This is a genomic window from uncultured Desulfosarcina sp., assembly GCF_963664155.2.
Lineage (GTDB): Bacteria > Desulfobacterota > Desulfobacteria > Desulfobacterales > Desulfosarcinaceae > Desulfosarcina.
The window spans coordinates 576,222-691,564 of record NZ_CAXXXH010000001.1; the positions used below are offsets into that span (position 1 = coordinate 576,222).

Annotated in this window: 90 protein-coding genes (2 of these 90 cut by a window edge); 41 read left to right on the forward strand and 49 right to left on the reverse strand. The window is 57.5% G+C overall.

What is annotated here, in order from left to right:
* Positions 1–828 carry the 3' portion of a DUF3786 domain-containing protein gene (locus ACHZBS_RS02675; protein ID WP_319404985.1) on the forward strand. 93 nt of this gene lie to the left of the window's left edge, so the window shows 828 of its 921 coding nt (coding positions 94–921); its start codon lies off the left edge, out of view; it ends in the stop codon at positions 826–828.
* 22 nt (positions 829–850) lie between these two features.
* Here the strand turns inward: ACHZBS_RS02675 and ACHZBS_RS02680 are convergent, their stop codons facing one another.
* From ACHZBS_RS02680 to ACHZBS_RS02705, 6 genes are all read right to left on the reverse strand, one after another.
* Positions 851–2,425 (reverse strand): MBL fold metallo-hydrolase RNA specificity domain-containing protein, encoded by a 1,575-nt coding sequence (locus ACHZBS_RS02680; protein ID WP_319404986.1) that lies wholly within the window; start codon positions 2,423–2,425, stop codon positions 851–853.
* Between the two features lie 139 nt (positions 2,426–2,564).
* Complete coding sequence (locus tag ACHZBS_RS02685; RefSeq protein ID WP_319404987.1) at positions 2,565–3,281, reverse strand: C39 family peptidase; 717 nt, start codon at positions 3,279–3,281, stop codon at positions 2,565–2,567.
* Positions 3,282–3,320: 39 nt separating this feature from the next.
* The gene (locus ACHZBS_RS02690) at positions 3,321–4,619 is read right to left on the reverse strand and encodes a decarboxylase (protein ID WP_319404988.1); all 1,299 of its coding nucleotides are present in this window, start codon (positions 4,617–4,619) and stop codon (positions 3,321–3,323) included.
* Between the two features lie 12 nt (positions 4,620–4,631).
* Complete coding sequence (locus ACHZBS_RS02695) at positions 4,632–5,897, reverse strand: ATP-grasp domain-containing protein (protein WP_319404989.1); 1,266 nt, start codon at positions 5,895–5,897, stop codon at positions 4,632–4,634.
* Positions 5,884–6,855 (reverse strand): GNAT family N-acetyltransferase, encoded by a 972-nt coding sequence (locus tag ACHZBS_RS02700; RefSeq protein WP_319404990.1) that lies wholly within the window; start codon positions 6,853–6,855, stop codon positions 5,884–5,886. The genes ACHZBS_RS02695 and ACHZBS_RS02700 overlap by 14 nt, the downstream gene beginning before the upstream one ends.
* 45 nt (positions 6,856–6,900) lie before the next feature.
* On the reverse strand, positions 6,901–7,092 hold the full coding sequence (locus ACHZBS_RS02705) for a hypothetical protein (protein ID WP_319404991.1): 192 nt from the start codon (positions 7,090–7,092) through the stop codon (positions 6,901–6,903).
* A 434-nt stretch (positions 7,093–7,526) separates the two neighbouring features.
* Here ACHZBS_RS02705 and ACHZBS_RS02710 point away from each other — a divergent pair, with 434 nt between their 5' ends.
* Both ACHZBS_RS02710 and nudC read left to right on the forward strand, forming a co-directional pair.
* Positions 7,527–8,942 (forward strand): sigma-54 dependent transcriptional regulator, encoded by a 1,416-nt coding sequence (locus tag ACHZBS_RS02710; RefSeq protein WP_319404992.1) that lies wholly within the window; start codon positions 7,527–7,529, stop codon positions 8,940–8,942.
* Between the two features lie 63 nt (positions 8,943–9,005).
* Complete coding sequence (gene nudC, locus ACHZBS_RS02715; RefSeq protein ID WP_319404993.1) at positions 9,006–9,812, forward strand: NAD(+) diphosphatase; 807 nt, start codon at positions 9,006–9,008, stop codon at positions 9,810–9,812.
* Here the strand turns inward: nudC and ACHZBS_RS02720 are convergent.
* From ACHZBS_RS02720 to ACHZBS_RS02750, 7 genes are all read right to left on the reverse strand, one after another.
* Positions 9,791–11,539, reverse strand: coding sequence for a transposase (locus ACHZBS_RS02720; protein ID WP_319404994.1), 1,749 nt, complete (start codon positions 11,537–11,539; stop codon positions 9,791–9,793). The two genes, nudC and ACHZBS_RS02720, sit on opposite strands and share 22 nt — an antisense overlap.
* Positions 11,540–11,922: 383 nt before the next feature.
* On the reverse strand, positions 11,923–13,851 hold the full coding sequence (locus ACHZBS_RS02725) for an FAD-dependent oxidoreductase (RefSeq protein WP_319404995.1): 1,929 nt from the start codon (positions 13,849–13,851) through the stop codon (positions 11,923–11,925).
* Positions 13,852–14,003: 152 nt separating this feature from the next.
* A complete protein-coding gene (locus ACHZBS_RS02730) occupies positions 14,004–14,810 on the reverse strand; it encodes an alpha/beta fold hydrolase (RefSeq protein ID WP_319404996.1) in 807 nt (268 codons plus the stop codon).
* A gap of 45 nt (positions 14,811–14,855) precedes the next feature.
* Positions 14,856–16,070: an aspartate kinase gene (locus ACHZBS_RS02735; protein WP_319404997.1), complete on the reverse strand. Its 1,215-nt coding sequence runs from the start codon at positions 16,068–16,070 to the stop codon at positions 14,856–14,858.
* Between the two features lie 10 nt (positions 16,071–16,080).
* Positions 16,081–16,662 (reverse strand): YqaA family protein, encoded by a 582-nt coding sequence (locus ACHZBS_RS02740; RefSeq protein WP_319404998.1) that lies wholly within the window; start codon positions 16,660–16,662, stop codon positions 16,081–16,083.
* Positions 16,663–17,307 (reverse strand): protein-L-isoaspartate(D-aspartate) O-methyltransferase, encoded by a 645-nt coding sequence (locus ACHZBS_RS02745; protein WP_319404999.1) that lies wholly within the window; start codon positions 17,305–17,307, stop codon positions 16,663–16,665.
* A gap of 320 nt (positions 17,308–17,627) precedes the next feature.
* Positions 17,628–18,215 (reverse strand): 5-formyltetrahydrofolate cyclo-ligase, encoded by a 588-nt coding sequence (locus ACHZBS_RS02750; RefSeq protein ID WP_319405000.1) that lies wholly within the window; start codon positions 18,213–18,215, stop codon positions 17,628–17,630.
* Between the two features lie 342 nt (positions 18,216–18,557).
* Between ACHZBS_RS02750 and serS the strand changes: the two genes are divergently transcribed.
* The 6 genes from serS to ACHZBS_RS02780 all read left to right on the forward strand — a co-directional run bounded on the left by serS (position 18,558) and on the right by ACHZBS_RS02780 (position 26,736).
* A complete protein-coding gene (gene serS, locus ACHZBS_RS02755) occupies positions 18,558–19,832 on the forward strand; it encodes a serine--tRNA ligase (protein ID WP_319405001.1) in 1,275 nt (424 codons plus the stop codon).
* The gene (thrC, locus tag ACHZBS_RS02760) at positions 19,829–21,334 is read left to right on the forward strand and encodes a threonine synthase (RefSeq protein ID WP_319405002.1); all 1,506 of its coding nucleotides are present in this window, start codon (positions 19,829–19,831) and stop codon (positions 21,332–21,334) included. The genes serS and thrC overlap by 4 nt, the downstream gene beginning before the upstream one ends.
* Before the next feature lie 7 nt (positions 21,335–21,341).
* A complete protein-coding gene (locus ACHZBS_RS02765) occupies positions 21,342–23,156 on the forward strand; it encodes a LysM peptidoglycan-binding domain-containing protein (RefSeq protein WP_319405003.1) in 1,815 nt (604 codons plus the stop codon).
* Between the two features lie 49 nt (positions 23,157–23,205).
* Positions 23,206–23,973: a tetratricopeptide repeat protein gene (locus ACHZBS_RS02770; protein WP_319405004.1), complete on the forward strand. Its 768-nt coding sequence runs from the start codon at positions 23,206–23,208 to the stop codon at positions 23,971–23,973.
* 69 nt (positions 23,974–24,042) lie between these two features.
* Entirely contained in the window at positions 24,043–25,740 is a 1,698-nt protein-coding gene (locus ACHZBS_RS02775; RefSeq protein ID WP_319405005.1) for a PAS domain-containing protein, read from the forward strand.
* A gap of 234 nt (positions 25,741–25,974) precedes the next feature.
* The gene (locus tag ACHZBS_RS02780) at positions 25,975–26,736 is read left to right on the forward strand and encodes a sulfite exporter TauE/SafE family protein (protein WP_319405006.1); all 762 of its coding nucleotides are present in this window, start codon (positions 25,975–25,977) and stop codon (positions 26,734–26,736) included.
* Positions 26,737–27,055: 319 nt separating this feature from the next.
* Here ACHZBS_RS02780 and ACHZBS_RS02785 read toward each other — a convergent pair whose 3' ends face one another.
* From ACHZBS_RS02785 to mraZ, 15 genes are all read right to left on the reverse strand, one after another.
* Positions 27,056–28,792, reverse strand: coding sequence for a radical SAM protein (locus ACHZBS_RS02785; protein ID WP_319405007.1), 1,737 nt, complete (start codon positions 28,790–28,792; stop codon positions 27,056–27,058).
* A 319-nt stretch (positions 28,793–29,111) separates the two neighbouring features.
* On the reverse strand, positions 29,112–30,302 hold the full coding sequence (gene ftsZ, locus ACHZBS_RS02790) for a cell division protein FtsZ (protein ID WP_394708032.1): 1,191 nt from the start codon (positions 30,300–30,302) through the stop codon (positions 29,112–29,114).
* Positions 30,303–30,421: 119 nt separating this feature from the next.
* Positions 30,422–31,654: a cell division protein FtsA gene (ftsA, locus tag ACHZBS_RS02795; RefSeq protein ID WP_319405009.1), complete on the reverse strand. Its 1,233-nt coding sequence runs from the start codon at positions 31,652–31,654 to the stop codon at positions 30,422–30,424.
* Position 31,655: 1 nt separating this feature from the next.
* The gene (locus ACHZBS_RS02800; RefSeq protein ID WP_319405010.1) at positions 31,656–32,513 is read right to left on the reverse strand and encodes an FtsQ-type POTRA domain-containing protein; all 858 of its coding nucleotides are present in this window, start codon (positions 32,511–32,513) and stop codon (positions 31,656–31,658) included.
* A gap of 67 nt (positions 32,514–32,580) precedes the next feature.
* Positions 32,581–33,957 carry a UDP-N-acetylmuramate--L-alanine ligase gene (gene murC, locus ACHZBS_RS02805; RefSeq protein WP_319405011.1) on the reverse strand — a complete coding sequence of 459 codons (1,377 nt, stop codon included), beginning with the start codon at positions 33,955–33,957 and terminating at the stop codon, positions 32,581–32,583.
* Complete coding sequence (murG, locus tag ACHZBS_RS02810; RefSeq protein ID WP_319405012.1) at positions 33,948–35,072, reverse strand: undecaprenyldiphospho-muramoylpentapeptide beta-N-acetylglucosaminyltransferase; 1,125 nt, start codon at positions 35,070–35,072, stop codon at positions 33,948–33,950. Before murG ends, murC begins: the two co-directional genes overlap by 10 nt.
* Entirely contained in the window at positions 35,059–36,183 is a 1,125-nt protein-coding gene (gene ftsW / locus ACHZBS_RS02815) for a putative lipid II flippase FtsW (RefSeq protein ID WP_319405013.1), read from the reverse strand. The genes murG and ftsW overlap by 14 nt, the downstream gene beginning before the upstream one ends.
* A complete protein-coding gene (gene murD, locus ACHZBS_RS02820) occupies positions 36,180–37,541 on the reverse strand; it encodes a UDP-N-acetylmuramoyl-L-alanine--D-glutamate ligase (protein WP_319405014.1) in 1,362 nt (453 codons plus the stop codon). The genes ftsW and murD overlap by 4 nt, the downstream gene beginning before the upstream one ends.
* Before the next feature lie 21 nt (positions 37,542–37,562).
* Positions 37,563–38,642 (reverse strand): phospho-N-acetylmuramoyl-pentapeptide-transferase, encoded by a 1,080-nt coding sequence (mraY, locus tag ACHZBS_RS02825; RefSeq protein ID WP_319405015.1) that lies wholly within the window; start codon positions 38,640–38,642, stop codon positions 37,563–37,565.
* A gap of 72 nt (positions 38,643–38,714) precedes the next feature.
* Entirely contained in the window at positions 38,715–40,130 is a 1,416-nt protein-coding gene (murF, locus tag ACHZBS_RS02830) for a UDP-N-acetylmuramoyl-tripeptide--D-alanyl-D-alanine ligase (protein ID WP_319405016.1), read from the reverse strand.
* 4 nt (positions 40,131–40,134) lie between these two features.
* Entirely contained in the window at positions 40,135–41,670 is a 1,536-nt protein-coding gene (locus ACHZBS_RS02835) for a UDP-N-acetylmuramoyl-L-alanyl-D-glutamate--2,6-diaminopimelate ligase (protein WP_319405017.1), read from the reverse strand.
* Positions 41,667–43,403: a penicillin-binding protein 2 gene (locus ACHZBS_RS02840; protein ID WP_319405018.1), complete on the reverse strand. Its 1,737-nt coding sequence runs from the start codon at positions 43,401–43,403 to the stop codon at positions 41,667–41,669. Before ACHZBS_RS02840 ends, ACHZBS_RS02835 begins: the two co-directional genes overlap by 4 nt.
* A complete protein-coding gene (locus ACHZBS_RS02845) occupies positions 43,400–43,762 on the reverse strand; it encodes a septum formation initiator family protein (protein WP_319405019.1) in 363 nt (120 codons plus the stop codon). The genes ACHZBS_RS02840 and ACHZBS_RS02845 overlap by 4 nt, the downstream gene beginning before the upstream one ends.
* Positions 43,759–44,697: a 16S rRNA (cytosine(1402)-N(4))-methyltransferase RsmH gene (gene rsmH / locus ACHZBS_RS02850; RefSeq protein WP_319405020.1), complete on the reverse strand. Its 939-nt coding sequence runs from the start codon at positions 44,695–44,697 to the stop codon at positions 43,759–43,761. The genes ACHZBS_RS02845 and rsmH overlap by 4 nt, the downstream gene beginning before the upstream one ends.
* A 3-nt stretch (positions 44,698–44,700) precedes the next feature.
* Positions 44,701–45,147 (reverse strand): division/cell wall cluster transcriptional repressor MraZ, encoded by a 447-nt coding sequence (gene mraZ, locus ACHZBS_RS02855; RefSeq protein ID WP_319405021.1) that lies wholly within the window; start codon positions 45,145–45,147, stop codon positions 44,701–44,703.
* A gap of 325 nt (positions 45,148–45,472) precedes the next feature.
* On the opposite strand from mraZ, the gene ACHZBS_RS02860 reads away from it, so the two are divergent.
* The 5 genes from ACHZBS_RS02860 to ACHZBS_RS02880 all read left to right on the forward strand — a co-directional run bounded on the left by ACHZBS_RS02860 (position 45,473) and on the right by ACHZBS_RS02880 (position 49,387).
* Positions 45,473–46,171, forward strand: a complete 699-nt coding sequence (locus ACHZBS_RS02860; protein WP_319405022.1) for an MBL fold metallo-hydrolase — start codon at positions 45,473–45,475, stop codon at positions 46,169–46,171.
* Between the two features lie 118 nt (positions 46,172–46,289).
* Complete coding sequence (locus ACHZBS_RS02865; RefSeq protein WP_319405023.1) at positions 46,290–46,943, forward strand: HD domain-containing protein; 654 nt, start codon at positions 46,290–46,292, stop codon at positions 46,941–46,943.
* Positions 46,944–46,949: 6 nt separating this feature from the next.
* On the forward strand, positions 46,950–47,636 hold the full coding sequence (locus ACHZBS_RS02870; RefSeq protein WP_319405024.1) for a hypothetical protein: 687 nt from the start codon (positions 46,950–46,952) through the stop codon (positions 47,634–47,636).
* Between the two features lie 96 nt (positions 47,637–47,732).
* A complete protein-coding gene (locus ACHZBS_RS02875) occupies positions 47,733–48,983 on the forward strand; it encodes an IMP cyclohydrolase (protein WP_319405025.1) in 1,251 nt (416 codons plus the stop codon).
* 104 nt (positions 48,984–49,087) lie between these two features.
* Entirely contained in the window at positions 49,088–49,387 is a 300-nt protein-coding gene (locus ACHZBS_RS02880) for an HU family DNA-binding protein (RefSeq protein WP_319409056.1), read from the forward strand.
* 64 nt (positions 49,388–49,451) lie between these two features.
* Here the strand turns inward: ACHZBS_RS02880 and ltaE are convergent, their stop codons facing one another.
* Together ltaE and hisD are read right to left on the reverse strand one after the other, a co-directional pair.
* A complete protein-coding gene (gene ltaE / locus ACHZBS_RS02885) occupies positions 49,452–50,489 on the reverse strand; it encodes a low-specificity L-threonine aldolase (RefSeq protein WP_319405026.1) in 1,038 nt (345 codons plus the stop codon).
* A gap of 8 nt (positions 50,490–50,497) precedes the next feature.
* Positions 50,498–51,808 (reverse strand): histidinol dehydrogenase, encoded by a 1,311-nt coding sequence (hisD, locus tag ACHZBS_RS02890; protein ID WP_319405027.1) that lies wholly within the window; start codon positions 51,806–51,808, stop codon positions 50,498–50,500.
* A 286-nt stretch (positions 51,809–52,094) separates the two neighbouring features.
* On the opposite strand from hisD, the gene serC reads away from it, so the two are divergent.
* The 7 genes from serC (at position 52,095) to ACHZBS_RS02925 (ending at position 63,103) form a co-directional block, all read left to right on the forward strand.
* Positions 52,095–53,183 carry a 3-phosphoserine/phosphohydroxythreonine transaminase gene (gene serC / locus ACHZBS_RS02895; RefSeq protein WP_319405028.1) on the forward strand — a complete coding sequence of 363 codons (1,089 nt, stop codon included), beginning with the start codon at positions 52,095–52,097 and terminating at the stop codon, positions 53,181–53,183.
* A 330-nt stretch (positions 53,184–53,513) separates the two neighbouring features.
* Positions 53,514–55,256, forward strand: coding sequence for an aldehyde ferredoxin oxidoreductase C-terminal domain-containing protein (locus ACHZBS_RS02900; RefSeq protein ID WP_319405029.1), 1,743 nt, complete (start codon positions 53,514–53,516; stop codon positions 55,254–55,256).
* Positions 55,257–55,358: 102 nt separating this feature from the next.
* Positions 55,359–55,949 (forward strand): hypothetical protein, encoded by a 591-nt coding sequence (locus ACHZBS_RS02905; RefSeq protein WP_319405030.1) that lies wholly within the window; start codon positions 55,359–55,361, stop codon positions 55,947–55,949.
* Between the two features lie 295 nt (positions 55,950–56,244).
* Positions 56,245–56,421 carry a hypothetical protein gene (locus ACHZBS_RS02910; RefSeq protein ID WP_319405031.1) on the forward strand — a complete coding sequence of 59 codons (177 nt, stop codon included), beginning with the start codon at positions 56,245–56,247 and terminating at the stop codon, positions 56,419–56,421.
* Between the two features lie 186 nt (positions 56,422–56,607).
* Positions 56,608–57,777 carry an amino acid ABC transporter substrate-binding protein gene (locus ACHZBS_RS02915; RefSeq protein WP_319405032.1) on the forward strand — a complete coding sequence of 390 codons (1,170 nt, stop codon included), beginning with the start codon at positions 56,608–56,610 and terminating at the stop codon, positions 57,775–57,777.
* Positions 57,778–57,796: 19 nt separating this feature from the next.
* On the forward strand, positions 57,797–60,133 hold the full coding sequence (locus ACHZBS_RS02920; RefSeq protein ID WP_319405033.1) for a response regulator: 2,337 nt from the start codon (positions 57,797–57,799) through the stop codon (positions 60,131–60,133).
* 423 nt (positions 60,134–60,556) lie between these two features.
* Positions 60,557–63,103: a hypothetical protein gene (locus ACHZBS_RS02925; protein WP_319405034.1), complete on the forward strand. Its 2,547-nt coding sequence runs from the start codon at positions 60,557–60,559 to the stop codon at positions 63,101–63,103.
* A gap of 144 nt (positions 63,104–63,247) precedes the next feature.
* On the opposite strand, the gene ACHZBS_RS02930 is transcribed toward ACHZBS_RS02925, so the two are convergent.
* From ACHZBS_RS02930 to ACHZBS_RS02965, 8 genes are all read right to left on the reverse strand, one after another.
* Entirely contained in the window at positions 63,248–63,418 is a 171-nt protein-coding gene (locus ACHZBS_RS02930; RefSeq protein ID WP_319405035.1) for a hypothetical protein, read from the reverse strand.
* A gap of 96 nt (positions 63,419–63,514) precedes the next feature.
* Positions 63,515–68,476, reverse strand: a complete 4,962-nt coding sequence (locus ACHZBS_RS02935; RefSeq protein ID WP_319405036.1) for a hypothetical protein — start codon at positions 68,474–68,476, stop codon at positions 63,515–63,517.
* Positions 68,477–68,593: 117 nt separating this feature from the next.
* Positions 68,594–69,778: a hypothetical protein gene (locus ACHZBS_RS02940; protein ID WP_319405037.1), complete on the reverse strand. Its 1,185-nt coding sequence runs from the start codon at positions 69,776–69,778 to the stop codon at positions 68,594–68,596.
* Positions 69,779–69,857: 79 nt separating this feature from the next.
* Positions 69,858–71,291 (reverse strand): hypothetical protein, encoded by a 1,434-nt coding sequence (locus tag ACHZBS_RS02945; RefSeq protein WP_319405038.1) that lies wholly within the window; start codon positions 71,289–71,291, stop codon positions 69,858–69,860.
* A gap of 145 nt (positions 71,292–71,436) precedes the next feature.
* Positions 71,437–71,931 carry a hypothetical protein gene (locus ACHZBS_RS02950; RefSeq protein WP_319405039.1) on the reverse strand — a complete coding sequence of 165 codons (495 nt, stop codon included), beginning with the start codon at positions 71,929–71,931 and terminating at the stop codon, positions 71,437–71,439.
* 207 nt (positions 71,932–72,138) lie between these two features.
* Positions 72,139–75,261, reverse strand: a complete 3,123-nt coding sequence (locus ACHZBS_RS02955; RefSeq protein ID WP_319405040.1) for a choice-of-anchor X domain-containing protein — start codon at positions 75,259–75,261, stop codon at positions 72,139–72,141.
* Between the two features lie 28 nt (positions 75,262–75,289).
* Positions 75,290–75,706 carry a hypothetical protein gene (locus tag ACHZBS_RS02960; protein ID WP_319405041.1) on the reverse strand — a complete coding sequence of 139 codons (417 nt, stop codon included), beginning with the start codon at positions 75,704–75,706 and terminating at the stop codon, positions 75,290–75,292.
* 237 nt (positions 75,707–75,943) lie between these two features.
* Complete coding sequence (locus tag ACHZBS_RS02965) at positions 75,944–77,428, reverse strand: sigma-54 dependent transcriptional regulator (protein ID WP_319405042.1); 1,485 nt, start codon at positions 77,426–77,428, stop codon at positions 75,944–75,946.
* 287 nt (positions 77,429–77,715) lie between these two features.
* On the opposite strand from ACHZBS_RS02965, the gene ACHZBS_RS02970 reads away from it, so the two are divergent.
* Positions 77,716–80,019, forward strand: a complete 2,304-nt coding sequence (locus tag ACHZBS_RS02970; protein ID WP_319405043.1) for a S8 family serine peptidase — start codon at positions 77,716–77,718, stop codon at positions 80,017–80,019.
* Here the strand turns inward: ACHZBS_RS02970 and ACHZBS_RS02975 are convergent.
* The 3 genes from ACHZBS_RS02975 to ACHZBS_RS02985 are packed head-to-tail and all read right to left on the reverse strand — an operon-like array spanning position 80,012 to position 83,867.
* Positions 80,012–81,628 (reverse strand): AIR synthase-related protein, encoded by a 1,617-nt coding sequence (locus ACHZBS_RS02975; RefSeq protein WP_319405044.1) that lies wholly within the window; start codon positions 81,626–81,628, stop codon positions 80,012–80,014. The two genes, ACHZBS_RS02970 and ACHZBS_RS02975, sit on opposite strands and share 8 nt — an antisense overlap.
* A 4-nt stretch (positions 81,629–81,632) precedes the next feature.
* The gene (locus ACHZBS_RS02980) at positions 81,633–83,288 is read right to left on the reverse strand and encodes an AMP-binding protein (RefSeq protein WP_319405045.1); all 1,656 of its coding nucleotides are present in this window, start codon (positions 83,286–83,288) and stop codon (positions 81,633–81,635) included.
* A 9-nt stretch (positions 83,289–83,297) separates the two neighbouring features.
* On the reverse strand, positions 83,298–83,867 hold the full coding sequence (locus ACHZBS_RS02985; RefSeq protein WP_319405046.1) for a cupin domain-containing protein: 570 nt from the start codon (positions 83,865–83,867) through the stop codon (positions 83,298–83,300).
* A gap of 185 nt (positions 83,868–84,052) precedes the next feature.
* Here ACHZBS_RS02985 and ACHZBS_RS02990 point away from each other — a divergent pair, with 185 nt between their 5' ends.
* A complete protein-coding gene (locus ACHZBS_RS02990; RefSeq protein WP_319405047.1) occupies positions 84,053–84,841 on the forward strand; it encodes a glycerophosphodiester phosphodiesterase family protein in 789 nt (262 codons plus the stop codon).
* 252 nt (positions 84,842–85,093) lie between these two features.
* Here ACHZBS_RS02990 and ACHZBS_RS02995 read toward each other — a convergent pair whose 3' ends face one another.
* Positions 85,094–86,422: an MFS transporter gene (locus ACHZBS_RS02995; RefSeq protein WP_319405048.1), complete on the reverse strand. Its 1,329-nt coding sequence runs from the start codon at positions 86,420–86,422 to the stop codon at positions 85,094–85,096.
* Positions 86,423–86,612: 190 nt separating this feature from the next.
* Here ACHZBS_RS02995 and ACHZBS_RS03000 point away from each other — a divergent pair, with 190 nt between their 5' ends.
* The 7 genes from ACHZBS_RS03000 (at position 86,613) to ACHZBS_RS03030 (ending at position 96,121) form a co-directional block, all read left to right on the forward strand.
* The gene (locus tag ACHZBS_RS03000) at positions 86,613–89,609 is read left to right on the forward strand and encodes a PEP/pyruvate-binding domain-containing protein (protein WP_319405049.1); all 2,997 of its coding nucleotides are present in this window, start codon (positions 86,613–86,615) and stop codon (positions 89,607–89,609) included.
* The gene (locus ACHZBS_RS03005; RefSeq protein ID WP_394707960.1) at positions 89,606–90,865 is read left to right on the forward strand and encodes a hypothetical protein; all 1,260 of its coding nucleotides are present in this window, start codon (positions 89,606–89,608) and stop codon (positions 90,863–90,865) included. The genes ACHZBS_RS03000 and ACHZBS_RS03005 overlap by 4 nt, the downstream gene beginning before the upstream one ends.
* Positions 90,866–91,138: 273 nt before the next feature.
* Complete coding sequence (locus ACHZBS_RS03010) at positions 91,139–91,297, forward strand: hypothetical protein (protein ID WP_319405051.1); 159 nt, start codon at positions 91,139–91,141, stop codon at positions 91,295–91,297.
* A gap of 401 nt (positions 91,298–91,698) precedes the next feature.
* A complete protein-coding gene (locus tag ACHZBS_RS03015) occupies positions 91,699–92,121 on the forward strand; it encodes a DUF2914 domain-containing protein (protein ID WP_319405052.1) in 423 nt (140 codons plus the stop codon).
* 5 nt (positions 92,122–92,126) lie between these two features.
* Positions 92,127–93,569, forward strand: coding sequence for a diadenylate cyclase (locus tag ACHZBS_RS03020; RefSeq protein WP_319405053.1), 1,443 nt, complete (start codon positions 92,127–92,129; stop codon positions 93,567–93,569).
* A gap of 69 nt (positions 93,570–93,638) precedes the next feature.
* Entirely contained in the window at positions 93,639–94,553 is a 915-nt protein-coding gene (locus ACHZBS_RS03025) for a MoxR family ATPase (RefSeq protein ID WP_319405054.1), read from the forward strand.
* Positions 94,554–94,693: 140 nt separating this feature from the next.
* A complete protein-coding gene (locus tag ACHZBS_RS03030) occupies positions 94,694–96,121 on the forward strand; it encodes a VWA domain-containing protein (protein ID WP_319405056.1) in 1,428 nt (475 codons plus the stop codon).
* Positions 96,122–96,361: 240 nt separating this feature from the next.
* Here the strand turns inward: ACHZBS_RS03030 and ACHZBS_RS03035 are convergent, their stop codons facing one another.
* The 4 genes from ACHZBS_RS03035 to ACHZBS_RS03050 are packed head-to-tail and all read right to left on the reverse strand — an operon-like array spanning position 96,362 to position 98,681.
* Positions 96,362–97,261, reverse strand: coding sequence for a hypothetical protein (locus ACHZBS_RS03035; protein WP_319405057.1), 900 nt, complete (start codon positions 97,259–97,261; stop codon positions 96,362–96,364).
* A gap of 60 nt (positions 97,262–97,321) precedes the next feature.
* Positions 97,322–97,642: a hypothetical protein gene (locus ACHZBS_RS03040; protein WP_319405058.1), complete on the reverse strand. Its 321-nt coding sequence runs from the start codon at positions 97,640–97,642 to the stop codon at positions 97,322–97,324.
* A complete protein-coding gene (locus ACHZBS_RS03045; protein WP_319405059.1) occupies positions 97,642–98,208 on the reverse strand; it encodes a glycogen-binding domain-containing protein in 567 nt (188 codons plus the stop codon). Before ACHZBS_RS03045 ends, ACHZBS_RS03040 begins: the two co-directional genes overlap by 1 nt.
* The gene (locus ACHZBS_RS03050; protein ID WP_319405060.1) at positions 98,205–98,681 is read right to left on the reverse strand and encodes an RNA polymerase sigma factor; all 477 of its coding nucleotides are present in this window, start codon (positions 98,679–98,681) and stop codon (positions 98,205–98,207) included. The genes ACHZBS_RS03045 and ACHZBS_RS03050 overlap by 4 nt, the downstream gene beginning before the upstream one ends.
* A gap of 545 nt (positions 98,682–99,226) precedes the next feature.
* On the opposite strand from ACHZBS_RS03050, the gene ACHZBS_RS03055 reads away from it, so the two are divergent.
* Positions 99,227–99,505, forward strand: coding sequence for an integration host factor subunit alpha (locus ACHZBS_RS03055; RefSeq protein ID WP_319405061.1), 279 nt, complete (start codon positions 99,227–99,229; stop codon positions 99,503–99,505).
* Positions 99,506–99,551: 46 nt separating this feature from the next.
* Positions 99,552–100,181, forward strand: a complete 630-nt coding sequence (locus ACHZBS_RS03060; RefSeq protein ID WP_319405062.1) for a phage holin family protein — start codon at positions 99,552–99,554, stop codon at positions 100,179–100,181.
* Here the strand turns inward: ACHZBS_RS03060 and ACHZBS_RS03065 are convergent.
* Positions 100,169–100,516, reverse strand: coding sequence for a hypothetical protein (locus tag ACHZBS_RS03065; protein ID WP_319405063.1), 348 nt, complete (start codon positions 100,514–100,516; stop codon positions 100,169–100,171). The two genes, ACHZBS_RS03060 and ACHZBS_RS03065, sit on opposite strands and share 13 nt — an antisense overlap.
* A 512-nt stretch (positions 100,517–101,028) precedes the next feature.
* Between ACHZBS_RS03065 and map the strand changes: the two genes are divergently transcribed.
* Positions 101,029–101,928, forward strand: coding sequence for a type I methionyl aminopeptidase (map, locus tag ACHZBS_RS03070; RefSeq protein ID WP_394707961.1), 900 nt, complete (start codon positions 101,029–101,031; stop codon positions 101,926–101,928).
* Between the two features lie 211 nt (positions 101,929–102,139).
* Here the strand turns inward: map and ACHZBS_RS03075 are convergent, their stop codons facing one another.
* Both ACHZBS_RS03075 and ACHZBS_RS03080 read right to left on the reverse strand, forming a co-directional pair.
* Entirely contained in the window at positions 102,140–103,006 is an 867-nt protein-coding gene (locus ACHZBS_RS03075; RefSeq protein WP_319405065.1) for a rhomboid family intramembrane serine protease, read from the reverse strand.
* Between the two features lie 151 nt (positions 103,007–103,157).
* The gene (locus ACHZBS_RS03080; RefSeq protein WP_319405066.1) at positions 103,158–103,496 is read right to left on the reverse strand and encodes a hypothetical protein; all 339 of its coding nucleotides are present in this window, start codon (positions 103,494–103,496) and stop codon (positions 103,158–103,160) included.
* A 207-nt stretch (positions 103,497–103,703) separates the two neighbouring features.
* Here ACHZBS_RS03080 and ACHZBS_RS03085 point away from each other — a divergent pair, with 207 nt between their 5' ends.
* The 8 genes from ACHZBS_RS03085 to ACHZBS_RS03120 form a co-directional block, all read left to right on the forward strand.
* Complete coding sequence (locus ACHZBS_RS03085; protein ID WP_319405067.1) at positions 103,704–104,366, forward strand: TetR/AcrR family transcriptional regulator; 663 nt, start codon at positions 103,704–103,706, stop codon at positions 104,364–104,366.
* Between the two features lie 108 nt (positions 104,367–104,474).
* Positions 104,475–106,583: an SDR family NAD(P)-dependent oxidoreductase gene (locus tag ACHZBS_RS03090; protein ID WP_319405068.1), complete on the forward strand. Its 2,109-nt coding sequence runs from the start codon at positions 104,475–104,477 to the stop codon at positions 106,581–106,583.
* A gap of 34 nt (positions 106,584–106,617) precedes the next feature.
* A complete protein-coding gene (locus tag ACHZBS_RS03095; protein ID WP_319405069.1) occupies positions 106,618–108,990 on the forward strand; it encodes an SDR family NAD(P)-dependent oxidoreductase in 2,373 nt (790 codons plus the stop codon).
* Between the two features lie 10 nt (positions 108,991–109,000).
* A complete protein-coding gene (locus ACHZBS_RS03100) occupies positions 109,001–110,209 on the forward strand; it encodes an acetyl-CoA acetyltransferase (RefSeq protein WP_319405070.1) in 1,209 nt (402 codons plus the stop codon).
* Between the two features lie 8 nt (positions 110,210–110,217).
* The gene (locus tag ACHZBS_RS03105) at positions 110,218–111,360 is read left to right on the forward strand and encodes an acyl-CoA dehydrogenase family protein (protein WP_319405071.1); all 1,143 of its coding nucleotides are present in this window, start codon (positions 110,218–110,220) and stop codon (positions 111,358–111,360) included.
* Between the two features lie 91 nt (positions 111,361–111,451).
* Entirely contained in the window at positions 111,452–112,588 is a 1,137-nt protein-coding gene (locus ACHZBS_RS03110; RefSeq protein ID WP_319405072.1) for a CaiB/BaiF CoA-transferase family protein, read from the forward strand.
* Positions 112,589–112,718: 130 nt separating this feature from the next.
* Entirely contained in the window at positions 112,719–113,351 is a 633-nt protein-coding gene (locus ACHZBS_RS03115) for a metallophosphoesterase family protein (RefSeq protein ID WP_319405073.1), read from the forward strand.
* Between the two features lie 77 nt (positions 113,352–113,428).
* On the forward strand, positions 113,429–115,343 hold the 5' portion of the coding sequence (locus ACHZBS_RS03120; protein WP_319405074.1) for an FAD-dependent oxidoreductase. The gene runs 86 nt beyond the window's last position; the window shows 1,915 of its 2,001 coding nt (coding positions 1–1,915); its start codon is at positions 113,429–113,431; its stop codon lies beyond the right edge, outside the window.

Sequence of the window (115,343 nt, forward strand, 5' to 3'; positions counted from 1 at the left end):
GCCACCGGAAAAAGTGCCGCCCAGAAGCGCACATTCGGTCATCCCTGCTCCATTTTGGAATGCGCCCGGCTCAATCATATCGATTACTGCCCCAGGGACTGCCCGTCATTTCCCTGCGACAATTTCACCGGCTCGAACTACCCCTATGGCAAAGGCTTTCTGGATATGCAGCAGCGCCGGCGGAGCCAGGGGCCCCCGGCTGTCGATCCATCGGGCAGGCGTATCGAAATCGATGGCTCCTGGTGGGATGTCCTGGCTGATCGGGATATAGGCCAGGTGGCCAACTTCACCCTGACCGATATCGATTCCGGCTCGGGCCACCTGTGGTTCCGATTTCTCAACCGCGACATTCTCGTGGACACCCGCAGGCAATGTCTGATGGAAAGGCGGGCGCAGGGGTGGGAAAAGCTGGTGCTGCCGCTGCTGGAGTTGACGGTCCTCGACTATCTTTCCCGGGTAAACCATCTCCACCCCCTGGGCCGGGAGATGGTGGGTACGGAAGATCTGGCGGACGCCGCCTACTTTTCGGGCCGAAACCGGCTGAAGACGGCGGCGCTGCTGACGCGCTACAGCAATGACCCCAGCGGGTTTACCACCGCCGGCCGGCATATCGGCGGCCGGATTGAGCAGATGGGCGATGCGGCGATCAGGCTCACCCCGTTTCCGCGGATTCCTGTCTACTACCTGCTCTGGCAGGGAAACGAAGAATTCCCTCCCCGAATCTCGATCCTGTTCGACCGCTCCATCGAAAGCGTCCTCTCCTCACCGGCGATCTGGTGCCTGGTGACCCTGTGCTCCTACCATCTGCTCAGAGGAACAGCAGCATAACGGCCAATAGCTCGACTGAATTTCAGATGGTGAGGGTTTCCCCAACGCGGGGCACCACCGCGTCGAAGCCCTCGGTCTTCAGGAGATCGGCAAAAGCCAGGCTCTGGTCCTCTTCGCCGTGAACCACGGCTATCCGTTTGACCTTCAGGTTGGACTGCTTCAGAAACCGGAGCATCTCGTTGCGGTCCCCATGGGCGGAAAACCCGCCGATCTTGACCACCCGTGCCTTCAGCGGATACTCCTTGTTGAGGATCTTGACGATGGGGGGCTCCCCCTTCCGGCCCGATTCTTCGTAGGCCGTTCCCTGCTCGAGGATGCGCCTTCCCAATGTATGGTTGGCCATGTAACCCACAATAAGAATCGTGTTTTTGGGATGGTGGATCTTGTAGCGCAGATGGTGCAGGATGCGCCCGGCCTCGCACATGCCCGACGCGGAGATGACGATGTGGGGTTTTTCTTCGCGCATGAGCGCCATGGACGCCTCGACGCTTTCGGTAAACTGCACCTGCCGGAAGGCAAAGGGATTCTTGCCCTGCTGCAGGAAAGTCTCGTGGGTTTCCCTGTCGTAAACCTCCGGGTGTTCGCCGAACACTTTGGTGATGTTGGTAGCCAGGGGGCTGTCCACGTATACCGGCATCCTGGGCACTTCCCCGTCATCGTAAAGCTCGTGGATCACGTAGAGCAGTTCCTGGGTCCGGCCGTAGGCAAAGGAGGGGATGAGCACCGTACCGCCCTGATCGAAGGTCTCGTTGAGAACTTGTTTAAGCCGGGGGCGCAGATCGATCACCGGTTCGTGGTCCCGATTGCCGTAAGTGCTTTCCATGATCATGAGGTCCACGTCACTGCCGAGCCCGTCGAAATGACTGGCCGGATCCCGCAATATGGGCTTTCCGTAGCGGCCGATATCACCCGAAAAGCAGACAGTGCGGGAGTTGCCGTTGTCATCGTAACGGATTATGGAGATGGCGGAGCCTAGAATATGGCCGGCTTCGAAAAGGGTACAGGAAATCTTTTTGCCGATGGTCACCGGGCTGCGATAGGGAATGCCTTCGAAGGCCTTGAGGGCATGGTCCGCGTCGGCGGTGGTGTAAAGCGGTTCCACCCTTTCCAGATGGAAGCGTTTGATGTAATCGCCGATCACCTCAGCGTTGAGCCCGTGCTTTTCTTTTTTCAGCAGCCGCTTGATCTCTTGAAGATCCCGCTTGGATGTATGGCCGTCTTCGCCGGGCCGCATCTGGGACAAGGCGGAGCGTACCGTCTTGTAGTTCAGGTATTCGGCGTCGCTCTCCTGAATGTGGGCCGAATCTGGAAGCAGGTAGCCACAGGCATCGACCGTCGCCCGGGTACAGTAGATCCGTCCATTGAATCCATTTCGGGTAATCAGGGGGATACGACCGGAGTGATCGATGTGGGCGTGTGACAGCACCATGTTGGTAAGGAGGCCCGGATCGAAAGGCAGCACCCGGTTCTTTTCGGCAGCGGTTTTACGCCGCCCCTGATACATGCCGCAGTCCAGCAGAATACGATCATGGTCCGTACTCAACAGGTGCATTGACCCGGTCACTTCCCTTACCGCCCCGTAAAACGTGATGTGCATTCCAGCGCTCCTTTCATCGTTTTTCTCTTGATATCAGCCCGTTGAAAGCAGCGACCACTATTGACCATCCGGGGCAAAATTACAAGGAACAAAAAATTGACCTCAAATGCGCTCCCTTGACTTGACAGGGCACATTGTTTTACTTCCGTTTCGGCTGAATGATGAGCAAGTCGCCGTCATTGGTCAGGATCCCGAGCATGATGGCGCACACCAGACGATCGATATCGACGCAATAGTGCTGCCCGTCCGCCAGGGGATTCGGCAGAAACGGATCGGCCACCCAGGCGCGCCGGGTTTCCCGATTGTAGCCGGCCAGGACGACGAAGTGGCCGACGGATTCGCCGCGGACATCATCGTAAACCACCCTCCCGTCAAGATCGTATTCCCGGGCCGAGTTATAGAGGTAGGTGGCGCTCAGACCAGTCATTACCGGGATACCGCGTTTGAGATATTTCCGGATCAGTGCAACGGTCAACACCTCAAACGTCAGACGGCCGCCGAGCCGAAGATATTCCAGGTAAGCCTCCGTCACCTGTTCGAATCCCGGCAGACCCGATTTGATGGCACACTGCCGTCGGAGCTTCTCGGCGATGTCGCCTGGCGGGACAGTGGACCAGGTCGGATCGAAGATCTGCAGGTTGTAGGGGATAATGGTGGTCCGGTATCCGCGGCGCAGGGCATGGCTGGCCAGATAGACGGACAGGGTGCCGCCCCCTTCCAGCGTGGGGACTTCGTCAATGACCCGCGACAGGTCTATCGGGTCATCGAAATACCGGTAAACGGCATGCAAGCATGTGGGTCCGCAGGTGGTGTTGTCCGGTTGGGGGCGGATATCGAAGTGAAGGGCTGTCGTCATGGCTGCCGAGCAATTAGTTTGTTTTTAATCAAATGGCTTTTAGAGAGTAATAACACACGGCAGCGGTTTTATGAAGGTTTGTCTCAGGCTGTAGGTATAAGCACCCTGGGTAGGGATCATCAGAATATCGCCCGGCTGGATGTCCGAGCCAAAATAGGTGTAGCCCCATACGTCGTGCGGGGTGCACAGGGATCCGAGGATATGGCAGGGTTTTTCCACCGGCGACGGACGGGTCAGGTTCAGCACCGGGAAATAGTCGGTCTCGAACCGCTCCCATCCGATCGTGTTGGTCCCGGCATCGGTGATCACCAGGTCCGGCGCTTTTTTGTCGACCACCGAAAGCAGCAGCTGTACGGCATCGTTGCATATCCAGCGGCCGGGCTCCAGGCAGATCCGGCAGGAAACGGACGACAGCAGGTGGGTGCGAATCGCGTCACTGAGTGCCTCGGCAAATCCTTCGATGGGCGTCGACGGCAGATGGAAATGGGCGTCGACGCCTCCGGCCGGTAGATCCAGCGCATCGCGCAGCTTTCCCTCCGGCGTTCCGGCCGCCTGAAGCCATTCTCCCTGTTCCGGCCAGTATCCGCCGCCGATATCGATAAATTCAATCGACCCTCTCGCCTCCGCCGGCATGGCCGCCAGCATCTCCCCCAGCTCACGGATGAAGGCGATCTGAGGCGCCGGCGAAAGGTTCCAACTGGTGTGAAACTGGAGTCCTGAAAGGTGCACTCGGGGATATCGCCGGACGGCGTCCATAAAAGCCGGCAAATCAGTCATGGGAATGCCGAATTTGCGCCATAAACCGGTAGGGTTTACGGTCAACCGCACCCCGCAGCGAATCGTGGCGTCCACTTCGGCTGCCAGCGGCCCCAGTCGTTCCAGTTCGCCGAAGCTGTCTATCAGGATCACCACGCGGTCGGCATGAGACACCGCCAGACGCAATTCCTGGAGGGTCTTTCCCGGACCGCTGAATACAATGTCGGGAGCACCCAGAAAAAGAGCGGACTCCAGTTCCTGTCCACTGGAGACATCCAGGCCGAACCCCTCGTCGATCAGGACGCCGGCTACATGGGGATGGTTGTTGCTTTTTACCGCAAAATAAAACGCCACCTCGGGCAGCCGATGTTCGAAAGCCCGCTTCATCTGGGCGGCCCTGGCCCTTAATACCGAGGATTCCTGGAGATAAAGCGGTGCCGGGTGCGTCTTGAGAACGTCAAGATAGAGGTCGCGTCGGTCAAAATAATAGCTGACAAAGGCTTGCAGCTGTTTTGGAGCCAGCAACGGAGAGGTGCCGGCCATTTTCGCCTTTACCATCGGCAACCATTCAGATGGATCCATGCGCATCACCTCTCACGCAACTTTGATCGCCAGCTTATCGCAAAGGTCCCTGCACTGGTCGGGAACCTCATCATCGTCGGGTACAAAAATGATATGCCCCAGCAGCCAGGCATCGTAGTCTTCCGGGGGCCGTTTTATGCGATGGCCCGGTTGGCGGATCAGGTGGATCTCCTGCACACGGGAATCGCGTCTCAGCTCGCGGGCGTCAAGGCTCACCAGCGTACCCTCCCGAGCGGCATGCAGCCGCAGACCGACCATCGGCCGAGGGTTGGCCGGCAGATTCAATACCAGCGGTTTTCGTCGGGAGAAATCCTGAACCAGCTGCAGCACATCCACCTGGTAGCACTGGCGCACCAGGGACGGCAGGCAGTCGCCGCCGGGCCGGGGGGCCATCTCCAGCAATACCATCTTTCCGTTATGAACGATAAAGTCCAGCATGCAGACGGCCCGCTGAATTCCCAAAGCCCCGGCGCTCCGGACCAACGTCCGCTCCAGTTCGCCGGCATCGATTGCGTCGGGCCAGACGCCCGACAGGATGTAGGCTTTGGCCGTTCCGAAAGGATCCTGGGGAAAAAGGACCTTGCGGGTCAGACGGATCAGCGTCACACGATTGTTTTCCAGCACGAAATCACAACTGTATTCTTCACCGCCGACGTACGCCTCTGCCAAAATGTCGGCGCCGACCTCGGCGAAGGGTTGGTACAGGCGGTGATTCAGACGTTGCGTCAGCCCGTGGACGATCCGCCGGTAATACCGCTCGCAGTCCGCCTCGCTGTCGCACCTGAAAATAAGCTCACTGCCGCTGCCGCTGACAGGCTTCAACACGCAGGGTCCGCCCGTTTCCCGGAAAAATTGGATAGCGTCGCCCGCCGATTGGATCATTCTAGCGTCGGGGGTATCAAGGTGATGCTCCTTCCAGAGCATTCTGGAGCGGTACTTGTCGCGGCAGTTGTTGACTGCCTGCACGCTGGGGTAAGGCAGGCGGTATTCTTCGGCCAGACGGGCAGCAAGGGCCATCGATTCGCAATCGTAGCAGGCCACCCCTCCCAGCCCCATGCGCCGTTCATGCAGGTGGTGCGCCAGCACTTCAAAGACCCGGGGTTCATCGGCCAGGTCGCACAGGATCTCTTCATCCGGCGAGGGCGTCGGTTGATCCGCCTCACGCCGCACACCAGGATCGGTCAGGAAGAGTACCTGTCCCGGACGGCACGTCCGAATCCATTCGATATAGTCCGCGGTGGTGCCGACAACAAGGACCTTTGGGTCAGCCGGTGGCACAGATCAGGTCCGATGCATAAACCGGTGTCTGTGCACCCTCAATGGCAATAAACTTGGACATTTTATACAGCGGGCGGGGCGTCAGGTGGAACCGATTCTTCCAGTTGAATTCGCCGCAAAGGAAATCCACTGCACGCAGATGCTGCTGGCAGGCCCATTCCAGGTGGTGGAAATTGATCAGCTTGGCAACCCCGGGAAAATCGCCGCAGGTTCCTCCTGCCACCACCGTATAGGTGCCGTTCCAGACCGCACCGATATCCACCGCGGCCAGCTCGCCACCGACGAGCACTGCGGTAACGCGCAACAGGTTATGGCTGTGCAGCCATTTGACGAGGTCCTCGAATGCGCCCAGAAAACGTGGATCGCTGAAATAGGAATCTTCTCGAAAAATCTCCAGATTCAGGCTGAATAAATGGTCGACGTCTGCCAGGCAATCGTAGCGGTAAGATACGCCCCTCGCCTGAAGCCGGTCGATCTCACAGCGAATCTTTTTTCTCGATTTACCGGAAAATTGCTCCATATACATCTTGAAATCGTACCCATACAGGGGCGGCCGGAAAAGATAACCGATTTCGTCCATGGTGACCGATGCACCCTCCGGCAGATATCCATCCGGACGCAGATAACGAATCTGGGCCACATCGGGAACCGCCTCCCACAGGGCATCGAATGCTTGTTCATCCGCAACGAGGACCCGGTTCTGCTCCAGCCAGGTCTTGCCATGCCACAATTCTCCTGGGAAATGCCCGAAATACTGCTCCTCATCAATCCAACTGAGCGCCAGCAACCCGCAAAATGCCCCTTGCCTTTCGGCAACCAGAAAATGAGGGGTGTGCTGAAACCGTCTCTGGAAGCAGGCTCTCACCGGCCACAGATCGAATAGGCACGTTTGGGGCCAGTGCCGCTGCCACAACCGATGGATTTCTTCCAGATCGCTGCTGACGCTGACGTCAATCATGGAACGCACTCCTGTTGAAAAAGGTCGAATGGTCGGGGTGCCGGTTCAATCGTTAGCATCGGGCCAGACATCGTCTTTGCCCGTTTTCCGGCGATGGGAACGTTTGCTGGAACGCTTTTCCCTGAGTGCAGTCTCATTCTCATCCTCGTCGAACTCCCTGAACTTGGTCCGCTGGGGACGCCTGGGCGGCGTGTCTTTCCCGTTTTCATAGCGTTCGTCGTCTTCCTGCCTGGTCATTGCGACACCATTTCCTTCATCAGAGTTAGTCATCATTTTCAAAACCCGAACCGTTTTACGATCAGCACAGAGTGTGCCACAGCATCAATGTTATTTTAACTATATGTATTATTTATAAATTCACAATATTCAGCCGATTTCGGGATGATTTATTTTCCCTTTTTTCGGCATATTGGTTCTTTTTTATATATTTTCAGGTATAATTATTCTTTTTTTAACCCCATTCACGGGTACCGCCTTTCCCCACCGGTTAGTTCGGTATTTACAATTATTTTTTTTTAAATTAAATTAATTGATTATACAACATTATAGTTTCCTGCGATCCACTGGTTAAAACTTTTTTCGGTATTTTTTTGCTTTTTTTAAATGAACAAACCAATAATGGTGTTTCTCTCGAATAGACACCAAAATACCGTCATGATGGAGATCCAAGCATGCTTATCCGAGTAGGGTTAGCCATTAAGGACACCCGCCTGCAGAGCTATCTGGCAAAGAAACTGTCGGCCCCCGATGTGCGGGTCGAGGTTTTCGGCCCGCCCCGTTCGGTATGGCAGAATGCCTTGCACAGCGGGATAGATGTCATCGTCATCAGCGAAGCCTTCGTTCTTCGTCCGGTTGACAACGGAATCGCCATTCTCAACGAACTGCCGGAAAGTCCCACCACGATCATCATTCACGGCAGTCCCTCGTTGGAAGAGCATGCCCAGCTTGCCGCCGCCGGAGCTGATGTCGTGCTCTACTCGGGTTTGTCAAAAACCAGTATTTACGAGGCTATCGATTCGGCACTGGAATCCCGGCGCCAGTTCATCCAACGCAAACGCTTTGACCGACGGGGCATCGTTGAGCCGAAGCTTTCGGACTTTGTCATGGAAAGTCAGGCCATGCAGGTCTTTATCGAAGAGGTCAACCAGGTCATCCCCAGCGACTCCCCCATTCTGCTCACCGGTGAAACCGGTGTGGGCAAAGAACACCTGGCCAAAGCCATTCATGCGCAGAGCCCGAGGTCCATCGGCCCCTTTATTTCGATCAACATGGCGGCCATGCCCGAAAATCTTCTCGAAAGCGAACTGTTCGGCCACGAGCAGGGAGCCTTTACCGGTGCGGTCCGCTATCGCCGCGGAGCCTTTGAACTCGCCCACAGCGGAACCATCTTCCTGGATGAAATTGGTGAAATGCCGCTGCATCTTCAGACCAAGCTGCTTCGCGTACTGCAGGATTATGAAGTAAAGCCTTTGGGCGGAGAGAACATCATCGAACTGGATGTGCGGGTGATCGCGGCAACCAACAGGGACCTGGAAGCGGCTGCCGCTCAGGGAGCATTCAGGCAGGACCTTTACTACCGCCTGAGCGTTTTAATGCTGACGATACCGCCCCTTCGCCATCGCAAGGAAGATATCCCCACGATGGTGCGGCGGTTTACGACCCTGTTCCGCTACAAAATCGGTCGGGAAATCAGCGGCTTTTCAGAACGGGCCCTCAATGCCCTGTGCAGCTATGATTGGCCGGGCAACGTGCGTGAATTGATGAATGTCATCGAGCGGGCCATGCTGCTGTGCCGCAACCATGAGATCGGCATGACTGAACTGCCCAACGTCTTTCATGGCGATGCCGCCGATATTGGAAAGTTTTTACCGGAAAACCTGCTGGGAACAGATGGCCTCTTGAGCAAAACGCTTCCAGAAGTCCAACAGGAAGTCCTGGACCAGGTGGAACGCATGTACCTCGAACGCGCTCTGTCCAAAACCGGGGGCCGCGTCAACCAGGCAGCCCGAATCGCCGGGATCCACACCCGGGGCCTCTACAACAAAATGAAGCGCCTCGGCCTGCGAAAAGAGGATTTCAAACCATGACCGCCTGTTAAGGTTTCGGTACTGGGTTTTAGAAAATCAAAAGGAAGAAGCGAAACAGTTAAAATGATTTTTAAGCCGGATTTCAAACCTACACGCAGTCAGTCTGGCCCCGCTCTCTGGTTCATCTTCGACAATGGCTGTCTACTAACCAAAATCAATGCAGATCGGTTCAGTATCCCGGATGCAGCTGACCTGGAAGCCCTTCAAATCTCACTCTCCTATAAATTGTATCTGGGATCCCTGGACGGGCAGCCATGCTACGCAGGTGCGCTGGAAACGGGTAGTTCCTTTGATGCAAATTTCAAACTAACCCATTTGCGGACGCTTTTCGGATTAATTCCGGAACCATTAATCTGGATTGCGGGCCGGGGCAATCAGTTGTTGCATTGGCATCTTACTCACCGATATTGCGGAAAATGCGGTCAGGAAACTGAAGATAAAACGGACGAACGGGCAAAGATATGTCCCCGATGCCAACATATCAATTACCCTCGCCTATCCCCAGCTGTCATCGTAGCGATTCTTAAAGACAACCGGATTCTCCTATCCCGCAACCGACATTTTAAGGGGCCTTTTTACAGCGTTCTGGCAGGTTTTGTGGAACCCGGGGAATCATTGGAGGAATGCGTTAAAAGAGAAATTAAAGAAGAGGTCGGCATTACCGTCAAAAACGTTCGATACTTCGGCAGCCAGCCCTGGCCTTTTCCCGACTCTCTCATGATTGCATTCGTATCGGATTATGCTGCCGGGGAAATTGTAATTGATGGCTCGGAAATCATCGAAGCCGCATGGTTTTCAAAAGAGGAACTCCCCCAGATACCACCCAAAATTGATGGACCCGTAAAAACTCACGCCGCCATATTTCGATAACTATCGGCGGCCTGAGTCGGATTGAGAAAAACAGATCCAAGATCTTCTATAAATCGTTGGATTCGCTCTTTGACAGCATGGATAAAGGTATCCACATGGCCAATATAGGCACCATTGGCCGCCCAGGCCTTTCTTCTGGCCTTGCGGGCGGCTCCTGCGCGAAGGATGTTTAAGCCGGTGGCCTTCATTCTGGCGTAAAACCGCACGGCCGGCATCCCCCGGACCCTGAGTTTCTTTACTCCGGTTCGTCGATCGAACTCACTCATGGTTGCTTCCACGCCGGCCCGCCAGCGATAGTCATCAATGAACGCTGCACTGGCTTCCAGCGCTCGCCGTTTTGCCAGACGGTAGCGCTTTTCGCTGTAGCGAAGATACGCCTTCTTCTTGCCGGGCTTTACCGGACATTGGGGCAACATGGGGCAGGCCAGACAGCGTTGCAGGTCAAAACCGGCGCCGAAGTTGGATCGTTTCGTTTTTGGTGACGTATTCTCTGGACGATATCCGGCAGGGCATTGGGTAACCAGGCCTTTTTTGTTGAAACGAAATTGGCTCAACAGATCTTCTTTACTGCGGCCCTTATGCGTCGGGGCAACCAGTTCAACCGTTGCTACTTGGGCAATCCGATCATTGGTGTCACTGCCGTAAAGCGTGTCGGCCAGCAATTTCTTGGGGCCAACACCCCGCACCCGGGTGTCAGCGATGGCTGGGGCCAACGCGTGGGCGTCGTGCTCACAGGCCGTTTGTACATTCACGTGGGTGATCAGATTCAACCGCTGCTGCTTCTCGGCGTTGTCTTCACCGCGGTCAAAAGTCTCCATGACCTGAACCTGATATCCCTGCCCCTTGTGTCCACTGTAGGTAGCATCCGGGTCCGAGGGGTTCTGTAACGAATCAGCCGGTATATCGGCGGGCTTTTTGACGGTCACCTTGCTGCCGTCAGTATCGCTGCTCAGGCTACACTGCTCGGCCAGCACCCGTTGCATCAGTTTGTAGCTGTGCATGGAACAAACCTGTGGCTGATCCTTGAACTGCTCGATGAGATCGAACAAGTCGGTGCTGACGGTTTTCAGTGTCTTCTCGGATCCTGATGGCTTGATCATGGAAAAGGCGGCCAGGGCTTTTTTCCCCCAATAGCGCGCGATGACCTTCTCATCGATGGCATCGAAAAGCATCCGATGATGGCGTTTGAGGTTGACCAGAAATTTAAAGATCGTCTGGCTGAAAATACTGATCCGTCCGAGCCTGCGCATATTGGATTTGATGTGCACCGAATCGATGCGCTGGTCTTTGGTATCGACACCGAACACCACGGCCAGTTTGTCGGCGATGGCATCAAACATGGTCTCGTCAAGATGATTATCGATCATCACCTGGCGCATTGAGTAAAGGGTCTTTTCACTGATGGTTTTGGCATCATCGCTCTCTTCCGGGATGTTAAGGGCGTAATGCCACTGGATATTGAATGCAAGCTGTTCGATGGCGGCCTTGTCGGTCAGATCCATGGTCTGCTGGAGAAGAAGCACACCCAGCACGGTGTATAGTTCCTTGCTGGGTCTTCCGATGCCATCCGTAAAATGCGGCAGCATCTGATCGACGGGAAGTTCCTCCAGCAGATGTTCCCGAAAAAGACCTGGCCAGTCCTCCTCAAGCATTTTACGCCGTTTTGGACTTAAATGACGCCACGGATCGAACAGTTGTCGTTGTTTGTGGTTCTTAATACGAATCATGTCTTCTCCATGTTAACGTGCTGTAAATATGATACATTTCATATCATATCAGGTTGGAGAAGGCAATGTCTGTTTTTGTATTTTAACAATATTTTCAGTTGGATAGGTTGATAAGAGTTTTTACCGGTCCATCAAAATTAGTATTGCCAGGCAATTGATCGACTGGTTCTCTCAAATGTGAAGCCCAGAGATCCAAAGGATAGTTTTCGTTCCCTCTTATCAATAATGGATCCGTGTTTTGAAAACCGCAGATCACTCCCACGATCCTGCAAATATCAATACCATTGAAGGTGTTGTGATGCCATTATTTTTCAAACGAGGCTCTGACTCATTTCTGTCAATTCAGGTATCGGTCGGGTCAATTTATTTGATCGACGGTGTGATCAGATCGTCCGGCCGATCTCCTCGGCCTCGCTCTGGGCCAGCATCAGATTTCGCGGAGTCTTGGCATCTCCGATGACGTAGACATCGATATTCCGGCGATCCAGCATCGGCTTGGCGTCGCGCACCGGGGTCATGGCTTCGGCCACCACCACGGTATCGTAGCCTTCGAGGGTCACCGAATTGCCGGCGGAGGTAAACACCACACCATCGTCGGTGAATGTCTTGACCGCCGCCTGCTTGAACAGATGAACGGTGTCGCGTTTAAGCCGCTCTCTCAGGTAGAATCGATCATTGCTGGACATCTCCTCGGCAAAGTGGCGCTTTCGGTTGAGAACCGCCACCTCCCTGCCCTTCTCCGCCAGAAAATCCGCCGTCACCAGTCCGGCCTGACCGCCGCCGATGATGATCACCCGGTCGCCGGTGATCTTTCCCTCCAGCACTTCGGTCACCGTGCACAGGTCCATCCCGGTGGTGAACAATCCCTTGATGATGGGCATGTCCGGCAGGCTGCCAGAGGCCAGGATCACGGCCTCGGGCTTTACCTGGTCCAGCAGTGTCTCATCCAGCTTGGTGTTGAGCCGCAGGGCGACACCCAGTCGTTCAATTTCCCGGGTGAGAAAATCGACCACGTCCATGATCTCTCCCCGGCCGGGCGGAATGGCGGCCAGCCGTAAAAGTCCGCCGACGCTGCCCTTCTCCTCGGCAATGGTCACCCGGTGCCCGCGTATGGCTGCCATCCGGGCTGCGGCCAGTCCGGCGGGTCCGGCACCCACCACCAGCACCGACTTCGGCGAAGCGGTTTTTTCATCCCTATCCATTAAGTATTCTCGCCCCACATCGGGATTGACCACACATGAACCGGGTTCCAGGGCCAGCACCGCATGAATGCAGCCCAGGCAGCAGCCGATGCACGGACGAATGGCATTCAGATTCCCGGCGAGGGCTTTTTCCGGCAGCAGGGGATCGGCGATCAGGGCCCGGCCCATGGCCACCACATCCGCCCGCCCTTCTTTGAGGATGCGGTCGGCCAGCTCCGGGCTCTTGATCCGGCCCACCCCCACCACGGGAATGCGCACCACCCGCTTCACGGCTTCGGCCAGGTGAACGAAGCAGCCGTGTTCCACATACATGGAGGGAATGGTCAGCTGGGTGGAGCCATACACCCCGGCCGATACATGCAGATAGTCGGCGCCGTTCCCTTCCAGGATCGGCGCCAGGCGCAGGGCATCGTCTATGGTCCATCCGCCGTCGATGTAGTCTTCGCCGTTGATGCGCAGCCCCACGGGAAAATCGGCACCGGCCTTGGCTTTGATGTCAGCCAGCAGCTCCAGAAAGAAGCGGATGCGGTTGTCGAAACGGCCGCCGTATTGATCGTCACGATGATTGGAATTGGAAGCAAGAAACTGGTTGATCAGATATCCGTGGGCGCCATGGACTTCGACGAAATCAAACCCGGCATCGCGGCAACGCCGAGCCGCGTCGCCAAAGGACGACACCAATTCGGCAATCTCTTCGATGGTCAGTTCCTTGGGAATCCCCTTCACCACGGCCGGCGCAGGGATGGGCGACGGCGCCACCTTCCGGTCGTGGTAGGATTGCCGCCCTCCATGCATCAGTTGAACACCAAAGCAGGTATCGAATGGCTTGACCGCATCCACCATCTTTTTCAGGGCCGGGATGCAGGCGTCGTCCCACAGGGCGGGCAGGCCGGGAAGCTCCAGGCCCGTGGGATGTACACCGCCACCACCCACCAGGATCATGCCGGCGCCCCCTTTGGCCCGGGCTGCCAGGTAGCCGGTCAACTGGTCGGTGACATAGCCGTTTTCATCCACGCCGAAGTTAATGCTCATGGCCGACATGAGCAATCGGTTCTTGGCCGTCATGCGTCCGATCTGAATGGGGGAAAAAAGATGTTTCAGGATGGTCATGGAAGTCTCCGGAAAAGGGTCGGCCGTTTAAAAAATAAAACCGGTCGGTCTTATATATGGAATGGAGATATACAACTTTTGGATCGGCCCGTCAATCGGCCACCCATTCGGCGATAACGTCCGCCATGAGTGTCCGGTTTCCGGGCAGGCCCTCATTGGCGGTGAGAAGAGAGGTATGCATTGACCGCATCCCAATAAACCGGTGATGTTTCTATTGAATTATGCTCGGTCCCCTCCACCCTAACGGCGGTGGTCGGGCCGCCCCACGCCGATTCCAGGCTTTTGGCAAACCGGACCGGCACCACGTGGTCGTCGGAGGCAGTCAGAAAAAGGGCCGGTGTGGTGATGCCCGGTGCCAAGGCTGCAGAATCGAAGCGGTGTCTGAGCAGCAATCCCACCGGAAAGATCGGATAGTGTGCCCTGGCCACATTGACCAGAGTGTCGAACGGGGTGATCAGGATAATCCCGCCCACCTTGCGTTTGGCCGCCACGTGAACCGCAACCCCCGAACCCAGGCTGCGGCCCATGAGCACCACATGGGCCGGATCGATGCCTTCGGTTGCCAGCATGTGATCGAACACTAACACGGCATCGGCCAGCAACGCCGCTTCAGATGGTTTGCCGCCGCTGTCGCCGTACCCGCGATAGTTCATGAAAAGGAAGGAACGGTTCTGGAACCGCCCGAGGTCCGCGAAATTGAGGGTTACATCCTCGGCGTTTCCCCCATAGTAGATCACCAGCGGGCTGCCCGGACCGATTTCATTTTTAAAGAACCAGCCGGTAAGGATGACATTCCCGTGGTGCAGACGGATCTCGTTCCCGGCATATCGGGACAGATTTTCCGGTGCGGTCGGTTGGGGGAAAAAGATCATTCTGCCCTGGAAAAGGTAGAGCAGCAGGCATGCCCCAGCGAAAAAAACAACAAGGATTTTAACGGTTTCCAATATCATCTTAATCATTGCCGATCGACACCAACCCGTTGTGAGGGGTAGATCCAGCCAGTTCTATTCCATCTTAGAAATCCAATGCTCGTGACACAGGCGCACGCCGGCGTCGACTTTCTCCCGGGGGACCAGCAGTGAAATGCGAAAGGAGGTGGTGGTGATACCGGCAACCGCGATGTCATGACGGTCCAGCAAATCCAGGGCCTCGATCAGGGTGGCGTTGGTCCGGTTGAGCCCCTCCCCGATGAGTGACAATGCCCCCAGGTGCGTATCGAAACGGACGGCGTTGCCCAACTGCCGGGCCAGCCGCTTCCGGATCGCTTCCCAGCCGTAAACATTGGGTGAGGAGACTACAAAAGAAACCCGCGGTGGATCGGAATCGGCGGGAATGTCGGCGGCATGAATCTCCTTTACCGGCACCTGTTCCCGCTCCAGAAAGTCCAACGCCTTTTTGAATCCGGCCAGTGCCAGATCTCCGCTGATGCGGACCCGTGTGATCGCCGCCTCGCTGACCACCGCCTGAACACCGGCCACCTTCCCCGGTTGGAATTTCCTCACCACCGTTTCCCGTCGCCGATCAAAGGTGCTGCCCGCATAAATGGCGATCTGTTTTTCCTTGGCAAACTGGACCGCCTGGGCGTTGAGCACCTTTGCACCGGCGGCACTCATCTCCTGCATCACCGGATATGAGACTTCCGGCAAATGTCGGGCATCGGCCACCGAGGAAGGATCGGCGGAGTATACCCCGTCCACATCCGAGTATATTTCACAGTGTTCGGCGTCAAGGGCGGCGGCAAGGGCCACTGCCGTGGTGTCCGATCCTCCCCGCCCCAGGGTAGTAATATCCCGTTTATAGCTCACCCCCTGGAATCCGCCCACCACCACGACCTTGCCTTCGGCCATTTCATCCAGCACCCGAAAGGGGCGCACTTCGATCACCTGGGCATCATTGTGGCGGTGGTTGGTGATAATGCCGCACTGGGATCCGGTCAGAGAGACCGACTGGACACCCATTTCGTTCAGGGCCATGCACAGCAGAGACATGGTGATACGCTCGCCCGTACTCAGCAGCATGTCCATCTCCCGCCTCGGCGGCTTCGATGAAATGCTGCGGGCCATCTCCACCAGCTGGTTGGTGGTTTTGCCCATGGCCGAAACCACCGCGGCCACGTCCATACCCTGTTTTTTTGCCCGGGCGATCATGCCCGCCACCTTCATGATCTTTTCGACATCGGACAGACTGCTGCCGCCGAATTTTTGCACGATACAGGTCATGGCGAAGCCCTTAAAACAGGTATTTGATCAGCACAAAGCTGCCCACGAGCAATACGGTGAACGTGACGGCCAGCAGGTTGAAATAGCGGTCGATAAAGCGCTGGATGCGCGGACCGAATAGATAGATCAACCCACCCACGAGGAAAAACCGGGCCGATCGGGAAACCAAAGACGCCAGGACGAACACCGTGAAGTTGATTTTGAACATGCCGGCGGCGATGGTGAACACCTTATAGGGAATGGGGGTGAACCCGGCGATGCCAACCGCCCAGGCGTCGTAGGTGTTGTAGAGCGTTTCGATATAGGCCACCTTGTCTGTCAGGCCGTAAAAGTCGACAATGCGACTGCCCACCGAAGCCATGAACTGCCAGCCGATCAGGTATCCCAGGCATCCCCCGAATATGGATCCGATGGCGCAGACCAGGGCGTATTTGAGTGATTTGTCCGGCCGGGCCACACACAGGGCGATGAGCAGGACGTCGGGTGGAACGGGAAAGAAAGAGGATTCGGCGAAAGCCAGCAAAAACAGAGCCCAGGTGCCGTATGGAGTGGCGGCCCAGTGAAGTACCCAATCGTAGAGGCGCCTGAGCATTTACTGCTCTCTCCAGCCGTGTTCGCCAACGAGCTTGACAAAACGACAACCGCCCAGGTTGGACTGGTGGATGCCCTGTTCGTCACGAACCAGCTTGATAAGATCCTGGCTGTGGCGGTCCCCCACCGGAATCACCATGCGGCCGCCCATGGCCAACTGGTTGACCAGCACCGTGGGAATCTCCGGCGCACCGGCGGTGACGATGATGGCATCAAAAGGGCTATGCTCCTTCCAGCCCGTGGTACCGTCCGAATACCGGGTGACGATGTTGTGATAGCGCAACTGGTCGAACAGCTTTCGTGTTCGGGTATAAAGGGAGTAGATGCGCTCTATCGTATAGACCCGAAAAGCGATCTGGGCCAGGATGGCCGCCTGGTAGCCGGATCCGGTGCCGATCTCCAACACCCGGTCCTCCGGAGTCACTTGGAGCGATTGGGTCATTTCCGCGACAATGTAAGGTTGGGAAATGGTCTGCTGTTCACCGATGGGCAGGGGAAAATCGCCGTAGGCCTGATCCATCATGGCTTCGCTGACAAACAGATGGCGGGGGACGGTCCGCATCGCCGAAAGTACGCGGGGATCGCTGACCCCGCGGGCGATGATCTGTTTGGTGACCATTTCATTTCTCAGGCGCTGGTATTTCATCGGCAGTTTTCTCCCAGCAGGTCTCTATCAATTAAGGCGAGTCAGGTCAAGAAGTTAGAGGGTGTCTATCCATAAATGTCAGGTCGAAGGGCGTCCGGGTAAAGGAAACCCCGCCACTTTTGGATTTGCCGTCAGCTGAACAGACGGATCATTTGAAGGCTGCCGGTTTGAGAGGGGCGCTGGCGGTTTTCCATACACGATCAAGGGACCCGATATCGGCACCCCGATAGACAATTAACGCCTGATCCAAACACGAAAACGCCCCCGAAGGAGGCGTTTTCGATAATCTTTTCTATACGCGATCAGCTATGAACGATGAGCTAAATCTTATAGATCACCCGTTTTTCGGTGATAATGATATCCACATGCTTGTCGTGGGATTCCATGGGTACCTGGGGAACCAACTGTCCCTCGAACACCAGGCCCACCTTGCGGGTGGTCATGGGCAGGTCGGGGATAATCCGGTCGTAGTATCCGTGACCCGACCCGATCCGCCCACCTTTTTCATCCATGGCGATACCGGGTACAATGGCGATATCGATTGAATCCAGCGGAACCGGCTTGCATTTGGCGGGATTCGGTTCGAGAATCCCCCGCGGGCCGGAAATAAGGTCCTTGTTCGGATTGTCCACTTTCATCAGTTTCATTTTGGATTTAGCCGTATCAAAGGCGGGAAGCACCACGATTTTGTTGAATTCGTAGGCCCGTTTGATAATATTAGTCGTAGCGACTTCATTTTCGGTATTTACGTAAAGCATGACAATCTTGGATTCGAGAAAATTGGCAAACTCGAACAGTCGATTTTCGATAATGCGGGTGTTCGCTTCGAGCACGTCGCTTGCCAGCGAATTGAAGAAAGTCGATATCTCATTTCTGATTTCCTGCTTTTTTTCCCGGACTTCATCCATTGCCATCTCCATCTTTCATTTTTTGGTCTCTGGTCGCAAAACCGCGTCTTGCACCCTCTCCGTGAGAAAATACCGGGAAGGGGTCTTTTTTCGGAAAGATCGATTTACCGTTCGTTTCCACCCCCTGCCGCATACGGCGTGGGAGGTGCTCCCTGTTGCGGCTCAACCGGCAATCATCATTGACTAATTGGACCACTTGGGATAAGCTTCCGCTTGATTTTGCCTTCGGTGTTCGCCTTTCATCGGTATAGCCGTTCACCACCCCCTAAACGAACTGTCAACGCCACCTGAAATCCGATGTATGGCCCCGTTTAAACACGATTTTGGAATATAAGGACAGATATGCTGGAAATCAAGCTCGTCAGAGAAAATTTGGAACTGGTCAAAACAGCCATGCAGCACCGGGGGACCGCCTTCGATTGGGAGGCGTTTCAGAATCTTGACACACGGCGCAAAACCATCCTTTTCGAATTGGAAGAACTTCGCCGCCAGCGCAACAGCGTTTCCGATCAAGTCGCCCGGATGAAACGCAGCGGAGAAAATGCCGATGCCGTCATCGAAAAAATGCGTGACGTATCCACAACTATCAAACACCTGGAGAAAGATCTGGGCGAGGGGGAATCGGCCATCGGCGAGATGATCATGGCCATGCCCAACATCCCCCACCAAAGCGTTCCGGTAGGCAAAAGCGAAGCGGACAACCCCCTGGTTAAAACCGTGGGCGAACCCACCGTCTTCGCCTTCGCGCCCCTGCCCCACTGGACGATCGGGGAAAACCTGGGTATCCTGGATTTTGCCCGCGCCGCCAAAATCGCCGGCGCCCGATTCCCCCTCTACCTGGGCGTAGGAGCCCGACTGGAGCGTGCGCTGATCAACTTCATGCTGGACCTGCATACCTCGAAACACGGGTACAAAGAGGTGCTGCCGCCATTTATCGTCAACCGGAAGAGCATGACCGGCACGGGTCAATTGCCCAAGTTCGAAGCGGACCTCTTCAAGCTTGAGGGATTGGACTATTTTCTCATCCCCACAGCGGAAGTCCCGGTCACCAACATCTACCAGGAGGAAATCCTGGACGAATCGGAGCTGCCGATCTATTTCACGGCTTATACCCCCTGTTTCCGCTCCGAGGCCGGATCCTACGGCAAGGACACGCGCGGATTGATCCGGCAGCACCAGTTCAACAAGGTGGAACTGGTCAAATTCACCCGGCCTGAGGTCTCCTACGACGAGTTGGAGTCGCTCCTGGACAATGCGGAAACCGTACTTCGCCGCCTTGAGCTACCCTATCGGGTAATCACCCTGTGCACCGGAGACATCGGTTTTTCCGCCGCCAAAACCTATGACATCGAAGTGTGGATGCCCGCCCAGGGTGTTTATCGGGAGATTTCCTCATGCAGCAATTTTGAAGATTTTCAGGCCCGGCGGGCCAATATCCGGTTTAAGGAAAAGGGCAAAAAAGGCACCCGTCTGGTCCATACCTTGAACGGTAGCGGCCTGGCCGTGGGCAGAACCCTGGCGGCCCTGCTGGAGAACTGTCAACAGGAAGACGGCACCGTCGTCATCCCGGATGCGCTCAGACCGTACATGGGCGGAATGGAAAAGATTACTTCGTGAGACACGACCAATTCCCTGAAGAAATCCGGCCGCACCTGGTCCCCGAGCCCGGCGGAGAATTGATCTACCGGTGCCTGGGCTGCCGGGCCGAGCACGGCATCGAATCGCTGCTTTACACCTGCCCGGACTGCGGCAGCGTGCTGCTGATCCATGACCGACAATTCGATCGGCTGAAGGCTATCGACGGTGAGCTCTGGCAGCGGATTTTTGACTACCGGCGCATGCTCAAGCTCCCGGCCGTAAAAGGCATCTACCGCTACCACGAGTTCATCGGCCCCGTGATTCCCCTGGCATCGGCAGTTTACCTGGGAGAGGGGCACACCCCGGTGGTAGAAGCCAACGGTATCCTCCAGGCGAAGGCGGGTATCCGCTTTTTCTATAAGAACGACGGCCAGAACCCCAGCGCCTCTTTCAAGGACCGAGGCATGGCCAGCGCCCTGAGCTACATCAATTTTCTTATCGGGCAGGGACTGGTCGACCAGGTGCTCTCCATCTGTGCGTCCACCGGGGATACCAGCGCCGCCGCGGCCCTCTATGCATCCTATCTCAAGCCCCGCATCAAGTCGGCAGTCCTGCTGCCCCACAAGAAAGTAACCCCCCAGCAGCTCTCCCAGCCGCTGGGCAGCGGGGCGGATGTCTTCGAGATTCCCGGGGTGTTCGACGATTGCATGAAGGTTGTCGAAGCCCTTTCCGAGCAGTACAATGTGGCCCTGCTCAACTCCAAGAATGCCTGGCGCATCCTGGGGCAGGAGTCCTACTCCTATGAAATCGCTCAGGACTTCGACTATGCCATGGCCGACAAAGTAGTGGTGGTGCCTATCGGCAATGCGGGCAACATCACCGCCGTGATGAACGGATTTCTCAAGTTTCATGAGGTGGGTATCATCGACGCCCTGCCCAAAATCGTGGGCGTCCAGTCCGTCCACGCCAACCCCGTGTTCCGATACTACAGCGAACCGGAAGCCAAAAAACGCAAGTTCGTACCCATGACCGTCAAACCCAGTGTAGCTCAGGCCGCCATGATCGGCAACCCGGTTTCCATGCCCCGGGTAATCCACCTGGTGGACCGCTACAACCAGGTGGCCGGCCGCTCCCGCGTCTTTTTCGTGGAGGTGGCCGAACAGGACATCATGGACTGGCAGCTCACGGCCAACCGCAACGGCCACATCGCCTGCACCCATGGCGGCGAGTCGCTGGCCGGCCTGCAGGTGGCCCTCAACCAGGACTATGTCGCCTCCAGCGAAACGGCCATCGTGGATTCCACGGCCCATGCCCTCAAATTTTCCGGCTTCCAGGACATGTATTTCCAGAACAGCTTCCCGGACGAATTTGCCGTTTCACCGGACCCGGCACTGGTCAATCAGCCACGCTATATCCATCCGAAACACCTGAAGCAGGTACCGGCACCGGGCAAACCGCTGGATCCTGAGGCGATGACCACCTTCGTTAATGCCATCTCCAGGCAGATCGCCGCCGACCTCGGATTAAAGAAAAGGACCTGACACGGCCATGGCCATCAATCATCCAGATATTTTTCAACGCCCCCTTCTTCGCCGGATGCTTTTACCGTTGATCGCTTTTATCCTGCTGCTTCTGACGGTAGACACCCATGGCGCCATGCTTTATAAAAACTATGTGGTGCGCTACGACCGCGGCTGGGACATCCTCTGTGACCCCTACCAGGTTCAGCAGGGGGACTGGGTGCTCAAAATCTTCCGTCAAAAAGGTGAGCTTGCCCACGCCGATTTCCGGGAATTCCTGGGTATTTTCGAACGCCTCAACCCCCATGTGAAAGACATCGACAGGATCCGTCCCGGGCAGGTGGTTGACATTCCGCTTAAAAAACTGGCCCAGGGCGCCCTGCCGGGCCAAGCCTCCGGGGTGGTCACCATCCCCGTCGTCATGATCAGCAGCCCCAGGGAAATAATAGAAAAGCATACCCGGTCCTACACCATCCAGAGGGGCGACACCGTCTCCAAGCTGATTGCCAACCGGTTCGGCGGTCGATACGGAAACACCACCTATAGCCAGGGACTGGCGCTGTTCAAGGCCGCCAACCCGCACATCAAGGATGTCAATCGAATTTATGCCGGGCAGAAGATCTACATGCCCGATCCCTCCATCCGGGAACAAAGCTGGTATAGCGCCTTGTTCGATGAAGCCGGCAATCTGGTCGAAAAAATGGCGGATGGTGCTGAAACCGAATCCGGTGAACCTCAACCCCAGCCAACCGTCAGGGCCGGCTCGGAATTGGCCACGCCCCAACCGGAATCGGAAAAAACAGGCCCGGCTGCAGAGGCCGCATCGGCGATCGGGGGACGTCTGCTGGACAAGGGAACCTATTTTTTCCCCATGAAGCAGGGCAAGGATTTCGAGCTGGACCTTTCCCGCCACCCCATGATCGATCTTCTGAACGGATCCAAGGTGATTCTCACCACCCAGGACCGGGTAATGAATGTGGATCTGCCGCTGATTCAATCCTACTGGGAAAATGTCAAGGTGGTGAAGGTGCCCGACGAAGCCACATCCCAGGACATTCTGGAAGCCGTCTTTTCGGCGTTTTCGAGTGAAGCCTCCACCAATCGCCTGGCCTTTGACGATGGAGGGATAAATATCAGCATCAGCGCCAAATGGATCCGCACCGAACCGTCGGTTGATGGCCGCGTCCCCCGCCATTCCTGCATCACACCGATCACGTCCGACTCCGAGCGAACCCACGACGCCATTGTCCGTTACCTGGACCAGAACGACATTGTCATCAAGGAACTCCTGTCCGGAGCGCCCGAGGCAACGCGACCGCCGCTGCACATGGAAGTGACGAAACATATTGACGGTATCGACGGATCCAGCCAGAAAGCGCTTATCGAATCATTTGCCACATTGATGGGATTTAACTACTCACCCAACACTAGCATCAGCTTCCCCTACGCCGGGATTCAGGTCCAGGCCCTGTCAAACCTGCTCTCTTTCGGCAACGGGAGAGAAATTCTCATCGATTTTGGAAACCTTTACGGTGATGCGGTAAACGCCATCAGGGATACGGGCCTTGAAATCCTTCAAATCAATCTTGACGCCGAACCGCTGGAGATCATCCAGCGCCTGATGAAAACCGCAGGCATGGCCTATACCGCCTCTCCCGTTTTTTATGGAGCGAACCGATCTCCTGAATTCAATACCGCCATTTCGGTCAGCGGCATTCTCATTCCGATGGAAAACGGCGAGAACCGTTTGTTTACCGATAGAAAGATACCCGAATTGATTAGACTGTTTCTCCGTGACCGGGGCATCCGGCTGATCCGAATCGAAGGAACTGCCCGGGGATAGTCTTATTGAATGATCAACGGATTACATACATTAAATAGGAGAAAGGTCCATGGCACGTTGGCGACCGGAGATGATACTTTCTTTGCTTTTTGCCATGCTGCTGTTTTCAGCATGCGCCACCACAGAAACGTCCCTTCAGGATAAAAAAAAAGCTGCTGCAGCCGTCAATCTGGGGGAGGCCTATCTCAATGGCGGCAATTACACGGCGGCCCTGAGAGAACTGCTTAAAGCGGAAAAATTGAATGCAGACGACCCCATCCTGCATAACGATCTGGGTCTGGTATATATGGCCAAGGAGAAGACGGATCTGGCCGTGGTGCATTTTGAGAAAGCGGTCCAGCTGAAACCCGACTATTCCCTGGCCAAAAACAACCTGGGCAGTGCCTACATGGTTCAGAAAGAATGGGACAAGGCCATTGCCGTGCTGGAACCGGTCACCGGTGACATGCTCTACGCCACACCGCACTTTCCCTTGGCCAACCTGGGTTGGGCATACTACAACAAGGGGCAATATGACAAAGCCCAGAAATATTTGAAAAAGGCACTGGACGTGCAGCCGGACTTTTTCGTTGCCCAGTTGAATCTGGGCCGGACGTACCTGGCCACCGGCCGATTGCACGCCGCGCAATCCCTGTTCGAAAAAGTTGCGCAAACCAATCCTAAAAACCCGGCCCTGCTGCTGGAAATGGGCAGAACCTACCGCCTGCTGGGAGACTACAACAACGCCAGACTGGCCTTGAAGGGCGCCATTGAATATACTGAAGACTCGAATCTGGCCGTCGAGGCATCCGAGGAGTTGAACAAGATCTACCAGTAACCGCAACCTTCATGAGCATCATCTGAACGTTACCCGCCCGGGGTTGGATTGTTTACCGAGGGAAGCCTTATGACCAAAGACGACCGCCCGACTGAGCATGCCCTGCCCGAACGCCTGCAGCACCAGATCACGGAACAGACCCACCACCGGACCGAGCTGGAAGCGATCAACCAGGCCGTAACCAGCGAACGGGACGCACTCAAAAAAAAACTGACCGATTGCTCCCGACTGTTGCAGGCTACGACCACCGGCCTGATTTCGCTGGACAAGTCCGGTCTCATCGACGGCGTCAGCTCCCGCGCGGTCGAAATGCTCGGCGCAGACAAATCCTACCTGCTGAAAAAACCCATCAGCCTGTTCATCGCCACTGAAGACCAGTCCGTTTTTTTTATTAACCGCAGCCGGATTTTCGCCGGAACCCTGAAAGCGCCCTTTGAAATCAATCTCAAGAAAAAGGACGGAACCATATGGTCCGCACGGGTAAATGCCCAACCGGTCGAAACGCCCAGCCAGAAACTGCCCGGGATGCTGTTGGCCGTGGAAGACATCACTCCCTATCGGCAGGCCCTGGAAGCCCTGCAGCTCAAAGAGTACTTTGTCAACCTGCTGTTTTCGATCATTGACGACCTGTCCGTCTGGTCCCCGGCCGACATCGACGAAATCATTATCTACTCCCTGGAAAAAGTGGGATTGGTATCGGGGGCGGACCGGGTCTATGTCTGCCTGTTTCACGATCGGAAAACCCGGCTTTCCATCACTCACGAATGGCTCAGCGACGGAGTTGAAACCCCGGCCCCGGCTCTGCAAAACGCCAGTGTGGAAACATTTTCCAGGATCTTGAGCCAGGTGAAACAGAGCAGCACCGTCTCCGTTGCGGATATCGACACCCTGGCAGCGATAGAACACGCGGCCCATGAAGGGTTCCATGCCCCGGGAGTCAAATCGTTCCTGTTCACCCCCTTGTTCTACGGCCGATACCTGATAGGCATCATCGGCTGTGACGCCGTCAGGCAGCCGACAGACTGGTCCAGGGAAACGCAGAACCTGGTCAAATGCGTCGGCAGCACCATCGTCAATGCGCTCATCCGGAAACAGACCCAGAAGGCACCCGCCAAAGTTCGTGAAACCATCCTGCAGTTCGTTTCACCGGCTCCCCATACCAGTGATGATGACTCGTTAGAGTACGAGGGTCCCATCGAGGTCATTGACAGTGATGACAGCACCCCCGTTGAAGAAAAGGCCCATTGGCGCTTCGAAGAAGGGGAACCCGATGATCCGAACCTGGTCAATACGGCACTGCTCAAGGATGGGAAAACGGCCAATATCGCCTGCAAGCACTGCAACCACCAGAAGCTGCTGGACATTTCCGTAATCCGGAACATCGGCACCCGCCTGAAGGCCACCTGCACCTGCGGCAACGAGATGTACATCAAAATCGAACTTCGCCGGGAGCACCGCAAAATGGTCCATCTGGAAGGCGTGTACATCCGCGGCCGGGGCGACCGCATTGCCATGAAGTCGGACGACTGGGGAAGAATCCTGATCGAAAACCTCTCCCGCCATGGGATCGGTTTCAAAGTTTTCGGGAAACCGGATGTACGCGTCAACGACCGGTTCCGGGTCAAATTCACCCTGGACAACACGGCCAGTTCGGTGGTTCAAAAAGAGGTGGTCGTGCGTTCGGTGGCCGAAGAGGCCATCGGCTGCCAATTCGTGGGCAAAGACCCCTGTGATGTGACCATCGGCTTTTACATGATGACCACCTGACCGGCGGCGAGGGGCAGCGGTCGGAGGTATGAAAAAAGACCTATTTCGGTAGCCTCACCGCTCAATCGGTTGTCCGGCTGGAGGCGATCGGTTAAAAATCTTTTCTGCAGTCTTCCCGCCCCTGAACAAAGATGTTGCTACAAAAGCCAGGGTTATGGTTGCCCCGGTTTGGCCTGCGTCTCAGATTATATCTGTAGTTCAGGGGCATTATAGACGAAATAGTCCGTTGATGCCATGCCCATTTCAACGATTCTGATTGCCGCGATCTTTCTCATCTCCCTGGTGCTGACTATGGTCGGCCTGGGAGGCGGGCTCATATTTTCTCCGCTGTTTATCATCCTCGGGTTTGTCAAATCCGAGGCTGCCTCGGCTTCGTTGTTTTTGAACCTCATTGCTGCCGCATCAGCCGCATATACCTATTCAAGAAAGAAGATGGTGGATTTTTCACTCGCCATCCCCCTGATTATCTCTTCGAGCCTGGCTGCGCCGATCGGGTCGTATTTAAATGTGCGTATCGATGTAAAACCATTCCTTATGATCATGGCAGTCGTGCTTGCCTTGGCTGGGGCTCGAATGCTGCTGTCACCTGGTGGCGACGTAGAAGCCACTACTATGGGATCTTCAAAAAAAATAATCGGTGGGATCGGTATCGGTGCCTGTATTGGAGTTATAGCCGGATTGTTAGGGATCGGAGGAGGCGTTTTCATTGTGCCGCTTCTGATCTATGTAATGAAAACACCCACTAAGATTGCAGCTGCATCGTCGACTTTTATCGTATGCTTCTCGTCTTTGACAGGCTTTCTTGGATATGCGTCCATGGAAACGATTAACTGGCTGTTCATCCTGCCCGCGGCTATTGCCTCTTTTGCCGGAGGCCAGGCCGGGGCGAGGATCATGAGCGCCAAACTGAAGGGGAAGAGCATTCAGGTCATCTTCAGTATAATTCTGTTTGTCTTGTGCGCCAAGCTGCTTCATCAATCTATATTCGGCCCATAGCCTTAATGGACGGCAAACGCGTATCACACAATTCGTGAAACAGTTGATACCTGTCATTAAAGACAACTCCGGTAAAAAATTGCCGACCGCAACATCTTGTAACTGGCCTTATTTTGATGGTTAGTTGGCTTTCATTTTGTTATCAAAGGGAAAACCTGATTCGAAAAAACATCCCTGAAAATAGGCAGGATGGAGGCTCCCTGCCGCTTTATCTCATCATTCATAAAGCATTTATGGCGACTGGAAGTCGGTCCATCTTCGAACGCAGATGTTAGGTCAAAACGATAAAGGCTTGGAACTGATCAGGCGAGCGCCGCCTTCAACCCTCAGGTCTTTCTTTGCACACCCCGCAGATGCTGCATGTTGCCGGATCGGCGGGACAAGGGGCAGAGGTCCGGCCGGCCAGCGCCCGGCGGTATTCTTTCAACAGGTAGGATTTATCGAGGCCGTGATCGATGAAGTCCCAAGGAAACAGTTCATCGGGATTGCGTTCACGGTGAACGAAAAAGTGCGGGTTGATGGGGGACGCCTTGAAGGTCTGGGGCCAGTTGCCCCGGTTTTCATGGGCCAGCGACAGAATGCCTGCCACCCGCCGATCCCCCCGGGCGATCACTCCCTGCAGGAAGGCCCACCGGGGCACGTCCGCATGGACCCGCACATTGGCGGTTTTTTTCAATCCCGTCTTCACCATCTTGATCTTCGTCTTCAACGTTCTCACGTCATCCATGGATACCCATTGAAAGGGCGTAAACGGTTTAGGAACAAAGGAACTGAGACTCACGGTGATTTCACCGATGTGCCCCTTGCCCCGGCTGGTTCTGAGAAATCGGTGTTTGATCTGCTTGACCAACTCCACGATGGCGGCCACATCGGCCTGGGTTTCGGTGGGCAGGCCAATCATGAAATAGACCTTCAGGTTGGGGATGCCGGCGGCCACCAGGGTTTCGGCGGCGGCGACCACATGGTCTTTCGTGATCCCCTTGTTGATCACCCGGCGCATGCGTTCCGAACCGGCATCCGGGGCGATGGTGGCGGTCTTCACCCGGCTCTTTTTCAGCGCCTCGATCAACGGGCCGTCCAGCGCGTCGGCCCGCAGACTGCTGAATGAGAACCGGATCTCACGATCCCGATCCTTGTCGCACAACTCCCGAATGCCCGGCAGGTCGGACACGGCGGCCCCCACCAGGCCGATGCGGTCGGTCAGCGCACACCCATCGTCCACCTGACGGTCCAGCAGGTCAAAGGGGCGGAATCGTGGCGGCCGGTATACATATCCGGCGCTGCAGAAGCGGCACCCATGGGGACAGCCGCGGGAGACCTCGATAAGATAGGTGTCGTCAAAGGTTGTGTCCGGGGTCAAAATGGTGCTGGCCGTCGGCAGGTCCGAAAGGTCGGGAACGATCAATCGTCTGACGGAAGCAGGCACATCCGCCAGCAGGTTCACTTCAGCCAGGGTGCCGTCTTCATGATACCGGGGGCGGTAGAAGGCAGGAACATACAGGCCGGGAACCTGCCGGGCCAGGGAAAGCAGGCTTTCCTGCTTTTCGGCCGAGGGATCAAAAATTTGAAAAAACCCCGATATCAGAGCCTCGGCCTCTCCCAACAGGAAGGCATCGATAAACCGGGCCAAGGGTTCCGGGTTGAGAAAACAGAAGACTCCCCCTGCCAGCACAAGGGGGAGAGTAGCGCCACGCTGGGCGGCCGCCAGGGGGAGTCTTGCTGTTTCCAGGATGGTAAGCACGCCGGGCACATCGTTCTCATAAGAGATCGAAAAGGCAATGATGTCGAAGTCTTCGATGGGCGTCTGGGACTCGACCGTCAACACCCGACGAATTTTACCGCCATCCTGTTCCGGTAAAAAAGCACGTTCACAAACCACATGGTCAATATCGTTGATGAGCCGGTAAACGGTCTGGAACCCCAGGTTCGACATTCCCACCGGGTAAAGATTGGGGTAGACCAGCGCCACGCGAATACGGCCGGCGGCGGACTTACGGATAACGCCGCGCTCGGTCGCCGCATGTCCTCTGGAGTCCTGTGGGTATCCTGTTGCCATGATTTCCGCAGACCTTTATCCGGATCGCCGTTCAATCCCTATCCTTTCCGGATCAGCTCGGAACGGTCGGGACGGTTTCATCGGCCTTCACCATCATCGAGGAAATCCGGCTTTGCCGGCGACGGTCTTTTCCACTTCGGCGATCCACTCCGCTGCGTCGTTCGGGGATACAGCAGGCATATGAATATGCCCGCCGATCGCCACCCGACCGGCGGCCGCCGGTCAAATGGTCGCTGCATTGAGTATGCTGCATCATCGGTCCTCTGGTTCATCGGTTTAGCAGCTGATCCCTGTCGATCCGGTTCGTCCGGACAGGGGGTTAATCCGCCTTTCGTCTTAAGAACGTGGGAACGTCCAGGTCGTCGTTGTCGATAACGATCCCCTTGTACTCCCGGTATAGCTCACTGGCCGATCCTTCGTTGACGGCCTGCCGCCTGCGGATGAAAGTGGGTTCGTCCAGTTCCGAGGAACGGGCCAGATCCGCCGGGGTGATGTCACGCACCTTACCGCCGTAGGTAGGGTCCAGCGCTCTCGGGGCCGCCTCCTTCTCTTTGCCCTTCTCGCCGATGCCGGTGGCAATGACGGTAACGCTCATCTCATCACCCACGCTGTCGTCGATGACCGCTCCCCAGATGATCTCCGCATCTTCACCCACTTCGTTGTATATGCGTTCGGAGGCTTCGGTCATCTCCTCCATGGTGAGGTCGCTGTTGGAGGTGATGTTCATCAGCACGCCTTTGGCGCCGGAGATGTTGATGTCATCCAGCAGGGGGTGTGAGATGGCCCGTTCGGCCGCTTCCAGGGCCCGGTTTTCACCACTGGAGATGCCGATGCCCATGATGGCCATACCGGCCCGGGACATGGTGGTCTTCACATCGGCAAAGTCCAGGTTGACCAGGCCGGGCATCATGATCAGGTCGGTGATGCCTTTGACTGAATGCAGCAGAATTTCGTCAGCCTTCTTGAACATGTCCACCATCTTGGCATTCTTCGAGGCAAGTCCGCGCAACCGGTCATTGGGAATGGTGATCACCGTATCCGCCGCTTTTTTCAACTCGAGGATGCCTTCCTCAGCCTGTTTGGCCCGTTTCCTTCCCTCGAAGGAGAAAGGCCGGGTTACCACCGCCACGGTAAGGATGCCCATTTCCTTACACAGCCGCGCGATCACCGGCGCCGCACCGGTCCCGGTGCCGCCGCCGAAACCTGCTGTGATAAAAACCATGTGGGAATCGGCTAAGGCCTCCTTGATCATCTCGGCATTTTCCAGGGCCGCCTCCCGCCCCACCTGGGGATTGGCGCCGGCACCCAGACCTTCGGTAATTTTTGTCCCCAACTGAAAGCGCATCTCCGCCTGGGACACATCCAGAGCTTGGGCATCCGTGTTGGCGGAAATGAACCTGACGCCCTGCAGATTGCTCGCGATCATGTTGTTGATCGCGTTGCCTCCCGCCCCGCCAACGCCAATCACTTTAATTTTTGCCGATCGGTCACTCTCCATGTACGTAAACATACCAGTCATAGTCTCCCCCTTTGCTTGTGTTGCCCATAACGGCGCTTGCCTGTACGCCTTGGTTTCCAATTTTTCCACCATTGTCACTTTCCTGACCGACGTCCTTGATCCAACCTGAATCAGATGACATCCTTGAACCATTTTTTCATCCGGGAAATGAGACTGTTGAAGATGTTTCTGTCCCGGATTCGAAATTTCTTCTCCGGCTCCTTTCTGGCGCCGTAAATAACCAGCCCCACCCCGGTGGCATACATGGGATTGTTCACCACGTCGGTGAGGCCGCCGATGCCCCGCGGTCTGCCCAGACGCGTGGGGACGCCGAAGATGGCTTCGGCAATATCGGTGGTGCCCTCCAAAAGGGCCGTCCCCCCGCACAGGACCATGCCCGATGCGATCATGTTCTCCATTCCGGCACGGTAAATTTCCCGCTGAAGCAGCGTAAAAATCTCCTCCATGCGCGGTTCCAGGATTTCGCCTAAAATCTGGCGGGGAAGCTTGCGGGGTTGGCGGCCGCCCATCCCCGGCACCTCGATGGTTTCGTCCGGGTTGATCGCCGCCCCGTTGCAGGTGCCGTATTTGCGTTTGATCCGCTCGGCTTCGTTCAGAGGCGCCCTTACGCCAATGGCAATATCATTGGTGAGGTTGTCACCCCCCAAGGCGAGGACGAAGGTGTGTTTGATGTTCCTTCCCGAGAAGATGGCCAGGTCGCTGGTTCCGCCCCCCAGGTCGATCAGGCCGGTACCCAGCTGTTTCTCCTCTTCGGTCAGCACCGCCTCTCCTGAAGCCAGACTCTCCAGGACGATATCGCACACGTCCAGACCGGCCCGGTTGGCACACTTGACGATATTATGAGCCGACGTGACCGCACCGGTAACGATGTGGATTTTTGCCTCCAGACGGACACCGGCCATACCCACCGGATTCTGAATGCCGATCTGGTCGTCTACGATGTACTCCTGGGGCAGTACGTGGATCACCTCCCTGTCCATGGGAATTGCCACCGCCCGGGCCGCATCGATAACCCGGTCGACATCCTGCTGATTGATCTCCGACCCTTTGATGGCGACGATTCCCCGGCTGTTGAAACCAGTGATGTGGCCACCGGCAATCCCGGCGTATACCGAAGAAATCTCACAGCCGGCCATCAATTCAGCCTCTTCAACCGCCTTTTTGATAGACTCCACCGTGGATTCGATGTTGACCACGACGCCCTTGCGCAGCCCGATGGATGGATGGGTGCCGATGCCGATGATATTGATCTCGCGGCCCGTTACCTCGCCAACCACGGCACAGATCTTGGTGGTTCCGATATCCAGGCCGACGACGATATTGCCCTCTCTTGATCCCTGCAACCTACACCTCCTTATGATCCGAAGTGGACGAACCGGCCGTTGCCAGCGTGATGACCATTCGATTGACATCAAACAGATCGATAACCCGGTACCGGGCCAGCCGGCTGTCCCTGCTCAAACGTGACATCAGGCGTTCCAGCGCCTTGCACTTTTCACGATAGCGACCGAACCCCAGTTTCACCGCCCGGTTGTCTTCGCCGATATATAGGGTAGCGCCGATTTCACGATCCATCCGGATCCGGCGAATGCCGGAAAGGGGCAGCGGGCTATTCTTCTCCACGGCTATCCGGAACAGCGTCATCACCGCACGAAATGCCTCGCTGGCCGGCCGGCCCGGAACCGGCAGGTCTGCATGATCCAGCCCCTGCACCCGGGGCAGCGCGTCGCTGTCCGAATCATCCCGTCGTTTGAACACCTCGCCGTCCACGTTGATCAAAAAACCTTCATCGGAACCCATGTCCAAAAGGGCCAGCGGGGCTTCTTCCCGGATGTGGATATACAATCCCGATGGGATCTCCCGCCTGACCGTCGCATCGGCGACCCATGAATCGGCCAGAAGCCGCTGGCGGGTCATGGCCAGATTCACGGACAGGATGTTCGTCTGCATCCCGACGCCGGCGATCTCCATGACTTGCTGGCGGCTGAGCCGCTGTTGCCCGGTAATAACAATCCGGCGGGCCAGGAAGTGCCGGCTCTGGGTAAAATAATCATAGGCAAAAATAAACGCAGCGCTGGTCACCACCAGCATCACCGCCCCCAAAAGCGCCTTGAAGGCAAAGACGGCACGATCCCGAAACAAAACCCGACGGGCTTGCTTGTTTTTCCTGAATCGATTGGTTCGGGTCGGTTTCGGTTTCAATGTTTATTCTCTGGCTTTCGGGTTCCAGACAGCCGGCTTACAGTCCTCTGTCCTCTGTACTCAGACATCAGCCTTCAGACATCCGTTCCAACACCATCTCTCCCACGCGATAAACATCGCCGGCACCTAAGGTCAGCAGTAAATCTCCGGGAGCCAGTGTTTCCTCGAGATGATCGGCGCAGGCCTCGAGACTGTTCAGGCAGATCACGTTCCGGTGTCCGTGTGCGCGGATGCAATCACCCAGCGCCTGGCCGCTCACCCCCGCGATGGGTTTTTCACTAGCTGCATAGATGGGCAGCACCACCAGCACATCGCTGTTGTTGAAGGAGCGGGTGAAATCCTCCAGCAGCGCCCGGGTGCGGGTGTATCGATGGGGCTGGAAGACGACCACTTTCCGGCGGTCCGGCCAGTTGTCTTTGACGGCCTCGAGCGTCACCTGGATCTCGGTGGGATGGTGGCCGTAGTCGTCGACAACGATAATACCCTTGACGTCACCCTTGATCTCCATGCGGCGCTGCACCCCTTCGGCCGTCTCCAGAGATCGCTTGATGGAGGAGAGCGGGATGTCCAACTCCAGGCCTACGGCGATGGCGGCCAGCGCGTTGGTTACATTGTGCATCCCCGGCATGGCCAGAACAAACTCGCCCAGGTTTTCGTCCCGATGAACCACCGTAAACCGACTTTTCATTTCACCGAAGCTGATGTTCCTTGCCTGGTAATCGGCCTGGGTGCTCCGCCCGTAGGTGGTCAACCGTTTCTTGATACGGGGGAGGAGGCCCTGGAGCGGTTCGCTGTCCAGGCAGAGCACGGCCAGGCCGTAAAAGGGAATCCGATCGATAAAATTGAGGAAGACGGTTTTGATTGCCTCCAGGTCCGCATAAAAGTCCATGTGCTCCCGGTCGATGTTGGTGACCACGGCAATGGCCGGAGAGAATTTGAGAAAAGAGCCGTCGCTCTCGTCGGCCTCGGCCACGATAAAGTCGCCCTGACCCAGCACCGCGTTGTGGCCGAGGCTCTTGAGCTTGCCGCCGATGACCACGGTCGGATCCAATCCCCCGCCGGCCAGTACGTTGGCCACCAGGGAGGTGGTGGAGGTCTTGCCATGGGCGCCGGCAATGGCCACGCTGTATTTAAGGCGCATCAGTTCGGCCAGCATCTCGGCCCGGGGTATGACCGGAATTGTTGCCTGCCTGGCGGCTGCCACTTCCGGATTATTGGTGTCGATGGCCGAAGAGGCCACCACCACGTCGGCACCGGCAATCTGCTCGGCCCGGTGGCCGATATGGATGATGCCGCCCAGCCTCGCCAGGTTGGCCGTAATATCCGAACCCTTGACGTCGGATCCAGAAACCCGGTAGCCCAGGTTGAGAAGCAGTTCGGCGATGCCGCTCATACCGATGCCGCCAACACCGACAAAATGGATATGATATTTTTTCAGATACATGGCTCGTTTCCCACCAGTTGATAGCAGTCGTCCACGATGGTTCGGGCCGCACCGGGTTTCCCTAAAACTGTGGAGCGGGATGCCATGGCCGCCAGCAGATCTGGCGCGCCGGCCAATGCGTCCAGACGCCGGGCCAGTTCCGCACCGGTGAGGTCCCGTTCGAGCATCATCTGAGCCGCTCCCTGGTCAACCAGGACTCTGGCGTTGAGTTCCTGATGATTGTCCGCCGCAAAGGGAAAGGGAATGAACAGGGCCACCTTACCCAGCGCGGTCAGTTCGGCCACCGTGGTGGCACCGGCCCGGCATACCACCAGATCCGCCCGGCCGTATCGCGATGCCATGTCATGGAAAAACGCTTTCACCTCTGCATCGATACCTGCGTTCTCATATGCATCGGCGACCTGAGCCCGATCCGCTTCACCGGTCTGGTGAACGATATGGATCTTCCGGTGCTGTCGAAGGCGAGGCAAGGCATCCATGACCGCCAGGTTAATGGCATGGGCCCCCTGGCTGCCGCCGACGATCAGGATCGTAAACGGTTTATCCTCCACCCTTTCAACGGTCGCCGTATCCAGTATCTCCCGCCGTACCGGATTCCCGCTGATGCACTTCTTTGCCGGGTTTATCTTCCCCCGGGTATTTTCAAAACTGACATAAATCCGTTTGGCTATCGGAAAGAGCATCCGATTGGTGATGCCGGGCACGGTATTCTGCTCGCACAGGACCACCGGAATGCTTTTTAACCAGGCGGCCAGGGCCACCGGTCCGGCGGCGTATCCGCCCACCCCGACAACCAGGTCTGCCTGCGCCTCGGCCAGGATGCCGGCCGAGCAGAACACGGCCCCGGGAATTTTCATGGCCGCCCGGGTCCTGGCCCACAATCCTCTGCCCTTGATCCCCTCGATGACGATGGTTCGATGGGGAAAGCCGGCCCGGGCAAGCGCGTCCCTTTCGAAGGGCCGACCGGCACCCACGAAGAGAATTCGGCTTTGCGGATTTCTCATGGCAAACTCGCTTGCCACGGCGATGCCGGGAAACAGGTGTCCTCCGGTGCCACCGCCGGCAACGACCACCTTGAGTGGCCGCCAGACGTTTTGGGGGTCAACAGCGTACATCCCGCGCTCCGATATTCATCATGATTCCCACCGCGGCCATGTTGATCAGCAGGCTCGTCCCGCCGTAACTGAGAAACGGAAGGGTCAATCCCTTGGTGGGCAGCAGTCCCAGGGCCACCCCCATGTTGATGCAGACCTGAAGGCCCAGGGTCACCGTGATGCCCATGGCCAGCAGGGAACCAAATCGGTCCTGGGCATGGCGGGCGATGCGGATACCCCGCATGAGCATGATACCGTAAAGCAGAATCACGATCATGACTCCGATGAGCCCCAGCTCTTCGCCCACTACGGAAAAGATGAAGTCCGTATGGGGTTCGGGAAGATAAAACAGTTTTTGGTACCCCTTGCCGATTCCCGCCCCGGTGATTCCTCCGGTGCCGAAAGCCATGAGCGAATGGACGATCTGGTATCCTTCGTCCGCCGGATATTGCCAGGGATCCAGAAAACTCATCAGCCGCTTGACCCGGTATTCGGCATGGGTCATGAACAGCCAGGCCATGGGCGCCAGCACCAAAACGACCGACAGCAGGTGGGTAATGCGGCACCCGCCGACAAAAAGCATGATCCAGGTCAAGGCGGCAAAAATCACTACCGATCCAAAATCGGGCTGAACCAGCAGCAACGCCGTGAAGAGGCCCAGAACCAGAAAATGGGGCAAAAAACCCACGTAAAAATCCCGCAGAAACTCATCCTTCTTGCTCATGGAGTATGCCATGTAAATGATCAGGGCCAGTCGGGCCAGTTCCGACGGCTGAAACCGAACCGATCCGAGTTGCAGCCATCGGGCGGATCCGCCGGCCGTCACGCCCAAGCCGGTAAAGGCCACCGCCACCAGCATCATGATGGCGACCGCCAGGATGGGGTAGACGAGCATCCGATACAGGCGGAACGGGATGTAACTGAAGGCCACCAGCACCACGATGCCGATCAGGGAGAACATGGCCTGTTTTTTTAAAAAGAAATAGCCGCTGCCAAATTTCTTGAGGGCCAGGGCGGAGCTGGCGCTGTAAACCATAACGATGCCCATGCCCACGAGCAGCAAAACGGGAAACAGCAGTCCCAGATCATAGACCACCGGTTGAACCCCGTTTCGTTTGACAGTCGTGCTCATCCCAGCCTTTCCACGATTTCCCGGAACCGGTTGCCCCGCTGCGCGTAGTTGGCGAACATGTCGAAACTGGCACAGGCCGGAGAGAGCAGTACGATCTCCCCCTCCATAGCCGCGCCGAATGCCTTTTCCACCGCCTCTTCCATGGATCCGGCCTCTATAATGCCCTTTTCGGGGTCTCCGGCCAGAGCGGTGACGATCTCGTCTTTGGCTTCCCCCATGGCCACCAGGGTCTTGACCCGACGGCGAACCTGGGATTTGAGTTGAGTGAAGTCACCCTTTTTGTTCTGCCCGCCCATGATCAGGATCACCGGATTGTCGAAGCACTCCAGCGCCCGGTTCACCGCATCCACATTGGTGGCCTTGGAGTCGTTGACAAAGCGCACTCCACGCACCCGCCCCACCGTTTCCAGACGGTGGGGGAGTCCCTGGAATTCGTCGATGGCCTGCTGGATACCCGCGTCCGAGGCTCCCTGCTCGCGGGCGGCCAGGCAGGCAGCAGCGGTATTTTCCCGGTTATGGGGACCGATGAGACCGGACTCGGACAGGGAAAAACTGCCGGTATGCCGGCCCGCTTCGATCAGCAGGATCCTATCCTTTAATATCTGGGCACCTTTTTCGATGACTCCATCCGAAAAGAGTTCCCGGCGGGCCCGGGGGGGGCGGTTTTTGATCAAGGCAGCCACGGTGGCATCCATGGCGTTGAGAACCGCCACATCGGTGGGCCTCTGGTTTTCGAATATTCGCCATTTGGAATCCGCATAAGCGCTAAACGTCGGATATCGGTCCAAATGGTCGTCGGTGATGTTGAGCATCACGGCGATATCCGGCCTGAAATCGATGGCGGTATCCAGTTGGAAACTGCTGATTTCGGCTACCACCACATCGACCCGAGCATGGGAGCGGTCCGCATACGCAATTAGCGGGGTGCCGATATTTCCTCCCACAAACACATTTTTACCGCTTTTTCTAAGCATGTTTCCCACCAGTTCGGTTGTCGTGGTTTTTCCATTGGTGCCGGTCACCGCCAGGATCGGTTCGGTAATATACCCGCATGCCAGTTCCACTTCCCCGATAACCGGAGTCCCTTTGGCCCAGGCCGATTCCAGCATCGGCAGGGTATGGGGCACACCGGGGCTGAGCACCACCAGATCGGCGGTTTCAAAATCTGTCGTATCATGCCCACCGAGCTTCAGTTCGACACCCAACCCGTCGAGGGCGGTAGCCGCGGTTTTCAGGGTTTCGGCCGGAGCACGGTCCGTCACCGTCACCCGGGCACCCCGGGCAGCGAGGAACCGGGCCGTTGCCACCCCGGACCGTCCCAGTCCCACCACCACGATACGTTTGTTTCGAACCCCCATGGGATGCATCCGTCTCCGCCGTTAACGCAGTTTCAAAGTGCTCATGGAAATAAGGGCCAGGGCGATGGCGATGATCCAGAATCGCACGATGACCTTCGGTTCCGGCCAGCCTTTCAATTCAAAATGGTGGTGAATGGGCGCCATCCGGAAAATACGACGGCCCTTGGTCATCTTGAAAAAACCCACCTGAAAAATCACGGACAGGGCCTCGATGACGAACAGCCCCCCCACCAGCGCCAGCAGGATCTCCTGTTTGGTAATCACAGCCACGATTCCCAGAGACGCCCCCATGGACAACGAGCCCACATCTCCCATGAACACCTGGGCCGGGTATGCGTTGAACCATAAGAATCCCAATCCGGCACCGGCCAGGGCGCCGCAATATACGGTGATTTCACCGCATCCCGCCACCGGGGTGATTTGCAAGTAATCGGCTATTCGCGCATGACCGGCCACATAGGCAAAAATCATATAGGTGACCGCGGCGATAATCACCGGCCCAATGGCCAGGCCGTCCAGACCGTCGGTCAGGTTCACGGCATTGGAGGCCCCTACGATGACCAGCGCGGCGAAAAAAATGTATCCCAATCCCGGATCCGGGGTCAGCCGCTTGAAAAAAGGCACACTGAGTTTCGTTGAAAACTCGGGCACCATGTATGCCAGCAGGCCCACCAACAATGCCAGCAGTACCTGAAGAAGCAGCTTCTGGCGGGCCGTGAGGCCCAGGCTGCGCTTTTTCACCTGCATCAGGTAATCGTCTGCAAACCCGATGGCCCCGAACCCCAGGGTCCCCAGCAGGGCGATCCACACGTAGCGGTTGGTCAGATCGGTCCACAGCAGGGTTGAACCGACCATCGCAAAGATGATCAGCACGCCGCCCATGGTGGGTGTCCCGGCCTTTTTCAAGTGGTCCTTGGGTCCGTCCTCCCGGATGTACTGCCCCACCTGCATCATGGAGAGGCGCCGGATCACCCAGGGCCCCATCAGGAAGCAGATCAGAAAGGCCGTCAGGCTGGCGTAGATGGTCCGGAAGGTGATGTACCGGAACACGTTGAAGGCTGCAAAGGTCGTATGCAGCGGATATAGCAGGTGATAGATCATCTGTCGGGATCGCGCCTCTGTGTTTCGGTTTGTCGATTTGCCAATCTCATCATATTTTTAGGAATCCCGTCATCATTGGGCATCCGCCCAGCGGACGACAGCCTCGACCACCTCTTCCATGGCCATGCCGCGGGACCCTTTCACCAGTATCAGGTCGCCGGTTTGAAGCTGGTGGTTCAACTGCTCGATAATCGCGGCCTTGGTGCCGCAAAAAATCCGGTCCGCCGTCATATTCCGATCCATGGCGCCGTCGGCCACAGCGGTGGCAAAACTGCCGGCGACATACAGCCGATCAAGCCGTGCATCACCCGCCGCCCAGCCGATCTCCCGATGCAGGGCCGGCGATTGCGGTCCCAATTCCAGCATGTCACCGAGTACGGCAATGGTTCGACGGCCGCCGGGCAGTGACGCCAGGGTCTCGATGGCCGCAGCCATGGAGCCGGGGTTGGCGTTGTAAGTATCGTCCACCAGACAGATGTCACCGCCCAGCATCCGGATGCCCATGCGCCCGGTCTGGGGGGAGAAGGATTCCAGCCCCGCCTGGATAAGGTCCAAAGGCACTCCCATGACTTCGCCGGCAGCAGCCGCAGCCAGGGCGTTGGATACCATCACCCGCGCCGGGGTGGCCAGGGTCACCGGCAGGCGGCCCGACGGGGTGACCAGCGTAAAGGCCATGCCGGCTTCGGTCAGATGGACATCGTCGGCCCGGACCTGCGCCTGCTCCGTGCTGCCGAAGAAAACCACCGAACGATCTGTGCGGCCGGCCAACGCAGCGACCCGCGCATCGTCGGCATTGAGAATGGCCGTGCCGCCGGGGCGAAGGGTATGCAGCAATTCTCCCTTGGCCCGGGCGACGTTGTCGATAGTTCCCAGCCCTTCCAGGTGGGCCGGCCCCACGTTGGTGATCACGCCTAGGTCCGGCTCGCAGATGCGACCCAGACGGGTGATTTCACCGGCGTGGTTCATGCCCAGCTCCAGTATGGCGACCTTGTGTTCCGGTGTCAGCCGGAAGAGCGTCAGGGGCAGACCGATATGGTTGTTCAGGTTGCCGCTGGTGCTCAGGGTCGCGAACGTTTGGGAAATCACCTGGTCCACGAGGATGCGGGTGGACGTTTTGCCGTTGGACCCGGTAATCGCCAGGACCTGGAGACTGCCCCGATTGCGGTTGAAGCGGGCCAATGCACCCAGGGCCCGGATGGTGTCGGTCACCGCGATACAGACAATGCCGCCGGCAGCCATTCGCGCCATGGGCATGTTGACCACCTGGTTGTCGGCCACCACCACCCCCTTGACGCCGCGATCCAGTACGTCACCCACAAAGCGGTGCCCGTCGTGGGATTCACCGGCAACGGCCACAAACAGGTACTCCGGATCGATCGTGCGGGAATCGATACCGATACCGGTAAAAGCGATGTCCGCCGATCCTGAAATCCGGGATCCGCCGGTGGCCGTCAGTACCTGTTCGGTGGTCCACCCAAATGGCCTCATGGTGTCATGCTCCGGCCTCGTTCAGGGCCTCCAGGACCTGACGGGCCACTTCCCGGTCGTCAAAATGAATAGTTTCGCCGGCCAGGATCTGATAGGTTTCGTGTCCTTTGCCGGCAATCAGCACGGCATCGCCTGACCGGGCCGCCGCAATGGCCGCCGCAATGGCTGCCCGCCGGTCCGGTTCCACCAGATAGCCTTTGCCCAGCCACCGGGCCTTAAACCCATCAGCCTCCAGGCGGCGGGTGCAGACCTTCCGGACCCCTGCTTCGACCTGGGCAATGATGGATAGCGGGTCCTCCGATCGGGGGTTGTCCGAGGTCACCACGGTAAGGTCGCTGAGCCGGGCGGCAATTTCCCCCATGACCGGTCGTTTGGTGCGATCCCGATCCCCGCCGCATCCGAAAACGGTGATCAGGCGTCCCTCCGTAAGGTTCCGCAGGGCCGTAATGGCGTTTTCCAGCGCATCCGGCTTGTGGGAATAATCCACGAAAACATACCGCTCCCCTCCTTCGAGGATCCGCTCCAGTCGTCCCGGTACACAACCGGTGGCGTCGATACCCGCGGCAATCGCCGACGTCGGAATCCCCAGCGCCAGTGCCGCACCGGCGGCGCTGAGAATGTTCTCAAGGTTAAAATCCCCCACCAGAGGCGAGGCGAAGGGAATCTGGCCATCCCTCGTGGCGATGCTGCCACGAATGCCCGTCAGATCACGGACCACGCCCAGTGGAACAATGTCTCCTTCACCGTAGACAGCGGTGCGCAGGGTTCTGGCTCCCAGGGTCTCGGCCAGTTCTCTACCTCTGGGATCGTCCGTATTAACCACGGCGCGAACCGGATTGTCGCCGTCCACCGGTTTAAGATAGTCGCTGAACAGCTTTTTTTTGCTGAGCCAATAGCGCTCCATGGTGCCATGATGGTCCAGGTGGTCATGTGACAGATTGGTGAAAACCGCCACATCGTATCGGCAACCGTCCACGCGATGCAGGTCCAGGGAATGGGAAGAGACCTCCATGACTGCATGGGTGGTCCCACTGTCCGTCATTTTCCGGAGGATCTCCTGAAGCTCAAGGGATTCGGGTGTGGTAACCGGATTGGTGAATACCTTTCCGGCATAGCGAAAGTTGATGGTCCCCACCACGCCCGGCCGATAACCGGCCTTCTCCAGAATCCGCTCCAGGAGATACGTGACAGTGGTCTTTCCGCTGGTGCCGGTCACCCCCACCAGCGTCATCCGGTCTGCCGGCTGGCCGTAAAACCGGCAGGACAACTGAGCCAGCGCCGCGCGGGGATCCACCACACGAATCACCACCGCATCGGCGACCACCGGTCTGCCGCAGACCACGGCTACCGCCCCCTGCTTCACGGCATCCGGAATAAAACGATGCCCGTCTGCAGCAAATCCCTCGATGGCCACAAACACGGCTCCCGGGGTCACCTTGCGCGAGTCGTAACAAATGGCCGTCACATCCGGATCCGCATCCAGGCGGACACCGGTGCCCGCTTCGACGCTCAGTTGATCTGTCAGCCATGAAAGCTTCATCCGTTGGCCCTGTTTCCCCGGGAAACCCGCAGTCGATCGGCGTCGGGTCCCGGCGGGATATTGAGATAGCTCAAGGTTTCCAGTGCGATCTGGCGGAAGGCGGGGGCCGCCACGATACCGCCGTATGCCTTTGCCTTGGGTTCGTCCAAAATCACCAGGATGACCAGTTCCGGTTGATCCGCCGGGGCAAGGCCCACAAAGGAGGATAAATACCGTCCCTTGGCGTAGGTGCCGCTGCTATTGATCTTCTGGGCGGTGCCGGTTTTGCCGCACACGGAGTACCCCTCCAGAGCCGCATTCACTCCGGTGCCGCCTTCGGTGATCACGGTTTTAAGAATCCGTCGCACCGTGGCGGCAGAATGGGAGGAGATCACCCGACGCACAGGCTCGGGAGAAAAACGTTTCACCGTATTTCCGTTCCGGTCCGTAATCTCTTTGACCAGCATCGGTTTCATGAGCAGACCATCGTTGGCAATGGCCGATGCCGCCGCAATTAGCTGGATCGCCGACACCGAGATGCCCTGCCCGAATGAGATGGCCCCCGCATCGATGGCGGACCAGGACTTGAACGGGCTCAGGCTGCCGGCGGTTTCACCGGGACAGGCAATGCCGGAACGCCGGCCGAAGCCGAAAGCGCTCAAGTAATCGTAAAGCTGTCGGGGTCCCAGCCTTTCAGCCATTTTTACCGAACCGATGTTGCTCGAATATTTGACGATCTGCTGCAATGACAGCCACCCGTGGGACTTGGTGTCATGAATGGTGTTCCTGCCGATGCGATACTCCCCGTTTTCGCAGAAGAAGATGGTGGACGGTGAACAAACGCCACTGTCGATGGCCGCCGCCACGCTGAAGATCTTCATGGTGGAACCGGGCTCGAAGGGGTCGGTGATCGCCCGGTTTCGCCACAACTCCCGTTCAAACGTTCCGTAGCTGTTGGGGTTGAAAAAAGGATAGTGCGCCAGGGCAAGCACCTCACCGGTAGCCGGCGCCATGACAATGGCAATGCCTGACTGGGCCGCATACTCGGTTACGGACGCCTCCAGGGCTTTCTGGGCAATGTGCTGGATGGTGCTATCGATGGTCAGCACCACATTGTTTCCCCCGGTCAGGGTTGCCGGCATCCCGGCCCCCTCAAACCGACGCCCCAGGGCATCCTTGAGAATGGTGATCTCCTGTTCCCCGCCCTTCAACGTGGCATCAAAATAGAACTCCATCCCTTCCAGGCCGTGGCCGTCGATGCCGGAAAACCCCACCAACTGGGCAGCCAGCGTCTTGTTGGGATAGTAGCGGCTATGTTCGGTGATAAAGTCGATCCCTTTGATTCCCAGCGTCTGGACCGCTTCGGCCTGACGAGGCGTGGCCTGGCGCTTGAGCCACACGAAGGAGCGTGCGGGATCCAGCTTCTTGTAGACTTCCCGTTGCGGCTGGGTCAGGGCACGGGCCAGCTGTTTGGCAGCCGCCTGGCGATCCGCTATCTGGCGGGGATAGGCGGCCACGGACGGACTGTCGATGCTCACGGCCAGTGGGCTGCCGTTGCGATCGGTGATGGCACCGCGCTTGCCCTGAACCACCATGGCCCGTTCGTACTCCCGGGAGGCCCGCTCGGACAGCCAGGCGCCCTCGAATACATGCAGCCGGACCGCCTGACCACTGATGGCAAGAAGGGCCATCAGAAAAAACACCCCGACGATTCCGGTCCGCAGTCGTGTCCGTATGGTTGCCTTCGTTGTCATGGCAGTATCATCGTCTGTTGCGCATCCGGCATGACCAGTCCCAACCGTGTCCGGGCAATGGTTTCGATCCGCTCCGGCGATTTGAGCCGGGCCAATTCTATTCTCAGGGTATTCCGCTCTTTGAGCAATTCCTGGTGCCGTCTATTTTCACTGTCGATGCCGTATCCGGCATTAACGCACTGGACCCGGCACCAGGCGTAAAACAGCGCTTCCACGAAAAACAGGACCATCAAAACGATCCAGAGGCCGGTCATGGTCTTTCTGGGCGGCTGCAACTTCCGATTACGGGTACTGTCCTGCCCGCCGCTCCGCCTGTTTTCCGTGCGGGGGTGAACCGTATTCATCGCGCCGGCCATCATAGCGCTTCCACGGCTCTCAACCGCGTGCTGCGCGCCATGGGGTTTTCCCTGATTTCAGCATCGGTGGGCCGAAGCACCTTGCGCGTGAGCAGCCGCACTTTTGCCCGACGTCCACAGACACAGTGGGGGAACGCTGGCGGGCACGTGCATGGATGCTCCAAGGCACGGAACCGATGTTTGACGATCCGGTCTTCCAGGGAATGGAATGAGAGCACACACAATCGACCTCCCGGATTGAGCAGGTCCACGGCCGTTTCCAGAAATCGGTCCAGAACTTCCAGCTCCCGGTTCACGGCAATACGCAGGGCCATGAATACCCGGGTGGCAGGATGGATCTTCTGTTTGCGCGCCGCGCTGGCAGGAACCGCTTCCGACACCAGGCGGGCCAGTTGACCGCTGGTTGTCACCGGCTGAGCCTTGCGATGCTTGACCAGGTGCCGGGCGATACGTACGGCCCAGCGCTCTTCACCGTAACGACTGAACGTCTGTGCCAGCTCCCGTTCATCCATGGATGCCACCAGATCGGCCGCGGTAACGTCAAACCGCACATCCATGCGCATATCCAGGGGTTCTTCCCGGTTAAAACTGAATCCGCGGCCGCTGGCCTCGATCTGATGAAGGGAAAGCCCGAGGTCAATGAGAATGCCGTCTACGGCACCGATGCCCAGTTGAGAAAGAAACGACGGCAGGTCCTCAAAATTGCCGTGAACGATATGGATCCGGCGTTCATCGGCGGGAAGGACCCTGCGGGCGTGGTCAATGGCATCCGGGTCCTGGTCAATACCGATAAAGACCCCGCCGGGGCCAATTTGCTCACAGATTCGCCGGGCGTGCCCTGCGCCGCCGAGTGTGCCGTCAACGATGATCTTGCCCGGCCGGCAAGCCAGCATGTCCACCGCTTCTTGGAGCATGGCGGTGACATGGTAGTCGGACATGGACTAAATCCCCAGTTGGGCGATCTCGCGCCGCACCTGGTCGTCGCTCAAGTCCTTTTCCATCAATTCGTTTTCCTGGTCCCAGTTTTCCCGCGACCAGATCTCAAAACGGGCTGTCACGCCGACCAGGACGATTTCCTTGTCCAGTTTGGAATACTGCTTCAGAAAGGGCGGAATCAGTACGCGTCCCTGGGCGTCACATTTGCAATCGTGGGCCCCGCCGATAAATGTGCGTTGAAACCGACGCATGGCCTCGCTTTTTTCGGGTAGATCGAGTATTTTCTGTTCCAGTTTGCCCCATTGGTCGTGGGTGTATGCAAAAAGGCAGCGATCCATGCGGGTGATCATGATGCTGTCGATACCGCTGGCTTTGATCACATCCCGAAACCGTGCCGGAATGATAATCCGCCCTTTTGGGTCAATGGTATGAAAGGAGCTTCCCCGAAACATTTTTCACCAATATTATCCACTTTGATCCACTATCTTTGGATAAAAGTACAAAATTCATGATCTGTCAAGCGAAAAGTCTTTTTATGATATAAAATTTTACTAATAATTTTTGAAAGTTAAACACAAATAAACCCACCCGTCAATGAGGTGGAGCAAAGTGGATCAAATTTGAGAGATTGGTCCGCCATGGCGGCCGCCACCCGAGCATTGGCCCACAGACGGCTGAAGACGCTTTTTTTGTTGCCTGGACCCTCAGTTTAATATATCGATATCAATGCAGAAACCATGTCTTGTCCGGCATAAACCCACGACGGAAAACCGACAATTGAAGATCAAGCAATTTTTTTACGGCGGCGACAATCTGGGATATCTGCTGCATTCCGGCTCCCGTGCGCTGGCCATCGACGGCGGGGCCGTGGATGACATCATGGCCTACGTCCGGGAGAACGGCCTGAGACTGTCAACGGTCACCAACACCCACGGCCATGGCGACCATACCTCCGGCACCCGGCAACTGGCGAAAGCGGCTGGGGCGGTTTACCTTGACCATCGCCGGCTGACCGAGGGCCAAGCCATCGGCCTTGACGGCGAAACGGTTACCGTCCGCCTGACGCCGGGACACACCATGGATTCAGTAATTTTTGCCACCGATACTTTTCTGATCACCGGCGACACCCTGTTCAACGGAACGGTGGGCAATTGCTTCTCGGGAGACCTGAAGGCCTTCTACCGGTCCATCCTTCTGCTCCTGGGCTACCCCGGATCCATTCGCATTTATGCCGGCCACGATTACGTAGCGGCATCATTGGCCTTTGCCCGACATTTGACCCCGGATAACCGGGCCATCGATGCCTACGCCGCTCGCTATGATAAGAGCCACGTGGTTTCCACCCTGGACGACGAACGGGCCGTCAACCCCTACCTGCGGTTCAACGATCCGGAAATCATCCGCCTGCTGGAATCAAGAGGCTTGCCGACAGACACTGAATACCAGCGGTGGGAAGGAGTCATGTCCCTCGAATGAGACGAGCAGAAAAATCGATGACCGATCGTCAAGCGATACCGGCGGTTTTGAAAAAAAACCGGGTGACCCGTCTGGCCGAATTTACCCGGAACACGCCCGTTCCGACACCGCACGAATCATGACCGGTTCAACGGACCCCCTTCTGTCCAGCATCCGAAAACAGGCCCGGACACATTTCTCACAGGCGAAGGGGAGCCACGACTGGGACCATACCCTGAGGGTGCTCCGGCTTTGCCGACGCATTGGTGCGGCCGAAGGGGCCGACCTGCTGGTGACGGAAGCCGCCGCCTACCTTCACGACATCGGCCGCGGGCACCAGGACCGGGCCAACGGCAATCTCTGCCACGCGGAGAAAGGCGCCGCCATGGCCCGGGAGCTGCTTAAGGCCTACCCGCTGGCCGACGACCGCCGGGAAAACATCATTCACTGCATCGCCGCCCACCGGTTTCGCCGCGGCGATCCCCCCCGGACCCTGGAGGCCAGCGTGCTGTTCGATGCGGACAAACTGGATGCCATCGGTGCCGTGGGGGTGGCCCGGGCCTTTCTGTTTGCCGGAGAACTGGGTGCCCGGCTGCACAGCCCGGAGGTAGACGTAGCCCGGGCGCCGGCCTATTCCGTCGACGACACGGGATATCGGGAATATGTGGTAAAACTATCCAGGATCCGGGACCGTATACTTACCGTCACAGGCCGGCGTCTGGCAGATGAACGGCACCGGTTCATGACCGTTTTTTTCGACCGGTTTTTAGAGGAGTACAAAGGAGAAAGGTAAAGCGACATGGCAATGAACAGGGTAGAGAAAATTGACGACCGGGTCAGCGTGAACCATGCGCTGATCAGCGTTTCCGACAAAAACGGGCTGGAAACCTTCGTCCCCCGACTGCTGGCAATCAACCCGGACGTCCGGATCTTTTCCACCGGCGGAACCTTTGCCCGGCTGCGGGAAATCCTGGGAAACCGGGCAGACAGCTGTCTCACTCAGGTGGCTGACTATACCGGCCAGCCGGAGACCCAGGGAGGGCTGGTAAAAACCCTGGATTTCAAGATTTACCTGGGTCTTCTCACCGAAACCTACAACGACGCCCACCATTCCGATCTTAAACGTACCGGGGCTGTGCCCATCGACATGGTGGTGGTGAACCTCTACCCGTTCAAGGAGACCATCGCCAGGGCCGGCGTCACGCCCGAGCAGGCCCGCGGCAACATCGACATCGGCGGACCCTGCATGATCCGGGCCTCGGCCAAGAACTTCATCCGGGTGGCATCGGTGGTGGATCCCGGCGACTACGGGGAGATCGCCGACGAAATGTCCGCCGGCAGGGGGAGCATCGCCCTGGCCCTGCGCTACCGGTTGGCCTGCAAGGCCTTCGCCCATACCGCCGCCTACGATGCGGCCATTGCCGGATATCTGGCCGACACCGCTTATACGGCAGTTGAGAAAGAATACCAACTGCAGAACCGTTGAGTTCGTTGGATTCGTGGGGTTTGTTGAGTTCGTTGGGTTCCTTCGACCCCTTGAACCCATGGACCCTTGGACCCATGTAAACCAAGGAGAATTGCCATGGCTGAAGATCTGAAAAAAATGTACCGCACCATCATGGACGACCACTTTCCCCCGAAAATGGAGATCAGCTTTGTGGACCAGGACCGCCGGCAGACCCTGTTCTACGAAAAGGTCACCTGGACCATCGATGCTGTCCAAAAGGGGCTGCGCTATGGGGAAAACCCCGGCCAGGAGGCGGCCCTGTACCGCATGGTCAACGGCAACCTCGTGCTCGGCGAGACCGAGACCATCCAACCCGGCCGATACCTGGCATCGGACATCGATCTGCTCCAGTCCGGCAAGCACCCGGGCAAAACCAACCTCACCGATGCAGACAACGCTCTCAATATCCTGAGGTACTTCACGGACCGGCCCACCGCGGTGATCGTCAAGCATAACAACCCCTGCGGCGTTGCCCAGGCCGAGATGCTGGAGCAGGCCTACGTCAAGGCCAACCTCGCGGATCGGGTGGCGGCCTTCGGCGGCTGCATTGCCGTGAACCGGAGCGTGGACATCGCTTCCGCAGAAGCCATTTGCAGTCAGTATGCCGAAGTGGTGGTGGCACCGGATTTCGAAGAGGGAGTGATGGATATCTTCTCCCGGAAGAAAAATCTGCGGGTCATACGTATCGGCAACATCAGCAGGCTTCAGGAATTCGTAGGCAAACGCTGCGTCGAATTCAAGAGCCTCATCGACGGCGGGATCATCGCCCAATGGTCGTTTGTTCCCCAGGCACGATCCCGGGCTGACCTGAAGCCGGCCCGGTGCGAGGCCAACGGAAAAATCTATCAGACCAACCGGATGCCTACCGACCGGGAGGCCGAGGACCTGTTGTTCGGCTGGCTGGTGGAGTCGGGCGTCACGTCCAATTCAATCCTCTACGTCAAAGACCTGATTACCGTGGGCATCGGCACCGGCGAGCAGGACAGGGTCGGCGTGGCGGAAATCGCCCGTGACAAGGCCTACCGCAAACTGGCCGACCGCTATTGCTTCGAAGCCTGGCAGACGGCTTACAACGACCTGAAAGATCCGGATCGCAAAGCCGAGATCGACGCCCGCGTGTCCGCCGAAAAGGGTGGACTCATCGGGGCATCCATGGTCAGCGACGCGTTCTTTCCTTTCCGGGACGGCGTGGATGTGGGTATCCGTGAAGGTATCACCGCGGTGGTTCAGCCCGGCGGGTCGAACAATGACTACCAGTCTATCGAGGCGTGCAATGAGTCCAATGTGGCCATGGTCTATACCGGACAGCGAAGTTTCAAGCACTGAAGCCCCATTTCTTCCCCCAAACCCTTGTTTCATGCGGTTTCGCTGTTGACACGGTTAAAAATTTGCTGTAATGCCAAAAATTAAGGATTAATTATTAGGTTCCTATTTCACACCCATCAAAGGAGGAAACGATGACAAAAGCTGAATTAGTTGAGAAAATGGCAGAAGACTCAGGCATCACCAAAGTCGCCGCTGCCGCCGCGCTGGATTCATTTACCGCCAACGTCGCCAAAGCCTTGAAGAAAAAGGACGGGAAAGTGACTTTGGTGGGTTTCGGAACCTTCATGAAAGTGCGCCGCAAAGCCCGCAAGGGACGCAATCCGCAGACCGGTGAAGTAATCAAGATCAAGGCCGCCAACGTCGTGAAGTTCAAACCGGGAAAGAAATTGAGAGACGCCGTTTAATTTCCCGACCCATCGATTTTTTAAGGCAGCCTGCCGGGTTCAACTTAACCGGCAGGCCGCCTTTTTATTGTTTCATGACCCGGCTGAATACCGCCAGCGCCCGCTGCACATCGTCCGCGGTCACGTGGTAATTGAGCACCGCCCGCATCTGGTCCCTTGCGGTGGGCAGCACACGCACCCCTTGAGCGCCCAGTTGCGCCACCATCGTCGGCGCATCCAGCCCCTTTTTGACCACGCGGAAGTAAACGATATTGGTAGCAATGGCGTCTGGATCGATCCGCACCCCCGGTATTTCCGCCAAGCCCGATGCCAGTGCCTTGGCGTTGGCGTGGTCCTCGGCCAGCCGGTCCACCATCTCGGTCAAGGCAACGATGCCGGCCGCAGCGATGATGCCTGCCTGCCGCATGCCGCCCCCCACTGATTTGCGCACTCTTCTCGCCCGGGCGATGAACGATTCACTCCCGCAGACCACCGATCCCACCGGTGCAGCCAACCCCTTGCTCAGGCAGAAGGTCAGCGAATCTGCCGGCGCGGCCAATTGGGCGACATCCACACCCAAAGCCACCGCCGCGTTGAAGATGCGGGCACCGTCGATATGAAGCTTCAATCCATGCCGTTTGACCAGCCGGTCCACCGCCGCCATATATGCCGGTGTCAGCGGGGTGCCGCTGCAGCGATTGTGGGTGTTTTCCAGAATGACCAACCGCGACCGCGGAAAATGGATATCATCGGGGCGGACGGCCGCTTCGATCCTCTCCAGGGCAATGGTGCCGTCCATGTCGTTGGGAAGGGTCCGCGGATGGATGCCACCCAGGGCGGACGCCCCGCCCTGTTCGTAGAAAAACACATGGGACTGGTCTCCCAGGATCGTCTCGTCGCCCCGACCGCAGTGGGTCAGCTGTGACACCAGGTTGCCCATGGTGCCTGACCCAACCAGCAAGGCGGCGGGTTTTCCGACCCGGCGGGCCGCTATTTCTTCCAGCCGGTTGACGGTGGGGTCTTCCTTAAATACATCGTCCCCCACCTCGGCCTCTGCCATGGCTTTTCTCATGGCCGGGGTGGGCCGGGTGATGGTGTCCGATCTCAGATCAATAATGTCCATGGGTGGTGTTATCCTTTGGTTTTGGAAAGGCGAACCTGGATCGCATTGGCGTGAGCGCCGAGCCCTTCAACCGTAGCCAGGCAGATGATATCATGGGCCTCTTTCCTGAATGCCGCCGGCGAATAGCGGATCAGGCTCGTTTTTTTCATGAAGTGGTCCACCGACAGGGCTGAAGAAAATCGCGCCGTGCCGGCGGTCGGCAGTACATGATTGGGGCCGGCCACATAGTCCCCCACCGGTTCAGGCGTATAGGGTCCCAGAAAAATCGCGCCGGCATTGCGGATCCTCGGCGCTACATCCATGGGCTCGGCCACTTGAAGTTCCAGGTGCTCGGGGGCAATGCGATTGGCCAGGTCGATGGCAACGTCCAGATTCTCCACAACCATGATGGCGCCGAACGCAGCCAGGCTCTGTCGGGCAATATCGGCACGCCCCAGAGCCTCCAGCTGATTTTCAACAGCCGCGCCTGCCAACTGGGCCAGTTCTGCAGAATCGGTGACGAGGATGGCCGATGCCAGGGGATCGTGCTCCGCCTGACTGAGAAGATCGGCGGCGATGAATTCCGGATCCGCCGTCCCATCGGCGACAACCAGGATTTCGCTGGGCCCGGCGATCATATCGATGCCCACTTCCCCGGCGACGATCTTCTTGGCCAGGGTGACGAAAATATTTCCGGGCCCCACGATAACGTTGACTTTGGGTATGGACTGGGTGCCGTATGCCAGAGCACCGATGGCCCAGGCACTGCCCACTTTGTAGACGGCATCCACGCCGACCTTTTTGGCGGCCACGAGAAGATGGGGGGCGACTTCCCCGGAGGGCATGGGCGGGGTGACCATCACCACATTTGGCACGCCGGCGATTTTGGCCGGTATGGCGCCCATAAGCACGGAAGAGACCAACGGGGTATTGCCGCCCTTGCCGCCCGGCACATAAATACCGGCGGCATCGACCGGGTTGACCATCTGCCCCAGAAGCGTACCGGGTCGTCGGGTGTCGATCCACGATCTGGGAAGCTGTTGACGGTGAAAACGTTCGATCTGCGCCGCGGCCCGGTTCAGCGCCCGTATGAACGCCCGGTCCACCTGTTTGCCGGCCGTTGTCATTTCAGCAGGTGTGACCGCCAGCGCCTCGATGGACATGTGAGGTGCATCGAACGCCTGACAGTATCGGATAAGGGCGTTGTCACCATTCCGCTTGACGTCGTTGAGGATCCGGGTGACGGCCTGAACGTCGGATTTCCTGAAATCGATATCCCGGCCAATAATGGTCTTCATTTTTTTATCAGCAGCAGCGGACGGATAGCGCAGGATTTTCATGGAATCGTTTCCTTTCTATCGAAGTTGTCCTCCTTTATTGTGGATTCAACGGGTTTGTCAATAGAAGCGGGGAATGGCGCAACCCGGTTATCCAATTGAGGTTCCCGCTTCACCGTCTTCAGGCGTCGACGGAATGCTTGCTGAACTGCAATCATTATATAATTGATGATACGAGTTGACAGATGGGTTACTATCTGTAGAAATATAAGGCCGATTGACCGGTGTCGTCTGAAAATTCGTCTCGGCACCGGCCCCCCCGACACATTCCAAATGGAGGTTATTTACGATGAAAGCGGACAGAATCCATAATTTCAACGCCGGACCGGCAGCCTTGCCCCTGCCGGTATTGGAAGAAATCCAGGAATCCTTTCTCAACTTCGCCGGCTCCGGCATGTCGGTCACTGAAATCAGCCACCGGTCGAAATGGTTTGACGATGTGATCAATGACGCCGTGGAGCGGGTCAAGCGGATTCTCAACCTTGACTCCCGCTTCAGCGTTCTTTTTCTCCAGGGCGGCGCCAGCATGCAATTCTGCATGGTTCCCATGAACCTGCTGGGCGCCGGCGATTCCGCCGACTACGTCAACACCGGCACGTGGTCGACAAAAGCCATCAAAGAAGCCACCATCCTGGGTAAATCCATCAACGTGGTGGCCTCTTCCGAGGACCGCAACTTTTCCTATATCCCCCGGTCAATCGCTTTCAACGCCGATGCGGTCTATGCCCATATCACCTCCAACAACACCATCAAGGGGACCCAGTGGGCGCAGTTTCCGGAGACCGGCGGCGTCCCCATCGTATCGGATATGAGTTCGGACATCTTCTCCAGACCGCTGGAGATGGAAAAATTCGGGCTGATCTATGCCGGCGCACAAAAGAACATGGGGCCGTCCGGCGTATGCCTGGCGATCATCAGGGACGATCTGCTGTCCCGCACCCCCGGAGACATCCCTACCATGCTGCGCTACACCACCTACGCCGAGAAGAACTCCATGTACAACACCCCGCCGTGCTTCGCCATCTACATGGTTCAACTGGTGCTCAAATGGCTGGAAGAAACCATTGGCGGACTGGACAAAATGGCGGCGTTGAACCGCAAAAAGGCCGGCCTGCTTTACGACACCATTGACCAAAGCGGCTTTTACCAGGGAACGGCGGAAAAGGGCAGCCGCTCGCTCATGAACGTCACCTTTCGCCTGCCCGGCGAAGATCTGGAAAAAACATTCGTGGCCGAGGCCATGAAAAACGGTATGGGCGGCTTAAAAGGCCACCGCAGTGTGGGCGGATGCCGGGCTTCCATTTACAATCCGACGCCGTTGGCAGCCGTCGAGGCGCTGGTTGATTTCATGAACGCATTTGAACGCAAGCACGGATAAAGATCCTGGCCCGAAAATCTTTTTCGCCCATTGGGATGGATTGGATTTTCGGGCTATTTTTTTGCCGAGCACCTACCGTTAACGGTTAGGCTTCCTGCGATTTTACCTTCCCTTTCCCCTTTGCGCGAAAAACAGATAAAAACGACCTGAAATCAACGGTATGCAGATCGGCCATACCACCACTGTCATTTTTGGTTTTTCTTGACATTACCGACGAATACCCATAATTACAGCAACAGGTTTCCATTTTCTCCCATCTTTCTTAGACATGACCATCAGATCACGGATCGCTTATTTTAACACCAGCATCATAGGCACAGGAGGGACGCTATGGACAAAATTTTAAGAATCAACATGAGTGCCCCGGGGGGACCGGCCGTCAAGACCGAAGCCCTTGGGAATTACGCCGGCCTCGGCGGCCGGGCAATGACCTCGGCAGTCGTGGCCAAGGAAGTGCCCCCCACCTGCCACCCCCTGGGAGATGCCAACAAACTGGTCATCGCACCGGGAATGCTCAGCGGTTCGGCAGCTGCCATGTCCGGGCGATTGAGCATCGGCTGCAAGAGCCCGCTCACCGGAGGCATCAAGGAAGCCAATTCCGGCGGACAGGCGGCCCAGGTGATGGGACGATTGGGCTACGCAGCCATCATCCTCGAGGGTAAGGTGCCGGGTGACAGCCTGTATAAGATTGTAATCGACAAGGACGGCGTCAAAGTCGAATCCGCGGCCGACCTCAAGGGACTTGGCAATTATGCGACGGTGGACAAGCTCGCCGCCCAATACGGTAAGAAAGTCGCCCTCATCACCATCGGCCAGGCCGGTGAAATGAAAATGTCCGCCGCTTCGATCGCTATCACCGACATGGAGCAGCGCCCCACTCGCCATGCCGGTCGGGGAGGCGTCGGTGCTGTCATGGGATCCAAGGGACTCAAAGCCATTATCCTTGACGACGACGGCATGAAGATGCGGCCCCCGGCGGATCCCGAAAAATTCAAGGCCGCCAACAAAGCCTTTACCGAAGGGTTGCGCAAACACCCGGTCACCGGCGAGGGGCTCCCCGCATTCGGCACCAACGTACTGACCAACGTGGTCAACGAAGCCGGTGGCTACCCCACCCACAATTTCAAGACGGGCCAGTTTGCGGGCGCATCCAATATTTCCGGTGAAACCCAGGCCGCTCTGGAAAACCAACGCGGAGGTGAAGGGTCGGCAACGCACGGCTGCCACCGGGGCTGCGTGATCCGATGCTCCGGCACTTTCTTTGATAAAAACGGCAACTACGTCACCAAGCAGCCCGAATACGAAACCGTCTGGGCCCACGGCGGCAACTGCGGCATCGACGATCTGGATGTGATCGCTCAGTTGGACCGCATGGATGACGATTTCGGTCTGGACACCATCGAAATGGGCGCCACCATCGGTGTGGCCATGGATGCCGGACTGGCCAAGTTCGGCGACGGCCAGGCCGCCATCAAGATGCTCCAGGAAGTGGGCGACGGAACCCCGCTGGGAAGGATTCTGGGCAACGGCGCGGCAGTCACCGGACAAGTCTTCGGCGTGGAGCGGGTGCCCGTGGTCAAGCGCCAATCCATGCCCGCCTATGATCCCCGCGCGGTTCAGGGCATCGGTGTGACTTACGCCACCACTACCATGGGGGCCGACCACACCGCCGGCTACGCCGTGGCCACCAACCTGCTGGGCGTGGGCGGCAGTGTGGACGCCCTCAAACCCGAAGGTCAGGTAGAACTGTCCAGAAATTTGCAGATCGCCACCGCAGCCATCGACTCAACCGGGATGTGCCTGTTCATCGCCTTTGCCATTCTCGATCAACCCGACACCTTCAATGCACTGGTGGACCTGGTCGGCGCATTCATCGGTCAACCGATGACCGCCGATGACGTGACGGCCCTGGGCAAATCGGTGCTCAAAAACGAGCGCGAATTCAACCTGGCCGCCGGCTTCACCGCCAAAGACGACCGGCTGCCCGACTACTTCAAGAAAGAGGCCCTGGCGCCCCACAACGTCACCTTCGGCGTCAAAGATGAAGAACTGGACACGGTTTTCAACTGGTAGTACACATTTTTGAAGATGTTAACACGGCAATGCATGGGGAGATCCGAAAGGGTCTCCCCGTTTGCTTGGCGATCCCCCACGGCCCCATTCGGAGAGACAGTCATGATCCGACTCCACCTGCAAGTTGACGCGTCTGGTGTACCCCTGTTTTACGCTCTATTAGAAAAAGGCGTTGGTCTGTCCGCCAGAATCGGCTGCACGCTCCGGGATTTTTTGTGCGGCCAACTGGGCCTTTCCGGCGGCTATCTGGACAAGCGGGTCCAGACCCTGTTTCTGGATGCCCGACCGGTGGACGATGTGGATAAAGCAGTTATCCGGGACGGATCGATTCTTGCCCTGAGTGCGGCCATGCCAGGCCTGCTGGGGGCCACTATGCGCAAGGGCGGACGATACGCCGCCTTTCGAAAGGAAATTTCTCAACCCACCGATGAATGCGGCATCTGCGAAACCTCGGGACGGGTCACGGTCAAGCTGTTCAACATGGTGGCCAAGGAGGTTGGCGGTCGACTGCTGGAAGCGGGGGTTGAGGTGGATGGCGATGATCTTAAAAGAATTGCTAATCGCTTCCCCGACGAGGTGAGCCGCAACATCCGAAATGGCAGAATGGATGATCATGCGATAACACCGGACATGGCCTTCTTCTCGACCCTACCGGGAAAGCGGATATTGCTGACCGTCAGCATCGCCGGTTAGAACGCTGCATCGTCCATGCCTTTTGGCGATCGAGACGGATTGGGGGGAACCCTCTTCGACGACTGATCGATTCCATGGGATCGCGCCTGGCCGTCCTCGCACGTTCCCATGAAATATCACACCCTGATCGTTCTGACACCTTCTCAGCAAATGTCGTTTCGCCACCCGGCGATCGAGCCTGCCGTCAGAAATCAACATTCATCAAACCGGTTTCATTTCCACCACCGATATGGGATGATGAACGCCGGCATCGCTGCCTCGTCTGTGATGGAAAAATTGATCATGGAGAGATAACATGGAAGATGACCAGTCCATCGCCGATCTGCTGTCAACCGTAGCCAGACAATACCAAAAGCAGATCGCGGACGACACCCTTTCGAAAAACAAAACGCGGCTGGAGATCCTCCGCAGACTGGAGCTGATTTCCCAGAGCATCAAAGGGCTGATGAAATACGAGCAGGAACGGCTGTAGCCGACACAGCCATCAAGGCACCTGCCATGATCCGGATCCTTGACGAAACCGGGTATCGATGAAATACTTTCCCTTGCAAGGCATAATCAAAAACAGCGGCGATGCCGCATGAATCGTGATCGCCCCTGCACGGAAAAAATTCTTTCCGAGAAACGCATTCACCATAGAACCGGAAAAAGGAGCGCCATGCATAGGTATCCCTCGGCAGGACGGGTACTGGCTTTGACGATACTGATCCTGTTCCTGCCGCTGGCCGGTTACGGAGAATTGCCGAAACCGATCCGAATCGGCGCCACGGTATCCCTGTCCGGCAATTTCAGTGAACCCTCAGCCATGGTGCGTGACGGTTACCGGCTATGGGAAAAGCAGGTCAACCAGCATGGGGGACTGATCGGCCGACCGGTGGAACTGGTTGTCTACGATGACCGCAGCGATCCCGAAACCGTATATGACCTTTATCAGCGGCTGATTCACCAGGACCGGGTCGATCTGGTTCTCTCGCCCTACGGCACCCCGCTGACCCTGCAGGCATCCCAGGTCAGCGAAGCCAGCCAGATGATCATGCTGGCCTGCGCAGCCTCCGGCAAGGCCATCTGGAATCGTGTCTACCGGTATGTGTTCGGCATGTATGCCCTGGCCGACCGCTATTTTATCGGCATGCTGGACCTGATGGCCAGGCAGGGTCACGACACCGTATCCATCATTTATGAAGACAGTCCATTTAACATCGATGTGGCCAACGGTGCGGAAAAATGGGCCAGACGATTCGGCATCGCCGTGGCCCTTAAAGAATCCTTCGCCCCCGGTCAGGGACAACTGGGCGGACTGCTGCAGGATGCCATCGAGAAAAACGCTGCCGGACTGATCCTGTCCGCCTACCCGCCCGAAGGATACCGAATGCTGGAGCTGATGCAGGCGGCCGGCTGGCGGCCCAGGGCGATAGGCATGACCATCGCGCCCATCCACCCGGATTTTTACCTCAAGGCCGGCCCGATTGCCGAGGGGATTTTCGGCCCGTCGCAATGGGAGCCCGATGAGCGCATCCCTTTTCCCGGGACCACCAAGTTTATCCGGGATTTCCAGGCGGCCTACCACAAACTCCCCTCCTATCATGCCGGCTCCGCCTATGCCGGCTGCCAGATACTGGAACGGGCCATCACCGAATTGAATGAGATCAATCAAGACCGGATCAGGGATTACATCAGTTCCCTGGACACCGTCACCGTCATCGGCCGGTTCAAGGTGGACCACCAGGGCCGACAGGTGGGGCACAATCCCATTTTGGTGCAATGGCAGGACGGCAAGAAAGAAATTGTCTACCCCACCAAAATGCAGACCGCGCAACCTCGGTTCTGACACTTCCGGAGCCTGTGCCGTGAAAAAGGAAACCCCTGTCCCATTTCAAAAACGAATCCTTCTCGCCATCCTGCTTCCGGTTCTGGCCGTGGGTATCGTCATCTGCCTGGTTTCCACCACGCTGATCACCGCCCCCATCTTCGACGATATCCAGGCACGGATCGACTCGGAACTGAAGCACGCATCGAACATGGCACTCCAGATCTGTGAGAACCATCTCAACTATCTGCTGGATCTCCGCCTGGAAGACGACCGGGAGATGAACAACGCCCTTAAAATAGAGGCCGCCAAGGAAATCAAGGCCATCACCAGCCGTTTTAAGGGCATTCAAATGATGGTTGTCAGCGGAGATGGCCGCGTCCTGGAGGCATCCGAGGCTCTGGCGGAGGCCAAACCCCATCTCTCTTTGGTCAAACAAAAACGTGATGATATACGGAACCTCTCCTTCTGGGGCAATCCTGTCCGGACACACTATTTATACTTCCCCTTCTGGGACTGGTACGTCGTCGGCTATATTCATGAAAAAGACTACCAGGCCCCACTGGTCATGGCCCGTCGCATCATCTACACCGGAACGTTCGGGGTGCTGGCAGCCATCTGGCTGGTTCTGCTGGTGGTCGTCAGGAACCTGATCAGTACACCGCTCAGGCGGCTGGCCAACGCCACCCGCAAGGTGGCGGACGGAGACTTCTCCATGCTGTCCACCTCACGCAGTGATGAAATCGGCCAGGTCGTGGATACCTTCAACACCATGGTGGGGGGGCTGGAAAGGAAAAACCGGGAAGTGTCGGACCTGATCGGTGCCCTGAAGGAGTCCGAGAAACGTTATCGCGATATTTTCAACGGCGCTTCCGAGGGCATCCTGGTGGCCGAGGTCGCCACGAAACGGTTCCGCTACGCCAACCCCGCCATCTGTCGAATGCTGGGCTATCCGGAAGCAACCCTGACCGCCATGCATGTCCAGGATATTCACCCCAAAGAAGATCTGCCCCGGATATTGGCTAATTTCGGGCAACAGGCCCGGGGTAACGGGAAATCGATGGTATCGGACATCCCCTGCACATGCAGCGATGGTTCGGTCATCTTTGTCGATATCAAGGCCACTCCGGTCATCTTTGACGGAGTCGGATGCAATCTGGGATTCTTCACGGATGTCACCGCGCGCCGCACCGCATCGGCTGAACGCAAAGAACTGGAAAACCGTCTCCACCGCTCGGAAAAGATGGAGGCCATCGGGCTGCTGGCCGGCGGGGTGGCCCATGACCTGAACAACATTCTCAGCGGGCTGGTCAGCTACCCGGAACTGCTCCTGATGGATCTTCCCGAAGAGAGTCCCCTGCACGGCCCCATCAGAACCATCGAAAACTCGGGCAAGCGCGCGGCGGCGATCGTCCAGGATCTGCTGACCCTGGCCCGGCGAGGGGTGGCCGTGTCCCAGGTGACCAACCTCAACCGGATCGTCACCGACTATTTGCAATCCCCCGAACATGAGAAGCTGAAAACGTATCACCGGAATGTAATCATCGACGTGAACCTGGAGGATAGCCTGCTGGACATCAAAGGATCCCCCATCCACCTTTCCAAAACCGTGATGAACCTGGTTTCCAATGCTGCCGAAGCCACGGACCCGGCCAAAGGAGCCATCACCCTGTCCACCCGCAACCAATATGTGGACCGCCCCATCCGGGGTTACGACGAGGTCAGGGAAGGCGACTATGCCGTACTGACGGTAACGGATGACGGTATCGGCATCGCCGCCGAGGACCTGAAACGGGTATTCGAACCCTTTTATTCCAAAAAAGTCATGGGGAGGAGCGGCACGGGGTTGGGCATGGCGGTGGTATGGGGAACGGTGAAGGACCACAACGGCTATATCGATGTGGTGAGTATCCAAAACCGGGGCACCACATTTGAACTTTATTTCCCGGTAACACGCGAAATCCGGGTGGCCGATACCGAAACCCGGTTGGTTAAGGATTTTGCCGGTAATGGTCAAAAAATCCTGGTCGTAGACGACATTCCCGACCAGCGGGAAATCGCCACCCGCATTCTTTCCCGCCTGGGCTATGCGGTGGAGTCGGCCGCCAGCGGCGAAGCCGCCATCGAATACATGCAATCGGGAGGGGCAGACCTGCTGATTCTGGATATGATCATGGATCCGGGTATGGATGGCCTCGACACTTACCGGCAAATTCTCAAATTTCACCCTAACCAGAAAGCCATCATCGCCAGCGGCTTTTCGGAAAACGACCGCGTCCGCGAAGCCCAGCGGCTGGGTGCCCGGCAGTATGTGAAAAAGCCCTATACCCTGGAGAGCATCGGCTTGGCAGTGAAAACCGAGCTCAATTCCGGGTGAAGGTGCGAAAACCGTTTTTCTGCCACCCCCTTATTTCGGAAATCACCTTGAAGATCACATCCAGCGACTGAAGGTGCTCATCACATCCCATCTAGGTTTCCCTTGATGCGGGAACGGGAGCATGTTATGTTATGAAAAAGTTGATATTCTCGTTGCCGGAAATGGTGGATGACCTTCATTCAACACCTGCGACCCGCAAGGCGTTTGCTTGGCCGAAAGGCAGCCGGACCCGAACCTCTCCAATCTCCAGCGCATATCCAAAGACTTTTCTCCAACGGCGTTGATTACTCTCTGCTGACCTGAAAATCTAACTATTGTGCCGAATGCACGATACTCTGGGAATTGCGTCCTGCAACCACCCCCTTAAGGAGGTGTATCCTGAAACATCTTCTTTTTCGATCCATGCTGACATGCGGGCTTGCCTTGACCCTGCTGATGATGTCCACGGATCGGGGCGCATGCGAAGCCACCGATGAGGGCAGCGGCGTGCTGTGCATTCCCGACCTGCAATCCGCCAAAAATGCACTGACCGGGCGCCGGGGAACGCCATTTACGGTCTACCTTCATAAAACCGGAGACAAGTACATCCGCAGCCGGGATTACGACTGTCTGTACCAGTTGCTAAAACCCGTTGACGAAACCACACTGAGCATCCGCGAAGCCAGGTCTGTACTCTTGTACCGCATCCTTGCTCAACTCGGGCGGAGCCATTTCGTGGAGGCGCACATCACCTATGGCTGGCTATCCGAATTGCTTGCTTTGGAGGCAGACCATGAATTTGACACCCTCCTGAAAAACAAGCTCCGCGAGATCTCTGACGAGCGGGTTGAAGAATTTGAAAAAAACATCGACCGCTTCCATGCCGGTGCAATGAAAAACAGCGAAGAAACCGTGCTGTTTTATCTGGTCACCTTCGCCGCCAACCGGCTTGACCGTTGGGATTATCTGACGTTGAAGCGCTGCAGCGAATCCGTCAAGCCCCATTCCTTCAGCCCTGCGGAAAGGCTTTACCTCTATTCGATACAGGTCATCGTCAATCTGCAACTGGGCCTCGTTGCCGAGGCCTATGACGCCTATAAAAAATACCTTGAGATGGCTGGGTACTACCCCGAGGGGATCATCACGGAAGAAACGATAAAGTCCAAAATTCCTCTTTATTCCAAAGACGCCTTTACCCGGTTTTATACCATCACCGACGAGAAACTTCACTTGGCATTCGAGGAATTTTGTGAAAACGGCGTTGACCACTGCGGAGTGTTGACACCTTCCCTTTCTGCCCTTGCCCATCTTGAAACGGAAGCACTCGCCGACCGGGAATGCGCAGGCGCATGGATGTGTGTGAAAATGTCTCTGGATAAAATTGTCACTCCGGACGCCTTCTACAAGCCAATTCCCGAAAACAAGGTGAGGTTCCTTTTTTTCCTGGCGAAATCGAATATGATGCTGAAGGACTATCAAACGGCCCACCGCCAGCTTTTGGGTCTGAAAACATCGGACCGGATCAAAAATTCCATCTATGCCGACCCGGTCGAGCAGATGGTTAATACTTGCGTCGCAAGGATCCGGGAAAGCCGGCAACAGTCGTTTAAGGATAAATTCGCCGATATTACGGAAATTTTCTACCACACTGCTCGCAATCGTTTCCTGGCGGTATCGGCCCTCTCGCTTTTCCTCATATTCTTTTTCATCCAATGGCACCTGTCCTTCAAGAAGCAAAGCAGCGGGTTCATGTCCATGATCAGTACCCTGGGAAAGATTCCCCGCCTGAACAAACCAAGCGAAAAGGTGCTTGACGGTTTGCACAAAAGCAGGAAATTAATCTTCTTGCCCTGCAGGGTCTTCGATGACAAAGACATTAATATAGAGCCTCGGCACAAAATCGGACTGCCGGGAGATCATTCCGGCAGCGCGTCTGAACTTGCAACCTACAGTCGTGACATTGTCCGGTTGCTGAGCCTTCAAACGCCATACCCCATCTGTTTCATCGCCCGACTGCCCGGTTATAAGCCCAAACGGCACTTCTGGTATTATATGGCCTGTGGGGCAGTCGTAGCGCTGTTGGCCACCTGGGTGCTCGCCTATGGCAAGCCCATGCCATGGGGGGACCAGGCCATGCTTTTCTTTGTTCTCACGGCAACCCTTGTCGCGGCGCTTACCGGTATTCGCATCATGGCCCGGCAAGTGCTCAGATGCCTCCAGGAAATCGCAACCATGCTGGAAAGCATCGCCGACTTTAAAAAAGTGGAACAAGAGACGTTGGTCATGTTCAGGGATCCCTGGCAATTTTTTGTGGCATTTGTGATTTACGGCCTTTTCTTCACCATCTCGAAAGACCAGCTTCCATCCACCCACGCAGTCATCGTCCTGATCATCCTGATGATGTGTCCGATCCATTGGATGATGATCAGTTCCCTGCTGTTCACAAGGGTGTTGTGTGATATACATGACCTTTCCATCAACCCCCTGTCGCCGCTGAAAACCTGGGGCCTGCAGAAATGGATAGCGGTGATCGGCACGTTTGCCACCACCGGCAGCGTCATCATCACCTTTGCCTCGGCCATACCGATAATGACCAACTGGAAGAACCTGACTGGAAAGGATATCTTCTGGATATGCGCCATGCTGCCGTTGCTGCTGGCCTACTGGATCTACCCCTATTTCAGGATCCGGAACCTGGTCAGACGGTTCAAGCTGATTCGCATGCATTTCGTCAAGACGCATATCTCACAGGCCTACGACAGCTGGCAAGCGCTGGCCGCTGCCGCAGCTGGTACAGGGGGCATCGACGACGCCCAGCTAAAGCGCATCGAGAACCAGATGGATCGGCTCAACCGATACTACGGCCTGTTCAAGGTGATCGATCAGAGTCCTGAATTTTTCGTGGACGTCTACTCGATCCTGGAACTGGCCAAGGTCATGGGCATTCCATCCCTTTTTGCAGTGGGCACATATCTCCTGCGCCTGTTGTGATTTGATTTTTTTGGCCAAGACGTATTTTGGGGAACCGGGAACGCAAGGTGAAAAATTGACTGGCAGGCAGCTTAGAACAAGGTGCGCCCAGTGCGCCTTGTTCACCAAGGGTAGACAGCTCCTTTGGTTACCTCCGGAGACGGATCAGACGGTCATGCCGATATCAAATATCTTGTGGCAGGACGGGCAGATGAACAGCCAGCGGGTGATCTCTCCCTGTTTTCGGAACATGGAATGAAACCCGTCCCGGTAGCCGCAGGACGGACAGATTCTGAATTCATCCTTCTGCACAATTTTTTCAACGTCATGTTCCATGGATGGGACCTCGAGTTGTCTTTCAAAAATGGTTTACGAAAGACGCCTAACCCGTTTACCGTCCACCTGTCAAGCGCTTCACCGCCGCTGATCGCATCAGCGGGACTTGCCCCCGAACCAGTCGACCATGTCCCGCACGGTCTGCTGGTCGAACTTGAGACGGAACTGCACAAAGGGGCCTTTGGCGGTATAGCTGCCCGCCGAGAAATCATCGTCCTCGAAGCCGGTAAAGTTATACCCCACGCTGAGCCATGCATTTTTCACGATGGCGTATCCGACGGAAGCGCCGGTACTGTAATCCATCTGGCCGGCATTCCAGGAGTGCAGCACACTGCCGCGAACGCCCACGTCCCAGTTCCGGGTGATGTCATAGCGGGCCTCAAGGCCCACCAGGTCGGTAAAGCCCGTGTAGGTGTCGCCGTCGATGGTATCCAGCACATACTTGGCGCCGTATTGCAGGGTGAACTGAAGGCGGTGGTCCGGCTTGTAGTTGAGGTTGAGGTTGTTGACAATGCATCGGCTGTCGGTATCGGTGCCATTGCCGTCGATGCTGTCGAATTTGAAATCCAGCCGATCCAGAACGATCCAGCGGGTGTTTTTGGGCCGCCAGGCCAGGCTCAGCCGGATGTCGCCGGTGGCGTCGTCCTGCCCCCGATCCGAATCGGTGACATTGACCTGCATGCCGGCAGACAGCCCCAGTCCTCGAATCGGCTCGACGATGAACCCGCTGAGCAGGTTCCACTTTTCCTCGTCGTCCGCAAAACGGGTTTCCGCGCGTGACGTCCAGGACCACCTATCGGCCCGGTAGCCTGCACCCAGACTCAGGGCGGTGAAATCGTCCTCGGCAAAACCGCCCAGGCCGGCGTCGCCGGAGGCTTCGATGGTGTGGCTGCGTTCGAATCCGCCGTCCAGGGTCCAGCGCTCATTGACCTGCCAGGTCTGGTTGAGTCCCAGGTTGGCGAATACCCGCTGGGAGGCGTCGGTAGTCTCTCTGCTCACCGACGTGCCCAACTGGCCCCCGTTCCAGGGGGTGGCCTTGAGCCCGGCCCGGGTGGACTGAGTGTTTTCGTCGCTGCCCCAGGTCAGTTCCTGCTCGGCGAACAGCGACACCGCGTCTGTAAGGCGAAAATCCGCGCCTGCCAGGGTCCGGGTGGGATAAGCGCTGCTGTTGTCGCCACCGCTCAGCAATTGCTCGTGATCCAGCCGCAGCCGCAGGCGGTCGGCATAAAATGATTGGGCCGCACCGGCCAGCAGCATGTTTGACCGGTCCGCCGACCCGTCGCCCAACCGATCCTCGGCCATCCGGAGACCGCTGTAAAGCCGGTAATCGCCATTGTCATAAGTGGCCCTGCCCTCGCCCATATCCCGTTCCGCATCGGTGGAAAGGTGGGTCTGCCGATAAAGGTCGCCGCTCAGGGTCAGCGTCTGGCTCATCCGGTAGTCCGCCTCGGCCCCGATCTTGCGCGTGCCGGATTCGCTGCCGTTTTGCTGGCCGAGGCCGAAATCCTCACCCTGCTCGCGGGCGTACAAACGGGTGTCCAGCCGCTCGGATGTGCGGACCACTTCCGCCAGCCAGGCGTTGTCCCGCAGGACCTGGCCGGTTTCCTTGCGGCGGGTGGCGGCCAATTCAGCCTTGAAGGTGCTTTTCTCATCCAATTTCACGGTCAGGTCGGTACCCCCCAGGTCGCTGTCGGCGTTCACCGGTCCTTCGTGGATGTAAGTGCCGCCGACTTCCACCCGATCGTCCAGCATCCGTACCGCGCCTCTACCGCCGTAGGTGTACGACTCATCCGTCTTGTCGTCGGACTCGTATTCCACGACAATATAGACGGGGTTGAACCCGTCGTCCCGGCTGTACACCGGCGACTTGAAGAAGAGGGTTCCGTCATCGTAGTCGATGCTGTAGTCCACATGGCGGGCCAACGACCGGCTGGAAAGAATAATTTCGCTTTTGTAGCGGTCGCGGGTTTCGATAGTGATCTTTTCCGAGTTGATCAGGAGATTCTTGCGGGTCAACCGGTAGAGGCCCGAGGTGCCGTCGCCCCGGATCTCGTCTTTGACGAACGCCTGCCGCGTATCGGCGGCAAACCCGTCGAAACTGAAAGTCTGTCCGGCAAATTCGGTTTTAAGGCCGTTGAGGGTGCGGCTGTATTTACTCAGTTCGGTAACGGTAAGACCGGTGTCGTAATCGCCGAACAGCAGATAAAACTGCTCGCGCTCCAGCTTGACATACAGCTTGCGAATGCTGGCCGCGTCGTACTGCTGGGTAGTGTTATCGCCGTAAAGGGTGTAGTACTCGTCTGGATCGATGGTCTTAAACAGCGGGTTGTTCGGGTCCTGCTTGTCTTTCTCCGAATCATAGGCCAGAGTCAGCAACCACTTGCCGCGAACCTTGCCTTTGGCAAAAAATGCCAGGCGGCCATCTTTGTAGAATTTCTCTTGTTCATCGGCATCGGAGAGATTTTCCATGTTCCCTGAAACCGTATTGTACCCGGCGGTTCCTTCAGCAAGCCCTACGATGATCCACTCGCGCAGGAAAGGCTTGACATAGATCTCGGCGTCAACCCGGGCATCGTTATAGCCCAGGGATACCCGGTAGCGTCCGCTGGCGGTCACCGGGGCGAAGTCGACCCGCCCGTCAGCCGCCACACGGACCGTCTTGGGATTACCGGTTTCCTCTCGGCTGAGCCTGTTGCCGCCGGATTGGCAGGGCTTCAGGTTGCCGTCCCGGATTTCCAGTTCGGCCGGGGCCTGGATGAGTTGGCCGTCGCCGTCCAGCAACTGAAGGAACAAAGTGATCGGGGTCTTGCCGTCGGCCACGTTGTCCCCGGCTGACAGCAGACGTATGCCGGCAATCTGGCCCGTGCGAAGGATAGTGCAGGTCTGTTTGAAGCGGGCGTTGCCGAAGGGGCCGATGCCCTGGATCTCCAGCGTATGCTGGCCGGCAGCGCCGAAATCCACGCCGATATAGGAGTAGAGGGTGGTTGCGCTGGAAGGATCCTTGAGGGTAAAGCCGATGCGTTTGGTTGAAATCTCGTTGCCGTCCAGCAGCAGACGCGGTTTGAGTCCGGCATCCAGACGCACGCGAACGGCGTTGATCGGATTTGTCAGACGGCTGCCGTCGGCCGGGACCAGGAGTCCAGGAGCTTCGGCTGTTACTACTGTATCAACCGGGGCGGTTTCACCGGCGTCATCCGGGTTGCGGCAGCCTGACGTGATGTCCTTGCCGACTGCCGGCAGGGAGGGGTCCGCATCCGGTTTACGCTTCACATGAAAATCGGCCCGCCACAGGGTGCCGCCCTGGAGGTCCACGAACTGGGACCAGGGTGTCCCGGCGAAACGGGTATTCATTTCACAGGCTTCGGCTTCCACGGTGTCCGGCAGGCTGTCGACGTCCAATTGAACCACGTGAACACCCTTGGAAAGCCCTTCGACGTGGTACATGCCCTGCTCGTCGGTAATCACGAAAGTCCCGTCTTCCAGGTAAACCCGGACGCCCTGGACCCCGTCGGCCGCATCGGTTTGAACGTCATCGCAATTGTCGGCAATCACCCGCCCCACAATGATATTCTCGCTGCGAAACAGATCCTCTCTTACCCGAACCGTTGCCGATGCCGTATTGGAGCCATTGCCGGCATTGTCGGCAGCCATCGCGGTGTTGACGGCCTCGCCCAACCGGGCACCGGCAGCCACTTCCACCACATAGCGTACCTGGATGGTTCCCCCGGCGGCCAGGCTGCCCAGGTTGAGTGAAAGCGTTCGACCGTCGGTGGATATCTGCGGGTTGTCGAGGCGGCGGCCATCCTGCCTGGCCGAACCGTTCTGATATCGGAACCCCACCGGCAGGCGGTCGGCGATGACCACCCCCCCGGCAGCATTCGTATCGGTGTTTTCCAGATCCAGGACATACTGGAGGAAATCGCCGATGGCGACGGTGTCCTTGGAAGCAGTTTTTCTCAACCACAGGGTCCCCGCTGACGGATCGACGGGGATGTCCAGATTCACCGACGGCCCCGGGTTGATGGTAAACGTCTCGCCCCGCGAACCTGGCTCGAGGATGACAAAGGGACCGCCCGGCAGCGCTTGAAGAACAGCCGTGGGCACCACTGATGGGGCACCGTAGCCGGTCGGCGCGGCAATATCAATCCGGTAGTCGCCGGGAGCGACGAAGGGAAAACGAAACCCGCCAGGCAGAAACGGATAAATCCTCCCGGAACTGTCGGTTGCTGTTGTGCCGGAAGTAATCGTGGAGGGAAAACTGCTGATGCCGTCATCGCCGAATACGGCAGCCGGAAGCCCCGTTGTAGCGTCGATCAGGGTAAGACCCACACCGTCCAGGGGGTTGCCCGTGCTGCTGTCGAAAACGATGCCGTAGGGATCGACCATGACCGATGCCGTGGCCTGGTCCGATGCATCGGTGTCGTCCACATATTCTCCGACCAGCGGCGCGGCAGCGGTCACGTTAAGCAGACCGTCGAATGGGGTTGCCGTACCGCTGCCCGTGCTCTGGATATATCCCAGAAAGATGCCCGTGTTCGGCCCGGTTTCCGTAAGCAGAAGCAATTCGCTTTCCCCGGTGGCCGGTACGGAGACGAGCACCCAAAGGGTATCTGTGACTGTGGGATCACCGTCCTGGTCGCCATCGGCAACCTGGACAAAAACAGGATCGTTCTGGTGATAGACCACCGCCGCCGCCAGGGGAATCGGGCTGCTCAGGTCGATGGGCGTACTGCTTCCGGCGGCGTATATCAGGTTGAGGGTCTGGGTTCCTCCGGAAGTGGAACCGTCGTTGCTGCTCGACGTAGTGGGGACCAGAATCGGCACGGCCGCAGGATCGGTAGGCGCATATTGGTAAAAGACGATATTCGACGCGGTGGGTGTATCCAGCCACGCGGTTACCGACGTGGAAGCGATCACCACACCGGAACTGGTCAACTGCGCGGAGTTGGTGAATGGCGTTGCGGCCAAGGCCGTCCCAAAATGGAGAAGCACCGCCAGCAGCACCGCGGGGAGGAGGAGCGGGATGCGGCTGACGGTGCTTTTTCTCCTGTCACGCACCACCGCACACCTGCCGGGCAAAACAGGTGCGCAGTGATGGCGGAGCGATCCCTTTTCAGGGGCTTGGCTTCCGCAAAGTGACAGGCAAGGGGTCATGGGTTGACAATCGCTACAGGGTTAATTGATGGTTACCTGGTAAACGATGAAAACGCTTTCGCCGCCGGCAACCGTTCCACCACTGGCAGCCGCTGCCCCGCTGCCCACATTAACGCTCAGGCTGGCTCCGACTATTACCGCTGCATCTGCATCTGACTCCTGGCTGAGCTGGGTTTCAGCACCCGCGCCATCCACGTAAACGACCTCGTTCGTACCCCCGAATGCATCGGCAACCAGGGTCACGAAGGCAGTCGGCAGCACGTCGTCTATGGTGCAGTCGGTGACATCTCCGGCACCGGTATTTTCTGCCAGCAACAGGTATTCCAGGGTGTCGCCCGGTGCGCCGGTGACCCCGTCGGTGTAATAGTCATTCGCGGACAAATTGACGGTGAAAGATCTGGCGCCGGTGGTACCGTTCGGGTTGTCCACATTTCTCACGAACTTGGTCAGCGTAGCGCTGCCGCTGGTATAGGTGGCGATCACCTCATCGGCGACAAAACCGGCTGCGCTTGATGAAGCATGGGTTTCCACCGTCACCACGATATCCGTTCCGGAAGCGACGATGGTCCCAGAATTCACGATCAGGGTGAAAGTCCGCTGCTCCAGAACCGAGACGCCCACGCCCGGCGCTGACGTGAGTGCAGCCGACAAAGTAATTGTGGCCGTCCCGGTGGCCGAGTCGCTGATGGCGGCAACCTGCCGGGCCTCGCCGTTGACCACTACCATGTCATCAACAGCGATACCGTTAACCGCGCTGTCGCTGTTGTTCCCATCGGAAGGCACCTGAAGCACCGTAGCGGAACTGCCGCCGGTGGTAATGGTGGCACCCAGATCGAAAGGAAGGGGAACGGTGACAGAAGCGCTGTTGCCGTTGTTGGTCTGACTGAGGATGGGGCCGGCAATGGTATAGGTGTCTGGCCCGTTGCCGCCGGCGATGATGGTGTAGACAAAAGCAAGCGGCGTGTCGGCGCCGGCATAAGCGATGACGCCGTCAGCCGGAGCGTCAAGCGTGGGGGCACCGGGAACAAGAGCCACGGTGACGGTCACCGATGCGTTGACCGTCTGGAGGCCAGATCCGTCGTCAAAAGAGAGCGTGGCTTGGTTGACGATCTGAGCGTTGGCCGCTACGTCGGCCAGGGCGCGCCCGATGTGCACGCAAAGCGAAAACAGAAAAAATAAGGCAATAATTGAAAACAGTTTTTTCATGATGCACCTGTTTTTTGGGTCGAATCCGATGGGCGCCGGGACGAATCCCAGCGCCCGTGAGAACTTCAATTCAGGTACATCAATCGATTGTAACCCGATAGAAGACGGTGATCGTACCACCTGCGGCTAACGTTCCGCCTGTGTTTGTGGAGTCCGATCCTTCGCTTCCAAGATAAAAAGTCATTGCACTTCCAGCGGCGGAACCGTCTGCGTTGGCCGCTCCCACTGTTAGGCTCTCGTCATCGGAATCGACAACTGTCATTTCCGCATAATTGGGGCCGTCATCGACAGCTGCAAAAACAGCCGCACCGCCGGTACTGCCATATCCATTGTTTGCCCACGTGGACAACGTGGTGTAGGCGGGCACCTGGTCGATAGCAACGACGCCCTGTGTCATACCTAACGATGTATTCTCAATTACCAGGGCGTACTCGAGTGTATCTCCAGGATCTCCGTTCACGCCACTATTGTAAAAAGTATAGTTTGTTGTATCGATGGCTATCGTTCGCGTCGCGCCTGTGCCATTGTCATTGGTTACATTCCGCACATATTTGCTCACCAGAAGCGATCCGCGTGCGGCATTTGTAGTAACCAGTGCTGTGCCATTTTGGCCATTCATGCTGGCAGTTACAGTTGTTTCCCAGGAAGCAGCAATGAGGGGGTCGGCGACAACACCCTGGGTGACCGTCAATGTAACCGTGCTTTCCTCAAGGATCATACAGCCTGCTAACGGCGTAAACGTAATTGAAGCTCCAGAATCATTATGCAGTGTAACGTTACCAGGGACAGCGGTGGCCCCACTGCCAACACTGGGGTCACTGACTGCGGTAATCGAAAAGGGTCCGTAATGGGTGGTTCCCTCGTGTATATAGACAACATCTCCGACCGCCAGTCCGTTGATGACATTATCGGATGCACTTCCACCGGTCGTGGACCCATTTGTAGGGACGCCGCCATCGTTGGGGACTGCAAACTGGATGGTAGCACCTGCGTTAATTGTCGTCGGAGTTCCTATTTTGCCTTCCGAGGGATCGATCACCGTGGCGCCCAGAAACACCGATCCCGAGCTTAAGCTCGGCAATATTGCACTGATGGCGATGTTTGTGGGGTTTCCGTCGACCGCATTCAGTAAAATGGATTCTGGGCCGTTGGAATTGGTACGAAGGGTTACCGTATAAGCTTGTGTACTGCCAGTTCCATCGGTGCTTCCCGTTAATGGGGAGAAAGACACAACCGTCGGTGGCACATCGATGGTATTAACAATCACATCGATTGCCGCGCTGATAGGTGTCTGGGCAGCACCGCCGCCGTCCTGATAATTCACCGTCACTGTATTTCGAATGACCGTATTACCTGCTCCGCCCTCCAATGCACCAAAAGCAGCCGTGCTAATGGTAAAGACGCAAACAGCCAAAACTGCCACGAAAGAAAGTATCTTGTTATTAAATCTAACTATCCTGCTCTTTTTTCCCGTCGTCTCGGTATTCATTACAATCTCCTTTTCCTTGATCATTTTTCACTGACGTACTGGTTGAAGTTTTGGAGCGTAAGGAGGGTCCTTTTTAATCATTTACTGCCGGATAGGTCCGGCCCGACCCCATCCATTTCTCTGTTGCGTTTCTCTTTTCATCTCCGCTCCTTTTATGATTAGTAGAATTCTATTTCACGCTGGCTTGGTACCCGAGGGTCAGGCTTTTTCCAGGAGGCACGTCGGCAAGTGTCCAGCGGATGTCCGTGTATTGACCCGGATCAGCAGGCTGCCTCTCCGTGCTGCCGTCAGCCTTTTTGACTGTGACCATCAGCCGTGAAGGCGTGTCGAAGTGCCTGCCGCCATCCGCCGAAAACAGGATCGTACTGCCCTCGCCGAAGGAGCTATTGCCAACGTACGCCGTGCCGTCCGGTAGCGGGTTGTTGAGAACCACGTTGGTGGCCTTCTCGTCTCCGTCGTTGGTGACCGTCAGGGTGTAATAAATGGTCTGTCCGGACTCAACGGTGTCAGCGTTGACGCGCTTGACAACGGTCTGCCCGTTTTCCACGACGGTGATCTCTTTTTCCGCCGTAATGGCCACTTTCACTTCAGGCTTGGCCCAGACATCCATGGGCATAAGCATCAAGGCCGAGGCTGCCAGTATTAGTAAAATTCTCGTTCTCATTTCTTATTCCTCCCTGTTGGTATGAAGTTGCTTGTTGATTGTTATTTCGTGAAAAACCAAAATTCTATAGTTGCCAGTGGCGGCCTGCAGGAGCGGCTTCCAGCCGCAATCATCTTCATTTTATCGCGGCTGGAAACCGCTCCTACGGTACCGGTTCCCTCGAAGCCGGGGAGCGACCTTGTCCCGAACGGCGCTTTTGCTTTTTCCTCATTTCACGATTACCTGGTAGCGCAGGCTGAATCCTGTTCCATTGCCACCCAGAGATCCATTCACCGGCAGCTGCCAGTGGGTCACGCTGCCGTCGTATCCTGCCGGTGAACCGCTGCCCCCGGAGACCAGTGGGCTGTAAGCGTAGGTCGCTCCGCCATTATCCGAATAGGCCGGTGTGCCCAGCGTCATGCCGCCGGTCGCCCCGACCAGGGTGAACGGCAGCACACCACTGCCGTCATAGGCGATGCGCAGGGCCGTATAGGGGCTCATGGCATCGTCCAGTTCGATGTTGATCGCCGGTCCCGTTCCGGTGTTGACCACCTGGATGGTGTAGGTGATGAGATCGCCGGGACCGGCAGTGGCACTGCTGGCGGATTTTAAAACGGTGAGCAGCGGCACCCCCACCAACAGCGTGGCCGCCCCCTGGTGGGTAATGGTTCCCTCGGTGCCTTCGGTGGCGGTGACCACGGCCGTCCAGGTGCCGTCGCTGCCGGAGGGCAGGGTCAGCGCGTACTCGAAAGCTCTGGACGCTGGGCCGATGTCCGGCACTTGCAGCACCATGGGGTAGCTGTTGGTTCCCGAAGGCCCGGTGATGTCTACAGTGGCACCGGTGATGTCGAAACTGCCGAAGGGGTCGCTAATCACCGCACGGATGTATACGGTGATGCCAGGCGGGGCCGAAGTGATCATCGCGCCGCCGGCATAGACGTCGTCATAAAACGCCACCGAGTCCACATTGATGACCGTCTCCGCAGCCATGGAAAGTTGAGAAAAACTGCTGCCGGACAAGTTGTAAACCCTGAAGCTTTTGTTGTCCCACCAACTCCCGCCGGTAGATGTGTTGCGAATGGCCAGTTCCAGGGCCGAGCCGGATGCCAGTGTGATGTCTCCAGACGGGGTAAAGACAAAGGTGTATGCCTGAACGGTGTTGTTCACTGTGATCGTTTGATTGGTCAGCGTGGCAATGGTGCCGACAGTAGTGTCGGTGGCGGAAAGTTCCAGATCCAGAGCGACGGTGGTATTGATGCCCCAGTTGTTGTTGCTGCGAATCAGCAGCACCAGCAAAATATCTTCACTGCCGTCGATTTGAAGTGTCTGGGCCAGTCCCGGCGTCAGGGTCCAGGAGTTGCTGTTGTTGCGGTTCAGGGTTTGATAGGTCGATACCTCTGGCGGCGTTCTGGAAAGGTCAGCATTTGTGCTCAAATATAGCTGTTTCGTTCCCGAAGCAGGCTCAGTGGTCGCTATTATTGTGGCGGCATTGGGACTTGCACCGAAACCACTGGGAACGCTTACGACTGCGGTGTTGTCGATGGTGGAGCCGGCAACGGCAGCCATATCCACGGTAACATCGAAAACGATCATATCGCTGCCGAAGGCCGGCAGATTGATACCGGACACGTCCATATAGCCGGTGCCGTTAGGGCCTGTTCCGTCGGACGTGGAAGAATCCGTGGCACCGACAGGCACGCTCACCGGCTTGATTCCGAATCCGGACAGGTGGGAGGGAATAATGTCGGTCACGCGAATGCCGGCAGCAGGAAAGCCGGCCGATTCGACCAACGTGATGGTGTACCGGAGCACATCGCCCGGATAGAGGCTGCCTCCGTTGAGGTCGATGACGGTTTTCGTCGAGGTGGACAGATCCGGTGCCGGGTCGACGATGGTAAAAGACTGCTCATCCGTGACGGGGTTGCCCGAACCATCCAATGCAACGATTACCGTTTTCCACATAACACCGATGGCCGTTCCGGATGGAATGGTCACGGTGGGATTGGCCGCATCGGAACCGTCGTTCGACCAGACCCCGTCATCGGCCGTGGCGTCGCCGTGGGTGCCGTCGTCAAACAGGACGATACCGGCGGCGACTTCGCCGTTATCCTGATCGTAAACATAGGCCGCCACCGAAGCGGGTTGAGCATCCACAACGGCGGAAATCAAGAGGACCGAGCCGGGATAGGCGGTTAGCGGACGGATAATATTGACCCCGAAAGCCTGCGGTTCGCCTATCTCGAGGTCGACCACACTCCACTCCACGTCGTCCACGTGAAACCAGGTGCGATATGCCTCGACATGGTTGCTGGTTATTTCCAGGGTAACGGTCTGCCCGCGGTAGTCATAGAGGTTGGCTGACACCTCGAACCAGGGCTCGTCTCCCGCCGACAAGCTCATGCCACGGTGATGGTCACCGTCGGTGTCCAGGTCCCAGTAATTGTATCGTCCGTAACCGGAATTGGTAGTGCTGATCTGGCCGATTCTATAATTGGGTGAATAGGGATGATTGACATAATTGCCTGCATCGGGGCCCACCACGGTATTTCCGTCAATCCGGATCTGTATAAAATCGTACCGGTCGTCATAGTCCGCCGAACTGTCCCATCCTTCCGCTCGGTAGCGCAGGGTGAGATCGCCCGGATTGGATGCGGGAATAGTAATGGTCCGGGAGAGTGTAACGGCAGGAGAGACGCTGCCCGGTTCGTCTGCGGAGCGGGAACCCAGCAGGAAGGAATACTGTCCGGTATTCGGCGTGCCGTCGGTGGAAACAGAATCAACGAAGACGGTTTCGCTGGGCCGGATTTCGGAATCGAAGCCAGAATTGGCATTGGCCGTCCACCCTGCCGGAACGGTCTGTCCGGTAGTGCCGAACTCGAAGTTACCGTTGATGGTATCGGCCGCCGGCCAGGGGGTTTTGGGTCCGTTCTGGGTAATATCGAAATAGAGGTAGTAGACTGCCGGGCCGTTGTCTTCCAGGATGAAGCGCACTTCTCCCTTCCCGTTGTCCACGGGGTCAGGGTCGATGCCGTCTTTGTACACGGTGTCGGTGAACTGCTGGACCGCAACGAGACTGCCGTCGCTCTTGACAATCCGGGGAGAGTCCGAATCGAAGGTGCCGGACATGCCCATGGCGGTAAGCAGTGTGCCGAAATCAACGAAGATCCTGATGGTGCTGTTGGCAGCCGCGCCGGAAGGAATGGAAATGGGTGCCCGAAAGTGCCAGTCCGGTGCGCTACCAACACCATTGGTGTCAAACCAGTCGGGTGCGGAACGAAGATCGGCGCGGCACAGAGCGGGGATCACGACCATCACGGCGATAAGCAGACCAACGATCCAATGCTGACGCATCGGGTATATCCGGATAACCGAGGTCATATCAGTGAGGGTTCACTTGCAGGGCTGCCTGGGGTGTGACCATCGGGTCAAACTGGCATCCCATCATCTTCTCAACCACCGACACTAAAGGGTCGATACCCGCGTCTGAGAAAGTGATGAAACGGGGTGCGAGTGCATGGGCTTTGGAAACCGTTTGCGGGTCTTTATCGGAAAGGACAAGCACCAGGCGCATGTCCGAGAGCAGTTCCCTGATGGTGAGGAGGCGGTCCAGTTCTGCTTCGCTGCCAATAGCAAGGACCCCAATCTTGAGGTTTAACCGCGGCTGGCGAAGCCGATGAAAAAGGTCGTCCAGATTCGAATAGGTTTCCAGGCACGCATCGGACGACCGGCCATTCAAGATCCGTTTCAGTTCCTGGGAGACACCGTTTCTGGCTTTTGCGTATAACAACAGCATCATGTTGCTCTCCTTCTGCGGGTTGCGTTGGATTGCTCAACAAGAAGGAGAATGGCAACAACTGTGCCTGATCGGGAAAATTATAATAAAATCAATTATACCGGATTGTTATTGGATAAATGCAGGGAAATGAATGAAAATTAGGGAGAGAGGATCAGGCAGGATTGTCCGATTTTCCGGACAACGTCCGAAAAAATGGAAAGGGCGGATTGACCGTGGATGCCCGGCAGGGAACCGGAATCAACCCACCTGCTGGCTTTCGGTTTCCTCCAGAGGGTCTCCGATCTGATGCTTGGTGAGCAGTTCGTAGAGGCGGGATCTGGAGATCCCGGAAATTCTGCACGCGTTGGCGATATTCCGACTGGTGCCGGCCATGAGATCTTCCAGATAACGTTTTTCCGCCTTCAAACGGTATTCCTTGAAGCTGACCAGCGACTCGGGATCCGTTGAGGCTGCTTCGGGGCAGGCATCTTCTCCTTCGGGCGCAGACGCTTTTTCCTTGAAGGTATTGCAGACGATCTTAACCCGGATATGCAGGGGCAGATGCTTGGGGAAAAGGGTGGTTTCCAGACCGGCAACAGCCAGCATGCTGTCAATGGTATTCACCAACTCGCGGACATTTCCCGGCCAATGGTAGGCCATCAGGGCATCGAGAAGATCCGGCGCGAACTCTTTCGAACCCATCTTGTAACTGCGGCACAAGCGGGCCGTGTGGTGCCGGACCAGTTCCTTGATGTCCTCCATTCGTTCACGCAAGGGGGGCAACTCGATGGTCAACGCGCGGATCCGAAAAAGCAGATCCTGTCGGAACTTGCCGTCGCACTGAAGCTGGTCCAGATCCCTATGGGTAGCGGCCACCAGCCTGAAATCGCTTTTCTTTTCCCGCTTGGATCCCACGGGACGGTAACATTTCTCCTGGAGCACACGCAAAAAGTTTTTTTGGACGGGAAGGGGTAATTCTCCCACCTCGTCCAGAAACAGGGTCCCCCCGTCCGCCTGAGCCACCAATCCATCCTGGGCCTGGTCGGCGCCGGTAAATGCTCCTTTTTCATGGCCGAAGAGCACGCTTTCCACAAGGGTTTCGGGCAGGGCGGCACAGTCCACCACCACAAAGTTCTTCTCCGCACGGGGATTTCGCTTCAAGGGCGCCACGGCCAGCGTTCCATGCGCAGCCCGGGGGCTGTTGGTGTGGATGGCCCTGGCAAAAAGTTCTTTTCCGGTTCCGGTTTCCCCGATGATCAGCACGTTCACTTCACTGGCGGCGGCCTGGGCCAGCAGGTCGAAACAGGGGCGCATGTTGGGGCTGTTGCCGATGATCCGTTCCCGTTTAACGGGGGCCAGCGGCTCACTGCCCTGCTTTTCCTTCTGATATTGCAGCGCGCGGTTGATGGACATGAGAATTTCTTCTACCGAGGCCTTTTTTTCCAGGTAATCCCAGGCACCGTTTTTCAGGGCATATTCGGCACCTTTGGCCGTTCCGTATCCGGTGACGATGATCACCTCGGGATCGTTGGAAAGGGTTTTCAGCTGGGGGAGCAGATCCAACCCGTTGCCGTCGGGCATCTTCACATCCAGCAAAATGACATCGTAGGCATTGGATGTGGCCTGCTCCAGGCCAGTTTCACGGCGCATGGCCGTATCGACGGTATGCCCGATGTGGGTGAGAAGCTCGGACAGTGCATCGCAAACCGCCGCGTCATCATCGATGACCAGTACGTTGCCCATGGATATTCCTTTTCGGTCCAGAATGAGGTTCAGTTTACGTTCTCGCGTGCATACGGCATCGTCTCACTGCTTATTAACCTAATATTATTATAGGAAAAAAAGCTTGGTGTCAACCACCCACCCTCCTCAAAATTTAGCGCCTGCAGGGTTTGTGCGCCGGGTCCTCAAGTCCTTCAGCAAGATGCCGATATCCCTGTTTGAAAGGGGAGCGTGCATCACCCACATTTTTAATTTTCACAACTGAACAAGGGCGCGCCTGGCGCCGCTCACGGAACCGGAGTGTAAACATGCAGGCATATCGAATCGCAGCGGGATTCATCACAGCCATGTTGATACTGGCCGGCGGCCAGTGGTCACTGGCCGCCACGGCATCCCATCGACCCTATGTGGATGGCGAAGTGCTGGTAAAATACCGGGAAAACCGAGCCCCGGAACGGGCTGTCCATTACCGATCCATGTGGCGGATGTCCACCGTCCGGACATTTGAAAAAAGCCACATCTGCAAAGTGCGATTGCCGTCTGACATGACGGTGAGCCAGGCTGTGGCGCTCTATCATTCCGATCCGGATGTTCTCTATGCGGAACCGAACTACCGCTTTCGGCTCCAAACCATTCCCAACGATGACGACATGACACGTCTGTGGGGGCTGGTCAATACCGGCCAAATCGTCAACGGCACATCCGGGACGGCCGATGCGGACATGGACGCCGACCGGGCATGGGATCTGGAAACCGGCAGCATCGATATCGTGGTGGCGGTGGTGGATAGCGGTGTGGATGCGATGCATCCGGACCTGGCCGCCAACATCTGGACCAATCCGAACGAAACCAACAACGGTGTCGACGATGACGGCAATGGATACATCGACGACATTCACGGATGGGACTTTGTAGAAAATGACAATCAGCCCATCGACCCCCACGGTCACGGCACCCATGTGGCCGGCATCATCGGAGCCGTTGGCAATAATGGTATCGGCTCAGCCGGCGTCTGCTGGAGGGTGAGCATCATGCCCCTGCGTTTCATCACCGCCGCGGATTACGGCACCACCGCCGATGCCATCGAGGCCATCGAATACGCCGATGACAACGGGGCCGACGTGATCAACCTGAGTTGGGGCGGTCCCTATTACAGCCTGGCGCTGAAAGAGGCCATCGATGCCGTCGACGCCCTGGTGGTCTGCGCCGCCGGCAACGAAGGCGGCAACCTGGACGACGTGCCGCTCTACCCGGCGAGCTATGAAAGTGCCAACATTCTCTCCGTGGCGGCGTCGGATGCCGACGATCATCCGGCATGGTTCACCAATTACAGCGACAGACTGGCCGACGTGGCGGCACCCGGCACCGATATTTTCAGCACGGTTCCGGACCGTCAGACGGTGTTGGCCGAAGATTTTTCGTCACTTTCCAATTGGAGTGTGGACGGTAGCGCTGCCTGGGGCCTTCTATCCATTTACGGTAAGGATGTGCTCGCCGACAGCCCCGCCGGCAATTATACCAACGACATGGATGCCTGGGTCCGGCTGGATCCATTGAACCTGTCGGGCCTCAATGGCACCCGTCTCGATTTTCACATCACCGGGAACACCGCCGGCAACGGCGATTGCCTGTTCGTGGAAGCCTCCACCAATGGAACCACATGGACCCAGTTATGGGTAGGATTGGATGACGGCCCCGTGCAGGCCATCACCGGAACCATCAATATTTGGCAACTGGCGGTCGCCGACCTGAAAGCTTACGACGGGACGGCTTCCCTGTATATCCGTTTCCGGTTCGTCAGCGATGCTTCCGGTACGGCCGACGGTTATCTCATCGACGACCTGGCCGTCACCTGTGCCGACACCACCCACGGAGACAATGAATATCAATACTACCAGGGGACTTCCATGTCCGCCGCTTATGCGTCCGGTACCGCGGCCCTGATCATGGCCCGGAAACCGTCACTGACACCAACGGAAATCAAACTGGTCATCGAATCCACGGTGGACAGAAAACCCCAGTTGGATGGGTACGTGGCCACCGGCGGACGAATCAACGTTTACAACGCGCTGGTTTCCATGGCAGCCGTCGATTTGCAGTCCCGGGCGTCCTCCACCGACCGGATCGATCTGGACTGGACCGCTCTGGAGGCGGTGGATTCCGGCTTTGAAATCCAGCGCCGGACGGCCTCGGGCGACGACTACACCACGATCGCGATCGTGGGAATCGCTGAACGCGAGTATGCCGACCGCGGCCTGTCCGATGGAACCACCTATGTGTATCGGGTGCTCACCCTGAGCGGCAGCGACCACACCGGCTATTCCAATGAAACGGCAGCCACCACAGCGAGGTCGGTATCTGCCGGTATCGCTGCCGATTCAGGGGGTGGCGGTGGCGGTGGGTGCTTTATCTCTGCAACGGGCAGCGAGGGGCATCTGTGGGGTCACATCAACCTTGCCGCGCTCCAATTTCTTGGCACGGCAGCAGCTATACTGCTCGCCTGGCTTCCGATAGTACGCCTGAGAAGGCAACGGCAATGCATGGGTGCGACTTCGCCCCATTTAAAGGTTCACAGCCGGTCATCCAGGAAGCATTTAGATCGTATCAGGTAAACAGCCGGGTAATCTCGTCCACGTCAAAATGCGGCCATGCGACCGGCGTTTCTTTTTCCACGGCATCGATACCGGGGGCGGCACCGGTTACGATCCCGATATCCGTAGCCATGATACCGGCTTTCTCCAGTTCGGACAGCAGCCGGTCCGCACGATCCGGCCGGCAGCAGATCAACAGGCTGCCGGACCCGATGAGTCCCAGAGGATCGATCCCCAGCAAATCTCCTATTCGACGCGTCTGGGGATAAACCGGCAATGTTTCGCGCCGGATGCGGATGCCCCTGCCGCCGGCCTGGCTCAACTCCATCAGAGCCGTGGCGATGCCACCCTCGGTCACATCGTGAAGGGCGGACACGCCGCCAACGGTCCAGGCAATCCGGGCTTCCGGCAGGATGCTGATCATGGACTGAAATTGACCGCAGGCATCGATCTCGGCGGCGGTCATTCCATTTTCCAGAAGCAAATTCCTGAATTCGGCGGCAATGATGGCGCTGCCTTCTACGGCCACGCCCTTGGTGACCAGCACCCGGTCTCCCGGGGCCATCCGGCGCTTGCGGATCAGGTCGTTGCGTGCAATCGTGCCGGCCATCATGCCGGTGACCACCGGCCGGCAGACGGCATCGGTGATCTCCGTATGTCCACCGCACAGGGTGATACCCCATGCCGCGCAGGCATCATGGAGGTCAGCAAAGATCTGCCGCACCTGGTTTCGGGAGAACCCACAGGGCAGCAACAGGGTAGCCAGCATCCAGCGCGCCTCGGCACCGGCGGTGGCAAGATCGTTGGCATTGATCAGAACGGCGTACCGGCCTATGGATTCGGTGGCAAAGGTGATGGGGTCGGTCTTGAGCACCAGCACCGTTTCTCCGTCGATATCGACGGCCGCGGTGTCCTCACCCACCGACGGCCCCACGATCACCGACGGATCTTCGATACGGTAGCGCTCCAGCAGTTCTCCGAGAAATGCGTTGGGCAGCTTGCCGGCCGGAAGTGAAATGCCATCGGTAAGAATTGGCTCCAGATCCGAAAGCATCTCGACGACGAACCGGCAGTGAAGATCCACAGGGATCGATCGACCGTTGGTGAGAAAGGCCGTCAGTGCCCCGGCATTACTCCCCGCCTGCATGTCGAAATCGAAATCACCCACCACCAGAACGTGGGCGGGATCCACGCCCATTCTTACGGCTGCCAGCATCACCCCTTCCCCGGACGGTTTGATCTTCACCGGCTCCTCCCGGGTAACCATGACGTCGAAGTCCGCCATACGAAGGCCGGAGAAGTTTTCCAGGGCCTTTGCTATCGATGCCCGGCTGTTGCGGGTAAGAATACCCATCGACAGGCCGGCCTTTTTAATTGAGGCAACGAGGTGCTCGGCGCCGGCATTAGGTCGGGATGCCGCCGCTCCGTCCAGTTCGAACCGATCCAGTTGTCGGGCCATATTCAGCCGTTGGACAGGGTCGTCGATGCCCGCCATGAATTCCAGCACGGGGATCCCGTCAGGGCACCCGATGGCCCGTTTGATCACTGAGAAATCAAGTGCCCCAGGCCGGGTCAGGGTGCCGTCGAAGTCAAAAAGGACGGCGTCGATACGATAGGGTGCGGTGGCCATGGGTTCACCCTACGCCCGGGTCATGAAAAAGTACAGCGGACTTCTCCTGGAGCTTGTATTTCTGGACCTTGCCGCTGGCGGTCAATGGAAAGCTGTCCACGAAGGCGACGTACTTGGGAACCTTATAGCGGGCGATCTGCCCCCGGCAGAAATCCTTCACGTCACTCTCGGAGATATCGGCCCCCGCCTTCAGGATAATGAAAGCGCCCACCTCTTCCCCGTACTTCTGGCTGGGCACCCCCACCACCTGGACGTCCATGATGCCTTCCATACCGAAGAGAAATTCCTCGATCTCCCGGGGATAGATGTTCTCGCCGCCGCGGATAATCATGTCCTTGTGGCGCCCGGTGATGGCCAGGTACCCGTCCGGGTCCATGACTCCCAGATCGCCCGAATGGAGCCACCCGTCGGCATCGATGGCCCTGGCCGTTGCTTCCGGCATTTTATAGTAGCCTTTCATCACGCTGTACCCTCGGCAGCATACCTCTCCCTGTTGCCCGGCCGGCATGGGATTGCCGGTTTCCGGATCCACGATTTTGATCTCGATCTGCGGCATGGCACGGCCCACGGTCTCCGTGCGCCGCCGCAGATCGTCGTCGGGCAGGGTCTGGGTCATCACCGGTGAATTCTCGGTAAGACCGTAGCAAATGGTTATTTCATGCATGTGCATGCGATCCATGACCTGGCGCATCACCTGCACCGGACACGGCGAACCGGCCATGATGCCGGTGCGCAGGGAGGAAAAGTCGAATTTGTCGAACAGCCGGTGCTCCAGCACGGCAATAAACATGGTGGGAACACCGTACAGGGCAGTACAGCGCTCCTGTTCCACCGAAGCCATGACCTGGACCGGGTCGAACTTCTCCAAGATCACCATAGCCGCACCGTGGTTCACGGCGGCCAGCACCCCCAGTACACAGCCGAAGCAGTGAAACAGCGGCACGGGCAGACACAGCCGGTCTTTCTCCGTAAAACCCTGGTTCGCACCGATCCACCAGCCGTTGTTGCCGATGTTGTGGTGGGAGAGCATGACCCCCTTGGGAAACCCGGTGGTGCCGGAGGTGTACTGCATGTTCACCACGTCGTGCACGTCCAGGTCGGCCTGGCGGACCAGATACTGGCTGTCGGTCACCAAAGGGGCCAGGGCCATGATTTCCGGCAGGCTGTACATGCCCCGGTGCTTTTCCTGGCCCAGAAAACAGACGCGCTTCAGGCCAGGAAATCGCCGGCTGACCAGCCGCCCCCGCTCCTGGAGTTTCAGCTCCGGCACCAAGTCATGGACGGTCTGGATATAATCGGTGTCCTGGAAGCCGTCGATAATGAAAAGGGTCTCGGTATCGGACTGCTCCAGCAGATAGGCCAGTTCGGCGCTTTTATAGTTGGTGTTGACGGTCAGCAGTACGGCGCCGATCTTGGCCGTGGCAAACTGAAGGGTGACCCAATAGGGGATATTAGTGGCCCACACCGCCACCTTCTCCCCCTTTTTCACCCCCAGAGCCATCAATCCCTTGGCCAGTTGGTCCACTACCCGCGCAAATTCTGCGTAGGAGAGTCGGAAATCGCGATCCACATAAACCAGTGCGTCGCGGTCACCATGGACGGCCACCGTACGGTCAAGGATCTGCCCCAGGGTCAAAGACTGCAATTGCTGCGGTGCCATGGGCGATTCCTATCGGGGAATGTAAAGTACGGCGTAAATGGCTGCCGGCTGGGCCCCCTTGCAGCTGACATAGTGGGGAACGATGGAGTTGTAGTAGATGCTGTCACCGGCTTCCAGCACGTAAATCTCGGTGCCGTAGCTGACCTCCACCCGGCCGGCGTAAACCACGATAAATTCCTCACCCTCGTGACTGGACAGATCCCTGGCCTTTTCCGATTCCGGCAAAAGCTCCACATAAAACGGCTCCATGTGCCGGTCGCTCTTGCCGCTGCCCAACGAATAGAATTTCAGGGCCACGGGCTTGTCCTTTCCCCTCAGCATGCTCATTTCCTGCTTGCGGTCATCCCGCCGGACCACCAGGGGATCGCTGCTGATCTGGTCATCAAGAAACGTGCCCAGCCGGATATCCAGGGCCCGGGCAATTTTGAGCAAGGGCCCCAGGGAGGGGTAGACGTCATCTTCGATGATCGTGGAAAGAAATCCCGTTTCAAGGCCTGTTCGCTGGGAGAGCGTTTCCAGTGACAGATCCTGTTTGGCCATAAATGTGCGGATGCGCTGGCCTACTTTCTCTGTTTTCATAAAATCGATCTTCTCCATTCTTTGATGCCGCCGGTTATCGACGAAAACCGGCCGGCTGTTTTTTTAGAATCGGATGTGGTAGTCTGCCCCGAAAAACAGCAAGCCGTCCCTATAACCCAAACCACCGCTCAGGCAAAGGCTTTTTTGATCCCGTCATGGATCCCGCGCAGAATCGAAAAAGAAGGATGGAAGAACGGGTCGAAGGGGTTTTCCACCGGCTGGTCGACGGGGCCTGCCGGCGGTGGCCCCGACCGGCCCCCCCGCCCCATTTGCTAAAATCCTGCCGCATCATTTCCCATCGCGGTGAGCACGATAACCACAGCCGATTCGAAAATACCCTGGCGGCCTTTGACGCGGCGGCCGATGCCGGCGTCTGGGGCATCGAACTGGACCTGCGATGGACCCGCGACCGGGTTCCGGTGGTGTTTCACGACCCGGACACCCGCCGCCTGTTCAATGAAGACATCAAGATCAGCCACATGGCGCTGGACATACTCAAGGAAAAATTTCCCCTGATCCCCACGCTGTCGGAAGTGGTCGATCGATACGGGGGCCGGCTTCACCTGATGATGGAAATCAAGACCGAACCTTACCCAAACCCTGCGGTGCAGGGCCGCCGTCTGCAGCAACGGCTCAAGAACCTGGCACCCGGGAAGGATTTTCACCTGATGGGTTTGCATCCGGAGATGTTCGGCTATTTCGGATTTCTGCCGGCGAAAGCCTTCGTGCCCATCGCCCGCATACGAATTGACCGCTTCAGCCGGATGGCGGCCGCCCATCGGTGGGGTGGTATTGCCGGCCACTACCTGCTGACAACCCATGGCTTGTTAGCCCGCCATCATCAGTTGGATCAGGGCGTCGGAACCGGCTTCGCCGATTCCCGGCGCTGTCTGTTCCGGGAGGTCGCCCGTGGTGTGGATTGGATATTTTCGAACCGGGCGGCTGAGATGCAAGCCATCTGCAGGGGAATCTAAAGCTGCCAAAATGGACGCCTGCGATCCGATCTCGTCTGCATGCTGCTCACGGACTTGAAACCACAAATTCCAATGACCAAATTCCAAATAAATCCCAAATCCCATTATCCAAAAGAAGGGCTAATCCAGCAGTCGATTGTCCTATTGGTTTCTCCCATCAATGATTGGAATTTCATTATATTTATGATGATAAAGTTTGGAATGTAGGATTTGGATATTGTGATTTGATTTTTGGTTATTGTTATTTATCTCTTAAAGCATCCTCGCCTGCGCCCGCCCCTTCTCCTCATCGACGAAATAGAGCAAAACGGCTCCGGCGGCAAACAGGATCAGCACCGAGGCCATGCTCCAGCGGGCGGCCAGGGTTCCCACCTGGACCAGATCCGTGGCACTGGGATTTGCCGGCATGAGTATCCGGCGCATGAGCAGTCCCACCCCGCCCACCAGCACCGGGCCGATGATGGCGGCGAATTTGCCCAGCATGTTATAAAACCCGTAAAATTCCGCCGGTTTGTCCGCAGGGATCAGGCGGGAGTAATAGGAACGGGAAAGGGCCTGGATTCCCCCCTGCACCAGACCGATGACCACCGCCAGCACATAGAATTCTTCCTTGCGGGTCATGGTAATTCCCCAGAAAGTGGCCGCCACATATACGCCGATGGCGATGTAAATGCCCTTTCGGGGTCCGAACCGCTGGCCCAGCCGGCCGAAGCCCAGGGCCGCCGGAAAGCCCACGAACTGGGTTACCAGAAGGGCCAGGAGCAGATCGTTGGAGGCAAAACCCAGGCTCATGCCGTAATCCACCGCCATACGAATGATGGTATCCACACCGTCGATGTAAAGCCAGTAGGCGCATAAGAACAGGAGGACGGTCTTCATGTGCCGCATTTGCCCGAAGGTGTGCTTGAGCTGAGCAAAGCCGCCGGACCAGATGCCGGCGGTGATGGTCCGTGTCGCGGGCGCGGACTCCTCGGGCACCCAGATCAGGATGAACAAGGTAAAAAACCCCCACCACAGGGCTACGGTGAGAAAGCCGATTCGAACCGCCTGGCCGGCATCGGCCAGACCGAACCGTTGGGGCATCACTACCATCAGCACATTCACCAGAAAGAGCAGTCCCCCGCCCAGGTAGCCCATGGAGAAGCCTAAGCCGGACACGAAATCGACTTCCTTTTCTCCGGCCACTTCCGGGAGCAGGGCATCGTAAAAAACATTGGCGCCGGAAAACCCGATAACGCCCATGGCATAGACCACTACGGCAAAAGCCCACTGTCCCTGGCCCACGAAGAAAAGGGCAGCTGTCATCAGTACCCCCAGGTAGGCGAACAGGGCCAGAAATCGCTTACGGGCAGAACCCCGATCGGCCACGGCACCCAGGATCGGCGCGGCCAGGGCGACCAGCAGGCCGGCCGCGGCATTGCCCAGTCCCAGGCGGGCCGTGCTCAGGTTGACGTCCACACCGGCACTCCAGTACTGCTTGAAGAAGACGGGAAAAAAACCGGACATCACAGTGGTGGCAAAAGCGGAATTGGCCCAGTCATACATGGCCCAACCCCAGACGGCCTTTTTTCTTGATTTCACGGCAATGGTGCTCCTTGGTTCAAATTTGCTATCTGATGGCTGAATCGAAAAAATGAGATCTACCGTTATCAAAAAAGGCGTTTAGACCGACGGTTCTGTTTTCCACTTGAAAAATGGGGCCGCCGACCGTATCCTTGCAGGGCGGTCAGAAGTCCCGGATCAACCCCTGAGACGACTTTTTTGGGTAAAAATGAACAACAACGCCTTGAACCTGCCGGTATCCTTCCAAAATGAAGATTTTGACACCCACTTTAAGGTATTCCACGAGTTGATGTCAAACAAGGTGTTTGAGATCCTCCTGGTGGCCAGTCCCTACGATGCCTACATCCTTGAAGAAGACGGCAGTCTGGCATCCAAGATCATCAACGAGTACCGGGGGCTGAACCTCAGCCGTCCGCCGCGGATCACCCAGGCGGCCACAGCCGCCCAGGCCATGGAAATGCTGGCCCAGAAGCCGTTCCACCTGGTTATCGCCATGCCCCACCTGGATGACATGGACGTCTTCGACCTGGGGCAGCAGATCAAACGCGCCCATGCCGACCTGCCGGTGGTGCTCCTGGCCCACAGCGTCAAGGGCATCTACCCGCCGCCGGAGGGCAGGGACATCTCCGGCATCGACCAGACCTTCATCTGGTCCGGTGATTCGGACCTGCTGCTGGCCATCGTCAAAAGCATGGAAGACCGGCTCAACGTGCCCGCCGACACCCAGAAAGCCATGGTGCGGGTCCTGATTCTGGTGGAGGACTCTCCCCTGTATACCTCCTATTTTCTGCCGCTGATATATAAAGAGGTCGTCAACCAGACCCAGGAAGTGCTGGAAGAGAGCTTGAATCAGGAGCACCGCCTGCTCAAGATGCGCGCCCGGCCAAAGATTCTGGTGGCCGAGAGTTACGAGCAGGCCATGTCCCTGTTTCGGCAATACGGTGAGTACCTGTTCGGCATTATCTCAGACACCCGCTACCCCAAAGACGGCCAGGTCACGGCCGACGCCGGCTACGCGTTCTTGAGCGAGGTTCGCCGGGCGATCCCGGACCTGCCGCTTCTGCTCATCAGCAACGAGCCCCGGAACAAGGATCTGGCCGCACGGATCCCGGCGGCCTTTCTGGACAAGAACAGTGACGAGCTGCTTGCCGAAATCCACCAGTTCTTTTTGGATGCCCTGGGATTCGGTGACTTCGTTTTCCGGCGGCCCAACGGCAGTGAAATCGCCCGTGCCGCCAATCTCAAGGCCCTCGAGGAGATCCTGCCGGCCGTGCCCGATGAATCCCTGCTCTATCATGCCACCCGGAATCGTTTCTCCAACTGGATCATGGCCCGCGGTGAAATCGCCATGGCTTCGCGCCTGAGAAAGGCCAAGGCCGCCGATTTTTCCGGAGCAGACGCCATCCGGCAGTATATCATCGCCCACATCCACGCCCTTCGTAAATGGCGCCAGAAAGGCGTAGTGGTGCATTTCAATTCCAAGGACTACGACCCCGAAATTTCCGATTTCGTGAAGATCGGCAACGGATCCTTGGGCGGGAAGGCCAGGGGCCTGGCCTTCGTGTCCAACCTGCTGCGCCGGTCTCCCCACCTTCAGGAACGCTATCCGGATGTCACCATCCAGGTGCCGCATACCCTGGTCATCACCACGGAAGGATTCGACGCCTTTGTCTCCCACAACGGCCTGGAGCCGTCAGCCATGGCGAACGATTCGGACGACCGGATCGCCCAGGCGTTTCTCGGGGGAGAAATGCCCCCCTGGCTGGCGGATCAATTGCACCGGTTCCTGGAAGCCGTTCACCAGCCCTTGTCAATCAGGAGTTCGGGCCTGCTCGAGGATGTTCACAACCACCCGTTCACCGGCCTTTATAAAACCTACATGGTGCCCAATAACCATGCGGATTTTTCCATCCGCTGCACCCAGTTGATCACCGCCGTGAAACTGGTATACGCCTCCACCTGGTTCCGGGACCCGAGGCGGTTTTTAAGCGGCACCGCATACCGGATCCGGAGGGACCAGATGGCCGTGATCATCCAGCAGGTGGTAGGCAGCCGGCACGGCAGGTTCTTCTACCCGGACATCTCCGGCATCGCCCAATCCAACAATTTTTATCCGGTAGCGCCGTTGAAGGCGGAAGACGGGGTGGCACGCATCGTCATGGGGTTTGGCCGAGGAATCCCAGAAGGCGAACCGTCGCTTCGATTTTCACCGGCATACCCCCAGGTGCTGCCCCAATTTTCCAAAGTCGAAGACATCCTGGCCAACGCCCAGCGCCAGTTCTGGGCACTGGGCATGGAGGGCGTTCCGGACGGCCTCTACTTTGAACGGGGCGTCAATGTGGAGCAACGCCACGTAGACGATGCCGAGGCCGAAGGACCGGTTCAGCGCCTGGCCGGGACTTACGTTCCTGCCGAGCACCGCATCCGAGACACCGTCCATATCCCCGGCAGCCGGGTGCTCACCTTTGCGCCGGTACTCAAATATGACAGCTTCCCGCTGCCCGGACTGCTCAAAGATCTGCTGGCCATGGGCCGGGACGGCATGGGCTGCGCCGTTGAGTTCGAGTTTTCCATCAACCTGACCGGCGACACCGATCATAAAGGAACGTTCAATATTCTCCAGATGCGCCCCATGTCGGCCGGAGAGGATCTGCATGATGTGGAAGTGACGGATAAGGACGCGGCCAATGCCTTGTGCTACTCCGCCCAGGCTCTGGGCCATGGCCGCAAACAAACGATTGCCGACATCGTCTTCGTCCGGCCCGAGACTTTCGACCCCAACAACACGGTGGAGATTGCCCAGTCCATCGCTGTAGTCAACCAGAACCTGCTGAAGGAAAAACGACCCTACCTGCTGATGGGGCCGGGACGATGGGGATCCTTTGACCGATGGCTGGGCATCCCGGTAAAATGGCATGACATTGATGGCGTGGGAGCCATTGTGGAAATACGAAACGCCATGCTGAAAGCCGACCCATCCCATGGATCCCACTTTTTTCAACATATCACCGCCAACGGGATCCCCTACCTGACGGTTTCCGAAGGAAACGGCGATTTCATTCGTTGGGACACCCTGCAGGCCTTGCCGATCGTATTTTTCGACCACCATCTAAACCATGTGCGTTTGGAACAGCCCTTGATTCTCAAATGCGATGGCAGACATTCGCGGGCGGTTGTCCTGCTGGAAGAGCACGCTACCGGATGATGCCCCGTCTTTTCAAGCTGCCGGTACTTTTACTGATGGTACAGACCCTTATCGTCGCCGCGTGCAGTCCGCTGGCCCCCCGTCGTTCCGTGCCCCCGTCGATCCAGACGACGCAGTTGACCGAGGCTGAACAGATCGCCGGTGAAACCCTGGCCTATCTCATGGAAGTCGTCCTGGGTCAGGCAGGGGACCCGGCAGAACGATCCACCTGGGCCACCCGGGGGCTCAATCTCCCCCTGGACTTCGACCTGGTTTCCAGGCGTATGTTCGGACCGGTACCCCTTCGAGCGGAGCTGATGGTGCTCGACACCAACATATTAGGCCTTTCCGAGGTGCTGTATCACTACGACCGCCGTCTGAATCTCTTCAAGGGAAAAAGAGAACACGACAGCCTCTATCCCTGCGCGGAACTCATGGCCACGCGCTTGTTTCTGGTCCAAAAGGTCAGCCGTGGGGAGAAGGTCGGCCTGGCAGCGATGATCCGCCATAAAGGGTTGTTCGCCACGAGCAGCCGTGATGCCAACGAAACCGAACTGGCCGCCATGAACCTTTCCGACAAGGAATTCAGCTTCCTCAAGGCGGTTTTTCAATCGGAACCCGCCTTTCTGCGGTATATGGAGCATCCGTTTCTTGTCAGTACGTTGCAGAAAATCGGCGCGGCGGAGCAGGACGCCTTCACCCTGTCGGCGGACCAGTCTGCCAATTACCGCCGGTGGGCATGCCCATCCCCCAAGCCGCTGCACCGATCACCGGTCACCATCGCCATTCTGCCGTCCATGAATCCCATGTTCGATGCATCCCCCGGACCGGCCGGGGCCGTGACCCCCTCCCGTGAATATCAAAACATACTGAATCATCTCAAGAAGGCCATATTGGAAGGGCTGGCCCGAAAACGCCTGGATTCCGGCCAGACCGATTCTACTGCCCAACACCCTGTTTTTTACACGCCGGAAAGGCCAATGGCCATCTACCCGGGAAATGCCGGTCGGGTAATTGAAGATGTTTGCCCAAAGGCGGATTTCACACTGATTTTATTAGGTAAAAATGTCTATCGCGCCATTTATATTGATCCTGAAAACGATATTTATCCCCACCAAAAACGGATTTACCTGGATGTCGACGATATCCGGTACCAACAGATCGACGACGAAATCAATACCATCGTCAATGCCGTTTTACCGGCCCTGACCGCCGCCGCACCAGATCCTGTTCCTGAATCCAGCATCCCCCTCCCGAAGCCGTCTCCCGTGTTATAACCTTTCCACTATCAAGGGTGTTGAAAAACGTCATGAGCACAGGCCAGACAAGGCAAAATTCGGCGAATAAGCGCAGTTTATGGGTGATAAATGAGCATTTTGAGCCGAATGTTAACGCTGTATGGCCAAGCGCAATAGTTTTTCAACACCCTTGCTAAAGGAAATCCGAAAACCGGCGATACCATAATCAACGAACCACAATGGTCGCCAACGGCGATTCGCCTATCGCCCAGGTGCACCAACTCGCTTTTTCCATTTAAAGGAGCGCTGGCCATGGATAAAAAAAAGGAAATCGTCTTTTTCGACGATCTGGGTTTCGGGTGGCTGTTGGAGGCAGATACACTTCGAAAAATGCGGGATAAGGAATCTATCGAACAGATACTGATCCAGCGGTCTCTGGCTGAACTGCTCCGCAAAAGAAAGCCCTTATGACACTGGAGCCGTCTATCTGTCCCGGATCCATTTCCCACAGCACCTCCACCCCTTTCTGCCGCTCCACCCCCGGCAGCCAACCCCGAGCACCCCTTTCAGTTCTTTGAACCCCGATAGCGAGCGAATTCCCCGCGGCTTGCAGCGGGGTTAGCGAGCGATCGGGGAATCGATTTTCATCCTTACGGTGTTGCGCAGCACTGCCGTTACCGGCAAAAGATTCCCCGCGGCTTACCGCGGGGAATCTTCAATTGAAAGATCTCTCGTTGAACACACCCATACCCATTCGGTTGCTTCGAAGCGCTTTGCATCTGCCTGACGAAGCCCATGGGATATTTCGTGCAATCCGCGGCTGGTCCTGTTTTCTTCTTGAAAAAAAAAGCGATTGCGCTACTGTGGACGCTATGAAGAATACAATCCGAAAATTGAGCTGGGTCTTTTTCCTGGCCGTGGTGGTTGTCTCTCCGAAGGCGTTGTGGAGCCAGGACGCAAAGGCTTCCAATAAACTGACACTGGTCAGAGCAGTCATGTGCGAGAGCATCGCGGAATACGCGCCAGCCAACCCGGCCGTTGTTTTTTCCATAGAATTGGGCCGGGTATCCTGCTTCACGGAATTCGACCCGGTTCCCGAAAAAACTTACATTCAACATAAATGGTATCAGAATGACAACCTGATCACCGAAAAACGGTTGACCCTCAACCCGCCTAAATGGTCTTCGTTCACCAGCGTACAGCTCAGGGAATCGGACAAGGGACCCTGGCGGGTTGAGGTTACCGATGAAAACGACAAATTGATGCGCACCCTGCGCTTCAGTATAACGGACTGACCCCTATGGAGCCGTTGATTCAATTTCATACCGGGCTGCGCTGGCAGGACGTCGTCGATATCCTGCTCAACAGCTATATCCTGTTCAGGCTTTATGTGCTGTTTCGGGGTACCAATGTGATCCGGATGATCGGGGCCATTGCCATGCTCTGGACGCTGGAACGGTTGGCGGTGAACATGGGCCTGATCGTCACCAGCTGGGCCATGCAGGGTATCATCGCCGCCGCCGCCCTGATCGTTATCATCGTCTTTCGCAACGAAATTACCAGTGTGTTGCAAACCCGCGACTTCAAATCCTTTTTCTGGGGTATTCCCCAGCGTCAGATCCAGACCCCGGTGGACATCATCGTGGAGAGCGTCTACGAGCTGGCCCGCCGCAAGCTGGGCGCACTGATCGTTCTGCCGCTCCAAAAAAGCATTGATACGGTGGTGCAAAGCGGTATTTCCTGGCAGGGCAAACTCTCGCGGGAGATGCTGCTGAGTATTTTCTGGCACGGTACACCAGTGCATGACGGTGCCACGATCGTCCAGGGGGATCGAATCGTGGAAGTCGCTGCCATTCTTCCTCTCTCCAAAAGAAACGACCTGCCCTCCTATTTCGGCACCCGGCATCGCGCCGCCGTCGGGTTGGCCGAACAGAGCGATGCCGTGGTAATCGTGGTTTCCGAAGAACGGGGTCGCGTCACGGTGTTTAAGGACGAGTCGATCATCCCCATCAACGACAACATCGAACTGGACCGGGTGCTGCGCAAGCACACCGGTGAGGCAACCGCCTCCAACGGCCTGAAACGACAGACTCTCGAACTGGGTATTGCCGCCATGATCTGCCTGGCCAGCATCACGGGCATCTGGTTCAGTTTTGCCCGGGGACTCGAAACCCTGGTAACCCTGGAAGTTCCCGTCGAATTCATGAATCGGGATCCCAAGATGGAGATTTTTTCCGCGTCGGCCAGCAGTGTCAGGCTTCAGCTCAGCGGCTCGGGAACCCTGATCAAATCCGTTCGTCCCGACCAGGTAAAGGTAAAACTCAACCTGGCCAACGCGGTGGCCGGAAAGAATCAGGTACCCATCGCCCGGGACAGCATCGCCCTGCCGCCGGGAATTCAGCTCAAACAGGTGGATCCCCAGGCCCTGGAGGTCAACTTGGACATACCGGTTGAAAAGACCCTTCCCGTTCAGGCGGACTGGACCGGCAAGCTGGCCGAAGGACTGATTCTGGAAGATGTCCGCATGGTGCCGGACAGTGTCAAGGTGGTGGGCGGCAGTCTTATGCTCCAGGACATTCAGACCATATACACCGAAAAAATCCCCCTTGAGGGTATCACCACCGGCGGCACGGCAACGGTAAGCTTAGTGCTTCAGCCCTCATCGCTGAAGCTGGAAGACGGCGCCAGAAACCGCGTTGACATGATCTATAAGGTCAAAAAACGCCCGGCCGCCTCATCCTGACACCTGCGACCACCCGCAGCAGATCCGTGACCTGCTTTTTCCACCCACTCAACAAGGAGAAGGGAAACCATGTCTTTTTCCAGTGTCGCTGACACCCTCACCGCCCTGGAAAGGGCCGGATACATCTGTACCCGTGAAATTGCCACGGTTGTATTTCTGGCCGCCTGCACCCAAAAGCCGGTCCTGGTTGAGGGGCCTGCCGGGGTGGGCAAAACCGAACTGGCCAAAGCCGTTTCCCACAGCCTCAGCCGGCAGATGATCCGCCTTCAGTGCTACGAGGGGCTGGACGAAGCCAAGGCCCTGTATGAATGGGAATACGCCAAGCAGCTGCTCTATACCCAGATCGTCAAGGACAAAATCGGCGAGGTGGTGTCCGGTGCCGCCAACCTCCCCGACGCGGTGGAGTGCATCGCCGGCCAGGAAGATGCCTTCTTCTCCGAGCGGTTCATGCTGCCGCGCCCCCTGCTGAAAGCCATCCGGTCCGATGCGCCGGTGGTGCTCCTGGTGGATGAGGTCGACAAATCCGATCCGGAGTTCGAAGCCTTTCTGCTGGAGGTGCTCAGCGACCACCAGGTCACCATTCCCGAACTGGGCACCTTGAAAGCCGTCCATATTCCCTTCGTGGTGCTCACCTCCAACAGCTATCGGGATATGAGCGACGCCCTCAAGCGCCGCTGCCTGCATCTGTATATCGACTACCCGGACGTGCAGACGGAATTGGCCATCGTCCGCAAAAAAGTTCCCGGCATTGCCGGCGGCCTGGCCCGCCAGATGGTGGACGCCATGGCCCGCATCCGCTGCATGGATCTGAAAAAAATCCCCAGTATTTCCGAAACCCTGGACTGGGCCCATGCCCTGATCGCCCTTCAGGTGGAGACCCTCTCCCCTCAGGCAGTGGCCGACACCCTGAACGTCATCTGCAAGCACAGGGAAGACGCCCGCCAGGTCCGGGATCAGGCCAGGCAGGTCGTCAACTTCGGTTAATCGACACCCGCAGACAAAAGGGATTGGCTTTTAAAAAAGTGGATATCCTTCAGCTCAGACGGATTCGTAAAAAGCCCGAGATCAAGGCTTGCGAATCCAGAGGAATGAGGCGTACTGGTCGTACGCCGCAGTGACGAGGGATGAAGCGTAACGCAGGTTTCGGGCTTTTTACGAATCCGTCAACAATGGTCAACTTGATTTTACAATTCGCTGCCTGCGCCCGGGCCGCGGACCTGCGGATTTCCACCGCCGAGGTACTGGATTGCCTGGCCCAGATCCCCCTGGTGGACCTGCTGGATGAAAAGCAGGTGAACGCCGTCCTGCGGGCTAATTTCGCCAAGAGCCGGCGGGAGCAGCATCGTTTCGACCACCTTTATCATCTCTTTTTTCATGAACTCCAGGTCAATGAGGACGTGGCTGACGCCGGTTCCCTGGCAATCCACAGCGACGCCATCCGGGACAGCCTCAAAGCGGTCGCCGGTGACCATCCCGAACTGGCAGCCATTTCCGATTTCATTGCCGGTGATCCGTCGGCCTATCTGCAGCTGCTCCGGGAAATCCAGACCGAAGGTGACAGCCGGCGCCAGGGACCGGGAAGCAACCTGGGTGCGCTGGTGCGCCGATTTCCGGTGCTGCGTGCCCTGGATCGTGCAGCCGAGCTGGTGGATCGTTTTCTGGCCGACCATCGGGATGAGATTCACTGGGAAACCCGCCAGCAGGTTCAGCGGCACCTGAAACGGCGGATGGCCGTCGCCCGCAACCTGCTCACCCGTGAGGAGGTGCCGGACACGCCCCTGATCCGCAAGCAGCCGACCGGTGACGACCGCAAAAAGGGGATAGGGGATCTTGCCTTCAACGCCCTTTCCCCGTCCGAGGTTATCCGGCTGCGCGAGACCATCGCCCGCCTGGTGAGAAAACTGAAGGACACGGCGGGCCTGCGATATGCGGCCAGAAGCCGGGGCATACTGGATGTGAAAAAGACCCTGCGGCGGGCCGCCCGATACCAGGGGGTGCCGGTGGAGATCGTCTTCAGGAAAAAGCCCCCGCGTAAAACGCGGCTTGTCGTCCTTTGCGACATCTCCGGTTCGGTCTGGTCGTCGGCCCGGTTCATGCTCAACATGCTCTACTCGCTGCAGGAATGTTTCGACCGGGTCAGAAGCTTCGTCTTTGTGGCCGAAGTGGTCGAGGTGACCCGTTTTTTCGAAAACCACACCGTGGACCGGGCCATTGAAAAAGTGCTCACCGAAGCCGGCATCGATTACAGCGCCTCCACGGATTACGGGTTGATGCTGCGCCAGTTTCGCCGCCTTCACATGGACGCCGTCAACAAGAAAACCACGGTCATCGTCATCGGCGACGGCCGCTCCAACTACGCCAACCCCGAAGTCCGGATAGTGGAGGAAATCCGCAGCCGCTGCCGCCGCCTGATCTGGCTCAACCCGGAAACGGAACAGTTCTGGTACTCAGGCGACAGCGAAATGCGAACCTATCAGGCCATCTGCAATGAGGTCTGGCCCTGCCGCAACCTGAATCAACTCTCCGCTTTCATCACGGACCTGATGCTGTGACCTCCGATCAAACCCACGGCGAATGGCTGAACGAAGCGATGTTCTGTCCCAAAAAATAATCGGGCAAACCACAGCGGACCGTTGAAACGCAGTTGATCAAGGCTCCTTCCGGATAAAATTATCTGCTCAACGGCATAAAACGATCAATCCCCAGCGGCCCAGATGTTGACCGACGGGTGGTGGCATCAACGGCTTGACGGACGGGAGGAACCGGATCCGAATGAGTGGACGGATTAAGTCCTATTTTGATCCACCGCCACCGCTGCCTGATCCACCGCCACCGCTGCCCGATCCACCGCCGCCGCTGCCCGATCCACCGCCGCCGCTGCCCGATCCACCGCCACCGCTGCCCGATCCACCGCCGCCGCTGCCCGATCCAGCAGAACCTGAAATACCTGCGTTACCTCCCTTGCCGATGGCACCGGCATGTCGGCTGGCAATTTGCTGAGGCGATGTTTGGTGGGCCTGTTTGGCGATCTGGTGACGCAGTTGCTCCATTTCCTGATGGGTGTATTGATTCCGCAATGCCTGGCACAGGGTATCGGACACATCTGAAGGCGGGACACCCAATCGTACCATGGTGCGAACGGTCTGCATGGTCTGTTTAACCAGCTCGTCGTTCTCCGCCTTATTTCGTGTATGCTGGCGATTTTGGACCTGAAGTTGCGCCACCACCGTTTCCATATCCTCGGGTTTCATTCCTGCCGCCATGCTGTCGGCGATCATCTTGGCCATGCTATCTGCTGATTTCTCATCATTGGAGAGGGTCCTGGCCATATGAAATCCGAATGCCTGGCGGCTGCTCACCGCCTCCATGGCTGAGACTACGCTTTGCGCTTGCGCCTGTTTGGCCATTCCTTCCATGGCTTTGCTCATCACCGGCTCCGTCGGGAGTCCCTCCTTGGCGCAGTTCATCACCACCTGCTGGGCCCGGAGAATGTTTTCAGCCCTGAAGCGGTGGTGGTGCATCGCCGTGAGCATGTTGCGGGCAGCGGCGGCCGGCACACCTGCGGCGCTCATTTCCCGGGTCTGTGTTTCGATCTGATCCCGGACGTGTGCGGGAAGATCCGTTTCGTCTGAGGCATAGCCCAGCGAGGTGAGGATAATAAAGACAACAATCGACAAATAAAGGTTCTTCATGGTCAACCCTCCTTTTTGAAACAGCATGTTTATCCTCACAACGTTCATAATCGGGAAAAGTTACATCTGGGGGTCATAGATACATGTTTTGGAACCGAAATCATCATTTTCCTTCATCGGACAGTCGGGTAGAAAAAGTTCGCCGTCCACCCGATAAAAATATTTAAAACTCTCATTTGCCGGTAGCGTCACCTCCCAATACCCGGCAACCTTTTTGGCCGGTCGGGGGCTAAATCCATCCAGGGAACAGGCCAGTATCACCTGTTCTGCCTCCGGCTTTATGAGGATCAGGGTCGTGTTGCTTCCATCGGTCCGATAGTAGTGGGTCCCGCAACCGTATAAAAGGGATCCTATAAATAGGGCACATAGCAATCGTTGCATCACACCCGATCCTCCACGTTCAAAATGGAATTCTCCCCGCCATAATCATCCTTTTCACGCACGGGCAGGGTAGGGTCCGCCATCTGCCTGGAGCCGTCGAGGATATAGGCAAAACGGTGCTCACCGGACGGTACGTGAAGCTGAAGCGCCCAATACCCGCTGTTTCCGATAGGTTCCATTGGTGTTCGCTGCCAGCCGGTAAATGATCCGGCCAATTCCACCTGATGGGCGGACGGTTCATAGATGACGAACCGGTTGAAACACTGCGCGGGCGCGCAGGTCGTCGCCTGGTTGAACCACAGCAGTCCGGCTGCGGCAAAACCGACGGCCGCATAGATTATTGGCTGCAGTATTTTCCCGAACCAAAGTCCGGTCACTGCCGACACCGGCGCTCGGGTGGGAAGCGTCGATGTGTCCGGCGGCATCCGCAACAGCTTTTCCTGGTGCAGAAGCGAACAGGTCTCCTGGTAAAAAGGTGGATCCGAATGAATCTTGTCAACAAACAAAACTTTTTCATCGAGATCCAGTTCATTGTCGATATACATGCTTGCAAGATAGTCCATCATTCACCTCCTGAAGCCAAGATTTCTCTCAACTTCCTGCGCGCCCGATGCACCTTAACCTTTATGGTGGACGCGCTGATGTTCAATACGTTGCCAATCTCCCGGTAGGATAGGTCCCCGGTGGCAATCAGGGAAATCAATTCCCGATCCGGTCGGGACAATTTTTTGATAGCCGCCAGCATATGCTCAAACGCCTGCCGGTCCATCATCTGCTGTTCCGGATTTTTACACGAGTCTTCGAGATCGCCTGCATCCAACGATTCACGTGTCTGTTTGCGAATCGTGTCCAGTGCCGCGTTACGGGCTATGGTATACAGCAGCGGGCGGCTGGCAATGCTGTCCTTATAGTGTGACAGATAGCGGGCGAAACTCTCCTGGACCAGATCACAGGCCAGGTGATAATTGCCGGTCATCCGCAACAGATAGGCAAATAGACTGTTTTTATTCTTCCTGTAAAAACCGTCGTAGTCGTTCACAATAAACCAATAACGCTGCTGCGCAATAAAGGTTACACCCCTTCAGCAACTTTTTTCAGATCGGAAAACTAAGTGCACCTATTCATAAATACGAAGGTATGGCTGATACTGGCCGCGACCCCGTACCATCTTCCTCATATCCGGGTTGCCGCCATCACGGGATTTGATCCATTTAGCGCGGTGAGACCGGCTAAAATCCATCACATTTTCAAAGCGATGCCTGCCATGGGCCGTCACCGGTCATCGATCCTGCCAGACCGAATGTCGCCCACCCCGCCATTTTTTCTGGTATTGTATTTTATTATAATTATTTCTGATAGTTAAATTGTTTTTCGTTGAATCGCATCCTTGGCCCACTTTGCCACAAGTACTTAATTTTCTATATTTTCTTGACAAATGGGCGAACTCCTGACATCAAGTTAACCGTAACAGCAGCAAATATCATTTACAATTTAGATGGTTAGCAACAAACGTCGCTGCCGGATGCAGCATCAATCGACTCGAACTGGAAATGGGTAACATAAATTTAGAGGGGAGCAAGCAGCATGAGTCTGACAAAAGCTCAAATTGTAGAAAATATTCAAGATCAAACCGGACTCACTAAAATCAAAGCTACCGAGACAGTTGAAACCCTTCTTGAGATCATCAAAGCATCCCTGTCTACCGGGGAAAACGTTCTGGTCAGTGGTTTCGGAAAATTCTGCGTAAAGGACAAAAAGCAGCGCAAAGGAAGAAACCCGGCCACGGGTGACGAAATGATGCTGGACGAGCGACGGGTGGTCACCTTTAAATGTTCAGGAAAATTGCGCGACAAGATCAACTGAATGCAGTTGTTATCGGCATGCTAATCCCCTTTGTGAAAGAAGCGCCATGAAAGGCATCGTCGTCCGGTGGCTGTGCTTGACGGTTGCCATTTTCATGGCGGCATATATGATCGATGGCATCCGTGTATCCGGGTTTCCCTCAGCCATCCTGGCCGCCGCCGTACTGGGTATCCTGAATGCCTTTTTCCGTCCCATCCTGTTGCTGCTCACCCTTCCCCTGAATATTCTGACATTGGGGCTGTTCACCTTTGCCATCAATGCCATCCTGCTGATGATGGCATCCGGCGTCATCCGCGGCTTCGAGGTAGATGGCTTTGGTTCCGCCCTGCTGGGAGCACTTTTCATCAGCGCCGTCAGCTGGCTGCTCACTTCGTTTATCAGCGAACGGGGAACCGTTCAATTCATCGATCTGAAGCATAAGGGCGAAAACCACTGGAGTAATTGCGACGCACGTACCCCCCCCAATGGTTCAGCTCTCCGTCGGTCCTTCCCGCAGCATGACAATGTGGTCTTTGATTTCCTTCATCACGAAATAGCGCGTCAGGGCATCGGCGATCTCCGCCGGTGTCGGTTCCACACCGGTCACCTGGTGGATGAAATCCGAAACGGTATCCAACGCATCGGCCAGGACGATGTCTACTGTTTGACGGGGATTCATGGCTGTCATCCGATATAGGGTTTTCCGCACTCTTTGCAGCGGCCGTCGGGTCCGATGACGCCGATGCAGCTTTCATCGGCACACAGGGTTCGATTGTTCCAGGAATCATCGGATCCGTCTGATTCGTCCGCCGGATCGTCGTCGATACGTGCGTCCGCTTCCGTCATCGGCTGCTCCGCAGGCGATCCGTCCGCGTCCTCATCAGCCGTATGGGCGTCGGTCACCGGTGAAGCCAGTTCGCCGTCGTAAGGCATGCCGCACACCTTGCAACGGCCGTCGGCACCGATAATGCCGATGCAGTTGCCGTCACTGCACAAAACGCGTTGATCCCATTCATTTTCCGACTTACCCATCCTTCGCCTCCTGTCACGAGCAAAATGGTTTGACAGCCATAATAGCCACCCAGTTAAAAAATTTTTGCCCTGGGTCCGGCCGCAGAGAGCGGGGCAACCGACCGCTTTGGCGGTTAATAACACAAGCGTTACCGGTTCTCAAACAGACAAACCCGTTCACCCATGAAAAAAAATGTTAAAGTTTTCAGAGCAGGGACCGATAATATTATTAAGTGCAAAAACTGTTGCACTATACTCCTCTCCGCTCCTCTTCCTTGAAAAAAGGCGGCCAAATCGGCCGCCTTTTTTTATTGATACGAATACCGGTCACACGCTTCGTTGTGGACTTTCGCTGGCAGACCGCCCTGCTCTTCCAACAATAGGTTGAATATGGGGTTCGCACCGGTTTTCATCTTCCCTGATCATGAGTGGCTACCGACATTAGGGTTTGACAGCCACGGACCGATTCCGATACATATTCATACAAAATGGCGTCAATACCCCAACCATCGGATCCGGCGGCAAAAAAGAGGATGTCAATCGTGAAAAACAGAAGTGATTCCGGGAAAATCAGCCGAAATGCCCTCTGCCCCTGCGGCAGCGGGAAAAAATACAAGCGTTGCTGTCTCAACAATCCTTCATCGGAGCAGACATCGGACCGGCAATACGCTAAAAAACACCGAATCCGAATCAAAACACCCGAACAGATCGAAGGCATACGGCGGGCCGGCCGACTGGTTATCGACACCCTGGATCTGGTGGCCCCCCACATTCAGCCGGGGGTGACCACCGATGAAATCAACACCATGGTTCACGAGTTTACCATCCGGCACGGTGCGATTCCCGCTCCGTTGAATTATCGGGGCTTTCCCAAAAGTGTGTGCGTAAGCATCAACGAAGTGATCTGCCATGGAATTCCCGGAAATCGGATCTTCAAAGATGGCGACATCGTCAATGTGGATGTCACTTCCATCCTGGACAGCTATTACGCCGATGCCAGCAAGACTTTTTTCGTAGGTACCCCCGGTGCCGACGCCCAAAAGATAGTCAATGTCTCCAGGCAGTGCCTGGCCGAGGGCATGGCCGTGGTGAAGCCGGGCAATACCGTCGGCGATATCGGATATGCGATCCAGTCATACGCTGAAGGACAGGGGTGTTCGGTCGTCCGGGAATTTGTCGGCCATGGCGTGGGCGTCGATTTTCACGAAGCCCCCCAGATCCCCCATTACGGCAAACCGGGGTCAGGCGTGCGGCTGGTGCCAGGCATGGTGTTCACCATCGAACCCATGATAAATTTAGGGAATAAAGAACTGCTTGTCCTTGACGACGGGTGGACGGCGGTTACCAGGGATGGATCCCTTTCGGCCCAGTTTGAACAGACCCTGCTGGTCACCGAAACCGGCGTTGAAAGCCTTACCCCTTACCCGCTGTAGCCTCGGAATATTTTGACCGCGGCAAATACAATCCCCACACAAACAGAGCCCAATACCAATAGTCATAACGTCCGACCTGAAATGGTAGGGTGGGCGTTCGGATCAAGGCCACAGGATAATTGAAACCGGAGGCGCAGCAGCGCTACGGTGAGGATTTCAAGCATCCGAAAACGCAGATTAAGGCTCCCACGATGCTATTCCTGGCTGGGCATTAGTTCATCACCCCACGTATCCAGGACAGCAGGAGGGTCAATGCGGCTAGGACGCCGCACAGCACCTGCCCTTTGCTTCCCAGCGGGGACCCCATCCACAGCCGATAGGCGCCCCCCATCAGAGCACCACTAAAAAATCCGAACAAATGGGCTGCCAGGTCGCTTCGGGCACTGGTTCCTAAAAAGACCAGCAGCGCCACACCACTGCCAAATACCAGGGCCGTTCGTTTCCAGCCCTTACCGGTTTTAGCGGCGTTCACCGCCTGAAAAGCACACAGGATGCCCACGGCACCGAAAACGGCTGTGGATGCGCCCACGGACAGATGCCCGGTTTCATATGCAAATGCATTCATCAGATTGCCAAAAATTCCGCTGGCCAGTATCATCAGCCACCCGACACCAGAGCCGGTAACCCCGCAAACGGCTCCACCGAAAAGTATCATCCCAGCCATGTTTCCGGCAACATGGGCGGCATCGGCATGCAACACGAGGGCGGTGGCACACCGGTACACCTCGCCGTCCACGATGCGGCGTGCATTGGCACCGAAAACATCAAGATAATCCTCAGGTGCGGAACTGGCCCATACGGCCAGGTGAATGGAAAACAGCAGAAGCGCTATGGCAATTCCGGAAAAGTGGTTGAATGTCGGATGTCTGCGGGATACCGATGCATCCGGTTCGGTAGCGGGGTTTTCAGCCTGATAGCGACCAATGACATCCCGGGCCGAATCGACATAGGGTTCCGGCACATCAATGCGGAAGCCATCGCTTGACCGGGTCACCCGATTGCCGATTCCTGAGGCATTCAGCACCAGGCTGAACGTGTTAGCCTGTTCCTGGTTGAGGGAATGGAATACGGTAACCATCGGTGACCTGGAAAAGTTATGCCCCATGGAGCGGCGGCTCGGCGACGGCTGCGAACCCGGCCGTTTGGGATCAGGCGGGTATCATACCGGAACAGGGAAAGTGCTTTAAATGGATACGTGGGAAATGGCGCGACAGTTTCAGTCTCGCGGGTCAAAAGTCCTTCATATCGTCGTCGTCATCATCATCATCGTTATCCTCGAAGTCACTCTCTTTTTTATCGGAGGCTTCATCGGTTGCGGCCAGCCGAGCCTCGGCAGCTCGGATAAGCGCTTCTTCCCTGGCCTTTTTCCTTTTCTGGGCCACTTCCAGTTCATGGGTCTGCTTGGCGGCCTCAACCGCTTGGCGGGCCAGTTTCTCGCCACCCAGCTGCAGATAGTCCACCACCGTTTTAATCAGCTCTTCATCTTTTCTCAGATCCACGGGAATCCGCCGCGAAACCCGCTTGAAAGAGCCCATCAGATCTTTGGGAACGTCGTTCTGGTCGATCATGTATCTCTCCTTGCATCAATATTACGGTGGCTGCATTATAAGTCCCTTGGTAAAAAAGTAAAGCCATTGGCCAACAAGTTCCATTTTTTGAAAGAAAAAGTCGTTGACATTTGATAGCGTCTTGCTTAATGATCCATCAAATGATGGAAACATTAGTTGGGACGATTTTGTCACCCCTTTCCAAACGTCCGGGAGCCCGATAGCCCCATGCCATCCCCCCTCGAAAAAGCCAGAAAAAATCCGGACTCCAACAAGGCCAGGATATTGACTGCCGCCCGGCGGCTGTTCGGCGAATACGGATTCCAGGGCACCACCACCCGCATGATCGCCAAGGCGGTAGGCATCGACATCTCCACCTTGTACTACCACTGGGGAGAAAAGGCCGACCTTTACGAGGCGGTGATCATCGACCTCAACGAGGGAATCGAAACGCAGTTCAAGATCATCGAACGACAGGCCAGAGGCAGGAGTCTGGCCGACCGCCTCGGCATCGCCATCGACGTCATGTGCGACTATCTTCACGATACACCCGAAGTGTCGAACCTGCTGCTCCTGGGTTATTTCAGCAAATCAAAAAACGAAGTGAGCCTGGACGAAAAAGTGGCCGGTCACATCGCCAACATCGCCATCGCCATGGGCCTGGCCACCGATAAGCGGCATGTCACCCCCCAGGCCAAGGCGCGCATCATGACCCTATGGAATTCCGTGCTCAACTTTATTTCCGGCGAGAGCTTCTTCCGACCCATCCTGGGCGTGGACAAAACCGCTTACCTGGATGTGGTCAAGGAGACCCTGAAGTTTTTACTGATTCCGGCTTTTACGGGCGGAGCTGGCGACGGTGGATCGACAATTCCCGAAATTCGTCAATAAAATCAACGGCTGCAACCATTACCCGAAAGGCCGTCAAAAGCCTGAAAACGGCTGTCACGGGTCGCCACTGACTGTCATACTCACCCAACCATGCAAGGAGGAACCACCATGGCGCTAAACATGGATGCCATCGGTAAACTCATCGGCCCCATGAAGCGGGATTACACCTGGAAGGATGCAGTCCTGTATGCACTCGGCGTCGGTGCGGGGTTTTCCGAACTGGACTACTGCTATGAAAAAGACCTGAAAGTTATCCCCAGCTTTTCCATCGCGATGATCTTCGACTTCCTGTCACAGGCAGCCATCGCCTCCAACGTAAACCTGGCGGGCATCCTCCACGGGGAGCAGGAACTGATTTTCCACAACCCCATCCCCCCCGAAGGCACCCTGATCACCACGGGCAGAATCGTGGACTACTTTGACAAAGGCAAGGAGAAGGGTGCGCTCATCGTCGCCGAAAGCGAAACCGTCCACTCCAGCGGGAAGAAGCTGTTCACCAACGTCATTACCGTCTTCGGGCGCCTTGACGGCGGCTTCGGCGGCAAGGACCGCAAAAAAAGCCCGGTGGACTTTCCGGACCGAGACCCCGATTTTATTGTGGAAGCAGCCCCCTCCCCGGATCAGCCGCTTCTCTACCGGCTCTCCGGTGACATCTTCCATCTGCATGTGGACCCGGAATTCGCCAGGATGGCCGGATTCGACATGCCCATCATGCACGGCCTGTGCACCCACGGGTTTGCCTGCCGGGCCCTGATGGCCTCTCTGGTGCCGGGTCAACCCGAGCGGGTCCGCCGGCTCGCCTGCCGTTTTTCCAAGACCCTCTACCCTGGCGTTCCCATCAGGACCCTGATCTGGAAGACCGCCGACGGCAAGGCGGTCTGGCGCACCGTCAATGCCGAGAACGGCCAGGTGGTCATCGACAACGGCGAATTCGAATACGGTGACATTCCCAGAGATGAGATTCGCTTTGACAACCGAGTTGCGGTAGTCACCGGCGCCGGTGCGGGCCTGGGCAGGGTCTATGCCTTAGCCCTGGCCCGGCGGGGCGCCCGGGTAGTGGTCAACGACCTGGGCGGCAGCCGGGACGGGGCCGGCGGAGGTTCATCCTCGCCGGCGGATCAGGTCGTCGAAGAAATCCGGGCTGCGGGCGGGGAGGCCGTGGCCAACTATGACAGCGTGGCCACGGCCGACGGGGGCGCCAACATCATCAAGACCGCCCTGGACGCCTTCGGCACCGTGGATATTCTGATCAACAACGCCGGTATTCTGCGGGACAAGAGTTTCGTGAAAATGACACCGGAAGCCTGGCAGGCGGTGCTGGATGTCCACCTCAAGGGGGCCTACAACGTCACCCGGCCCGCCTTTGCCGTGATGAAGGAAAAGGGATACGGACGCCTCATCATGACCACCTCGGCAGCCGGACTGTACGGCAACTTCGGCCAGACCAACTACGCGGCGGCTAAAATGGGCCTGGTGGGCCTGATGAACACCTTGAAGCTGGAAGGCGAAAAATACGGCATCAGGGTGAACACGGTGGCCCCCATCGCCGCCTCCCGGCTCACCGAAGACGTAATGCCGCCGGAAATGTTTGCCAAATCCAAACCCGAATTCGTCGCCCCGCTGGTGCTCTACCTGTGCTCGGACCGATGCCCGGTAAGCGGCAACATCTACAATGCCGGCATGGGCTTTTTCAACCGGGCGGCGGTGGTCACCGGGCCGGGCAAGGTCCTGGCCAAAGACGATCAGCTTCCCACCCCCGAAACGGTGATGGCCAACCTGGAAGCCATCTCGGATCTGACCGGCGCCAAGATCTACCACGACCTCAATGCCCAGGTGGGCGACGCGTTGATGGCTTTCCAGGCACCGGCGGCGAAATCCCCGGTCAAGGAATCGAAAGGGTTTTCGTCGGTGCCGGCAGTCTTCGACGCCATGCCCGGCGCCTTCGTGGCCGAAGCGGGAGCCGGGGTGAACGTCGTGTTCCAGTACGCCATCGCCGGCGCCGGGGAATGGCATTGCACCATCAAGGAGGGGACCTGTACGGTGGCCGCCGGCCTCCATGACAGCCCCACCTGCACCCTGAAGATCGCCGACGAGGACTTTCTGAAAATGATGAACGGCCAGTTGCCGCCCATGCAGGCGTACACCTCGGGCAAGCTGAAAATAGAAGGGGATATCATGAAATCCCAGCTGATCGAAAAGTTATTCAAATTAAAATGAAAACGAAATGATGAACCATAGATAAGGAGTAGATATGGTTGGAATTACCGCTTACGGCGCCTACATTCCCCGACTCCGGCTGGACCGGATGTCCATTTTCCAGAGCATGGGCTGGTTCGCCCCGGCTGTGGTCATGGTGGCCCAGGGCGAGCGGTCCATGTGCAACTGGGACGAAGACAGCCTCACCATGGCCGTGGCCGCCTCCAGGGACTGCCTGACGGGCATGGACAAATCACAGGTCGACGGCCTTTACCTGGCTTCCACCACCCTGCCCTTTGCCGACCGCCAGAATGCCGGCATCGTGGCCACGGCCCTGAATTTGAGGAGCGACATCATCACTGCGGATTTCACCGCCTCCCAGAAGGCGGGATCCGGCGCCCTGATCACCGCCCTGGATGCGGTCAAAGCCGGCGACCGGCATCAGGTCCTGGTGGCCGCTGCCGACCGCCGTGAGACCCGGGCGGCTTATTTCTACGAAATGTGGTTCGGAGACGGCGCCGCCGCCCTGTGCGTGGGTGACGAGAACGTCATCGCCGAATTTCTGGGCAGCCATTCGGTTTCCTACGATTTCGTGGACCACTACCGGGGCACCGGGAAAAAATATGACTACATGTGGGAAGAGCGCTGGGCCCGCGACGAAGGCTATGCCAAGATCATCCCGGAGGCCGTGAACGGGCTTATGGACAAGCTGGGCATCACCATGGACGACGTGGACCAACTGGTGTTTCCCTGCTTCTTCAAGGCCGAGCACCGTAAAATTGCCGCGCTGTTGGGGGCCGGTAAAGACAAGGTGGCGGACAACCTGCATGAGGTCTGCGGGGAGACCGGCACGGCGCACAGCCTGCTCATGTTGTCCGCTGCGCTGGAAACGGCCAGTCCCGGAAACCGGATCCTGGTGGCCGGTTTCGGCCAGGGATGCAACGCCCTCTATTTCAAGGTTACCGAAAAAATTCTCGACCTGAAGGGCCGCAATGGAGTCAAAGGGTGTCTGGAAAACAAGAAGACCATCGACAATTATCCGAAGTTTCTCAAGTTCCGGGATCTGATCCAAACCGAGATGGGCATCCGCGCCGAGGCCCCCACCCAGACGGCCATGACCGCCCTGTGGCGCAAGCGGCAGATGATTTTAGGGCTGGTGGGCGGGCGCTGCCAGGCGTGCGGCACCGCCCAGTTTCCCAAAATGGACATCTGCGTCAATCCGGGATGCGGGGCCCTGCGGACCCAACTGGATTATGAATTTGCCGACGTTCCGGTTACAATCAAGACCTTCACGGCGGACCTGCTGGCCGTCTCCGTGGACCCGCCCCACTGCTACGGCATGATTCAGTTCGACGGCGGCGGGCGCTTTATGGCCGATTTCACCGACTGCCAGATGGATGATCTGAAAGTCGGCCTGCCCATGCGCATGGTCTTTCGCAAACGCAGCGAGGACCGCGAGCGGGGCTTCGTCAACTACTTCTGGAAGGCCGCACCGGTTCCCGGAGCCAGGGAACTGATGAACCGGATCCGCTTCGACGGCCAGGTCGCCGTGATCACCGGTGCCGGCGGTGGGCTGGGTCGCGCATACGCCCTGGAATTGGCCGGCCGGGGGGCCCGGGTGGTGGTCAACGATTTCGGCGGCGCCCGCGACGGCGCGGGCAGCGGTGACCGTTCACCGGCGGACCGGGTGGTGGAAGAGATCCAGGCGGCGGGCGGCCAGGCCGTGGCCAACTACGACAACGTGGCCACCGTCGAAGGCGGCGAGAACATCATTAAAACCGCCCTGGAAGCCTTCGGCACCGTGGACATCCTGATCAACAACGCCGGCATCCTGCGGGACAAGAGCTTCACCAAGATGGAGCCGGAGAACTGGGACGCCGTCATGGCCGTCCACCTCAACGGCGCCTACAACGTCACCCGGCCGGCCTTTGCCGCTATGAAGGAGAAGGGTTACGGACGGATCGTCATGACCACTTCGGCGGCCGGACTCTACGGCAACTTCGGCCAGACCAACTACTCGGCGGCTAAGATGGCCCTGGTGGGGATGATGAACACCTTGAAGCTGGAGGGTGCCAAATCCGATATCAAGGTCAACACCGTGGCACCCTTGGCGGCTTCCCGGCTCACTGAAGACATCCTGCCGCCGGAAATGTTCTCAAAGATGAAACCGGAGCTGGTTGCCCCACTGGTGGTCTACCTGTGCAGCGATCGCTGCACCGGGACGGGCGCGATCTATAATACGGGCATGGGGTTCGTGAACCGGGCCGCCGTCATGACCGGGCCGGGAACCCTGCTCGGCGACCTGGAACATCCGCCCACGCCTGAACAGATTCACGAGAACTGGGACCGGATCAACGCCATGGAGGATTCCAAACCGCTTCCGGACTTGACTTCAGCTCTTATGGACCTGATGACCTCTGTCCAATAAAGGAGGAACCATGGCAACAGGAATCAAGGACAAAGTAGCAATCATCGGCATGGGGTGCACCCGGTTCGGCGAACGCTGGGACATGGGGGCTGAAGAGCTGATGGTGGAGGCCTTCGAAGAGTGCCTGGCCGATGCCGGCATCGAAAAAAAGGAGATCGATGCCGCCTGGTTCGGTTCGTGCCTGGAGGAAATCAACGTGGGCAAGACCGCCATGCCCTTGTCCACCACCCTGCGGCTGCCCATGATCCCGGTGACCCGGGTGGAGAACTATTGCGCTACCGGCACCGAGGCGTTCAGGGGTGCGGTTTACGGCGTGGCGTCCGGGGCTTACGACATCTGCCTGGCCCTGGGTGTGGAAAAGCTCAAGGACACCGGCTACGGCGGCCTGCCCAACTTCGGTTCCAGTGCCGGTACGCTGGTCTGGCAGTGGTGGCCCAACCTCACCGCCCCGGGCTCTTTCGCCCAGCTGGCCAGCGCTTATGCAGCCAAATACCGGGTCAAGGATATCGACCTGAAACGGGCCATGGCCCACGTGTCCGTCAAAAGCCACGACAACGGGCTGCTCAACCCCAAGGCCCACCTGAGAAAAAAAGTCAGTGAGGAGCAGGTCATGGCGGCGCCCATCATCGCCCACCCCCTGGGGCTCTTCGACTGCTGCGGGGTCAGCGACGGGTCGGCCTGCGCCATCGTCACCACGCCGGAAATCGCCAGGAGCCTGGGCAAGGCCGACATCGTTTCGGTGAAAGCCCTACAGCTGGCCCTGAGTTCCGGTGAGGAAATGGGCTACAACGAGTGGGACGGCGACCATTTCATGACCACCACCACGTGCAGCAAAAAGGCCTACGCCGAGGCGGGCATCACGGATCCCCGGGAAGAGATCAGCATGATGGAGGTCCACGACTGCTTCTCCATCACCGAACTGGTCACCTACGAGGACCTGCACATCTCGGCCCGGGGCCAGGCCGTTCGCGATGTGATGGATGGCTTCTACGACCTGGACGGCGGCGTGCCCTGCCAGGTGGACGGGGGGCTCAAGTGTTTCGGCCACCCCATCGGCGCTTCGGGCCTGCGCATGCTCTACGAAATGTACCTGCAGCTGCTGGGTCGGGCCGGTGAACGGCAGCTCAAGGACCCGCGCTTCGGACTCACCCACAACCTGGGGGGATTCCCGTTCCAGAACATCTGCAGCATCTCCATCATCGGCAGATACGGGAGCTGAGGGCCAATATGGAAATTTTAAACTACACGCCGAAGCATGAGGATTTCAGGCAGCGCCTGAAAGCATTTTGTGAAACCGACGTCATTCCGCGTGTGGATCGCTGGGAGGAGGATCATATCGTCCCCAAGTCCATCTGGCGCAAGATGGGAGCGGGAGGCTTCCTGTGCCCGACCGTGGACCCGGCATACGGGGGGCTTGGCGGCGACTTCCGCTACTCGGTGATCGTGACCGAAGAGCTTTCCCGCACCGCCCACACGGGCTTGGCCGCCGCCCTGCATAGCGATGTGGTGGTTCCCTACATCGAGACATACGGCAGCGAGGCATTGAAGCAAAAATACCTCCCCGGATGCGTCTCCGGCGAATGCATCACAGCGGTGGGCATGACCGAGCCGGATGCGGGCAGTGACCTGGCCGGGATGAAGACCACGGCAGAGGAAGAGGGGGACATCGTGGTGGTCAACGGATCCAAGACCTTCATCTCCAACGGCATCAACTGCGACCTGCTGGTGTTCGCCGCAAAGGACCCGGCCGTGGAGAACAAATACGAAGCGGTGTCCCTCTACGTGGTCGAAGACGGCACCCAGGGGTTTACCCGCGGGCGGAAGCTGGACAAGATGGGCTGGCACAGTCAGGACACCGCCGAGCTCTTTTTCAGCAACTGCCGCATCCCCGTGGGAAACCGGCTGGGTGAAAAGGGGATGGGCTTTCTGATGCTCATGGAAAAACTCCAGCAGGAGCGCCTGACCTGTGCGCTGGGGGCGGTATGCGGGGCCGAACGCATTCTGGAGTGGGCCATGGACTTCTGCCGCAAAAACAACCGCGGCGGCCGTCCCCTGTCCAAATCCCAGGCGGTCCAGTTCGAACTGGTGGAGATGGCCGCCGATGTGAAGGTCGGGCGCACCTTCGTGGACAAGCTGGTGGCCGACCACATCGAGAAGAAAAACATCGTCATCGAGACCTCCATGGCCAAGTTCTGGACCACAGACCTGGCCAACCGTACGGCGGACCGCGCCTTGAGCATCCTGGGTAATTTCGGCACCGTCGAATCCTGCCCGTTGGTGCGCGCATGGCGTGACGTACGGGTGATGTCGATCTTCGCCGGCACCAACGAGATCATGAAGGGTATTGCCGCCAAGTTCATGGGCCTGTAATTCGTGCCAACCGGCAAACGTTGGTTTTCTAAGCTTCGACCCTTGACCTTATACCTTCGATCTTTCACCTTTAAACTTTGACCTTTCAGCTATGAGCCATATTGGCGCCCTGTCGGGCATCACCGTCATCGACCTGTCCCGGCTGCTTCCGGGGCCCTATTGCACCATGATCCTGGCCGATCACGGTGCCCGGGTCATCGCCGTGGAGGACCCGCGCTATCGGGACCGTGGTGAATACGTCTTTCCGGTCTACCGCAACAAATCCCACATGACCCTGGAACTGAAGTCCGATGCCGGCAGGGAGATTTTTTTTAAACTGGTTTCCGATGCGGACGTGGTGGTGGAGGGGTTTCGGCCGGGAGTGGTGACCCGACTGGGGGTGGATTACACCGCCGTGAGCCGGGTGAACCCGAAGATTGTCTACTGCTCGATCACCGGCTACGGCCAGACCGGCCCGATGCGTCATGCGGCCGGTCACGATGTCAACTACCTGAGCCGCGCGGGCCTGCTGGACCTGATGGGTGAAAAAGGCCGGGCGCCGTCCATTCCCGGCATCCAGATGGCGGACCTGGTCGGCGGCGGCATGAACGGCGCCCTGGGCATCGTCATGGCCCTGTTCCACCGGGAACGCTCCGGAAAAGGCCAGCATATCGACATCTCCATGACCGACGGCATGCTGGGCCTGCTGCCCACGGTGCAGTTTTTCCAGGCCCTGTTCGGCACCGAGCAGAAGCGTGGGGAAACCTTTCTCTCCCATCGCTACGCCTGCTACAACACTTACGAAACCGCAGACGGCCGCTACCTCTCCGTGGGGGCGGTGGAGAATCACTTCTGGCAGAACCTGTGTCAGCGCCTGGGAAAACCTGAGTACGGCCCGCTGCAGTACGACGAAACCCGACGGGAGGAGATCATCGCCTTCATGCGAGAGCGGTTCAGACAGAAACCGCTCGACGAATGGGAAAACGAATTCCGGGGACTTGATGTCTGCGTAGCACCGATCCGAACCGTTGCCGAAGCCATGCAGGACCCGCTGTTCAAGGGGCGTGAAATGGTGTCGACAACGAATCAGACGACACCCGATTTAGGTGTTCCGGTACGGCTGAGTGAAACACCGGGATCCCTGCGCACCGCACCGGTGGCCTTCGGAGCGGACACGGACCGGGTCCTCGACGAGCTGGGCTACGGTGAGGCAGAAATCAAGGCGCTGCGGGAAAAAGGGGTTGTCTGAAATCCTCCCTTTGAAAGGCTCCTGGTGCCTTGTGGGAAAAACAACATTCTATGACTCCCTCGCCCCTTGATAGGAGTGGGCCGGGATGAAGCCAAGAGTTAGGATTGATCAAAAACGAACCGTACAGTAAATGCTTGAAAAAACAAATGAAAAAATCGGCATCATGGCCGACAGCCACGGCAACCCCGAGGCCATCGCCTGCGGTGCTGTTTTTCTAAGGCAGCGGGCCTGCACATCCCTTTACCACCTGGGGGACATCTGCGACTCTACCTTGCCGAAGACCGCCGATGACTGCGTGGTGCAGGTGAAAAATCACGGCATCGTCGCCGTCAAGGGCAACAACGACCACACCCTGGCTGCCGATGCATGGGGACGGTCGGACCGCGGCATCCGGAGGGAAACGATTGCTTTCCTGGAAAATCTTCCCCTCTGCCTTTCCGTCGGTAGCGCGAAGCTGGCCCACTCCCGTCCCTTTGTGCGGCGCCTGGGGCTTTCGGCCATAATCGGAGCAATGGGCCAACGCGAAGCCGCGGACTTTTTCAGGCAGAACCCCGATGGGCTGCTGTTTCGCGGGCACAGCCACAAACCGGAAATAATCAGCCGCAGGGGAAAGGAGATCCGGTTCTTCTCCCCGGCTGCGGGCCTTGTCATCGAACTGGCCGACCACCGGCCCTGCATCGTCACCTGCGGTGCCCTGACTTCAGGGTTTGTCATGATCTGGGAGCCGGGAAGTGACCGACTGACATTCTGCACGTTTACATGATTATTGCTCAACATCAACCCGTTACTCTGCCGGGGACACCTGCCAACCCCCATCAACCAGCACCGTCGGGAGGAAACATGTACCGCTATCTCTTCAGCCCCATCACCATCAACCGGCTTGAAATCAAGAACCGCATCGCCTACCCTTCCCTGGGGCTTCTCTTCTCCTACGACAGCAAGCTCAACGACCGCTACTATCATTTCTTCCGGGAGCGGGCCAGAGGCGGTGTCGGCATCGTCACCGTGGGGCCGGTGGGTGTGGACTTTCTGGGTTCGGGAATCCTGGCCCTGTCCATCGCCGGAGACGAGGCCATACCCGACTTCACCAAAGTTGCCGCCATCATCAAAGAGGAGGGAGCCCGGGCCTGGATCCAGCTTTTTCATGCCGGAGCCTATTCCCACCCGTTTCTTATCGACGGCAAGGACCCCATCGCCCCGTCCGCCGTATACTCGAAATATTCCAAGGCCATCCCCAGGGAAATGACGATCGAGGAGATCCACCAGGTTCAGGAGGCCTTTGCCGCCGCCGCCCGTCGGGCTGTGGCAGCCGGTTTCGACGGCGTGGAGATCATCGGCAGCGCCGGCTACCTCATCACCCAGTTTCTCTCGCCATTAAAAAACCGGCGCACGGACCCATATGGCGGCAGCTTCGAGAACCGGCTGCGCTTTCCCATGGAACTCATCACCAGAGTGAGAGATGCCATCGGCCCGGACGTGCCGCTGACTATCCGCATGGCCGGCAACGATTTTGTTCCGGGCAGCAATACGAATACCGAGACGCCGAAAATCGCCGCCGCCTACCAGGCCGCCGGCGTGGATGCGATCAACGTCACCGGCGGCTGGCATGAATCCCGGGTGCCCCAGCTGCCCATGGAGCTTCCCCGGACCGCTTACGCCTTTCTGGCCCTCAAGATTAAAAACGCCGTCAGCGTACCGGTGATGGCCTCCAACCGCATCGCCTCCCCAGGCGATGCGGAGCGGATCCTGCGCGACGGATACGCGGACATGGTCAACCTGGGCCGGGTACTCATTGCCGATCCCCGGTGGCCGGCCAAGGCCTTCGAGGGGCGTGCGAACGAAATCCGCCCCTGCGTGGCCTGCTCCCAGGGCTGCACGGACGAGATCTTCAGCGGCAGGCCGGTTTATTGCGTGGGCAATCCGCGGGCAGGGTTCGAAGCGGAGCGGGAAATTCTTCCCGCCGATTCACCCAAAACAATCATGGTGGTCGGCGCCGGCGCCGCCGGTCTGGAGGCGGCCGTCACCGCTGCTGAAAGAGGCCACCGGGTGGAGATTTTTGAAAGGGACAGCGACATGGGCGGCCAGTTGTGGATTGCCGGTGCTCCACCCCACAAACACGAGCTGCTCGAGTTCATCCGCTACTACCGGGCCATGGTCAACCGCTACCGGATCCCCATGCACCTGAACACCGTGGTGGACATGAAGTTGATCCGTAAAAATGCACCTGACCATGTCATCGTGGCAGAAGGCGCCCGGGCGCTGATCCCCCCCATCCCCGGTGCCGAGGGTCCGGAAGTGCTCAACGCCTGGCAGGTGCTCAAGGACAACCCCATGCTGGGAAAACAGGTGGCCGTCATCGGCGGCGGGGCCGTAGGCCTGGAGACCGCTCTATTTGTGGCCGCCAAGGGCACTCTGACCCCGGAGGTGCTCCACTTCCTGATGGCCTTCGATGCCATACCCCCGGAGAGGCTCAAGGAACTGATGTTTGCCGGCACCTCGTCGGTCACTGTTTTTGAAATGCTCGACAAGGCAGGCAGGGATGTCGGCAAGTCGACCCGCTGGATCCTCATGGATCGGCTCAAGCGATACGGTGTTGAAGTCAAAACCGGTGCCGCGGTGCTGTCCATTGACGGGAGCGAATTGATCTGGGAGCAGGATGGCAGGACACAATCCGGCCGGTTCGACAGCGTCGTCCTGGCATCCGGTTCCCGGTCGGAAGATCATCTAGCGAAGGCCCTGGCCGATGCCGGGATCT

Coding starts and splice junctions, on each gene's coding strand:
- murF (WP_319405016.1), bottom strand. CDS start 40,130: ATGAGGCCATTTGGGTGGACCACCGAACAGGTACTGACGGCCACCGGC.
- ACHZBS_RS02720 (WP_319404994.1), bottom strand. CDS start 11,539: ATGATTCGTATTAAGAACCACAAACAACGACAACTGTTCGATCCGTGG.
- ACHZBS_RS03080 (WP_319405066.1), bottom strand. CDS start 103,496: ATGATCGACCAGAACGACGTTCCCAAAGATCTGATGGGCTCTTTCAAG.
- ACHZBS_RS02745 (WP_319404999.1), bottom strand. CDS start 17,307: ATGAAATACCAGCGCCTGAGAAATGAAATGGTCACCAAACAGATCATC.
- ACHZBS_RS02940 (WP_319405037.1), bottom strand. CDS start 69,778: ATGAAAAAACTGTTTTCAATTATTGCCTTATTTTTTCTGTTTTCGCTT.
- ACHZBS_RS03065 (WP_319405063.1), bottom strand. CDS start 100,516: ATGGGTAAGTCGGAAAATGAATGGGATCAACGCGTTTTGTGCAGTGAC.
- ACHZBS_RS02955 (WP_319405040.1), bottom strand. CDS start 75,261: ATGCGTCAGCATTGGATCGTTGGTCTGCTTATCGCCGTGATGGTCGTG.
- ACHZBS_RS02730 (WP_319404996.1), bottom strand. CDS start 14,810: ATGATTAAGATGATATTGGAAACCGTTAAAATCCTTGTTGTTTTTTTC.
- ACHZBS_RS02865 (WP_319405023.1), top strand. CDS start 46,290: ATGACCGGTTCAACGGACCCCCTTCTGTCCAGCATCCGAAAACAGGCC.
- ACHZBS_RS02845 (WP_319405019.1), bottom strand. CDS start 43,762: ATGATGGCCGGCGCGATGAATACGGTTCACCCCCGCACGGAAAACAGG.
- ACHZBS_RS02700 (WP_319404990.1), bottom strand. CDS start 6,855: ATGATTGACGTCAGCGTCAGCAGCGATCTGGAAGAAATCCATCGGTTG.
- ACHZBS_RS03085 (WP_319405067.1), top strand. CDS start 103,704: ATGCCATCCCCCCTCGAAAAAGCCAGAAAAAATCCGGACTCCAACAAG.
- ACHZBS_RS02785 (WP_319405007.1), bottom strand. CDS start 28,792: ATGGCAACAGGATACCCACAGGACTCCAGAGGACATGCGGCGACCGAG.
- ACHZBS_RS03040 (WP_319405058.1), bottom strand. CDS start 97,642: ATGCAACGATTGCTATGTGCCCTATTTATAGGATCCCTTTTATACGGT.
- ACHZBS_RS02710 (WP_319404992.1), top strand. CDS start 7,527: ATGCTTATCCGAGTAGGGTTAGCCATTAAGGACACCCGCCTGCAGAGC.
- murG (WP_319405012.1), bottom strand. CDS start 35,072: ATGTACGCTGTTGACCCCCAAAACGTCTGGCGGCCACTCAAGGTGGTC.
- ACHZBS_RS02950 (WP_319405039.1), bottom strand. CDS start 71,931: ATGAGAACGAGAATTTTACTAATACTGGCAGCCTCGGCCTTGATGCTT.
- ACHZBS_RS03105 (WP_319405071.1), top strand. CDS start 110,218: ATGGAAATTTTAAACTACACGCCGAAGCATGAGGATTTCAGGCAGCGC.
- ACHZBS_RS02840 (WP_319405018.1), bottom strand. CDS start 43,403: ATGACAACGAAGGCAACCATACGGACACGACTGCGGACCGGAATCGTC.
- ACHZBS_RS02900 (WP_319405029.1), top strand. CDS start 53,514: ATGGACAAAATTTTAAGAATCAACATGAGTGCCCCGGGGGGACCGGCC.
- ACHZBS_RS03015 (WP_319405052.1), top strand. CDS start 91,699: ATGAAGAATACAATCCGAAAATTGAGCTGGGTCTTTTTCCTGGCCGTG.
- ltaE (WP_319405026.1), bottom strand. CDS start 50,489: ATGGACATTATTGATCTGAGATCGGACACCATCACCCGGCCCACCCCG.
- mraY (WP_319405015.1), bottom strand. CDS start 38,642: ATGATCTATCACCTGCTATATCCGCTGCATACGACCTTTGCAGCCTTC.
- ACHZBS_RS03020 (WP_319405053.1), top strand. CDS start 92,127: ATGGAGCCGTTGATTCAATTTCATACCGGGCTGCGCTGGCAGGACGTC.
- ACHZBS_RS02985 (WP_319405046.1), bottom strand. CDS start 83,867: ATGAAAACAGAGAAAGTAGGCCAGCGCATCCGCACATTTATGGCCAAA.
- ACHZBS_RS02770 (WP_319405004.1), top strand. CDS start 23,206: ATGGCACGTTGGCGACCGGAGATGATACTTTCTTTGCTTTTTGCCATG.
- ACHZBS_RS03000 (WP_319405049.1), top strand. CDS start 86,613: ATGAACAACAACGCCTTGAACCTGCCGGTATCCTTCCAAAATGAAGAT.
- ACHZBS_RS02910 (WP_319405031.1), top strand. CDS start 56,245: ATGGAAGATGACCAGTCCATCGCCGATCTGCTGTCAACCGTAGCCAGA.
- ACHZBS_RS02780 (WP_319405006.1), top strand. CDS start 25,975: ATGCCCATTTCAACGATTCTGATTGCCGCGATCTTTCTCATCTCCCTG.
- ACHZBS_RS03010 (WP_319405051.1), top strand. CDS start 91,139: ATGGATAAAAAAAAGGAAATCGTCTTTTTCGACGATCTGGGTTTCGGG.
- ACHZBS_RS02915 (WP_319405032.1), top strand. CDS start 56,608: ATGCATAGGTATCCCTCGGCAGGACGGGTACTGGCTTTGACGATACTG.
- ACHZBS_RS03055 (WP_319405061.1), top strand. CDS start 99,227: ATGAGTCTGACAAAAGCTCAAATTGTAGAAAATATTCAAGATCAAACC.
- ACHZBS_RS03075 (WP_319405065.1), bottom strand. CDS start 103,006: ATGGTTACCGTATTCCATTCCCTCAACCAGGAACAGGCTAACACGTTC.
- ACHZBS_RS02765 (WP_319405003.1), top strand. CDS start 21,342: ATGGCCATCAATCATCCAGATATTTTTCAACGCCCCCTTCTTCGCCGG.
- ACHZBS_RS02965 (WP_319405042.1), bottom strand. CDS start 77,428: ATGGGCAACGTACTGGTCATCGATGATGACGCGGCGGTTTGCGATGCA.
- ACHZBS_RS02750 (WP_319405000.1), bottom strand. CDS start 18,215: ATGGATGAAGTCCGGGAAAAAAAGCAGGAAATCAGAAATGAGATATCG.
- ACHZBS_RS02680 (WP_319404986.1), bottom strand. CDS start 2,425: ATGCACATCACGTTTTACGGGGCGGTAAGGGAAGTGACCGGGTCAATG.
- ACHZBS_RS02970 (WP_319405043.1), top strand. CDS start 77,716: ATGCAGGCATATCGAATCGCAGCGGGATTCATCACAGCCATGTTGATA.
- hisD (WP_319405027.1), bottom strand. CDS start 51,808: ATGAAAATCCTGCGCTATCCGTCCGCTGCTGCTGATAAAAAAATGAAG.
- ACHZBS_RS02870 (WP_319405024.1), top strand. CDS start 46,950: ATGGCAATGAACAGGGTAGAGAAAATTGACGACCGGGTCAGCGTGAAC.
- murD (WP_319405014.1), bottom strand. CDS start 37,541: ATGGGGGTTCGAAACAAACGTATCGTGGTGGTGGGACTGGGACGGTCC.
- ACHZBS_RS03100 (WP_319405070.1), top strand. CDS start 109,001: ATGGCAACAGGAATCAAGGACAAAGTAGCAATCATCGGCATGGGGTGC.
- ACHZBS_RS03030 (WP_319405056.1), top strand. CDS start 94,694: ATGAAGCGTAACGCAGGTTTCGGGCTTTTTACGAATCCGTCAACAATG.
- ACHZBS_RS03035 (WP_319405057.1), bottom strand. CDS start 97,261: ATGAAGAACCTTTATTTGTCGATTGTTGTCTTTATTATCCTCACCTCG.
- ACHZBS_RS02905 (WP_319405030.1), top strand. CDS start 55,359: ATGATCCGACTCCACCTGCAAGTTGACGCGTCTGGTGTACCCCTGTTT.
- murC (WP_319405011.1), bottom strand. CDS start 33,957: ATGTATCTGAAAAAATATCATATCCATTTTGTCGGTGTTGGCGGCATC.
- ACHZBS_RS03115 (WP_319405073.1), top strand. CDS start 112,719: ATGCTTGAAAAAACAAATGAAAAAATCGGCATCATGGCCGACAGCCAC.
- ACHZBS_RS02740 (WP_319404998.1), bottom strand. CDS start 16,662: ATGCTCAGGCGCCTCTACGATTGGGTACTTCACTGGGCCGCCACTCCA.
- ACHZBS_RS02735 (WP_319404997.1), bottom strand. CDS start 16,070: ATGACCTGTATCGTGCAAAAATTCGGCGGCAGCAGTCTGTCCGATGTC.
- ACHZBS_RS02945 (WP_319405038.1), bottom strand. CDS start 71,291: ATGATCAAGGAAAAGGAGATTGTAATGAATACCGAGACGACGGGAAAA.
- ACHZBS_RS02775 (WP_319405005.1), top strand. CDS start 24,043: ATGACCAAAGACGACCGCCCGACTGAGCATGCCCTGCCCGAACGCCTG.
- ACHZBS_RS02980 (WP_319405045.1), bottom strand. CDS start 83,288: ATGGCACCGCAGCAATTGCAGTCTTTGACCCTGGGGCAGATCCTTGAC.
- mraZ (WP_319405021.1), bottom strand. CDS start 45,147: ATGTTTCGGGGAAGCTCCTTTCATACCATTGACCCAAAAGGGCGGATT.
- map (WP_394707961.1), top strand. CDS start 101,029: ATGTCAATCGTGAAAAACAGAAGTGATTCCGGGAAAATCAGCCGAAAT.
- ACHZBS_RS02835 (WP_319405017.1), bottom strand. CDS start 41,670: ATGAAGCTTTCATGGCTGACAGATCAACTGAGCGTCGAAGCGGGCACC.
- ACHZBS_RS02875 (WP_319405025.1), top strand. CDS start 47,733: ATGGCTGAAGATCTGAAAAAAATGTACCGCACCATCATGGACGACCAC.
- ACHZBS_RS03045 (WP_319405059.1), bottom strand. CDS start 98,208: ATGATGGACTATCTTGCAAGCATGTATATCGACAATGAACTGGATCTC.
- ftsW (WP_319405013.1), bottom strand. CDS start 36,183: ATGAGCACGACTGTCAAACGAAACGGGGTTCAACCGGTGGTCTATGAT.
- ACHZBS_RS02990 (WP_319405047.1), top strand. CDS start 84,053: ATGGAAGAACGGGTCGAAGGGGTTTTCCACCGGCTGGTCGACGGGGCC.
- ACHZBS_RS03095 (WP_319405069.1), top strand. CDS start 106,618: ATGGTTGGAATTACCGCTTACGGCGCCTACATTCCCCGACTCCGGCTG.
- ACHZBS_RS03110 (WP_319405072.1), top strand. CDS start 111,452: ATGAGCCATATTGGCGCCCTGTCGGGCATCACCGTCATCGACCTGTCC.
- ACHZBS_RS03025 (WP_319405054.1), top strand. CDS start 93,639: ATGTCTTTTTCCAGTGTCGCTGACACCCTCACCGCCCTGGAAAGGGCC.
- rsmH (WP_319405020.1), bottom strand. CDS start 44,697: ATGTCCGACTACCATGTCACCGCCATGCTCCAAGAAGCGGTGGACATG.
- ACHZBS_RS02705 (WP_319404991.1), bottom strand. CDS start 7,092: ATGACCAGGCAGGAAGACGACGAACGCTATGAAAACGGGAAAGACACG.
- ACHZBS_RS03060 (WP_319405062.1), top strand. CDS start 99,552: ATGAAAGGCATCGTCGTCCGGTGGCTGTGCTTGACGGTTGCCATTTTC.
- ACHZBS_RS02725 (WP_319404995.1), bottom strand. CDS start 13,851: ATGACCATCCTGAAACATCTTTTTTCCCCCATTCAGATCGGACGCATG.
- ACHZBS_RS02975 (WP_319405044.1), bottom strand. CDS start 81,628: ATGGCCACCGCACCCTATCGTATCGACGCCGTCCTTTTTGACTTCGAC.
- ACHZBS_RS03005 (WP_394707960.1), top strand. CDS start 89,606: ATGATGCCCCGTCTTTTCAAGCTGCCGGTACTTTTACTGATGGTACAG.
- serC (WP_319405028.1), top strand. CDS start 52,095: ATGAAAGCGGACAGAATCCATAATTTCAACGCCGGACCGGCAGCCTTG.
- nudC (WP_319404993.1), top strand. CDS start 9,006: ATGATTTTTAAGCCGGATTTCAAACCTACACGCAGTCAGTCTGGCCCC.
- ACHZBS_RS02685 (WP_319404987.1), bottom strand. CDS start 3,281: ATGACGACAGCCCTTCACTTCGATATCCGCCCCCAACCGGACAACACC.
- ACHZBS_RS02690 (WP_319404988.1), bottom strand. CDS start 4,619: ATGGATCCATCTGAATGGTTGCCGATGGTAAAGGCGAAAATGGCCGGC.
- ACHZBS_RS02960 (WP_319405041.1), bottom strand. CDS start 75,706: ATGATGCTGTTGTTATACGCAAAAGCCAGAAACGGTGTCTCCCAGGAA.
- ftsZ (WP_394708032.1), bottom strand. CDS start 30,302: ATGTTTACGTACATGGAGAGTGACCGATCGGCAAAAATTAAAGTGATT.
- ACHZBS_RS02930 (WP_319405035.1), bottom strand. CDS start 63,418: ATGGAACATGACGTTGAAAAAATTGTGCAGAAGGATGAATTCAGAATC.
- ACHZBS_RS03090 (WP_319405068.1), top strand. CDS start 104,475: ATGGCGCTAAACATGGATGCCATCGGTAAACTCATCGGCCCCATGAAG.
- serS (WP_319405001.1), top strand. CDS start 18,558: ATGCTGGAAATCAAGCTCGTCAGAGAAAATTTGGAACTGGTCAAAACA.